This window comes from Klebsiella sp. 141251, assembly GCF_050600725.1.
In the GTDB taxonomy this organism is placed as follows: Bacteria; Pseudomonadota; Gammaproteobacteria; order Enterobacterales; family Enterobacteriaceae; genus Klebsiella; species Klebsiella aerogenes.
The window spans coordinates 288,358-401,936 of record NZ_JAQIRG010000003.1 but is presented as its reverse complement, the minus strand read 5'-3'; the positions used below and the strand labels follow the sequence as shown (position 1 = coordinate 401,936).

Below are 113,579 nucleotides of genomic sequence, written 5' to 3'. Positions count from 1 at the left end.
TTCGCCGCCAAACCCGGTTCCCAGTAGCACGGCGACAACCGGGTTTACATAGGCATAGCTGGTAGCAACCGCCGGCGTTACGTTACGTATCAGATACATATAGGCGTTAATGGCAATAAGCGAGCCAAAAATGGCCAGATAAGCAACAGCAAAAATACCGGACCAGGACGGCATTTGAGTGAGTTTCTCCCCCGAGAGCCCCGATGCCGCAGACAGCACAATCCCTGCCGCCAGCATTTCGATCGCTCCAGCCATCATCCCGGTTGGTAATTCAATACGCGAACCGTAAACCGAGCCAAACGCCCAGCTCAGGGAACCAATCAGAATCAGCAATGCGCCCCAGGGGTTACCGCTGAGGTTGCCGCCGCTATTGAGCATCACAATTCCCGCCAGGCCGATCGCGATACCGAACCATTCCAGCTTGCGTGTGGCAATGCCAAAAAAACGGCTGAAACAGAGCGTAAACAGCGGTACGGTGGCGACCATTACCGCAGCGATACCTGATGGTACATGCTGATGTTCTGCAAGGGTGACGAACCCATTACCGACAGCGAGCAACAGGATGCCAATCAGTGCAGCATTAAGTAGCGGCCGGCGGGCCGGGAGTTTATGGCCGGTGGCCAACAAATAGATGAGCAACACGCCCCCGGCAGAGAGAAAGCGGATCCCGGCCATCATCAACGGCGGCCAACTGGCGACGCCAATCGCGATAGCAAAATAGGTTGAACCCCAAATGATATACAGCGCAAACAGCGCGCCGATTAGGGGTAACAGTTGACGGGTAGACATACTTCCTCACGACGAAAAAGATAGAAAGGGGACATATAGTTAACGTGAAAACTAACGTGCTGGCGAGCGCTTTCAATGTGATTTTTTTGTTATTTTTTTGTTGACTAGTGACATCTCTGGGCGAGAGGGCGCTTTTGCCTCATACTCTATGTTTCATAAACAGAAATTGAAGGAAGTACATTTTGGCAGGAAGTAGTCTTTTAACCTTATTGGACGATATTGCCACGCTGCTGGACGATATCTCCGTCATGGGAAAACTGGCGGCCAAGAAAACGGCTGGCGTACTGGGCGATGATCTTTCTCTCAATGCGCAGCAGGTCACTGGCGTAAGGGCCAACCGCGAGCTCCCGGTAGTATGGGGGGTAGCAAAAGGCTCGTTTCTGAATAAAGTGATTCTGGTGCCGCTGGCGTTACTCATCAGCGCATTTATTCCCTGGGCTATTACGCCGCTTTTGATGCTCGGCGGCGCTTTTCTCTGTTTTGAAGGCTTTGAAAAAGTGCTGCATAACCTGCATGCGCGTAAGAATAAGGAAGACCCGAAACTGCGTCAGCAGCGTCTGGAAACGCTCGCAGCCCAGGATCCGCAGGCCTTTGAACGCGATAAAGTAAAAGGAGCGATCCGTACCGATTTTATCTTATCAGCCGAAATCGTCGCGATAACCCTGGGTATTGTGGCTGATGCGCCATTGCTTAATCAGATCCTGATTTTATCCGGTATCGCCATCCTCGTGACCGTTGGGGTTTACGGCCTGGTGGGCGTCATCGTCAAGCTGGATGACATGGGCTATTGGCTGGTAGAGAAAAAAAGCGTACTGGCACAATGGATAGGAAAAGCTCTCCTGGCCATCGCGCCGCGGTTGATGAAAATTCTGACTTTCGTCGGTACCCTGGCGATGTTTCTGGTTGGCGGCGGTATCGTGGTTCACGGCGTAGCGCCGCTGCATCATTTCATCGAAAATCTTGCCTATGGGCTGAGCGGAATACTGGCATCCATAATGCCTGTGGTCGCTAATCTGGTGCTAGGATTTATCATTGGCGCTATCGTCTTTGGCGTCGTAAAAGCGATAACCGCATTGCGCGGTAACGCGAAATAAATCCCAGCGCCGGTTACGCAAGATGGGCCGGCGTCGTCTAAGGTGAAACTGTTTCTCCCTGATACCGGAGGCAAAAATGGTCTTGTTGGTCAGTGATGAAGTCAGACGGAAAAGCGGCGGGCCGCGAATGGTCGTCACCGGCATCGCCGGCGACATGGTGGAGTGCCGGTGGTATGACGGTCACGTCGTACAGCGTGAAGCCTTCCGTGAAGATGAGCTGGTCCGCGGCGAAGGGCAACGTTCGCAGCATAATTAGATGTGCAGCGCCCGCTGGTGCGGGCGCTTTTTATATTGATTACGTTCGGACAAGGAGCGTTGATGTCGTTGGTTTCTTTGACCGTACTGCGAGTAAATAATGGATAAGCCGCTGTGGCCAAAAAAGTTCCGTCGCCTCTTCAATCCGGGGCGTGTGGTTAATATCTGTTTCATCGTGGTGCTGTTCTTTTCTACGTTACTCATCTGGCGAGAAATCCGGGTACTGGAAGAGGCCTACGTCGCCAATCAACGTAATAATCTTGAGAACGTGGCCCATGAAATGGATGGGCTGTTGCAATTTAATCTTAATCGGCTGCTCTTTTTCCGCAACAGCATGCAATCGGCGCTGGAGAACCCGCTGGATTTCGCCATTCTGCGCCGGGCCGAGCAGGAGTACATCAGTAAACGTCACGATCCTATCTGGTCAGTCGAACTAAATAACCGGCGTACCCTGACGGTATACGGAGTCTCCGATTCTTTTGTCGACGCAGATGACCTGTTGTCGCGTAACAATCCTCAGGCCAGCAATGAATTGATGGCTACCCTTGAGCTTGGCTATCTTCTGCGTTTGACCAACAATAACCGAATCTTCAGCGAGCGCATGTCCTACGTTTCTCGCAGCGGCTTTTACACCACCACCGATGCTCCGCGCAGTTCAAGCCAGGTGCTGGCGCAGTTTTCGCGAGATACGGGGTCAGCATGGTTTATGCGGCAAACCCAGCGTGATAATCCGGGGCGAGGGATCCTCTGGCAAACCACCCAGCAGGAAGATGGGTATACGCAACCGCAGGTGGTTACGGCCTCGATTCCTCTGGATTATGAGCACTACTGGCTGGGCGTGCTGGCGATGGATTTTTCCATCCGCGACCTGCAGAATTTTCTCGTCAGTGCGGTAAAAGGAGGCCAGATGGGCGAGTATCAGCTGTATGACAAGCAGCTCAACTTGCTGGCCTCTTCGGCGCCGGATGATGTGCTGACGCCGCTCTCGCCCGAGGAACAAGAAAAACTGCGCTATGCGTTGGCCAATGATAACCATGGTGGCATACGCCAGTTAACCCGTTATATCAGTTGGGAAAAGATCCGTAACTTTGACGGCCTACTATTGCATATTCATACCCTGAAGGAGGGCGTGCGTGGTGATTTCGGGACGATTTCCATCGCCCTGACCCTGATGTGGTTAATGTTTACCCTCATGCTGATCGTGTCCTGGTTGGTTATCCGCCGTATGGTCATCAATATGAGCGTGTTACAGGCGTCGCTTGAATGGCAGGCCTGGCATGATGCTTTAACACGGCTGTTAAATCGCGGCGCCCTGTTTGAGAGGGCGATTGCGGCGGCCCGAAACTGCCGGCGGAATAATCAGCCCATATCCGTCATTCAGCTGGATCTGGATTATTTTAAAGGTATTAATGATAAACACGGACACCAGGCCGGAGACCGCGTTTTAACGCTTGTGGGAAGCACCATTATGGGGCAGATCCGCGAGGAGGATATTGCCGGCCGCGTTGGCGGCGAAGAGTTCTGTATCGTTCTACCCAACACGCAACTGTCGCAAGCACGCGCGATTGCTGAGCGTATTCGTCTGCGTATCCATAGCCGGGAGATATTATTGCACAACAGCGTTAGTCTGCGGATCAGCGCCTCGCTGGGGGTTAGTAGTAGCGAGATATCAGAGGAGTTTAACTTTGAGGAGCTGCAGTCTATTGCCGATCATCGCCTGTATCTGGCAAAGCAGAATGGACGTAACCGGGTTTGTTCGGCTGGATAGGACTCGATAATGTGAAATTGCTCACCTTTTCTGCCGCGTTGATATTCTTCGGTATAGGAAAATTCCTAAAAAACTCACTGCTTCGGTACACCGTTCGTAACAGAACGATAAGGGGCAAGCCTTGTCACGCCTGGGTTATTAAATTGGATGTACATATAAGCCGCATTTCTCAATAATTCTCATCATCAATACTTCTTGTCATGCAAAATAATTGAGGATAATGTCTTCCATGCATCGGATTTCCCGGTGTAACGAATTTTCAAGTGCTTCTTGCATTAGCAAGTTTGATCCCGACTCCTGCGAGTCGGGATTTTTTTCACCTGTGCTTAACGGTTGGCTTCAGTCACGCTAAAGTCATGAATATCAAGCTCAAAAGCTTCAGCCAGCTCGCGCCAGGTGTGTTCGTTGCGACCATCGATACTGACATGGTGCGGATCATCTTCACTACGATGTACTTCGCTTTCGCTTATCTCATTGATCGCCGCCAGCAGGGCATCGACATTAACGTCAATCCCGTCTGTATTCGTCACACCGCGGTCTTTAGCGGATTTCATCATCACTACCTCGCTCGGCTCTGACAGGGCCTCTTTAAGTATAGACGGTCTATAAAAACGCCAGTTGCGCTGGCTGAACGCTGCGTGAAGGCAGGTTTTGTTCTACACTGGCTCAAAACGAGAGGAGGCGAGTTATGCAGGTAAACGATCGTGTCACGGTAAAGACCGACGGTGGCCCACGTCGTTCGGGGGTAGTACTGGCAATTGAGTCGTTTAGTGAAGGAACCATGTATCTTGTGGCGCTGGAAGACTACCCGCTGGGGATCTGGTTTTTCAATGAAGTGGGGCACCCGGACGGCATTTTTGTTGAGAAAGCTGAGTAGGCCCGATTCAGAAACTGGCGGCGATACCCGCCAGTTTGCCATCAGCGCATATTGACGTAAATGCCGGAAGTAATGTTTTCAGCCAATCGAACAATATGATAAATCACCTGTTTATTATGCGTCTGGATCTTTTTCTTAATATTACCTTTATGTGACGAGACGGTTTTTGCTTTGATATTCATCTGTCTTGAAATATGTGAAGTCGCGTGCCCGGCCATCCACATCTGCAGCATATTCGATTCTGCCTGACTGAGCGATAAAGTAGGAATGCGGGTGCGTAATTGGTTTAGATTATTGGCGGTATCGGTTTGTAGATAATTACCCAGAATGTTATCAAGGTCTTTCGGCGTTAGCGATTTTGAACTGATAAGTAGATTCTTGCGCACAAGTAAATAGTGGTCAAAATGGATGTTTGCCAGGGACATAAAAATAACAAATAAGGTATCGGGGTTGGTGGTAATGATGTCGCGGATAAGTTGGTTGCTCTCTTCGTGATGTATAAAACAGTCCTCGTTGAGAAACACAACCGCCGGACGCAGTGATTCGCAGCGCTCCTTCAAACTTAGTGCACTACGCACCTCAATGATATCGCGCTTCTTTATTCCCCGGCTTGCCAGATATCCGGTTAAACCTAGCCGGGTATAGCTGCACAAATCCATGATAATCGTTGACATGACCCATCCTCAATCAACACGTAACGATAATTCATCTGGCGCCTGGCCGTGTGATGAAGTCCATTTTTATAACGCCTGACTTTATGCGGAAAGCATTAGCCAGACTAAACTATTTGCTAATAATACTCATAATTTGCCAGGAATATTCTTAAAGTAAAGCCATAGAAAAAGAATAATCAGTTCCTGACAGTAATAATGCCCGGCGCTGGGGCATGGCGTCGCGACTATTTCAATTTATTTTCGGATTATCCTTATGAGGCGGCAGTCAATTAAATGGATGTTATCGGTGTTGTATTCAAAAAATGCATTTTTCATTCATGTTTCATACAACTAATAATAATCGGTAAGAGTAAATGCCGGGATTGGCGGTGAGGTTAAGCAACGGGCACATCGTGCAGGGGTGGCGGCCTTAACGCTTTAATGCCACAATACTTTTTTATCGGTTTGTAGGATGGATGATGAAAAAGATTGTTATGGCTGGCGCGCTGCTTGCTTTGGCCGGATGCGTACAGGTTGATACCTATCAGGCAGTGGTTAAAGCGCCAGCGCCTGCAGGGTTGGAAGGGTTCTGGCAATCGAAGGGACCGCAAAGCGCGATGGTAAGCCCTGAGGCGATTGCGACGTTTATCGTCACTAAAGACGGGGATACCCTCGATTGCCGTCAGTGGCAGCGGGTGATTGCTGAGCCGGGTAAATTAATGAACCGCGATGACCAGGTCTACAATGTGACCAGCAGCCTTGATATTTATCCTATTGAACGTAATGGAAATACGCTGGAATATGACCGAATGACGTTAACCCGCGTCGAGCGCTTAACGCCGGAGTGCGAAGAGGCCTGGAAAAAGAACCAGGCGGCGAGTAAAACCGCGCCATAATCGATTTTTGGCGGGCCGGCTTAAGCCGGCCCGTGTGCTTTAAAGCACCTCTTCAATGACCCAGACGCTGACGCTACCAGCGTTACAGGTAAATACGGCATTGCCCTCGTCGTCGGTTTCAATCATCTCCTGGCGATTATTAAGAAAATCCTTCCAGCGTTTATTGGCGTAATTCTCGCCAAGCGGCAGCGTTTTCTCGCCATCATCGCCGTTAGAAAGTACCACCACGCAGCCCGGGTGCTCATCGGTACCGCTGCGGCTAAAGGCAATACAGTTAGGGTGATCGAACCACAGCGTTTGTACGCCGTGGGCGAAACGCTGACGGGCGTCGATGAGCTCATGAAGTTGCTCGATAACCGGCATCTCGATGGCGTAAGTCTGGCCATCTCCGCCGGTATCTTCATAGCTTGCGCCGAACAGGTCGGCGTAAAATACCGAGGGAACACCGTTTTCACGCAGTAAAATCAGCGCATAGGCTAGCGGCTTAAACCAGGCTTCGACCGGCGCTTCCAACGCCTGAAGCGGTTGAGTGTCATGATTCGTCACCAACGTAACCGCATGGAAGGGATCGGCTTCAACCAGCGTGCCGGTAAAGATTTGACTCATGTCGTAATCGCGCCCCTGACGTGAGGCTTCATGGAATTTCATCTGCAGTGGTGCATCAAACAGCATGGTATTACCGTCTACAAGATCGATATACTGCTGTAGTTTATCCACCTCATGCGACCAGTATTCGGCAACAATAAAGAGTGGTTTTTCGCTGGAACTCTGTACGTGCTCAATCCACTCTTTATAAAACCATGCCGGAATATGTTTGACGGCATCAAGGCGAAAACCATCGCAGCCAGTCTGTTCAATGACCCAGCGGGCCCAGTATTTTATCTCCTCGGTGACGGCATGGTTGCGGAAATCGATATTTTCGCCCATGAGATAATCGAAGTTGCCCATTTCATCGTCGACCTGATCGTTCCAGCCGTCGCCGGTGTAGTCATTAACCACCTTGAATACGCCATCGTCATCGGGATTTTCGATATGGTCGATACCGCTAAAACATTTATAGTCCCAGATGAATTGTGAATATTGTCCACCACGGGCAGGGAAGGTATAGCGAGTCCAGGCTTCACATTCGAGGATTTCTTCCGAAATTTGCGTGCGGTCCTGTTCATCAACGCGTTGTACGCGAATGCGTTCTTTCTCATCGGCGCCCATCTTATGATTAACGACGACATCAAGTAGGACGGCAATTTGATGCTCTTTTAGCGCCTTAATTGCCGCCAATAACTGGGCCTTATCGCCATATTTGGTGGCAACCGATCCTTTCTGATCGAATTCCCCGAGGTCGAAAAGATCGTAGCTATCATAGCCAACCGAATAACCGCCGGAGGCGCCCTTATAGGCGGGCGGCAACCAAATCATATTAATGCCAATTTCGTTAAGATTTGGCGCAAGGGCTTCTACTTCCCGCCATAGCTCGCCACCTTCCGGGTAATACCAATGAAAACATTGCAACAACGTGGGATTTTTCATCTTCCATGCTCCTGGCGTCATCAAGCTGACCTTTGCAGTATGGGAGATAACTGGCAAATATGAATAATTTCGTTGCTTTTTCGCTATACCCTAAATGGCTGCATATATAATAAATTGGCATAAGATGTAGCGGATAGATGTTGGTAGGCTACTGCTAAACGCCTTACACTACACGAAAATCTCATCATATTCGGGGTATCTATGAAACTAGCACTTCTGGGTCGTCAGGCGCTGATGGGCGCAATGGCCGTAGCATTGATGGCTGGTGTGAGCGTGAAAACTTTCGCCGCTGAAAATCTGCTTAATCAGGTCAAAGAGCGCGGCACGCTGCGCGTTGGCCTGGAGGGCACATACCCGCCATTTAGTTATCAAGGTGATGATGGCAAACTGACCGGTTTTGAAGTTGAGTTTGCCAATGAGCTGGCGAAACACATCGGTGTGAAAGCGGACCTCAAACCTACTAAATGGGACGGTATGCTGGCTTCACTTGATTCCAAACGAATTGATGTGGTGATTAACCAGGTCACTATTTCCGACCAGCGTAAGAAAAAATACGACTTCTCCACCCCGTATACTATTTCTGGTATTCAGGCGCTGGTGAAAAAGGGTAACGAAGGCGTGATTAAAACCGCAGCGGACCTGAAAGGCAAAAAAGTCGGCGTTGGCCTGGGCACCAATTATGAAGAGTGGCTGCGCCAGAATGTACAGGGCGTTGATATTCGTACCTACGATGATGACCCGACAAAATATCAGGACCTGCGCGTAGGCCGTATTGACGCTATTCTGGTCGATCGCCTGGCAGCGTTGGATTTAGTGAAGAAAACCAACAATACCCTGGCCGTAACCGGTGAAGCATTCTCCCGTCAGGAATCCGGCGTGGCGTTGCGTAAAGGTAATGAAGATCTGCTGAAAGCGGTGGACACCGCCATTGCCGATATGCAGAAAGATGGCAGCCTGAAGGCGCTTTCAGAAAAATGGTTTGGTGCTGACGTCACTAAGTAACGTCTGCAGATGAAAAAAGGCGCTGATAATGGCGCCTTTTTTTATTTCGCACGCAACTGCGTGCATAATAAGGATAACTGAGTCTGGAGGTGCCATGTCACTACAAAATTTAACGCGTTTTCCGCGCCTGGAATTTATTGGCGCGCCGACGCCGCTCGAATATCTACCGCGCCTGTCCGATCATCTCGGGCGGGATATATTTATTAAACGTGATGATGTTACCCCCATGGCGATGGGCGGAAATAAACTGCGCAAGCTGGAATTTCTTGCCGCTGATGCGCTGCGCGAGGGCGCTGATACGCTGATTACCGCTGGAGCCATTCAGTCCAACCATGTGCGTCAGACGGCGGCCGTCGCCGCGAAACTGGGTCTGCACTGCGTCGCGCTGTTGGAAAATCCGATAGGCACTCGTGCTGAAAATTATCTGACCAACGGTAACCGCCTGCTGCTGGATCTGTTCAATACTCAGGTCGAGATGTGCGATGCATTGACCGATCCTAACGCGCAGCTTGAGGAGCTGGCGACTCGTATTGAAGCGCAGGGATATCGCCCTTATGTCATTCCGGTTGGCGGTTCTAACGCCCTTGGCGCGTTGGGGTATGTCGAAAGCGCGCTGGAAATCGCCCAGCAGTGTGAAGGGGCGGTGGAGATCTCCTCGGTAGTGGTCGCCTCCGGTAGTGCGGGTACTCACGCAGGGCTAGCCGTTGGCCTGGAACAGCTAATGCCGAACGCAGAATTAATTGGGGTGACCGTGTCACGTAGCGTTGCCGACCAGTTGCCGAAAGTGGTTGCGCTGCAGCAAGCCGTTGCGAATAGCCTTGAATTACAGGCCAAAGCGGAAATTACCTTGTGGGATGATTATTTCGCTCCCGGATACGGTACGCCCAATGAAGAAGGCCTGGAAGCGGTGAAACTACTGGCGCAGCTGGAAGGTATCCTGCTGGATCCCGTCTACACCGGCAAGGCTATGGCCGGTCTGATTGACGGCATTAATCAGAATCGCTTTAAGGATGAGGGGCCGATTCTGTTTATCCATACTGGCGGCGCACCAGCGCTGTTTGCTTATCATCCGCACGTTTAATGCAGAATTAATAGAATGCACGAAAGTATCCAACTGGTCATTGATTCCGCACCATACCTGTTAAAGGGCGCGGTTTTTACGTTACAACTGAGCATCGGCGGCATGTTCTTTGGTCTGCTGCTGGGCTTTATCCTCGCACTGATGCGCATGTCGTCCATCTGGCCGATCAGATGGCTGGCGCGGATGTATATCTCCATTTTCCGCGGAACTCCGTTGATTGCTCAACTGTTTATGATCTATTACGGTCTGCCGCAGTTCGGCATTGAGTTGGATCCTATTCCGGCGGCGATGATTGGCCTGTCGTTGAATACCGCGGCCTATGCGGCGGAAACGTTGCGAGCGGCAATTGCCTCTATAGATAAAGGGCAGTGGGAAGCGGCAGCGAGTATCGGTATGACGCCGTGGCAGACCTTACGACGGGCTATTTTACCCCAGGCTGCCCGCGTGGCGCTGCCGCCGCTCTCTAACAGCTTTATCAGCCTCGTCAAAGATACTTCGCTGGCGGCGACGATTCAGGTACCCGAACTGTTCCGTCAGGCGCAGTTAATTACCTCGCGTACGCTGGAGGTCTTTACGATGTATCTGGCCGCCTCGCTGATCTATTGGGTGATGGCGACCGTACTCTCAACCTTGCAGAATTATTTTGAAAATCAGCTGAATCGCCAGGAGCGTGATCCAAAATGAGTGCGATTGAAGTCAAAAAACTGGTGAAGAAATTCCACGGGCAGACCGTGCTGCACGGTATCGATCTCGAGGTTCAGGAAGGGGAAGTGGTGGCAATTATCGGTCCTAGCGGCTCCGGTAAAACCACGCTGTTGCGCAGCATTAACCTGCTTGAGCACCCCGAAAGCGGTACCATTCGCGTGGGTGATGTGACTATCGATACGTCGCGTAGTATTAGCCAGCAAAAAGGGTTGATCCGCCGCCTGCGTCAGCATGTTGGCTTTGTGTTTCAGAACTTCAATCTGTTTCCGCATCGTACGGTGCTGGAAAATATTATTGAAGGGCCGGTTATCGTAAAAGGCGAAGATAAGAACGAGGCCATTTCTCTGGCGCGTGAGCTGCTGGCAAAGGTGGGGTTGTCGGGAAAAGAGAATAGCTATCCGCGTCGTTTATCCGGTGGGCAGCAGCAGCGTGTGGCAATTGCCCGCGCGTTAGCAATGCGCCCGGACGTTATCCTTTTTGATGAGCCGACTTCTGCATTGGATCCTGAGTTGGTGGGCGAGGTGCTCAACACCATACGCCAGCTGGCGCAGGAGAAACGTACCATGGTTATTGTGACCCATGAGATGAGCTTCGCTCGTGATGTCGCCGACCGCGCCATTTTCATGGATCAGGGACGTATCGTCGAACAAGGTAAGGCCAGAGAGCTATTTGCTAATCCTCAGCAGCCGCGGACGCGTCAGTTCCTTGAGAAATTTTTAATGCAGTAAATGTTACCATTCTGGCGCGGCCGACCCTAAACGGCAGGGCGGTCGTGACCAGATAATGGGCGTACCCGACAGGCGGATGGGAAATGTGAGCCGTTCAGCCAGACCAAATGTCGACCACTCCATCGCAGGTTGAAAATCACGACGTTGCAGCGGCGCGAAAGGCATCTCATGCCGTGCGCCTGGCCACTCCATCAGGGTGGCGGCGACGCGCGCCAATGACAGCCGCGCACGATAACCTTTGCCGCTCTCTATGCGTTGTCCTATCCCTTTTAATACCGCAGCAGCCATCAGATACCCCGTCGCGTGGTCTAAGGCTTGTACCGGAAGCGGGATTGGTTTATCCGCGTCGCGCCAGCGTTGACCGGCATGAGCGATACCACAGGCCATTTGCACCAGACTGTCGAAACCACGTCGGTTTCTCCATGGACCCTCCCATCCCCAGGCATTCAATGAAACATCAACAATTCCCGGCGATAAAGCGGCTCTGGTATGACAATCAAGGCCTAGCGCATCCAACGCGTCAGCGCGGTAACCGTGAACAATGACGTCGGCTTGCGAGAGTAACGTGATTAAATGTTGCTTATCGATTTGTTTTTTTATATTCAATCGGGCGCAGCGCTTACCCAGCGTAATCTCTTCTTCGAGCGTGGGTTCATGCCAGTCGACCGGATCGATACGTAATACATCAGCGCCTAATCCCGCGAGAAAACGTGTTGCGACTGGGCCAGCAATAATCCGGGTTAAATCCAGTATCCTGATTCCTGACAAAGGACGGGAGGAGGAGAGAGGCCAAACAACCGACGGTCCCGGCGGTAAATCTGCTTCTATCAGCAGCGGCTGCCGGCTGACGGCGATGCCTTGCGGATGGGCTCGCCACTCTTCCGCGCTGCGCATCGCCGCCGCGCAACCGCCATTTTCCACCACCGCTTGTTCCAACGCATGCGAGCGCCATTGACGAACTTGTTGAGCCAGCATTTGCCGCGTCGCATGTTGCCCCAGAATCTGCGCCACGGCGATTCTGTGATGGGCGGCATTCGTATGCAGTCGGATCCATCCATCTTCCGTTTGATAATCTCCCGCTAATGGATCCCAAAGCTGCTGTATTGGGCGATTGTGCGGCTTGGCGCTGGCTGAAAACCAATATGACGCGAGCCGACGATCCACTCTTGGCGTGGCGGATGATGAGCACAAGCGGGCAAGGTAAGCGGCGGCGATCCCCATTGAGGCGGCAGCAAAATCACTGACAGCAAAACAAGAAGATAAAGCCCCTGGGTGGCGGAACTCGATTGGCGGGACAGGGCTTGCGCTAAAGTCTTGCCACATCCGGGAAAAGAGCTGCATAGACGAGGACGGCGAGAGCATATTTTCCTCCAGAGTTCGATAAATAATCGTCAGCGAAAATCGAATAATGCGATGGCTACGTTATTTTATACATATAAATAAGATTTATGTGTTAGTTTTATGTATTTATAATAATGATTATCAATCAGGGGTTATTTGGTAGGTTATGAGGGACATTGATTTTTTCAGCTGGCGGCGGGAAATGCTGCAACAATTCCAGTCAACTCATGATGGGGATTCGGTTTATAACCTGCTCCAGCAACAAACAGAGGCGCTGGAATACGACTACTACGCACTTTGTGTGCGCCATCCGGTGCCTTTTACGCGTCCGAAACTCACGCTGCAATCAACTTATCCTCAGGCCTGGATGTCTCATTATCAGGCGGAGAATTATTTTGCTGTTGACCCGGTATTGCGCAGAGAAAATTTTCTCCGTGGACATTTGCCGTGGAATGACCAGCTCTTTTGCGATACGCCGGAATTATGGAATGGCGCGCGCGATCATGGTTTAAATAAAGGTGTGACGCAGTGTCTTACCTTGCCAAATCATGCGTTGGGCTTCTTATCGGTTTCCGCGAAAAATGCGCAACCGGGTTCTTATCAGGAGGACGAATTAGAATTGCGCCTGAGAACGCTCACCGAACTCAGCCTGCTGGCGCTGTTGCGGCTGGAGGATGAGATGGTAATGCCGCCGGAGATGAAGTTTAGCCGACGCGAACTGGAGATTCTCAAATGGACCGCAGAAGGGAAAACTTCCGCCGAGGTGGCGATGATATTGTCTATTTCAGAAAATACGGTCAATTTTCATCAGAAGAATATGCAGCGCAAATTTAACGCGCCCAACAAAACGCAAATCGCCTGTTATGCCGTCGCAACAGGATTAATTTGAGCGAATCGTTCGTTCTGCGTGTCAGACGTGAAACCGGCTGTCAGTGATAACTTTCAGCCGGTCCTTTCTTACTGACGGTAAGCTTGTTTAATTTGCTTAACGGTGCTGGAGAATACGGCAGCCTGAGCCTCATCTTCCATCTGCGCGATTTGTTTTTCCATTTTAATAATCACGCGGCCTGCGTCCGCCTGGCCCATAGCCTGAAGCATTAGCGTCAGTAGCGCTTTCAGGCAGGAGACCTCCTGCGCCAGTTGTTGATTATTTTCTGCAGTGGAAAAATCTGGTGTGCTCATCGATATCCTCGTTTGCTATCGGCGCTGTTGCGCAATACTAAATGTTAAGGCGGCGCAGTATACCACAAGCAGTAGAAAAAAAAGGAGCGCGTGATTTGTGTTCCAGGTTTCGGGCGCTGAGCGGTTAAATTTACTGAATAATATCTGTTCATCTTAACGGTCGTCGTTAATTTTTGCCGCTGTTTTTGGGAGAAGTTAATTATTGTTACATCCTTCGAACCGTATTTATCCGCGAGCTGTTCTGTTGCTTTTTTTGCTCCTTCTGTAGGGGGAATGTTAAAAAAGAAACATAATCCAACTATATGTTCTGTATAGGTTTCCACCTGGTGTGGAGACAAATTGCCATAAATGGGATAGAAATCTTCTCCAGGACACTTTTTGGGCTTTTAAAGTTACGATAAAACCCGGTAATATATGTGAGATAAACTATCAGTAGCGTTATCCCTAATTCTGGAGATTATTCCTTTGATCAACGTACTTCTTGTTGATGACCACGAACTAGTGCGCGCAGGGATACGACGCATTCTGGAAGATATAAAAGGGATTAAAGTTGTCGGTGAGGCCTGCTGCGGCGAGGATGCCGTGAAGTGGTGCCGTGCGAATCCTGTGGACGTCGTCCTGATGGATATGAACATGCCGGGTATCGGGGGGCTTGAAGCGACGCGTAAAATTGCGCGCTCTATTGTCGATACCAAAGTGATCATGTTGACCGTGCATACTGAGAATCCGCTGCCTGCGAAGGTTATGCAAGCTGGCGCCGCCGGTTACTTAAGCAAAGGCGCAGCCCCGCAGGAAGTGGTAAATGCGATTCGTTGCGTTGCTTCGGGTCAGCGTTATATCGCTTCCGATATTGCCCAACAGATGGCGCTCAGTCAGATTGAACCGGAAAAAACGGAATCGCCGTTTGCCAGTTTGTCTGAACGCGAATTGCAGATTATGCTGATGATCACCAAGGGCCAAAAGGTCAATGAGATCTCAGAACAGTTAAACCTGAGTCCCAAGACGGTGAATAGCTATCGTTACCGAATGTTCAGTAAACTAAACATTCATGGCGACGTGGAGCTTACTCACCTGGCAATTCGCCATGGCCTGTGCAATGCGGAGTCGTTAGCAAGTCAGTGAGTGATGTTTTTGACGCAAAAGCTTTCCTCAAGACGGTTACCAGCCAACCGGGCGTTTATCGTATGTATGATGCCGGCGGTACCGTCATTTATGTTGGTAAAGCCAAAGATCTGAAAAAGCGGCTTAGCAGCTATTTTCGCAGCAACCTGGCTTCGCGTAAAACCGAGGCTCTGGTGGCGTTGATCGCGCAAATTGACGTAACCGTTACTCATACCGAAACGGAAGCGCTACTGCTTGAGCATAACTATATTAAGCTGTACCAGCCACGTTACAACGTGCTGTTGCGCGACGATAAATCCTATCCTTTTATTTTTCTCAGCGGCGACACCCATCCACGACTGGCGATGCACCGCGGCGCTAAACACGCCAAAGGCGAATATTTTGGCCCGTTCCCTAACGGTTATGCCGTCCGCGAGACGCTCGCGCTGCTGCAAAAAATCTTCCCCATTCGCCAGTGTGAAAACAGCGTCTATCGCAACCGTTCGCGTCCCTGTCTGCAATATCAAATTGGTCGTTGTTTAGGGCCATGCGTCGCCGGGTTGGTGAGTGAAGAAGAGTACGAACAGCAGGTGGAATATGTGCGCCTGTTCCTTGCTGGCAAGGACGATCAGGTATTGACCCAGCTAATTGCCCGTATGGAAAAGGCCAGTCAGGCGCTTGAATTTGAAGAAGCCGCCCGTATCCGCGATCAGATTCAGGCGGTACGTCGGGTGACGGAGAAACAGTTTGTTTCCAATACTGGCGACGACCTGGATGTGATTGGCGTGGCGTTTGATGCCGGAATGGCCTGTGTGCATGTGCTTTTTATTCGTCAGGGTAAGGTACTCGGTAGCCGCAGTTATTTCCCGAAAGTTCCGGGTGGCACTGAGTTGGGGGAGGTAGTGGAAACCTTCGTAGGCCAGTTCTACCTGCAGGGTAGCCAGATGCGAACGCTGCCGGGGGAAATATTGCTCGATTTCAACCTTGGCGATAAAACCCTGCTTGCCGATTCGCTTTCCGAGCTTGCCGGTCGTCGGGTGAATGTGCAGACCAAACCCCGCGGCGATCGCGCGCGCTATTTGAAGCTGGCGCGTACCAACGCCGCTGTCGCGCTTACCACCAGACTGTCGCAGCAATCAACGATCAGCCAGCGTCTGCAGGCCCTGGCGACGTTACTGAAACTGCCTGCGGTGAAGCGGATGGAGTGTTTTGATATCAGCCATACCATGGGGGAGCAAACCGTCGCTTCCTGCGTGGTGTTTGATAGCAATGGTCCGCTGCGGGCGGAATACCGCCGCTACAATATTACCGGTATTACGCCTGGCGATGATTACGCGGCAATGAATCAGGTATTGCGTCGCCGCTATGGTAAAGCCATTGAAGAGAGCAAAATCCCGGACGTCATCCTGATCGACGGCGGTAAAGGCCAGCTTGGCCAGGCCAAAACCGTATTTGCCGAACTGGATGTACCGTGGGACAAAAATCATCCGCTGCTGCTGGGAGTAGCGAAGGGGAGCGATCGTAAAGCCGGACTGGAGACATTATTCTTTGAACCTGAAGGCGAGGGGTTTAGTCTGCCGCCGGATTCTCCTGCTTTACATGTTATCCAGCACATTCGCGATGAGTCGCACGATCATGCTATCTCTGGGCACCGCAAAAAACGGGCAAAAGTGAAAAGTACCAGTACTCTTGAAACGATTGACGGCGTTGGTCCGAAACGCCGACAGATGTTGTTGAAATATATGGGTGGTCTGCAGGGTTTGCAGAAAGCCAGTGTAGAAGAAATTGCGCAAGTACCGGGGATATCTCACGGACTGGCAGAAAAGATCTTCTACTCGTTGAAACATTAGGGGCTCTGTAGCACCATAGGGCTAATTTACACTTACAACATATAGTTACCTGTTACCATGCAATTTAATATTCCTACGTTGCTCACTCTGTTTCGCGTTATTTTGATACCGTTTTTCGTGCTGGCGTTCTATCTGCCTTTTAGCTGGGCGCCTTTCGTCTGCGCGTTAATTTTCTTTGTTGCTGCCGTTACCGACTGGTTCGATGGTTATCTGGCGCGTCGCTGGAACCAAAGCACGCGTTTTGGCGCCTTCCTTGATCCAGTCGCGGATAAAGTGATGGTGGCGATTGCCATGGTGCTGGTCGCCGAGCACTATCATACCTGGTGGGTGACATTGCCGGCAGCGACGATGATCGCACGTGAAATTATTATTTCTGCACTTCGTGAGTGGATGGCAGAGCTGGGTAAACGCAGCAGCGTAGCCGTATCATGGATTGGTAAAGTGAAAACGACAGCCCAGATGGCGGCGCTGGTCTGGATGCTGTGGCGGCCGAATATGTGGGTGGAATGGGCTGGTATCGTTCTGTTCATGGTTGCTGCGGTGTTGACGCTGTGGTCAATGTTACAATATTTGAACGCTGCGCGCGGCGATTTGCTTGAACAGTGATCGTTTCGACGCAAATTTCAGCAAACGAGACGAAGTTGCGAAAAATACCGTTGACTCACCGCGTGAGATAAGTAGAATGCAACGCATCGAACGGCGGCACAGTCTTCCAGACGATAACAAAATCAAGTGATTAGCTAATCTACTTGATGATGCGGGAATAGCTCAGTTGGTAGAGCACGACCTTGCCAAGGTCGGGGTCGCGAGTTCGAGTCTCGTTTCCCGCTCCAAATTAAAAGCATCGGCAGTAGCGGGTGTTTAAGTATTAAAGGCGCGTTAGCAAAGCGGTTATGTAGCGGATTGCAAATCCGTCTAGTCCGGTTCGACTCCGGAACGCGCCTCCACTTTATATCCCGAGCCCGGATGGTGGAATCGGTAGACACAAGGGATTTAAAATCCCTCGGCGTTCGCGCTGTGTGGGTTCAAGTCCCACTCCGGGTACCATTGGGATAAAATAGAATAATCAAAGCAATAAGCAGTGTCGTGAAACCACCTCCGGGTGGTTTTTTCATTTCTGAAGTGTCATTTCCTGACATCATTTCTGACATCATCCCCCACCCGCTGAGATAGACTCACAGCGCTATAACGTTATTTGTCCTATGACAAAACCTGCGGTGCTTGCTACGCTTAATGGGATTTTCGAACCAGGCAACAGGAGTAGGGGAAATATGTTTACCGGATTGTGTGCTTTTCCGCTGACGCCGCTGCGCGACAATGAAGTAGATAGCCGCGCGCTGATAAAAATTATCGATCGTCTGGTTTCGGCGCGAGTTGATTCTCTGGGCATCCTGGGCTCGACCGGCAGCTATGCCTATTTGAACCGCGAGCAGCGCAAAACGGTTGTGTTGGCGGCAAAGCAGCATACGCAAGGGATCCCGATGATGGTCGGGATAGGTGCGATGGCGACGGATACTATTTTACGTCTTGCAGAGGATGCTCAGCAGGCGGGGGCGGACGCGTTGCTGCTACCGGTGTTGAATTACCAGCCTCTGGCGGATGACGAGGTGTTCACCCTGTTCCAGACGGTTGATCGCCATGTGTCGGTACCCATTTGCATTTATGATAACCCGCGTACCACCCACAGGATCTTTTCTGATGCGCTTGTTGAGCGTATTGCCTCGTTAGCTAATATTGCATCAATAAAGATCCCCGGTTTGCCGGATGATCAGGTTGGTGTCAGAGTCGCTACGCTTCGTCAGCTCGTGCCGCAGCGAGTCAGTATTGGCGTCAGCGGCGACGCTTTTGCCGCCGCAGGGTTAAACGCCGGCTGTAACTTGTGGTATTCAGTTTGCGGTGGCCTGTTCCCGGAAATTGCCCAAAATATTACCGCGGCAGCGCTGAGCGGCGATCGGCAGCTGGCATCGGTATTAAGCGAGCGTCTGGAGCCATTATGGGCATTGTTTAGACTGCACGGCAGTCTGAAAGTGATTGCCGCCGCCGCCTCTATTCTCGAACTGACCGAAGTAGAGTGTTTACCACGACCTTTGGTCCCACTCTCCGCGGAGGCCATTAACGAAGTTAAATCGGTTATGGATAAGCTGGGTCTACGCTGAAGTTAACCGCGTTTCCCTTACCTATTTTTATCAGGAAATTCACAAACTATTTAAGGTAATATATCACTGGCGTTAATGTTAACGCTGTATTGATATCTTTTGGGTATGTGAAGCCTTAATGGCAATGATAATTATATATGAGGGATCTTATGGCCACGTTGCTTGAAAGCTACGGGAACTGTTTTCGAAAATACGCTACGTTCCGCGGCCGCTCCGCGCGCCAGGAATATGTGGTTTTTACCATTGCTAACTTTATTTTGTCCGCGATCCTGGGATTGATTCCTGTCGTTGGCGGTATCTTCGGGTTAATCATTATCATTCCGGGGATCGCGGTTGCGGTGCGCCGTCTGCACGATCTCAATAAGTCCGGTTGGTGGTTGCTGGCGCCGTACGGCATTATGCTAATCGGCCTGATTGGTATTGCCGCCACCGTCGAAGAGGGTAGAGCCGCAGTATGGGTATGGGTGATTGCGCTGGGCGGCCTGGCCGCATTGGTGATGTCGATTTGGATGATTTTCACCCGTGGCACCATTGGCAGCAACCGCTTTGGCGATGAACAGAACGACGACAATGTCGGTGGTAACACGATGGGTAAGAGTTCTGCCGCGGATGATGTTAGAGATCGGCTGGCGCAAGCTAAGAAAATGCTTGATGACGGCGTCATTAGCGCAAGTGAATACGAAGTGATGCGTGCTAATATCATTAAAGATATGTAACTGATTCTCCGCCGGGCCTGCCCGGCGTTAATAAATTCACCTGTGATAGTGAGAGCGGGTGGTTTTCTCCTCCCGTTTTCGCTACTGTAAGCGCCATTTTTCTACCATCATGAGCCTGTTAATGAAAACCGGACCCCTGAACGAAAGCGAACTCGAGTGGCTGGATGAGATCCTGTCGAAATATGCCACCGAAGGCGCCATCCTTGATGTCTCTGAACTTGATGGTCTGCTGACGGCTATCTTATCCGGACCGAGCGAAATCGAACCAGCGCAGTGGCTGCTGGCTATCTGGGGCGGAGCGGATAACGTACCGCGCTGGGCTAACGATCGCGAGCGCGACCGTTTCGTCAACCTGACCCTGCAGCATATGAGCGACATCGCCGAACGCCTGGCTGACTATCCGGAGCAGTTTGATCCCCTGTTCGGCACCCGTGAATTTGAAGGGCAGGAGCTGACTATTGTTGAAGAGTGGTGCTTCGGCTACATGCGTGGCGCTGCTCTCAGTGATTGGTCGACGTTACCCGCTGAACTGCAGCCGCAGCTTGATGCCATTGCGCTACACGGAACGGAAGAACGCTTCGAAGCGCTCGATACGCTGACGGCTGACGAATTTGTCGAAAGCATTGATAGTATTAAGCCCGCGGCGCTGGCTTTATATAATTACTGGATGGAAAACGCTCAGCCGACGGCCGTGCAGCAACCGGTAAGAAATGAGACCAAGGTGGGGCGTAATGATCCTTGTCCCTGCGGTAGCGGCAAAAAGTATAAGCAGTGTTGCTTAGCTAAATAACAACAGGGGCCAAATGGCCCCTGTTGTTTATCCGACTGCGGGTAATAATCCCGCCACAATACAGAATTGAATGACCACAATCGCCACTCCACAGCTCAACACCAGCCACAGCGCTATCGAGCCGCCGGGTACACGCCATGTCGCCTTCGGGTGCAGTCTACGGCTCTTCATCACCAGCAATGATGGCAGCATCAGCGCCAGTACGGCGAGCGCCACGCCGGCGTATCCCAGCGCCATCACGAAACCTTGCGGATAAAACAGGGCGAAGGCCAGCGGCGGCAGAAAAGTGATAATGCCGCTCTGAATACGTCCTACAGGCGTGTTTTTACGCTGGAACAAATCTGCCAGGTAATCAAACAAACCCAATGCGACGCCGAGGAAAGACGTAGCCAGAGCGAAGTCGGCGAACAGATGTACCGCTACTTCTACATGCGGCGAGGCGACAACGTCGCGGATTGCTGCCAGCAGGCCGTTCAGGCCGGAATTCTTCGCCAGCACGGCGGTAAAGGCCGGAGAGTCGATGCTGCCAAGCGTGGCGAGTTGCCAGAAAATATAGGCGACCAGCGGAATAAAGCTACCGATGATAAAGACGCGGCGCAGCTTACGAATATCGCCATTCAGATAGCTAACGATGCTTGGAATACTGCCATGAAAACCAAACGAGGTGAAAATCACCGGAATAGCGGACAGCGCCAGGCCTTGCTGTAACGGCAGGGTCAGGAGATTTATCTGGTGAATATGCGGCAGCAGCAGCACCAGCATCACCGCAAGGAAGATAATTTTTGCGCTAAATAAAAAGCGGTTAAACAGATCGACCAGCGAGGTCCCGATGCACACCACCGCGCCGCCAATACCGGTAAAGAGCAATACGCCAGCAGAAGGCGGCAGGCTCCAGTTTAGCCACTGATTCAGACTAGAGGCCAGTAGTTCCCCGGCGCCGCTGATGTAGGCCGCTGTTAGCGCATACATCAGAAATAGCATACAGAAACCGGTGACCCATTGGCCGTAGCGGCCGAGATAGCGCGCCGCCAGTGAGCCTAACCCCATATCCGCAGGGACATGTTGATAGACTTCCAGCAGCAGCAGGGCGGTATAGCACATCAGTGCCCACAGCGCGATCAGTAATATCAGGGTGACGCCAAAACCCACTCCCGCCGAAGCGAGCGGCATCGCCAACATACCGGCGCCAATTGTGGTGCCGGCAACGATTAAAATACTACCCAGAGTGCGGTTCTTCACGCTTTTCTCTATCTGTGAATGAATGGACAAATAATTATGCCGCGCAGAGTATGTGAAATGAGTGATTTCGTCAAATGAAGGTTACATTGTGTGTAATTAAAACTTTACATTTCTGACGGGCAGAAAACACTGCGCTGGCGCAAAGCCGCCAGGCGCAGGCTGATATATGCTGCACGTTTTACAGGAGGAGCTATGTCATCTATTCACGGTCATGAAGTATTACAGATGATGATCGCATCGGGCGAATCGTACAGCGTTGCCAGTCTCGAAGCGGCAATTAAGACGCAATTTGGTATTGATGCGCACTTTCACACCTGTTCGGCGCAGGGTCTGGATGCGGCGCAACTGGTGGCTTTTTTGCAGCGGAAAGGTAAATTTATTGCGGTGGAAGAGGGCTTCAATACCAGCGAAAGTAAAATCTGCCGTCATTGAACACGCGGCGGCCAGCAGCCGCCGCAGCGGGAATTAGTTTTGTGTATCGAGGGTTGCCAGTTCTTTATCGATAAAGTACAAGCCTTCACCGCTCTTACCGGCAAGAGTCAGTTTATCAATAACAGATTTGAATAATTTCTCTTCTTCATGCTGCTCAGCAACATACCATTGCAGGAAATTAAAGGTCGGGTAATCCTGATTGGTCATCGCCGCATGCGCCAGTTCATTAATTTTTTGCGTAATTAATTGTTCATGTTCATAGGTCTGGCGGAACAGTTCATCCAGTGAAGTATATTCGGCAAACGGCGAGCTAATGGCATTAATGCGCGGCAGGCTACCGGTATCGGTCAAATAGTCAAACAGGCGCTGCATGTGCGTCATTTCTTCCTGCGCGTGGCGGCGGAGAAACGCGGCGGCGCCTTCAAAGCTATGGTAGCTGCACCATGCGCTCATCTGCTGATAAAGCAAAGAAGAATAAAGCTCAAGATTCATTTGCTCATTAAGTTTTTCGATCATTTCTGCTTTCAGCATGGCGTCCACTCCGGAAATAAAGAATAAAACATAGTGTGGCGCCACTATAATTTGTTAGTTATTTATTTGCAAAAAGTAAATTAAAAAAATTAATTATTAAAAATGCAAATGGGAATAAAACGCATTGGCAATATATTAAAGGATGAGAATGCTTTTAATTTAATAATTATTCCGTCAGTGATAGCCCAACGACAACATACTCATCGTTAGGCGCAGAGGCAAAGGTGGCGGTACGTGGGCCTCGGATCTTAAAGTGTGAAGCGCTACGTAATTTATAAAACAGCTTTTCATAAAGTTTGAAAATGCATTTATGAAGTAGTAGAGTCCTGATAACGCTAACGAACTCGCGGGCCGCTCCCGCACAGCTTTCAGGAGAGTGAAGCATGAAAATCGCACTGATGATGGAAAACAGCCAGGCCAGCAAAAACGCCATCATTCTCAACGAGTTGAAAACCGTTGCTGATGAGAAAGGCTTTCCGGTTTACAACGTGGGAATGAGTGATGAACAGGACCATCATCTGACCTACATTCATCTGGGGATCATGGCCAGCATCCTGCTGAACGCTAAAGCGGTCGATTTCGTGGTGACCGGTTGCGGCACAGGTCAGGGCGCGTTGATGTCATTGAATATTCATCCAGGGGTGGTCTGTGGTTATTGTATTGACCCTGCGGATGCCTTCCTGTTTGCCCAAATCAACAACGGTAACGCGTTGTCGCTGCCTTTTGCTAAAGGCTTTGGCTGGGGGGCGGAGTTGAACGTGCGCTTTATCTTCGAGAAGGCCTTTACGGGCCGCAATGGCGAAGGTTATCCGCCTGAGCGCAAAGAACCGCAGGTACGCAACGCGGGCATCCTCAACACAGTGAAAGCGGCGGTGGTGAAAGAAAATTATCTTGATACCCTGCGGGCAATCGATCCGGAACTGGTAAAAACCGCCGTTTCCGGGCCGCGGTTCCAGCAATGCTTCTTCGAAAACTGCCAGGATAAAGAAATCGAAGCTTTTGTCCGCCAGATTATTGGTTGATAGGGCTTTTCAAACAGACCTGCATCCATGTGCAGGTCTGTTTGCTATGGTTTTTCTTTGCTGGATACCGTGCTGCCAGCATCTCGCGTAAGGTGCAACGTATCAACCATCCCTACCAAACAAATCAGCGCAATAAAGACAAACGCCATACGGAAATCAATTCCCGGTAGAGTCGTCAGGTTAAACCACTCGCTCAACTGTTCACCGATGCGGATGCCGATGGCGCCGAGAGTGATACCTAGCCCAACCGCCAGCTGTGAAGCGGTGCTGAACAGCGTATTGGCATAACTCATCTGAGCGGAAGGAACGTCGGCAAAAGCGAGCGTACTGACGCCGGTAAATTGGATGGAACGGAACACCCCGCCAAGATAGAGGATCAACATTATCAGCCATACCGGCGTTTGCGGCGTTAACAGCGCGCAGGCAAGTAGCGAGGCGACATTCAGCGCACCGTTAATCAGCAATAAGCGGCGAAAACCCAACCAGCGGATGAGCGGTGTGGTTGCGGGCTTGATAGTGAGATTGCCGACGAAAACGGCCAGCACCAGTAGCCCGGAATGAAAAGCATCCATACCGAACCCTACCTGGAATAATAGCGGAAGCAGAAACGGGACGGCGCTTATCGAGGCGCGAAACAGTGAACCGCCGTACATGGTTACCCGGAAAGTCGGAACCTGCAGAGCGTCCAACCGTACCATTGGCCAGGCGGCGCGGCGGAAATGATGTAGCGCAAAAGCCATACATCCCATACCCGTCGCCAGGAGCGCCGGCGTTTGCCAACTTTGTGGCTGCTGGTCGCCGAGCCGTTCCATCGCTGCCACCAGGCTTATCATTGCCAATGACGTCGCCACAAAACCGGGGAGGTCGAAGGGGCGGCGTTCTTCTTCACGGATGTTGGGAATGATGCGTAGCGAGAGCGCCATCGCCAGTAGCCCAAGCGGCACGTTTATAAAAAAGATCCAGTGCCAGCTGGCGTAACTGGTAATAAAGCCCCCGAGCGGCGGGCCGATTATCGGTGCGACCAATGCCGGCCAGGTCAGCGTGGCTATTGCCTTGATGAGCTGATCTTTCGGCGTGGCGCGCAACACCGCCAGTCGCCCGACGGGGACCATTAGCGCGCCGCCGATACCCTGTAGAATGCGCATTGTCACAAAACTTTCGATGTTGCGCGATAAACCGCAGAAAACGGAGGCGAGGGTAAAAATGGCTAGTGCCAGCGTAAACACTTTTCGTGCGCCGAAGCGGTCGGCAATCCAGCCGCTGGCGGGGATCAGCACCGCGAGGGTGATCAGGTAGGCGCTGATGCCGATATTGAGCGCGACCGCCGCTACGCCAAAATCCTTCGCCATATCAGGCAGGGCGGTAGCGATGACCGTGCCATCGAGAAACTCCATAAAGAAAGCGCCAGCCACCAATAATGCCGGCGCGGAAAAAGCGCCTGCTTTCGGCGTAATTGTTGTTGTACCCATTGAGTCGTTGCCATAGCAAAGTGAATAAGTATCTTTGCGGTACGTTTTCTTTTCGCCGCTCCCGCACATGTTTTTTTATCTGGTGCGATTTAGGTTACTATTACGCTCCTGAAAATAGGAGTAAAAAATGTCTCAACCTTTCACTGAACAAGATGAGCTGGTATCTGATGTCGTTGCATGCCAGCTGGTCATCAAACAAATCCTCGATGTGATTGACGTTATCGCCCCGGTCGAAGTGCGCGAAAAAATGGCGGCCCAGTTAAAAGCGATTGATTTTGCGAGCAACCCTGCTTCGGCGGATCCGGTTACGCTGCGCGCAGTACAAAAAGCAATTGCATTGATTGAGCTGAAGTTTACCCCGCAGGGTGAAGCGCACTAGATTTATCACTGCGCAGTTGATTGCCCGGCCGTTCCAGTCAGGAACGGCCGGATTCAATTAGTGGTGTTGAGGCGAGATGAGATTGAGAAGTCGACGGTCCGTTTGCTCCATACCGAGCCCGGCTTTATCTGCAGTCCGTATTTCATCAAGGACGGTTTGCAATAAAAGTCCATCTTGCTGCTGTTCTTTCTCCAGCAGCGTCAAAAAACGCCACGTTGTGTCATCGTGCTGCGCTTTTGCTTCCTGCGCCAGACCGGACAGCATGTTGCTACGTTGCTGATACTCTTCAAGGGTTTTGGCAAACACCTCTTCAAGCGTTGAGCATTGTGGGGGATAGCTTTCATCGGCTTTCACTATTGGCCAGGCCCCGGCCTTTTTCATATAGTCAAAAACCTGCATCATTAACGTCACGCTGGATTGCGCACGGGTACGTAAGAAGGTTGCGGTACCGTTCAGGCGCTGCTGCGCGCACCATTCGCCTAAATGTAGATAAACATTTGAGGCGTGAAACTCAAGATTAATCTGGGTATTTAATTTCTGAACCATTCCTGGAACTGCCATAACAATATCCTTATTTATCCGCAAGGGAAGTATGACGCGCTACCATCGCCTTGCACAGGCGAATACAGCAGGCGCAATGCAATGGGCAGGAAATAAATACGGTGCTTTCCATTTGCACTTAACCATTTATTTGTTTCTGCCGACACATTAAGAATACCCTTGTATATAGAATAAGGAAACTCTCAATACGGGTAATTTACGATTTGTTACAACATCAGCTTAGCGATTGTTTAAATTAGTTTTTTGTAATTATTGTATTGTAACCATCTGAATTTAAATGCTTATGTTTAATTATTCGTAGGGCTAGTTAATTTGTATTAATAAAGTTGATTTAACGATGATTTCATATATCGATCATAGCTTATTCATTATTCGAAAATAGCGAGATGAGAATGAATTTGTGATAGATCATTTTTGTATGGGGGTAGAAGAATAACGTCTATGCTGGCTGAGAATAGAAGGCCAGAGTCGCCTGGGATAGCGTCGACGCAGCCACAAGGATAAGTCTGCTGATGATATGGATTATTATGTCACGCATAACGCTAATTGTCTGACAATTAGCGTTTTTTTTATGTCATTTTTTGCTGAATTTATGTACGCAATTACTGTAATTCTGCGGTGTGATGACGCTCTCGTATGGATAAATAATTTCCAGTTAAAACTATTTTAACAACGGCAATGTTGATTGCGTTTTTTCTAATGCCTTGTTTTAAGACCGATAAAAAATTTAAGTCCGATTTTTCCCTACAGAAAAGCGAAATAAAGCTGGAGTTTACCATGCACAAATTTACTAAAGCGCTGGCGGCCATTGGCCTCGCGGCGGTTATGTCACAATCAGCTATGGCTGAAAACCCCAAGCTCGGTTTTCTGGTGAAGCAACCAGAGGAACCCTGGTTCCAGACCGAGTGGAAATTTGCTGATAAAGCCGGCAAGGACCTGGGCTTTGATGTCATTAAAATCGCGGTACCGGATGGCGAAAAAACGCTTAATGCGATCGACAGCCTCGCCGCCAGCGGCGCGAAGGGATTTGTCATCTGCACGCCGGACCCAAAACTGGGGTCGGCGATTGTTGCCAAGGCGCGCGGCTATGACATGAAAGTTATCACCGTCGACGATCAGTTTGTTAATGCCAAAGGTAAGCCGATGGAGAGCGTGCCGCTGGTCATGATGGCCGCCAGCGAAATCGGCGCTCGTCAGGGGCAGGAATTGTATAAAGAGATGCAAAAACGCGGCTGGGACGTGAAAGATACCGGCGTGATGGCGATTACCGCCGATGAACTGGATACCGCCCGCCGCCGTACTACCGGTTCGATCGACGCGCTGAAAGCGGCGGGTTTCCCGGAAAAACAGATCTATCGCGTGCCAACCAAATCTAATGATATCCCAGGGGCTTTCGATGCTGGCAACTCCATGTTGGTTCAGCACCCTCAGGTCAAACACTGGTTAATTGTTGGCATGAACGATAACACCGTGTTGGGTGGCGTACGTGCGACTGAAGGCCAGGGCTTTAAAGCGCCGGATGTTATCGGTATCGGCATTAACGGCGTTGACGCGGTGAACGAACTTTCGAAAGCCCAGCCGACGGGGTTCTATGGCTCTTTGCTGCCAAGCCCAGACATTCATGGCTATAAAACCAGTGAGATGCTCTACAACTGGGTGACCAAAGGGACCGAGCCGCCGAAATTTACCGCCGTGACTGACGTGGTGCTGATTACCCGCGATAACTTTAAGCAAGAATTGGCGAAGAAAGGGCTGTAAGGCCGGGTTCATTCCGCCTCCCGCCCTGGCGGGAGGTTATACGTAGTAGAGCGGAGTCGTTATGCAACAATCTACCCCTTATCTCTCATTTCGCGGCATCACCATGACATTCCCGGGCGTTAAAGCGCTGTCTGATATCAGCTTTGACTGCTATCGCGGGCAGATCCACGCGCTGATGGGTGAAAACGGCGCCGGGAAGTCCACCCTCTTAAAAATTCTCAGCGGTAACTACATTCCGACTGCCGGGTCTCTGCAAATTGATGGCCAGCAGATGGCATTTAGTAATACCACCGCGGCGCTAAATGCCGGCGTGGCGATTATTTATCAGGAACTGCATCTTATCCCGGAAATGACCGTTGCCGAAAATATCTATCTTGGTCAGTTGCCGCATAAAGGCGGCATTGTGAACCGGTCTTTATTGAATTATGAAGCGCGGCTGCAGTTAGAACATCTGGGGTTGGATATCGACCCGGAGACGCCGCTGAAGTATTTGTCGATCGGCCAGTGGCAGATGGTGGAAATTGCCAAGGCGCTGGCGCGTAACGCGAAGATCATCGCGTTTGATGAGCCTACCAGTTCACTCTCCGCACGGGAAATCGACAACCTTTTTCGCGTCATTCGCGAGCTACGTGAAGAAGGGCGAGTGATTATTTATGTCTCACACCGTATGGAGGAAATTTTCGCTCTCAGCGATGCCATTACCGTGTTTAAAGATGGCCGCTACGTGCGTACCTTCGATGACATGCGGCTGGTGGACCACGACGTGCTCGTGCAAGCGATGGTAGGTCGTAATCTTGGCGATATCTACGGCTGGAAAGCGCGTGAATATGGCAGTGAGCGGCTGCGGCTCGAAGAGGTTAAAGCGCCGGGCGTCAGAATGCCAATCAGTTTATCGGTACGCAGCGGTGAAATTGTCGGCCTGTTTGGTCTGGTCGGCGCCGGACGCAGTGAATTAATGAAAGGGCTGTTTGGCGGCAGCAGAATTACCGGCGGTCAGGTCTATATCGATGGTCAGGCGATAAATATTCGCAAACCCGCGCAGGCGATTCAGGCGGGAATGATGCTGTGTCCGGAGGATCGCAAAGCCGAGGGCATCATTCCGGTACATTCGGTGCGCGACAACATCAATATCAGCGCCCGGCGTAAGCATATTCATGCCGGCTGCCTGATTAACAATGCCTGGGAAGCGAGTAATGCCGAACAACATATCAAATCGCTCAATATTAAAACCCCAGGAGCTGAGCAGTTAATTATGAATCTTTCCGGTGGTAATCAGCAGAAGGCTATTCTTGGTCGCTGGTTGTCGGAAGAGATGAAGGTCATCCTGCTTGATGAACCGACCCGCGGCATTGATGTTGGCGCAAAGCATGAAATCTACAACGTTATCTATGCGCTGGCGGCTTCTGGCGTGGCGGTCGTTTTTGCCTCCAGCGACCTGCCAGAAGTGCTCGGCGTCGCCGACCGCATCGTCGTCATGCGCGAAGGTGAAGTGGCCGGTGAATTGCTGCATGAAGACGCGAATGAACAGCAGGCGCTGAGCCTTGCAATGCCTAAAGTCAGCCAGGCCGTAGCCTGAGTAAGGAGTGAATGATGTCATCTGTAACTACACCCAGCGCTGCCCGATCCTCTTTCAGTTTCGGCCGAATCTGGGATCAGTTTGGTATGCTGGTGGTCTTCGCCGTGTTATTCATCGGCTGCGTGATCTTTGTTCCCAATTTTGCTTCTTTCGTCAACATGAAAGGGTTGGGGCTGGCGATTTCCATGTCGGGAATGGTCGCCTGCGGAATGCTGTTCTGCCTGGCTTCAGGCGATTTTGATTTGTCAGTTGCTTCTGTGATTGCCTGCGCCGGTGTGACAACAGCGGTGGTGATTAATCTCACCGAAAGCCTGTGGATTGGTATTACCGCAGGATTACTATTAGGGGCGGTCAGCGGGCTGGTGAATGGTTTTGTTATTGCGCGTTTGAAGATCAACGCGCTAATCACGACCCTGGCCACCATGCAAATTGTCCGCGGGCTAGCCTATATTATTTCCGATGGTAAAGCGGTTGGCATTGAGGATGAACGTTTCTTCACCCTGGGCTATGCCAACTGGTTAGGTTTGCCGGCGCCTATCTGGCTGACGGTTGCCTGCCTGATCGTCTTTGGACTGCTGCTGAATAAAACCACCTTTGGCCGCAATACTCTGGCAATAGGAGGCAATGAGGAGGCTGCGCGTCTGGCAGGGGTACCGGTGGTTCGTACCAAGATTATCATCTTCGTTCTTTCAGGTCTGGTATCGGCGGCTGCGGGGATCATTTTGGCTTCGCGTATGACCAGTGGTCAGCCTATGACCTCAATTGGTTATGAACTGATTGTGATCTCGGCATGCGTACTGGGTGGCGTATCGCTAAAAGGCGGGATCGGTAAGATCTCTTATGTGGTGGCCGGGATCCTGATTCTGGGTACCGTAGAGAATGCGATGAACCTGCTGAACATCTCGCCATTCTCGCAATATGTGGTCCGCGGGGTGATATTGTTGGCAGCGGTTATCTTCGACCGTTACAAGCAAAAAGCGAAACGTTCGCATTAATTGAGCGCAACTTTTAAGTCTACTCATAATGTCCCGCCAGCGCCCGCTGCGCTGGCGGTGACTATCAAAAATGGCGAGGCTGGTCACACTGTCTATACTTACATGGCTAACAATTAGTTAACAACCAGCGTAATGCTGGCCATGATAAGGAGGAATACAGGGTGGCTGACCAGATATCTGTACCGCCTGAGCTAACCGGAAACCACGCATTTTTTCTGGATCTTGACGGCACGCTTGCCGATATCAAACCTCATCCCGATCAGGTTGTTATCCCCGAAGACGTCCTTCAGATGTTGCGATTACTGGCACAGCAGCAACATGACGCTGTGGCATTGATTTCAGGGCGCTCACTCGCAGAGCTCGACGCACTTACCCGTCACTGGCGATTGCCGCTTGCCGGCGTCCACGGGGCTGAACGCCGCGATATCAATGGAAAAAGACATGATGTATCACTACCGCCGGCGCTGAGCCGTGAGGTCGGCGAAGCATTAACTTCGGCGCTACAGGCGCTGCCTGGCAGTGAACTGGAAGATAAAGGCATCGCTTTTGCGCTGCACTATCGCCAGGCGCCACAACACCAGAGCGCCATCCTGGCATTGGCGCAGGATATCGTGCAGCATTATCCGATTCTGGCCATTCAGCAAGGGAAGTGTGTCGTTGAGATCAAACCGCGCGGGATTAACAAAGGTGAAGCGATTGCCGCGTTTATGCGGGAAGCGCCTTTTGCGGGACGAAAGCCGGTATTTATCGGCGATGACCTGACTGATGAGGCGGGTTTTACTATGGTTAATCAATTAGGCGGAGTATCGATAAAAGTTGGACAAGGCGACACACAGGCGCGCTGGCGGCTGGCAAATGTTGCCGCCGTACATCAGTGGTTACGTCACGTCGTCGACAATACGCAATGCCTGGATGTATTCACTAACGGGAGGGATGACCATGGGTCGTTTAGTCGTAGTATCTAACCGTATTGCAACGCCGAATGATAAAAAGGCCAGCGCTGGCGGCCTGGCGGTGGGTATTTTAGGTGCGCTGAAGGCGAGCGGCGGCACGTGGTTTGGCTGGAGTGGGGAGATCGGCGATGATAGCCAGCCGTTGAAGAAGGTGAGTAAAGGGGATATTTCCTGGGCCTCATTCAACCTTAGCGAAGAAGATCACGAGCTCTACTACAATCAGTTTTCCAATGCGGTGCTATGGCCCGCGTTTCACTATCGTCTCGACTTAGTCAATTTTCAGCGTCCGGCGTGGGAGGGGTATCTGCGCGTTAACGCCGCTGTGGCGCAAAAGCTGCTGCCGCTGCTAGCCGACGACGATATGATTTGGGTTCATGATTATCACCTATTGCCATTTGCCAGTGAATTACGCAAAAACGGCGTCAAAAACCGCATCGGTTTCTTCCTGCATATTCCGTTTCCGACGCCTGAAATATTCAACGCTTTACCTCCACATGCGGAGCTTCTTGAACAGCTTTGTGATTATGATTTACTCGGCTTTCAGACCGAAAACGACCGGCAGGCATTTGTTGATTGCGTCGCCCAACAAACGACCTTGTGCGAAGTGGGTCACCAGCAATACCGTGCCTGGGGTAAGACGTTCCGTACTGCCGTCTATCCGATAAGCATCGAACCTCAGGAAGTCGCGCGCAGCGCCAGCGGGCCGCTGCCGCCGAAGTTGGCTCAATTGAAAGCTGAACTAAAAGGAGTTAAGAATATTTTTTCCGTTGAGCGCCTGGATTACTCCAAGGGGCTGCCGGAGCGTTTTCAGGCTTACGAGGCGCTGCTGGAAAACTACCCGCAGCATCGTGGAAAAATTCGCTATACCCAGATAGCGCCCACTTCGCGGGGCGATGTTCAGGCTTATCAGGATATCCGCCATCAACTGGAAACGGCCGCCGGGCGAATCAACGGCCACTATGGTCAACTGGGGTGGACGCCGCTGTATTATTTGAATCAGCACTTCGATCGCAAACTACTCATGAAGGTATTTCGTTATTCGGATGTGGGGCTGGTCACGCCGCTACGCGATGGCATGAACCTCGTGGCCAAGGAGTTTGTCGCCGCGCAGGACCCTGAAAACCCTGGGGTGTTGGTGCTATCGCAGTTCGCTGGCGCGGCGAATGAACTGACTTCCGCGCTCATCGTCAACCCTTACGATCGCGATGAAGTGGCGGCGGCGCTGGACCGCGCTCTGACTATGCCGCTTGCGGAGCGAATTATTCGCCATGCCAAAATGCTCAAGGCGATCGAGAGTAATGATATTGATAACTGGCAGGCGCAATTCGTTGCCGATCTAAAGCGGGTAAAGTCGCATGAAGATAGCTGCCAGCAGCCAACCGTAGTTACTCCCTCCGCGTAGTCAAAATGGCTGATGCTTCGGCATCAGCTTATTCCAGGGAAACCAACAGCACATCGACCCCGCTGCTGCCGACGATATTCTTCGCTGAACAGGTTGCGCGGGAAAACAGGCTCTGGTTATGGTTGCCGCAGATCACCAGGTCGACGTGATGCTGACGGCAAAAATCCTTCACGTGATGACAAAGTTCGCCGCTGGCGATGGTCATTTTGCTGATGGGATAGTCCGCCTGGGCGGCGAGTTCATTAAGAAAGCTACGTGTCTCCTCCTGCATAATCTCACGCAAATTCTCCATCATCGGCGCGGCGAACTGATTATACATTTCCGGATCTGTCGCCAGCGTGATCAGGCTGACCTGCGCATTAAGCGGACGTGCGATAGACACCGCTTTATTGACCAACATGCGGCTTTCCGGCGTTGGGGCGACGGCGACTAACAGATGAGAGTAGGGCATCTAGCCTCCTTGAGATACGCAACGGGATCTTTCTACTTTCTTTACTCCTAATTCCATCTTTCCACAAGGGGTATTCGCGCGGTTAAAAACCCCTTTCTCCAACCGTGTGCTATCAGATTCTGGCAGCCGACTCGCAAAAATGATTCTCTCTTTTGCTTTAAAAGAAACGCTGTTTTATAAATCGGTGACGCATGTTGCCCGGCCCTTTGTTTTTTTGCCACTGAATGATTAGTACTGGCAAAAATGCAAAGGTAAGACGGTTTTCATGATCTTACTGTAGCCATGTATCCGCAAAACTTCGGTATAGCCCTGGTAAAGCCGAAGTTATCTAATAAAAAGAGACAGGATTTACGGCGATGAAAACACGAAAAATCGGTTTGGCTAATTATCTCGCCTATGGTTCCGGCGATTTTCTCGGCGCGGGAACTACCGCGCTTACCGCAGCATGGCTACTCTATTTTTACACCACTTTCTGTGGGCTATCACCCATTGAGGCGACGCTCATTTTCGCCACCGCGCGCGTACTTGACGCGGTCGTTAGCCCCCTGATGGGCTTCTTAACCGATAATTTTGGCTCTACCTGGCTGGGTAAGCGATTCGGCAGACGCAAATTTTTTATTTTGCTCGGTATTCCCTGTGTCTTTAGCTACTCAATGATGTGGGTAGGCGATATGGGGTTCTGGTATTACCTCGCAACTTATCTGCTGTTTGATATTGTCTATACCATGATTCTGGTGCCCTACGAGACGCTGGTGCCGGAGATGACCGATGATTTCAAACAGAAGACCAAATTTTCCGGCGCGCGTATTTCCATGGCGCAAATGTCGGCGATATTAGCCTCGTTTTTACCGGGGATTCTGCTCACCCAACTGGGTAAAGACAACGCCAGCTCTTTTTTTTACGCAAGCCTGGTCTTTTCGGTGCTGTGCGCCCTGATGCTGACCTTCGTCTGGTTTTTTACCTGGGAGCGCCCGCGGGAAGCGTGGTCTGAAGCGGCGCTGCGCGCAGAAGAAGAAAAACGCAATTTAACCCTCGCGCAGAGTCTTAACCGGCTGTTTATTGAGCTTAGCTCTACGCTGCGCATTAAAATCTTCCGCCAGCATCTTGGTATGTATCTGGGCGGTTACATCGCGCAGGACGTTTTCAATGCGGTGTTTACCTATTATGTGGTCTTTGTGCTGATGCAGGATGCCTCCGTCGCCTCTAACTTACTCGGCACGATGGCTATCTTCCAGTTTATCGCGGTCATCGCCATGATCCCGCTCTGCATCCGCTTTGGCCCGGCGCCTTCATACCGCATGGTAGTGGTGCTGTTCGGTTTGAGTTCACTCTCTTATGCCGTGCTTTATTACGCGGGGCTGAGCGATGTCTATTCATTATTGCTGCTCATTTCTGCTATCGCGGGTCTGGGGCGCGGCGGCATTAATTACGTGCCGTGGAATACCTACACCTATATTGCCGACGTCGACGAAGTCATTACCGGCCAGCGTCGGGAGGGCATTTTCGCCGGAATCATGACGCTGACCCGCAAAGCGTCCCAGGCGGGGGCGGTGATGCTGGTTGGCATCATCATGCAACTATCGGGCTTTGTCTCCGGGCAAAAAATTCAGCCGGAAGGCGTGAGTCATACCATTCTGTTGATCCTTAGCGTCGGTACGTTGGTGGTGCTGGCTTGCGGCTTCCTGGTCTCCCTGCGCTTTAAACTCAATCTGCATACGCATAGCGTGCTGCGCGCCGAGACGCTAATGATGCGCGATGTCGGTTACGCACAGCCCGAGCGGGCGACAGCGGAAAACCGCGCGGTGGTTGAGCAGCTGGCGGGGATGCCTTACGAATGCCTGTGGGGCAATAACAATATTGGTTACCTGAATCGCAATAAACCTGCCGCCCCGGCGCTGAATCAGGGCGGTGCTTTGAATTCGACATATACCAGAGGTTAAGAACATGAAAGTTTGGCCGGTCAAACATAGCCCATTATTGCGTCAGCCTGAGCGCTTTATCGCTCGCAGCGAGCTTCAGGCATTGATCCGTAATGTGACGCAAAACCTGGTGAATATTAAGGATGAAAGCGGGCAATTTTTACTGCGGCTGGACGACGGGCGAGTCATCGATACCAAAGGTTGGGCCGGTTGGGAATGGACCCACGGCGTTGGGCTGTACGGCATCTACCAGTATTATCAACAAACCGGCGATACCGCCATGCGCGATATCATTGACGGCTGGTTCGCCGACCGCTTCGCCGAAGGGGCAACCACCAAAAACGTGAATACCATGGCGCCGTTTTTGACGCTGGCTTATCGCTATGAAGAGACCGGGCGTCAGGAGTATCTCCCGTGGCTCGATAGCTGGGCCGAGTGGGCGATGCATGAGATGCCGCGCACCGAGCAGGGAGGCATGCAGCACATTACCCTGGCGGAAGAGAACCATCAGCAGATGTGGGATGACACGCTGATGATGACGGTGCTGCCGCTAGCCAAAATCGGTAAATTACTAAATCGTCCGCACTACATTGAAGAAGCAACCTATCAGTTCTTGCTGCATGTACAGAACCTGATGGACAAAGAGACTGGCCTGTGGTTCCACGGCTGGAATTACGACGGTCGGCACAACTTTGCGCGTGCGCGCTGGGCGCGGGGTAACAGCTGGCTCACCATCGTTATCCCGGACTTCCTTGAGCTGGTGGATTTGCCAGAGGGGAGTGCGGTGCGCCGCTATCTGCTACAGGTACTGAATGCGCAAATTGCCGCGTTAGCTGACTGTCAGGATGAGAGCGGCCTCTGGCATACCCTGCTCGACGATCCGCATTCCTACCTTGAAGCGTCAGCGACGGCGGGCTTTGCTTACGGCATCCTGAAAGCGATACGCAAGCGTTATGTCGGGGCGGAGTACACCGAGGTTGCCGAAAAGGCGATACGCGGGATTGTGCGAAATATTTCACCAGAGGGGGAACTGCTGCAAACCTCGTTTGGTACCGGGATGGGCTCCGATCTTGATTTTTATCGGCAAATTCCGCTGACGTCGATGCCGTACGGCCAGGCGATGGCGATTCTTTGTCTGACGGAATATCTGCGCAAGTATTTCTGATAGCGGCATAGACTCCCCGGCCACGCCGCGCGTACCGGGGCTCCTGATAAAACAAACCCGGCTTTCACCGGGTTTGTTTTTACATCCGCTCTACGGTCTCAATCCCCAGAGTATCAAGACCCAGCTTCAGCGTCTTCGCCGTCAGTTGCGCCAGCTTCAGGCGGCTGTTACGGGTCTCTTCGCTTTCGGCGCTGAGGATCGGGCAGTGTTCGTAGAAACCAGAGAACAGCCCGGCCAGATCGTACAGATAGGCGCACATCACGTGCGGAGTACCTTCACGGGCGACGACGGCCAGCGTTTCTTCGAACTGCAGCAGGCGGGCAGCCAACTGCGCTTCGCGATCTTCGCTAATAACCACCGGCGCGGCAGCCAGCGCGCTTTCGTCGATACCGGCTTTACGGAACACCGACAGCACGCGGGTATAGGCATACTGCATGTAAGGCGCGGTATTACCTTCGAACGCCAGCATGTTATCCCAGTCGAAAATGTAATCAGTAGTACGGTTTTTCGACAGGTCAGCATATTTCACCGCGCCGATACCCACCGCATTGGCCAGTTTTTCCAGCTCATCGGCAGGCATATCCGGGTTCTTCTCGGCCACCAGGCGGCGTGCGCGCTCCAGCGCTTCGTCCAGCAGATCGGCCAGTTTGACGGTACCGCCGGCGCGGGTTTTAAACGGTTTACCATCTTTCCCGAGCATCATGCCGAACATGTGGTGTTCCAGCGGTACGGATTCAGGCACATAGCCGGCTTTACGGACAATGGTCCATGCCTGCATCAGGTGCTGATGCTGACGAGAGTCGATGTAGTAGAGCACGCGGTCGGCATGCAGCGTTTCATAACGGTATTTTGCGCAGGCGATATCGGTAGTGGTGTAGAGGTAGCCGCCATCCTTTTTCTGGATGATGACGCCCATCGGTTCGCCTTCTTTGTTTTTGTATTCATCAAGGAAGACCACGGTCGCGCCTTCGCTCTCGACGGCCATACCTTTTGCTTTCAGATCGGCAACGATCCCCGGCAGCATCGGATTGTACAGGCTTTCACCCATCACATCATCGCGAGTCAGGGTGACATTCAGGCGATCGTAGGTGATCTGGTTTTGCGACATGGTGATGTCGACCAGTTTACGCCACATCTGCAGGAAGTACTCGTCGCCGCCCTGCAGCTTAACCACGTAGCTACGCGCGCGCTCGGCGAACGCTTCGTCTTCGTCATAGTGCTTTTTCGCTTCGCGGTAGAAACCTTCGAGGTCGGCCAGCGCCATTTCGCCGGCGTTTTCCTGCTGCTGCTTTTCCAGATAAGCGATCAGCATCCCGAACTGGGTACCCCAGTCACCGACGTGGTTGGCGCGGATAACGCGATGGCCGAGGAATTCCAGAGTACGTACCGAGGCATCGCCGATGATGGTTGAACGCAGATGGCCGACATGCATCTCTTTCGCCACGTTCGGCGCGGAGTAGTCAACAACGATGGTCTGCGGCTGTGGTTTCGCCACGCCCAGGCGCTCGGACTGCAGCGCGAGATTGACGTTTTCCGCCAGGAAGGCCGGATCGAGGAAAATATTGATAAAGCCCGGCCCGGCGATTTCGACTTTATTGGCAATGCCGTTCAGATCGAGATGAGACAGTACCTGCTCTGCAAGTTGTCGCGGCGCCATGCCCAGTTTTTTGGCCACTGCCATCACGCCATTGGCTTGATAGTCGCCGAACTGAACTTTTGCTGACTGGCGGACCTGAGGTTCGCAATCGGCAGGCGCGCCTGCCGCGATCAGGGCCTGGCTGACTTTTTCTGAGAGAAGAGCCTGAATATTCACCGGAATACCTTACTTTTAAGGCGCGAGAACCCCTGTGGGGCGGCGCCGGAACATGGACAAATTAAGGCGGGAGTATACTGCATTTGCGCCCAGCCGTCAGCACCGCGCGCAAGTTGTAAAGCGGCACGCTTAATGAATAACCATTCGTTGTTCAGGCGCGCGGATTGGCGGTTGGTCGGGGCGGCGAAACAGGATAAATTAGCCTTTTTAGCAATGACCGAGGCGCAAGATGGCGAACTGGCAGCAAATTGATGAACTGAAAGATATTTCGGCGGATTTACCGCGTTTTAGCGATGCGCTGCAAGCGCTGGCCGAACGGTTGGGGTTGGAGCTTGCGCCGCTGGACGCCGACCATATCTCGCTGCGCTGTCATCAAAATACTACGGCGGAACGCTGGCGGCAGGGGCTGGAGCGTTGCGGCGCGTTGTTATCGGAAAATATCATTAATGGCCGCCCCATTTGCTTATTTAAGCTTGCCGAACCTATTTGTGTCGCCCACTGGCGCTTTACGGTTGTGGAGTTGCCATGGCCGGGGGAAAAACGCTATCCGCACGAAGGCTGGGAACATATCGAAATCGTTCTGCCGGGCGAGCCGGAAACCCTCAACGCTCGCGCGCTGGCCTTGCTTTCCGATGACGGGCTCAGCCAGCCGGGAATTTTCGTAAAAACCAGCTCGCCGAAAGGGGAGCGTGAACGCTTGCCGAACCCGACGCTTGCGGTCACGGACGGCAAAGTGACCATCAAATTCCATCCCTGGTCGATCGAGCAAATCGTCGCCAGCGAGCGAACCGATACTTAACAGTGTGAAGCCGCGCGGCGTCTGCGGGGAAAAATCGTGACATGCTGTGCTGCCCGTGATGAAAATGGAGAAGGAATCGATGTTGCTGGAAGTTTGCTGCTATAGCATGGAATGCGCGCTTGAGGCGCAGCGCTGCGGCGCCGATCGCATTGAACTTTGCGCCGCGCCGCAGGAGGGCGGGTTAACGCCGTCGTTGGGCGTGCTGCGTTCGGTGCGAGACAATATCTCGATTCCGGTTCATCCGATTATCCGTCCGCGCGGCGGCGATTTTTGTTACACCGAGGGTGAATTTGCCGCCATGCTGGATGATGTGGCGACGGTCAGAGATCTGGGTTTTTCTGGTCTGGTGATTGGCGTGCTCGATGCTGACGGCCAGGTGGATATCCCCCGTATGCGAAAAATTATGGCGGCGGCGGGTCCGCTGGCGGTGACCTTCCATCGCGCCTTTGATATGTGCGCCGACCCGCGTCAGGCCTGGCATGCGCTTGCTGAACTGGGCGTTGCTCGCATCCTCACTTCCGGTCAACGGCCAACGGCGGAACAAGGTCTTGCAAAAATTATGGAACTAATTGCGCTGGGCGATACTCCAATCATTATGGCCGGAGCGGGAGTGCGGGCTGCCAATCTGCAAAAGTTTCTACAGGCAGGCCTCAAAGAGGTGCATAGCTCAGCGGGGCAGTGGTTGCCATCGCCGATGCGCTTTCGTAATCCGGGGTTATCGATGTCCACCGACGCAGATGCCGATGAATATTGCCGCTATGCCGTTAACGGCGAAGCGGTGGCGGAAATGAAACAGATTATTTCTGCCGCGCGGGATTAGCCCGCGAAGCTAACCGTTTTTTGCTGCACATCATGTCGCCCAATATGATGATTGCCCGTACCAGGCCCCTGCAATTTCAACAGGGGCCTTTTTTTATCCCACGAGGGCCAGTGGTCGGCTGAGGTGAATTACGCCCTGGCCGCGGCCGCTTTTTTCGCCAGCGACTGTTGCGTCTCTGGTTTAGTGGCGACGATCACCGCGCGCAGCGGCGCGGGGTAACCTTCCAGCGTTTTGCTGCTGTCATGCGGGTCGAGGAAGTCGGCGAGTGATTCCGTCGTCATCCATTCGGTGCGGCGCTGCTCTTCGCTGGTGGTGACGCAGGTATCAACAATGCGCACATCGATGAATCCGCACTTCTCCAGCCACTGTTTTAGCGCGGCGGCGGAAGGAATGAAATAAACGTTACGCATTTGCGCGTAGCGGTCGCCTGGCACCAGCACGGTGTTCTCATCACCTTCAACGACCAGCGTCTCCAGTACCAGTTCGCCGCCGGGGGCTAACTGATCTTTGAGCTGCCACAGATGATCCAGCGGGGAACGGCGGTGATACAGCACTCCCATCGAAAAGACGGTATCAAAAGCTTCCAGCGCCGGCAGTTGTTCGATGCCTAGCGGCAGTAGGTGCGCGCGCTGATCGTTGCCGATGAGTTTGCGTACCGCTTCAAACTGGCATAAGAACAGCTGGGTTGGATCGATACCGACCGCCAGATGCGCGCCGGCGCCAATCATTCGCCACATGTGATAACCACTGCCGCAGCCGACATCAAGAATAGTACGACCGGTGAGATCGGAAAGATGCGGCAGCACGCGTTCCCATTTCAGGTCGGAACGCCATTCGGTATCGATATTAATGCCATACAGCGAATAAGGGCCTTTACGCCACGGCATCAGGTTTCGCAGCAGATTTTCAATTCGCAGCTGGTGGCCTTCGCTGAGTGGCGTTTCGCTTTCCGCCGTGACGCTATGCAATAGATCGAGACGCCAGGGCGCCAGCTCGGGCAGAAACTCAACGGCGCGTTCCCATTCGCGAAACTTACCGTGCAGCGCTTCGCGTTGCCAGGCCGCGACCTGAGCGGGCAGGGTTTCCAGCCAGTGGGAGAGCGGCCCTTTCGCGATCAACTGATAAAAATTACTGAAGTCGATCATGCCCGTTCCTCGGATTTAACCGCCACCAACGAACCAAAATTAAAGCACTGGAACCACAGTTCGGCATGTTCAAATCCGGCCTGACGAAGGCGCGCTTTATGGGTTTCAACCGAATCGGTCAGCATGACGTTTTCCAGCATGCTGCGTTTCTGGCTGATTTCCAGTTCGCTATAGCCATTGGCGCGCTTGAAGTCATGGTGCATGTTGAACAGCAGTTCGCCGACGTTGGCATCTTCAAAGCTGAATTTTTCGGAAAGCACCAGCGCGCCGCCCGGATTGAGCCCTTGATAGACTTTATCAAGGATCGCCTGACGTTCGCTCGGTTCGAGGAACTGAATAGTGAAGTTCAGCACGACCATCGAGGCATTTTCAATGGCGATATGGCGAATATCGCCCTCAATAACCTCAACCGGCGTTGGCGCTTTATAGGCATCAATATGACGACGGCAACGTTCTACCATCGCCGGGGAGTTATCAATGGCGATAATTTTGCACCCCGGATGCGCAATATTGCGGCGCACGGAAAGCGTCGCGGCGCCGAGCGAACAGCCAAGATCGTAAACCTGAGTGTTTGGCTGAACAAAACGCTCAGCCAGCATGCCGATCATCGAAATAATATTGGAGTAACCAGGAACAGAACGCTGGATCATATCCGGGAAGACTTCGGCTACCCGTTCATCAAAGGTCCAGTCGCCGAGACTGGCAATCGGCGCGGAAAAAAGCGTATCGCGGTGAGACATAACGTTAAACCCGAAAAAACGAAAACGGCGTATTGTGCGCTAACGCAGGGAGAAAACCAACTCCCAGGGCATATACCACAGGTTAGCCAGCACCATCAGCAACAGCGAGCACCAGGTGGCGCTCATTCCGGAACGCCGCCAGCGGAACAGGCGATGATGGAAACCGTACGAGTGCATCAGGCGCCCGGCAATCAGCAAAATACCGCAAATGTGCACCATCCAGGTTAGCGCGCCGTTCATTTCCATAAACAGCAGCAAGATAAGCCCAATGGGGACGTATTCCACGGCATTGCCATGAACGCGAATGGCGACCTGTAGTTCGCTAAAACCGCCGTCGCCATAGCCGACGCGATACTGCATGCGCAGACGTACCACGTCAAAGGAAAACTTGATTAACAATAACGCACCCAAAACCGCATACAGCGCGCTGACCATACCCAAAACTCCCTTTAATTATGTCAGGTGGCTCCGACTATCATAGCAGGATATCAGAAAAGCGAGGATTGCTGCGGAATTGACGGTGCGGCGCCGACTTGCGGCAGCACCGCGCGTAGGTCTTCCCATAAGGTATCTACCAGTTCAGGCGCCTGGGCGATATCCGGGGTATGCAAAAACAGCCACGGCGTGGCCGACTGATGCCATTTTGGCAGCGTCTGTAGCCAGACGCGAAACAATTCGCGATTCTGCGCCATATCATCGCTGCCGATAAAGCGCACCATCGGCTGCTCCGCGGTCATGACCGCGTGAACCGGGACTTTGGGTTTCTTTTTCTGCGCGTCGATCATCGCCGGATTACGCGCGACGGCGCTATGCACCGGGCGGCTATCGAGGATAACTCGATTGGCGTTGCGCTGGTGTAGCCCGCGATTAAGCTGCTGTTCGGCATCGCTTTTGGCGAAAAACTCGGGATGGCGAACTTCAACGCCGTAAGTGAAGTTTTTCGGTAGCGTATCGAGAAAATGCCACAGGGCAGGGAGGTCTCGTGGCCCGAAGGTGGCGGGCAACTGCAACCAGTACTGGCCGATGCGCGATTCCAGCGGCGCCAGACGAGTAAAAAATTCGTGGCTTAAATCGTCGCAGTCGCGCAGTGCCGCCTGATGCGAAATCGTGGCCGGGAATTTGAAACAGAACCGAAAATCATCGTGAGTTTGTTGATACCAGCGATCGACTATCTCGGCCTTTGGTAAGGCATACAGAGTGGTATTACCCTCCACGCAGTTAAAATGGCGGGCATACTCTTCAAGGCCGGTGATGCCAAGGCGCACCCATTTAGGGTGCGACCATTGCGGGAGCCCGATATAAATCATAAGGCGGCGAGAATGTCCTCAGTACTGCGCACGCGGGCGATGCGCGGGAAGATATGCGTCATACTGCCCTGATGCTGATCGGCGGAGGCGGCGCTGCACGCATCCTCGGCGATGATCAGATTGAAACCGAGTTCCCAGGCATTGCGAGCGGTGGATTCCACGCCGATATTGGTGGAGATACCGCAAAGGATAATGGTGTCGATACCGCGGCGGCGAAGTTGCAGTTCAAGATCGGTACCGTAGAACGCGCCCCACTGACGTTTCGTCACTTCAAGATCGCTATCCTGCTTGCCAAGCGCCGGCGGATAGACCCACCAGTTTTCAGGCAGCTTCGCGGCGCCAGCCTGCGCATCTACCGGCTGTTTTAACGCTTCAGCGAAATCGGCGGACCAGCCGACGCGAACCATGATGACGGGCGAACCCTGTTGACGACATTTTTCAGCCAGCTTTGCCGCGCGCGTCACCACCTCGTCGGCGCGATGCGGGCCGCCGGCAAAGGGTAAAATGCCTTCTTGCAGGTCAATAACGACCAGCGCGGTTTTTTTCGCATTGAGTTCTAACATGGTATCCCCGTATCTTGTTCTCTTGTCAGGCCGCTACAATACCGTTGCTAATTCGGCTCAAGGGTAACAAATTTTGTTAATTTATGTGAGCACAAGCAATAAGCGCGCAGCAAAGCAGCGTACAAACTGCGTCGGGCTTATCGTCAGACAGAATTTCCAGTATAATAGCCGCCTTTTTTCATTCAGTAGTGACATTCAGCAAAGCTGCGACCTCGTCGCCTGCATGGCAGGCAACATCCGCCTGCGGCTAAGTTAAGGGATATCTCATGCGTACAGAATATTGCGGACAGCTACGTCAGTCCCACGTGGGGCAGCAAGTGACCCTGTGTGGTTGGGTCAACCGTCGTCGTGATCTCGGTAGCCTTATCTTCATCGATATGCGCGACCGTGAAGGCATCGTGCAGGTGTTTTTCGATCCGGATCGTGCGGATGCATTAAAACTGGCTTCCGAACTGCGTAATGAGTTCTGCATCCAAATCACCGGCACCGTGCGTGCGCGTGAAGAGCGCAACGTCAACCGCGAGATGGCCACCGGCGAAATCGAAGTGCTGGCGTCTGACCTGACCATCATCAACCGCGCGGAAGCGCTGCCGCTGGACTCCAATCACGTCAACACCGAAGAAGCGCGCCTGAAATACCGCTATCTGGACCTGCGTCGTCCGGAAATGGCTCAGCGCCTGAAAACCCGCGCCAAAATCACCAGCTTCGTGCGCCGCTTCATGGACGATCACGGGTTCCTCGATATCGAAACCCCGATGCTGACTAAAGCCACACCGGAAGGCGCGCGTGACTACCTCGTGCCGTCGCGCGTCCATAAAGGTAAATTCTACGCGCTGCCGCAATCTCCGCAGCTGTTCAAACAGCTACTAATGATGTCCGGTTTCGATCGTTACTATCAGATAGTCAAATGCTTCCGCGACGAAGACCTGCGTGCCGACCGTCAGCCTGAATTTACTCAGATTGATGTTGAAACCTCGTTCATGACCGCGCCGCAGGTGCGTGAAGTGATGGAAGATCTGGTTCGTAAGCTGTGGCAGGACGTGAAGGGCGTAGACCTCGGTCAATTCCCGGTGATGACCTTTGCCGAAGCGGAGCGTCGTTACGGTTCCGATAAACCGGACCTGCGTAACCCGATGGAACTGGTAGACGTAGCCGATCTGGTGAAAGCGGTCGAATTCGCCGTCTTCTCCGGCCCGGCTAACGACGCCAAAGGCCGCGTTGCTGCCTTACGCGTACCGGGCGGTGCGGCGCTGACCCGTAAACAGATTGATGAATACGGCAAATTCGTACAGATCTACGGTGCGAAAGGGTTGGCCTATATTAAAGTGACCGAGCGTGCGAAGGGCCTTGAAGGCATCAATAGCCCGGTGGCGAAATTCCTCAACGCTGAAATCGTCGAAGCTATCCTTGAGCGCACGGGCGCGCAGGACGGCGACATGATCTTCTTCGGCGCTGACAACAAGAAAGTGGTTGCCGATGCCCTCGGCGCGCTGCGTCTGAAGCTGGGCAAAGACCTGAATCTCACCGACGAGACCAAATGGGCGCCGCTGTGGGTTATCGACTTCCCGATGTTCGAAGACGACGGCGAAGGCGGCCTGACCGCGATGCACCATCCGTTCACCTCGCCGAAAGATATGACTGCCGCCGAGCTGAAAGCCGCTCCGGAAGACGCTGTGGCTAACGCCTACGATATGGTCATCAACGGCTACGAAGTCGGCGGTGGTTCGGTGCGTATCCACAGCGGTGAAATGCAGCAAACCGTGTTTGGCATTCTGGGCATTAACGAACAAGAACAGCGTGAAAAATTCGGCTTCCTGCTGGATGCGCTGAAGTACGGCACGCCGCCGCATGCCGGCCTGGCGTTTGGCCTCGATCGCCTGACCATGCTGCTGACCGGTACCGATAACATCCGTGACGTTATCGCCTTCCCGAAAACGACGGCTGCCGCGTGCCTGATGACCGAAGCGCCGAGCTTCGCGAATCCTGCCGCGTTAGGCGAACTGGGTATTCAGGTTGTGGCGAAAGAGGCAAAAGAGTCTCCGGAGAACAACTAAGATGTCATTCAAGCTGCCCGTCTCCGTTCTGGTGGTAATTTACGCCGAAGATACGAAGCGGGTGCTGATGTTGCAGCGACGCGACGATCCCGCTTTCTGGCAGTCGGTTACCGGCAGCCTGGAAGAGGGGGAAACCGCGTTGCAGGCCGCCGCGCGCGAAGTAAAGGAAGAGGTCGCCATTGACGTTGCTCGCGAGCAACTGGCCTTAATTGACTGTCAGCGTACGGTGGAGTTCGAGATATTTTCTCACTTACGTCATCGCTATGCGCCGGGCGTCGAGCGCAATACGGAATTCTGGTTCCGTCTTGCGCTGCCCCATGAGCGCCAGATTGTTTTCACTGAACATCTGGATTACCGCTGGGTTAGCGCGTCGGATGCCGCCGCGCTAACCAAATCGTGGAGCAACCGGCAGGCGATTGAAGAATTTGTAATTAACGCCGGATAACTTCCCGCGGCGTTTGTCGCGGGAAGACGGCTTTTTTGGAGAGTTTTTTATGGCAGGTCATAGTAAATGGGCCAACACCAAACACCGCAAAGCGGCGCAAGATGCCAAGCGCGGTAAAATCTTTACTAAAATCATCCGCGAGCTGGTCACCGCTGCGCGTCTGGGCGGCGGCGATCCGGCATCCAACCCGCGTCTGCGCGCGGCGGTAGATAAAGCGTTGTCCAATAACATGACTCGCGACACCTTGAACCGCGCCATTGCGCGCGGCGTCGGCGGTGATGAAGACGCGAACATGGAAACCATCATTTATGAAGGTTACGGCCCGGGCGGCACTGCGGTAATGGTTGAATGTCTGAGCGACAACCGTAACCGTACCGTCGCCGAAGTACGCCACGCCTTTACCAAAACCGGTGGTAACCTCGGAACCGACGGCTCCGTGGCCTATCTGTTCAGCAAAAAAGGCGTGATCTCCTTCGAGAAAGGCGACGAAGACACCATCATGGAAGCCGCGCTGGAAGCGGGTGCTGAAGACGTTGTTACCTATGACGACGGCGCCATTGACGTTTACACCGCCTGGGAAGAGATGGGCGCGGTGCGTGATGCGCTGGAAGCCGCTGGCCTGAAAGCCGATGCTGCTGAAGTCTCAATGATCCCGTCGACTAAAGCGGATATGGATGCGGAAACCGCGCCGAAGCTGCTGCGTCTTATTGATATGCTGGAAGACTGCGACGACGTGCAGGAAGTGTATCATAACGGCGAAATCTCTGATGAGGTTGCCGCAACGCTGTGATGCCGGTAGCCGGTATTGCGGGTGAGTTATTACTGGAGGCGCGTGATGGCCATTATTCTCGGCATTGACCCGGGGTCACGCGTGACCGGTTATGGCGTGATTCGCCAGGTCGGGCGGCAGTTGAGCTACCTTGGCAGCGGATGTATCCGCACCAAAGTAGACGATCTGCCGTCGCGGCTGAAGCTGATATACGCCGGCGTCACCGAAATTATTACCCAGTTCCAGCCCGACTATTTCGCTATCGAGCAGGTCTTTATGGCGAAAAATGCCGATTCGGCGTTGAAGCTTGGGCAGGCGCGCGGAGTGGCGATTGTCGCGGCGACGAACCAGGACCTGCCGGTCTTTGAGTACGCCGCCCGCCAGGTTAAGCAAACCGTCGTCGGCATTGGTAGCGCGGAAAAGAGCCAGGTACAGCATATGGTGCGTACCTTGCTGAAACTTCCGGCAAATCCGCAGGCGGATGCGGCGGATGCGCTGGCCATCGCCATCACCCATTGCCACCTCAGTCAGAACCTGGCTCAGATTAGCGAGACCCGGCTCAATCTGGCGCGAGGGCGGTTACGATAATCACAAATCAGGCTGGATATTCATCCAGCCTTTTTTTATGATAACGCATTAGACTTTCGGCCCTTTATTCAGGAGCGCTACGTGATAGGCAGACTCAGAGGCATCATTCTCGAAAAGCAACCCCCGCTGGTATTACTGGAAACCGGGGGCGTAGGTTATGAAGTCCATATGCCGATGACCTGCTTCTACGAGCTACCGGAAGCCGGGCAGGAAGCCATCGTCTTCACCCATTTTGTGGTGCGTGAAGACGCGCAGCTGCTGTACGGCTTTAACAACAAGCAGGAACGCACGCTGTTTAAAGAGCTTATCAAAACCAACGGCGTCGGGCCGAAGCTGGCGCTGGCTATCCTTTCCGGCATGTCGGCGCAGCAGTTTGTGAACGCCGTTGAGCGTGAAGAAGTTGCCTCGCTGGTGAAACTGCCTGGTATCGGCAAGAAAACCGCCGAACGTTTAATTGTCGAGATGAAAGATCGCTTTAAAGGCCTGCATGGCGACCTGTTTACTCCGGCCGCCGATCTGGTGCTGACCACGCCTGCCGGCCCAACTGCCGACGATGCGGAGCAAGAAGCGGTTGCCGCGCTGGTGGCGCTGGGCTATAAACCACAAGAGGCCAGCCGAATGGTGAGCAAAATCGCTCGCCCGGACGCCAACAGTGAAACGCTAATCCGCGAAGCGCTGCGCGCGGCGTTGTGAGGTAAGGGATGATTGAAGCAGATCGGCTGGTATCAGGCGACAGCATTGGCTTTGAAGAGGCCGCTGACCGCGCTATCCGCCCCAAATTGCTCGCAGAATATGTCGGCCAGCCGCAGGTGCGTTCGCAGATGGAAATCTTTATCCAGGCGGCGAAACTGCGCGGCGATGCGCTCGATCACCTGTTGATTTTTGGCCCACCAGGGTTGGGGAAAACCACGCTTGCTAATATCGTCGCCAACGAAATGGGCGTGAATCTGCGTACCACCTCCGGCCCGGTGCTGGAAAAGGCCGGCGACCTGGCGGCAATGCTGACCAACCTTGAGCCGCATGATGTTCTGTTTATTGATGAGATCCACCGTCTTTCGCCGGTAGTGGAAGAGGTACTGTATCCGGCAATGGAAGATTATCAGCTGGATATCATGATTGGCGAAGGCCCGGCCGCACGCTCGATTAAAATCGACCTGCCGCCGTTTACCCTGATTGGCGCGACTACCCGCGCCGGTTCATTGACTTCGCCGCTGCGCGACCGCTTTGGTATCGTGCAGCGCCTCGAGTTTTATCAAGTGCCGGACCTGCAGCATATCGTAGGCCGCAGCGCCCGTCATATGGGTTTGGAGATGAGCGAGGAAGGGGCGCTGGAAGTGGCCCGTCGCGCGCGCGGTACACCGCGTATCGCCAACCGTCTGCTGCGCCGGGTACGCGACTTCGCCGAAGTGCGCCACGATGGCACTATCTCCGCTGAGATCGCCGCTCAGGCGCTGGATATGCTCAACGTGGATGCCGAAGGGTTTGACTATATGGATCGCAAGCTGTTATTGGCGGTGATCGATAAATTCTTCGGTGGTCCGGTCGGCCTCGATAACCTCGCGGCGGCTATCGGCGAGGAGCGGGAAACCATTGAAGACGTGCTGGAGCCGTACTTAATTCAACAGGGGTTCCTGCAGCGCACGCCGCGTGGCCGAATGGCGACGGTGCGCGCCTGGAATCACTTCGGTATTACCCCGCCGGAAATGCCCTGATGAAACCCGGTAGCTTTCCGCTACCGGGTAGTCTCTCAATCAACTCGCCGCTTTCTTCGTCATACTCAGAACAAACAGCGCCGCTGCGCAGAGCACAACCGAAGGCCCTGCTGGGGTATCGTAGAACGCCGAGAAGGTTAAACCGCCGGTCACCGCCAGCATACCTACACCAACGGCTACCGCGGCCATCTGTTCCGGCGTGCGGGCAAAACGGCGGGCGGTAGCGGCCGGGATTATCAACAACGAAGTGATGATCAGCGCGCCGACGAACTTCATTGCCACGCCGATAGTCAATGCCGTCACCAGCATCAGCAGCAGCTTAACCCGCTGCAACTTCACCCCATCAACAAACGCTAAATCAGGGCTGATGGTCATCGCCAGCAGGTTGCGCCACTGCCAGAGCAATATCGCGACCACTACCACCACGCCTAACGCAATGGAGATTAAATCCTGCGGGGTGACGGCTAATAGATCGCCAAACAGATAGGCCATCAGGTCGACGCGCACGTTCGACATCAGGCTCACCACCACCAGACCGAGCGACAGCGCGCTGTGGGCCATAATACCCAGCAGGGTATCGACCGCCAGGTGAGGGCGTTTTTCCAGCCATACCAGCCCGCCTGCCAGCAGCAGCGTGACCACGATAACCGCATAAAACGGATTAACGTTGAGCAATAGACCAAACGCCACGCCAAGCAGCGAAGCATGCGCCAGCGTATCGCCAAAGTAGGACATTCTCCGCCAGACCACGAACGAACCCAGGGGGCCTGCCGCGCAGGCGAGCATCATGCCGGCTAACCAGCCGGGTAACAGTAATTCAATCATCAGCGGCCATTTCCCCGACGCAGTACAATCCGCCCCTGCAGGTCGTGGCGGTGATTATGTTGGTGACGATAAATGCCCAGCTGTTCCGCGCCGCGCGGGCCGAACATGGAGATAAATTCCGGATGCATCGAGACCACTTCCGGAGTTCCGGAGCAGCAAATATGCTGATTCAGGCACAGCACTTCATCGGTTTTGGCCATCACCAGGTGGAGATCGTGGGAAACCATTAAGACCGCGCAGTTCAGCTCCTGACGCAGTTGATTAATTAAATCATACAATGCCACCTGACCATTGACGTCGACGCCCTGGGTCGGTTCATCCAGCACCAGAAGTTGTGGTTGATTCAGCAGGGCGCGCGCCAGCAAAACGCGCTGGGTTTCGCCACCGGAGAGCTTTTGCATTGGCGCATCGATTAGATGCCCGGCCTGCACACGCTGCAGCGCCGGCATAATATCCTGCTTGCGGGTACCGGGACGCAGGCGCATAAAGCGGCTGACCGTCAGCGGCATGGTAGCATCAAGATGCAGTTTTTGCGGCACATAGCCGATACGCAGATTTTTCTCGCGCTGGATAGCACCTTCGGTCGGCGTCACCAGGCCGAGTACCACGCGCACCAGCGTCGATTTCCCGGCGCCGTTTGGGCCAAGAAGCGTTAAAATTTTGCCTGGTTTTAGCGTTAGCGAAATGTCAGACAACACGCGCCGCTGGCCGTAGACGACCGCGACTTTTTCCAGCGTTACAAGATTCGTCATGTCAAATTAGGGGTTGCACTAGCGATTGAATGTTATAATATCACATCACTTTCGCTCATTACGATGATTAGTCGCATTATGTTACATAAAAATACGCTTCTTTGCGCTGGACTTAGCGCCGCTTTTTTGTTCGCTCATGCCCCGGTTGCTCATGCAGCCGTCGTCGCTTCCATGAAACCCCTTGGCTTTATCGCTTCCGCTATCGCCGATGGCGTAACGGATACCCAGGTTTTGCTACCTGACGGTGCTTCCGAGCATGATTATTCACTTCGTCCATCGGATGTAAAACGCTTACAGAACGCAGACTTAGTCGTATGGATTGGTCCAGAAATGGAAGCCTTTATGGACAAGTCAACGCAAAGCATTGCGGAGCAGAAAAAGGTCACCATCGCCCAGTTGGATGGGGTGAAACCGTTGCTCATGAAAGGGACGGATGATGACGATGACGAACATGGTCACGAACATGCTAATGGCGAAAAAAGTGACGGCGATCACCATCACGGCATTTACAATATGCATCTGTGGCTCTCCCCAGAGATAGCGCGGCTCTCAGCGGTTGCAATCCACGATAAATTATTGGAACTTATGCCGCAGAGTCGAGCCAAACTTGACGCCAACCTGAAGGAATTTGAGGCAAAATTAGCCGCAACCGACAAACAGGTGAGTAACGAGCTGGCGCCGGTGAAAGGTAAGGGGTATTTCGTTTTTCATGATGCCTATGGCTACTACGAAAAACATTACGGTTTGACCTCGTTGGGGCATTTTACCGTCAACCCTGAAATCCAGCCTGGTGCGCAGCGTTTACACGAAATAAGAACACAGTTGGTTGAGCAGAAAGCGACTTGCGTTTTTGCTGAGCCACAATTCAGGCCAGCGGTTATCGAAGCTGTTGCCAGGGGGACCTCCGTGCGCATGGGAACCCTGGATCCACTTGGAATCGGAATTAAGCTGGGTAAAGACAGTTACCCGCAGTTCCTGAGCCAGTTGGGGCATCAGTATTCAAGCTGCCTGAAAGGAGATTAACGAGGAAGTGAATACGTGCAACAGATAGCCCGCGCTGTCACTCAGGCATTCAACAACTTGCCGCGACCCCATCGCGTTATGCTGGGGTCGTTGAGCGTCCTGACTTTAGCGGTCGCCGTCTGGCGGCCCTACATCTACCACCCGGAATCAGCCCCGATCGTCAGAACGATTGAGCTGGAAAAAAGCGAAATCCGCTCTCTGCTGCCGGAAGCCTCTGAACCCATCGATCAGGCGCCGCAGGAAGAAGAAGCTATCCCGCAGGATGAGCTCGACGATAAATCCGATAGCGACTCCGGCGGCCATGAATATGTGGTTTCCACCGGCGATACGCTGAGCAGTATTCTTAATCAGTACGGTATTGATATGGGCGATATCGCTCAACTCTCCTCTGCTGATAAAGAACTGCGCAACCTTAAAATTGGTCAACAGCTCTCCTGGACGCTGACCGCCGATGGCGACCTGCAAAGCCTGACGTGGGAGATGTCGCGCCGCGAGACGCGTACCTATAACCGCGTCGCCAATGGCTTTAAAATGAGCAGCGAGCTGCAGAAAGGGGATTGGGTCAACAATGTCCTGAAAGGTACCGTTGGCGCCAGCTTCGTCTCCAGCGCCCGTGATGCTGGCCTTACCAGTACGGAAATCAGCGCGGTCATCAAAGCGATGCAGTGGCAGATGGACTTCCGTAAGCTGAAAAAAGGTGATGAATTCTCGGTGCTGATGTCGCGTGAAATGCTTGATGGCAAGCGCGAGCAGAGCCAGCTGTTGGGCGTGCGTTTACGTTCCGATGGCAAAGATTATTACGCGATCCGTGCCGAAGATGGCAAATTCTACGATCGCAACGGTACGGGTCTGGCGAAAGGCTTCCTGCGCTTCCCGACCTCGCGTCAGTTCCGCGTGTCGTCTAACTTCAACCCGCGTCGCCTGAATCCGGTGACCGGGCGCGTCGCGCCGCATCGCGGCGTTGACTTCGCTATGCCGCAGGGCACGCCGGTGCTTTCCGTCGGCGATGGTGAAGTGGTGGTGGCGAAACGCAGCGGCGCGGCAGGTTACTATGTCGCCGTGCGTCATGGCCGCACCTATACCACCCGCTATATGCACCTGCGTAAGCTGCTGGTGAAAACGGGGCAGAAAGTGAAACGCGGTGATCGTATCGCGCTGTCGGGCAACACCGGGCGTTCTACTGGCCCGCACCTGCACTATGAAGTCTGGATCAACCAGCAGGCGGTTAACCCGTTGACGGCGAAACTGCCGCGTACCGAAGGTTTAACCGGTTCCGACCGTACGGATTACCTGGCGCAGGCCAAAGAGGTTATCCCACAGCTGCGCTTTGATTAGTCTGAATTATCTTCACTGAAAGCCGGCGCCTGATATGCGCCGGCTTTTTCTTTTGTGCGATGAGTGACGTGTCGCTAAACTAAGCCATTATCTTTATTGATTAAGCAGAACTTCTGCGGACCGGGCATGGAAACGAAAAAAAATAACATTGAATTTATCCCCAAATTTGAGAAATCTTTTTTACTGCCGCGCTACTGGGGCGCGTGGCTGGGCGTTTTCGCCTTCGCCGGAATCGCGCTGACGCCTCCCTCTTTCCGCGACCCTATTCTCGGAAAACTCGGGCGTTTTGTCGGCCGTCTGGCAAAAAGCTCCCGCCGTCGGGCGCAGATTAACCTGCTGTACTGCTTCCCGGAAAAAAGCGAACAAGAGCGTGAAGCTATCATCGATGCGATGTATATGTCTGCTCCGCAGGCAATGGTGATGATGGCCGAACTCGGCATGCGCGATCCGCAGCGCGTGATGTCCCGCGTTGACTGGCAAGGGAAAGAGATCATTGACGAGATGCACCGTAATAATGAAAAGGTCATCTTTTTAGTGCCGCACGCCTGGGGCGTGGATATTCCGGCGATGCTGATGGCTTCAGGCGGGCAAAAAATGGCCGCGATGTTCCATAACCAGGGTAATCCGGTATTTGACTATGTCTGGAACACCGTGCGCCGTCGTTTTGGCGGGCGGATGCACGCGCGTAACGATGGTATCAAGCCGTTTATTCAATCGGTGCGCCAGGGCTACTGGGGCTATTATCTGCCCGACCAGGATCACGGCGCCGAGCACAGCGAATTTGTTGATTTCTTCGCGACTTATAAAGCGACTCTTCCGGCGATTGGCCGTCTGATGAAAGTCTGCCGCGCGCGCGTAGTGCCGCTATTTCCGGTGTATGACGGTAAAACGCATCGCCTGACGGTACTGGTGCGCCCGCCTATGGACGACCTGCTGGAAGCCGATGACACGACGATTGCGCGCCGTATGAACGAAGAGGTTGAGATTTTCGTCAGGCCGCACACCGAACAGTATACCTGGATCCTGAAACTGCTGAAGACGCGTAAGCCGGGTGAAACTGAGCCTTATAAGCGCAAAGAACTGTTTCCGAAGAAGTAAGCTGTATGCTGCGCTGAGCAGGGCTACGGCGCCTGCATTTACCAGACCGTAGGCCGGATAAGGCGCAGCCGCCATCCGGCGCAAAAGCGGCTCCTTATCCGCGGATATTGCCCGGCGGCGCTGCGCTTGCGCGGGCCTACAAAACATTTCCGTATGCTACCATCGCCGGCATGTTGTGATGCCTGTATTTACCAGGATAACAAGCATAAAAAAGCCTCCGTAAGGAGGCTTTCCTGTCTCTGAAGATGATTACTCAACGGTCAGGATACGGGTGGTGTTGGTGCTACCGATGGTGCTCATCACGTCGCCCTGGGTGACGACCACCAGGTCGCCGGAGACCAGATAGCCTTTATCACGCAGCAGGTTAACCGCGTCGTGCGCGGCGGCAACGCCGTCGTTATGGCTGTCGAAATGCACCGGCGTCACGCCACGATAGAGCGCCGTCAGGTTCAGAGTACGCTCGTGACGGGAGAGGGCGAAAATCGGCAGGCCGGAACTGATACGCGAGGTCATCAACGCGGTGCGGCCGGACTCGGTCATGGTGATAATCGCAGTAATGCCTTTCAGGTGGTTGGCCGCATACATCGCTGACATGGCGATTGCTTCTTCGACATTGTCGAATTGCACGTCGAGGCGGTGTTTAGAAACGTTGAGGCTTGGGATCTTCTCCGCGCCCAGACACACGCGCGCCATCGCGGCAACGGTTTCTGACGGATATTGGCCGGCAGCGGTTTCTGCGGACAGCATTACGGCATCGGTACCGTCCAGCACGGCGTTCGCTACGTCCATAACTTCCGCACGGGTCGGCATCGGATTGGTGATCATCGATTCCATCATCTGCGTCGCGGTGATGACCGAGCGGTTAAGCTGGCGAGCGCGGCGGATCAGCGCTTTCTGGATACCCACCAGTTCCGGATCGCCGATTTCCACACCGAGATCGCCGCGAGCAACCATCACCACATCGGAGGCGAGAATAACGTCGTCCATGGCATCCTGGTCGCAGACCGCTTCCGCACGCTCGACTTTAGCGACGATTTTCGCATCGCAGCCAGCGTCGCGGGCCAGACGGCGAGCGTAGTTCAGGTCTTCGCCGCAGCGCGGGAAGGAGACCGCCAGGTAATCAACGCCAATTTTTGCGGCGGTAACGATATCGGCTTTGTCTTTATCGGTTAGCGCTTCTGCAGACAGCCCTCCGCCGAGTTTGTTAATACCTTTATTGTTAGATAGCGGGCCACCAACGGTAACTTCGGTGAACACTTTCATCCCTTGTACTTCCAGGACCTTCAGCTGCACGCGACCATCGTCGAGCAGCAGGATATCGCCTGGAACGACGTCCGCCGGCAGGCCTTTATAGTCGATGCCGACTTTTTCTTTATCGCCTTCGCCTTTACCCAGGTTGGCGTCGAGCAGGAATTTGTCGCCAATGTTGAGGAAAATTTTGCCTTCTTTGAAGGTAGAGACGCGGATTTTCGGCCCCTGCAGGTCGCCGAGAATTGCTACGTGACGGCCCAGTTTTGCTGCAATTTCACGGACTTTGTCTGCGCGGAGCTGGTGATCTTCCGGGGTACCGTGAGAGAAGTTCATGCGTACGACGTTAGCGCCCGCGGCGATAACCTTTTCGAGGTTGTTATCGCGGTCAGTTGCCGGACCTAAGGTCGTTACGATTTTGGTTCTGCGAAGCCTTCTGGACATGTAATACTCCGTTGACTGAAACAACTTTGGTGTTGCGTGAACATGGATTCGGTAGCGCCGAATCCGCTAATGGGCGGAACTGCTACGCTGCCGGGACATAATTGGTCTCTGACTTATAATGACTATTATTGTTTATCACTACTAATGAGTAGTTCTTTATCAAAGCGCGATTCCTTGAGCGCTTCCTTGACCCTCTTCAAGTTATCTCTGAATTTTGCTCCGCGGCGCAGGGTGAAGCCGGTCGCCAGCACATCAATTACCGTGAGCTGGGCCAGACGCGACACCATCGGCATATAAATATCGGTGTCTTCCGGGACGTCCAGAGTAATGGCCAGCGTCGACTCCCGCGCCAGCGGGGTGCCGGCTGAAGTAATGGCAATGACCATGGCATCGTTTTCACGCGCCAGTTGCGCCAGTTCAACCAGGCTTTTGGTGCGCCCGGTGTGTGAAATGATGACCACCACGTCATCATCGTTACAATTCATACAGCTCATGCGCTGCAGGACAATATCGTCGGAGTAGATGACCGGGACGTTAAAACGGAAAAATTTATTCATTGCGTCATGCGCGACGGCGGCTGAGGACCCCAGACCGAAGAAGGAGATTTTCTTCGCCTGGGTAAGCAGATCGACTGCCCGGTTGACCGCCGACATATCCAGCGCATGATGTACCTGATCGAGGCTGGCCATCGCCGATTCGAAAATTTTCGCCGTATAGGATTCGACGCTGTCGTCTTCATCGACATTACGGTTAACATAGAGGGTACCGTGTGCCAGACTTTGTGCCAGATGCAGTTTAAAATCGGGGAAACCCCGGGTTTCAAGACTGCGACAAAATCGGTTTACGGTCGGCTCGCTGACGCCGGCTTCCAGCGCCAGGGCCGCTATGCTCGAGTGAATGGCCTGCGCCGGGGTGGCAAGAATGACTTCCGCCACTTTGCGTTCAGATTTGCTAAGGTTTTCCAGTCGGGACTGGATTTTTTCCAGCATGTTCATTGTTAACAGGCGCTCATCAATGGAAACGATTTCATTAATGGGTGAAATCATCAGGCGTTTTAGCAAGAATATACCCCTCCGCAATCAGAAGCGGTGAGGAATGACGAGAAAAAATGTCGTTTTTTTTCATTACATGATCAGAGTCGTATTTTACTAACTGAAAACCAGACGAAACAACGAACATTCTTAGCCTGATGCCCAATTTGTCGGCGAACGCTTTTCCTCTATGTGCGGTAACGTCGGGAAAGCACCGCTAAGGGTTTCAGGAAATTCGTAAACACAGTACAGTGCAGCGTAAGAAAATTACAAATTTAGCCTGGCATAAGCACCAGACTATCAACTGAGGAGAATGACATGGCGGTAACGCAAACGGCCCAGGCATGCGATCTGGTCATTTTCGGCGCGAAAGGTGACCTCGCGCGCCGTAAACTGTTGCCTTCCCTGTATCAGCTTGAAAAGGCTGGCCAGATTAACCCTGAAACCCGCATCATCGGCGTTGGTCGCGCCGATTGGGATAAAGACGCTTACACCAAAGTAGTGCGTGAAGCGTTAGAAACCTTCATGAAAGAGAAAATCGACGAAGGTTTATGGGATACCCTGAGCGGTCGTCTGGACTTCTGTAATCTTGATGTCAACGATACCAGCGGCTTCACCCGTCTGGGCGAAATGCTGGATCAGGAAAACCGGGTCACCATTAACTACTTCGCGATGCCGCCAAGCACTTTCGGCGCCATCTGCAAAGGGCTGGGCGAAGCAAAGCTGAATGCCAAACCCGCGCGGGTGGTGATGGAAAAACCGCTCGGTACCTCGCTGGAAACCTCCCGGGAAATTAATGACCAGGTGGGCGAGTATTTCGAAGAGTGCCAGGTTTACCGTATCGACCATTATTTGGGTAAAGAGACGGTACTGAACCTGCTGGCACTGCGCTTTGCTAACTCCTTGTTTGTTAATAACTGGGACTGCCGCACCATTGACCACGTTGAAATCACCGTGGCGGAAGAAGTGGGTATTGAAGGCCGCTGGGGTTATTTCGATCAAGCCGGGCAGATGCGCGACATGATCCAGAACCATCTGCTGCAGATCCTGTGCATGATCGCCATGTCGCCGCCATCGGATCTAACTGCCGACAGCATCCGCGATGAAAAAGTAAAAGTGCTGAAATCGCTGCGCCGAATCGATCGCTCGAACGTGCGTGAGAAAACCGTCCGCGGTCAATACACCGCCGGGTTTGCGCAAGGCAAAAAAGTACCGGGCTATCTGGAAGAAGAGGGCGCTAACAAATCCAGTAATACGGAGACCTTTGTGGCCATCCGCGTGGATATCGATAACTGGCGCTGGGCTGGGGTTCCGTTCTACCTGCGTACCGGTAAACGTCTGCCGACCAAATGTTCCGAAGTGGTGGTTTACTTCAAAACTCCGGAACTGAACCTGTTCAAAGAGACCTGGCAGGAGCTGCCGCAGAACAAACTAACCATTCGTCTGCAGCCGGATGAAGGTGTTGATATTCAGGTGCTTAACAAAGTTCCAGGCCTCGATCACAAGCATAATCTGCAGATCACCAAACTGGATCTGAGCTACTCCGAGACCTTCAATCAAACTCACCTGGCGGATGCCTACGAACGCCTGCTGTTGGAAACCATGCGCGGTATCCAGGCGCTGTTCGTGCGTCGCGATGAAGTGGAAGAAGCGTGGAAGTGGGTTGACTCCATTACCGGCGCATGGGCGGCCGACGGCGACGCGCCGAAGCCTTACCAGGCCGGTACCTGGGGCCCGGTGGCGTCGGTGGCGATGATCACCCGCGATGGCCGTTCCTGGAACGAATTCGAGTAAGTGTATCGTTAATCCGGGAGAGTTATTTTACCGGTAACATGATCTGGCGCAGTCTGGCGCATAATTTTTAATCTTTTAAGCCCCGGGAGGATTCACCCCCGGGGCTTTTTTTATTACACTGCCTGTAGACATTTTGCCCCTGAGCCCCAGTGGTGGTGCCATTTACACCATTCTTCGACGTCATCGCGCGGTGGCCGGACAGATAAATTTTGAGGAGCCTCTATGAATTCGACAATGTTACGGGTAACAAATCGCATTATCGAACGGTCGCGCGAAACCCGCTCAGCCTACCTCGCACGGATTAATCAAGCCAAAAGCGATACCGTCCATCGCTCGCAGTTGGCCTGCGGTAACCTGGCGCACGGTTTTGCCGCCTGTCAGTCAGAAGATAAAGCGTCGCTGAAGAGCATGTTGCGCAACAACATCGCCATTATCACCTCCTACAACGATATGTTGTCCGCCCACCAGCCTTATGAACATTATCCGGATATCATTCGCAAAGCCTTGCACTCTGCCAATGCGGTGGGGCAAGTGGCCGGCGGTGTACCGGCAATGTGCGACGGCGTGACGCAGGGTCAGGATGGCATGGAGCTGTCGCTGCTGAGCCGCGAAGTGATTGCCATGTCCGCCGCCATCGGCCTGTCGCATAACATGTTCGACGGCGCATTGTATCTTGGCGTATGCGATAAAATTGTTCCCGGTCTGACCATGGCGGCGCTCTCCTTCGGTCATCTGCCGTCGGTGTTTATTCCCTCCGGCCCGATGGCCAGCGGTCTGCCGAATAAAGAGAAAGTGCGTATTCGTCAGCTGTATGCCGAAGGTAAGGTTGACCGTATGGCGCTGCTTGAATCCGAAGCTGCCTCTTATCATGCGCCGGGCACTTGTACCTTCTACGGTACCGCCAACACCAACCAGATGGTGGTTGAGTTCATGGGTATGCAGCTGCCAGGTTCGTCATTTGTTCACCCGGACGCTCCGCTGCGTGAAGCGCTGACCAGCGCCGCCGCGCGTCAGGTGACGCGCATGACCGGCAACGGCAATGAGTGGATGCCGCTGGGTAAAATGATTGACGAAAAAGTGGTGGTCAACGGTATCGTTGCGCTGCTGGCGACCGGCGGCTCCACCAACCATACGATGCACCTGGTAGCGATGGCGCGCGCGGCGGGCATTATCATTAACTGGGATGATTTCTCCGATCTTTCTGATGTGGTGCCGCTGCTGGCGCGTCTGTATCCAAACGGTCCGGCGGACATTAACCACTTCCAGGCGGCAGGCGGCGTGCCGGTACTGGTGCGCGAGCTGCTAAAAGGCGGATTGCTGCATGAAGATGTCAACACGGTTGCCGGCTTCGGCCTGTCCCGTTACACCATGGAACCATGGCTGAATAACGGCGAACTGGACTGGCGTGAAGGGGCGACCGCGCCGCTTGACGATCAGGTCATTGCTACCTTCGAGAAACCGTTCTCCCGCCATGGCGGTACCAAAGTGCTGAGCGGTAACCTCGGTCGTGCGGTAATGAAGACCTCCGCGGTGCCCGTTGAGAACCAGATTATCGAAGCGCCAGCGGTCGTCTTTGAGAGCCAGCACGACGTACTGCCGGCGTTTGAAGCGGGACTGCTGGATAAAGATTGCGTAGTCGTTGTACGCCATCAGGGGCCGAAAGCGAACGGCATGCCAGAATTACATAAACTTATGCCGCCACTTGGTGTATTATTGGACCGCCGTTTCAAAATTTCGCTGGTCACCGATGGTCGACTTTCCGGCGCATCAGGCAAGGTACCGTCAGCCATACATGTTACTCCTGAAGCCTATGATGGCGGCTTGCTGGCGAAAGTGCGCGATGGCGACATGATTCGCGTTAACGGGCAGACCGGCGAGTTGACCCTGCTGGTCGATGAAGCCGAACTGGCCGCCCGCCAGCCGCATATTCCTGACCTGAGCAGTTCGCGGGTCGGTACCGGCCGCGAGATGTTCGGCGCGCTGCGCGAGAAGCTCTCCGGAGCCGAGCAGGGCGCAACCTGCATCACTTTTTAAGACGATTCGATTTGTAGATCTGGCGAGAGAAAACTCTGATGAAAAACTGGAAAACAACTGCAGAAGCAATCCTGACTAACGGCCCGGTCGTACCGGTTATCGTGGTGAAAAAGCTGGAACACGCGGTGCCGATGGCGAAAGCGCTGGTTGCAGGCGGTGTACGCGTTCTGGAAGTCACGTTGCGCACCGAGTGCGCGCTGGAAGCTATCCGCGCTATCGCCAAAGAAGTGCCGGAGGCGATTGTCGGCGCCGGCACCGTGACCAACGTTGAGCAACTGAAAGCCGTAACTGAAGCAGGCGCGCAGTTCGCTATTAGCCCGGGCCTGACCGAATCCCTGCTGAAAGCGGCGACCGGCGAAGGTACTATCCCGCTGATCCCGGGTATTAGCACCGTATCCGAGCTGATGCTGGGCATGCAGTATGGCCTGAAAGAGTTCAAATTCTTCCCGGCGGAAGCGAACGGCGGCGTGAAAGCGCTGCAGGCGATTGCGGGTCCATTCGGCCACATTCGTTTTTGCCCGACCGGCGGCATCTCTCCGGCGAATTACCGCGACTATCTGGCGCTTAACAGCGTGCTGTGCATCGGCGGCTCCTGGCTGGTTCCGGCCGACGCGCTGGAAAGCGGCGACTACGATCGCATCACCAAACTGGCCCGCGAAGCGGTAGAAGGCGCGAAATAATTTCTGCGCCTTAAATGACAGAAGCCCGGCCCGCGTGAGCGACCGGGCTTTTTTTTATCCCTTCACGACAACCGCGGCGGCAGCGTTTTTGGCGCGGCTGATGGCTTCATCGACGTTGTCAGCAACCGCCAGCGTAACGCCCAGGCGACGCGCGCCGGCGATTTCCGGTTTGCCGAACAGCCGCAACTGCAGACCCGCGCCAACGGCGGCATGCAGATTGCCAAAGGTCACATTCTCACTGGTTAGCTGCGGTAAAATCACCGCCGATGCCGCTGGGCCATACTGGCGGATGGCGCCGATCGGCAGGCCAAGGAAGGCGCGAACGTGCAGGGCGAATTCCGACAGATCCTGCGAGATCAGAGTGACCATGCCGGTATCGTGTGGGCGAGGGGAGACTTCGCTGAAGATAACCTCATCGCCGCAAACGAACAATTCAACGCCGAAGAGCCCATATCCACCCAGCGCCAGCACCACTTTGCGGGCGATCTCCTGCGCGCGTTGCAGCGCGAGATCGCTCATCTGCTGCGGCTGCCAGGATTCACGGTAGTCGCCATCTTCCTGACGATGGCCTACCGGGGCGCAAAAGTGGACGCCGTCGACGGCGCTGACGGTGAGCAGCGTAATTTCAAAATCAAAATTTACCACCCCTTCGACGATGACGCGTCCGGCGCCTGCGCGCCCGCCCTGTTGGGCGTATTGCCAGGCGGCGCTGAGCTGGTCAGCCGAGCGGATAAAGCTTTGGCCTTTACCCGAGGAACTCATTACCGGCTTAACGATACAAGGCAGACCAATTTCGGCGACGGCGGCGCGGAACCCTTCTTCACTGTCGGCAAAACGATAGGCAGAGGTGGGGATCTGCAGTTCTTCTGCCGCCAGCCGGCGAATGCCTTCGCGATTCATGGTGAGTTTCGCGGCCCGCGCGGTTGGCACCACTTTTTGCCCGGCTTGTTCAAGTTCAACCAGAGTGTCGGTGGCAATGGCTTCGATCTCCGGCACGATATAATCTGGCCTTTCTAAGGCGATCAGTTCACGCAGCGCGTCGCCGTGCAGCATGTTGATGACGTGCGAACGATGGGCCACCTGCATCGCCGGCGCATCGGGATAGCGGTCGACGGCGATGGTTTCAATACCCAGCCGCTGGCATTCAATGGCGACTTCTTTTCCGAGCTCGCCGGAACCTAACAACATTACCTTCGTGGCCGCGGGGCGCAGCGCGGTACCTAATAAAGTCATAACCTACTCTCAGCGTAAACAGAACATGCCGCGCATTATAAACGAAAACGTTTGCGTCTGTCTTTATACGCGTAAGTTGAGAACGGCGGCGAAATTTGATATACTGTATATAAATACAGCATAAAGGGGCTGCACAATGGCGGTTGAAATCAAATACGTCGTGATCCGTGAAGGTGAGGAAAAAATGTCTTTTGCCAGCAAAAAAGAGGCCGATGCTTACGACAAAATGCTCGATTTGGCTGAGGTGCTCAATGACTGGCTGGTCGCGTGCCCGCTGGAATTAGATGAAGCTCAGCGTGACAATATGTCGATGTGGCTGGCCGAGCGCAAAGACGCCTTACACCACATTCTGAAGTCAGGGAAATTGCCGGAAGCAGAAGATCATGCTGAGGCGGCGGCAGAAATGCCGGAGTCTGCGCCTACAGAGGACGAGGCTCAGCCTGGTGCCGCCGAAGAAGGCGCCGCGAAAAAGCCGCGCAAAGCAAAGGCCGCCTGATAACCGGGCGCAACGGAAATTTTCGCATCTTTAGCCAGCCATAACATTTCCTGACGTCTCGTCGTTTAGGCTGATGGCATCGCATCTCGCGCTATGAGGAATGTTATGGCTAACTGGCTTAATCAACTTCAGTCCCTGCTGGGTCAGCAGGGCGATTCCGTTTCCGCTGAAAAGTCTTCATCCGCTAAAAACCTGCTGCCCGGCGCATTGGGCGGCCTTGCGGGTTTGTTGGTCGCCAGCAAATCATCGCGCAAGCTGCTGGCGAAATATGGCACTGGCGTTCTGCTGGTTGGCGGCGGCGCGGTGGCAGGCAGCGTGCTGTGGAATAAATATCAGCAAAAAATGCGCGGTCAGCAGGCGGATATCGCAATGCAGACATCCACCGCGGTTGCCCAGGAACCGGTTGTGCTTGATGCGCGCAGCGAGCGGCTGATTACCGCGCTAGTCTTTGCCGCCAAAAGCGACGGTCATATTGACGAACGTGAACGTCAGCATATAGAAGAGCAGTTGCGCGCGGCGAACATCGACGTGCAGGGCCGAGTGTTGATCGACAGGGTTTTAACCCAGCCGCTCGACCCGCAGCGGCTGGCGCAAAGCGTGCGCGATGGGCAAGAAGCGCTGGAAATCTACTACCTCAGCTGCGCGGTAATTGATATCGACCATTTTATGGAGCGCAGCTATCTGGATGCGCTCGGCGATGCGCTCAAGCTGCCTGAGGACGTTCGTCAGGAGATAGAACGCGATGTTCAGGCGCAAAAGCAGGCGCTTGATTCTTAAAAGAGAGCGTTTCGCTTGCATCGCTGGCCACTTTTGCCACCCTTATAGACACGACATCGTTCAGGGCGCTCGGCGCCCTGAGTGATTTTGTGATTCCATAATAAGACGCAGAAGAATAACGCATGCTACCGAAAGCCAAACGGATCCCCCACGCCATGACGCTACATGGCGACACTCGCATCGATAACTACTACTGGCTACGCGATGACGAACGCGCGCGCCCGGAAGTGCTGGAGTATCTCCATCAGGAAAATGACTACGGCAAAAAGGTGATGGATTCACAAAGCAGCCTGCAGGAGCGGGTGCTGAAGGAAATCATCGATCGCATTCCGCAGCGGGAGGTCTCCGCTCCTTATAGTAAAAATGGCTACCGCTATCGCCAGGTCTATGAACCAGGCTGTGAATACGCGATTTACCAACGTCAATCGGTGCTCAAAGAAGAGTGGGATGAATGGGAGATTTTGCTCGACGCCAACCAACGGGCGGCGAAGAGCGAATTCTATACTCTCGGCGGATTAGGCGTCGCGCCGAACAACCAACTGATGGCGGTGGCGGAAGATTATCTTTCCCGCCGTCAGTACGGCTTACGTTTTAAGGATCTGAGCAGCGGCGAATGGTCGGCTGAGATCCTGGAAAACGTCACGCCAGGATTTGCCTGGAGTAATGACTCTCGTTTTTTGTGGTATGTGCGTAAGCACCCGACCACGCTGCTGCCGTATCAGGTCTGGCGGCATGCCATTGGCACTAGCGCGGATAACGATGTGTTGGTCTACGAAGAGAAAGACGACACGTTTTACGTCAGCGTGCATAAAACCACCTCCCAGCAGTTTGTGGTTATTTATCTTGCCAGCGCCACCACCAGTGAAGTGTTACTCCTTAATCCGGAACTTCCCGATGCGGCACCGGTGTGCTTTTTGCCGCGACGCAAGGATCATGAATATAGCCTCGACCATTATCAGCACGCGTTTTACCTGCGTTCTAATCGCGAGGGTAAAAACTTCGGGCTTTACCGCACCGTGCTCCGCGACGAAGACCAGTGGCAGACGCTGATCCCAGCACGTCCTGACGTGATGCTCGAAGGCTTTACTTTATTCACCGACTGGCTGGTGGTTGAGGAGCGTCAGCGTGGCTTGACCAGCCTGCGGCAGATCAACCGTAAAACGCGAGAAGTGGTTGGCATCGCCTTTGACGATCCCGCCTACGTCACCTGGCTTGCCTATAATCCGGAACCGGAAACGTCAAGGCTGCGCTACGGTTATTCATCGATGACGACCCCGGATACGCTATTTGAGCTGGATATGGATACCGGCGAGCGGCGGGTTATCAAACAACAGGAAGTGCAGGGCTTTGACGCTGCCTGTTATCGCAGCGAACATCTGTGGGTGACAGCGCGTGACGGCGTGGAGGTGCCGGTATCGCTGGTCTATCACCGTGAACACTTTCGCAAAGGGGTCAGCCCGTTACTGGTGTACGGCTATGGCTCTTACGGCGCCAGCATGGACGCCGATTTTAGCGCCAGCCGTCTGAGCCTGCTGGATCGCGGTTTTGTCTTTGCAATAGCCCATATTCGCGGCGGCGGCGAACTTGGCCAGCAGTGGTATGAAGACGGCAAATTCCTCAACAAGAAGAATACCTTTAACGATTATCTGGACGTCTGCGATGCGCTGCTGGCGCAGGGATATGGCGACCCTAAATTATGCTATGGCATGGGCGGCAGCGCCGGCGGCATGCTGATGGGCGTGGCGATAAACCAACGACCGGAGTTGTTCCATGGCGTAGTGGCGCAGGTGCCGTTTGTTGACGTACTGACCACCATGCTCGACGAATCTATTCCGCTCACGACCGGTGAGTTTGAGGAGTGGGGAAACCCGCAGGACGAAACCTATTATCACTATATGAAGAGCTATAGCCCCTATGATGGCGTCTCAGCCCAGGCTTATCCGCATATGTTAGTGACCACCGGGCTGCATGATTCGCAGGTGCAATACTGGGAACCCGCAAAATGGGTGGCGAAGCTACGCGAGCTGAAAACCGACGACAATCTGCTGCTGTTATGTACCGACATGGATTCCGGGCATGGCGGTAAGTCGGGACGGTTTAAAAGCTACGAGGGCGTGGCGTTGGAGTACGCCTTTTTAATCGCCCTCGCGCAAGGCACCTTGCCCGGCAAGGTAGAAGTGTAGCGTTACTCGCCGAGGTAGTGTTTGAGGGTCAGCCGCAGTTCAGGGCTCATTCGGTCCAGGTTATTGAACAGCCAACGTAAATAGCCTGGATCGTTTTCCGCCACTTCCGACACCGCTTTGCCGCGATATTTGCCGAAGGTAAAGGTAGTCAGCAGCGCCGGTCGGCCGGTAATGTCGGCCATTTCATCCGGTGACCAGCCGGAAACCTGCATGATATCCAGCAGTAGGGCAGCGGTGATATAACAGTCGTACAGCGCGCGGTGGTGATGCAAACCCGGTGGGGTGGCTACGCTTAGCTTGCGCGACTTATACAACCCCATATTGCTGTACTTAATTCCCGGCCACAGGCGGCGCGCCAGCTTCATAGTACAAATCCACTCGCCGTTCATTTCCGGTAATACCCGGCGATCAAAGCTGGCGTTATGGGCGACATACCATGGACTGCCCTGGTATTGCGGTACGATTTCTTCAATCCAGGGCTTATCGGCCACCATTTCTTCAGTGATGCGGTGGATAGCCATCGCCTGCGGGCTGATAGGGCGGTCAGGTCTCACCAGATGACTCATGGGATTCGTTATCTGGCCGTCGATGATATCGACGGAGGCAATTTCGACAATGCCGCCCTGCAAACCGCAGGTTTCGGTATCGATTACGCGCAGCATGGCTTACTCCTCGCCAAAAACACCAGCGTAAAGGAATGCGCGGCGGATGCCAATGGGGGGATCCTCAAGGAATGAGCAATCATTTTGCTTTCGGTTCATACGGCAGGCGGGAAAGTGACACGGATGCCAGACGGTGCGCGATCAGACGTTCACGGAACCAGTCGCGCAGGTGAGCCGGTTGCTCTCGCTCGACGAGGTCGGCAACGACCGGCATATTGTAGCGTTCTTTAAAGGCGACGCCGGCCGCCGCGAGATCAACGTTGACCTTGTCCATTTCATCTTGCGAAATTTTTGCCAGATTATTTGCCATCAGTACCTCCTTCATTACGGCGCAAAAGTTACTAAGCGTGACGCTGAAAGGCAAGTCCCGGATGCTTAGCTCGACTATGCCATTATACAGGGTTATTCTCTGTCCAACATACATAACAAAAAGGAATGACGTTTATGCGAAACATCGCCGGACGCGCGCTAGACGCCGCCGTATTTTTCAGCGCTATGTTAACCACCGCCAGCGCTTTTGCTCATGCTCATCTGCAACAACAAATCCCGGCGGCCGATTCGACGGTCTCCGCGTCGCCGCAGTCGCTCACGTTAACGTTTAGTGAAGGCGTCGAGCTCTCCTTCAGCGGTGTGACCCTCAGCGGCCCGCAGAATAAACCTGTCGCTACCGGCAAGCTGGCCCGCAGCGACGGTAATAAGGCGCAATTAACGCTGCCGCTGACTGAACCGCTGGCGGCGGGCGAGTATACCGTAGCGTGGCATGTGGTCTCCGTTGACGGCCATAAGACCAAAGGGCAATACCACTTCAGCGTGAAGTAAACCATGCTGACGGGAGTGTATGTCGGCCTGCGGTTTGTCCACTTCATCTCATTGATGACGGCTTTCGGTTGCGCGCTGTACGGCGCATGGTGGGCGCCAGCCTCGCTGCGTCGTCTGCTGATGCAGCGTTTTTATCCTTTGCTGCGCTACCTGCTAATGATTAGCGCTATTTCAGCCACCTTGATGCTGATGGCACAAGGCGGGTTGATGGCCGATGGCTGGGGGGATGTCTGGCGACCTGCAATCTGGAGGGCTGTTATCGGGACGCAGTTCGGCGGCGTCTGGCTTTGGCAAATGGTGCTGGCGTGGATTGCGCTGGCGGTGGCGTGGCTCAAACCACGCCGCCCGGCGCGTCTTCTGTTACTGCTATTTTGCGCGCAGTTGTTGTTAATGGCCGGCGTGGGGCATGCGGCGATGAACGACGGTTGGCTCGGCGCGCTACAGCGCACCAATCACGCGCTACATCTGTTCTGCGTCGCTGCCTGGGCCGGCGGGCTGTTGCCATTTGTCTATTGCCTGCGGCTGGCGCGCGGGCGCTGGCGTCAGGTAGCGATAACCACCATGATGCGTTTTTCACGTTATGGGCATCTGGCCGTGGCTGGCGCGATTGCCAGCGGAATTGGCAATACGCTATTAATACAGGGGCGGATGATTGGCGATTCACCGTGGGGAGCGATGTTGTTGCTCAAATGTGCGCTGGTCGCCGCGATGGTAGCAATTGCGCTGGTGAACAGGTATGTTCTGGTACCGCGAATGTCAGGCGAAGGCGCATGGGCGGAACGGACTATTTTACGCACTACACAGCTGGAAATGGCGCTTGCCGCGCTGGCGATCCTCGCCGTCAGCCTGTTCGCGACCTGGCAACCTAATTGAGTTAACTGGCTAAATGATGAAAAAAATCGTTCTGACAATGTTGTTACTGGCAAGCTCAGGCGCCGCGCTGGCGGCGCCACAGGTGATTACCGTGAGCCGTTTTGAAGTGGGCAAGGACAACTGGGCCTTCACCCGCGAAGAGGTGATGTTAACCTGCCGCCCGGGTAATGCGCTTTATGTGATTAACCCGAGCACCCTGGTGCAGTATCCGCTGAATGATGTCGCCGAGCAGGAAGTGAAGGCCGGTAAGACTACCGCGCAGCCGATTTCAATCATCCTGGCTGACGATCCGCAGCATCCGGGGCAAAAAATGAGTCTGGCGCCGTTTATCGAACGAGCGCAAAAGCTCTGCTGATAATTACCTATATCACGTTGTTTTAAAGATAAAAAACCGCCTGCATCTTGTGGAAAAACGCGGCGGTTTTTTGTTGGCGCAACGGATTTTGTCAGCAATTTTTCAACCGCTTTTGTCGCGGACTGGAAAAGCTGACACAGTCAACTATTCTTATAAGGCAAGGCGACTTAGCCTGCATTAATGCCAACTTTTAGCGCACGGCTCTCTCCCAAGAGCCATTTCCCTGGACCGAATACAGGAATCGTGTTCGGTCTCTTTTTATCTATTATTCAGCGAGTTATACACATCCATTGTTAATGCTCATACGGCTGAACGTTGAGCTTTCTCACTTATATCACAACCAAAACCTGCTTAACATTATTTTTACATAAAAATTGCCGTCGCGTCGCAACGGCAACTCCGATACCCGAAATGTCACTTTAGTGAAAACGTGAATTTTTGATGAGTAAACTATTGTAGAGAGGGGCAGCCCTCTTTTATACGGCCAACTTTGTCTCACTCGCTTTAACAGAATGTCTTTTTATATAGTATTTAAACATCCTCATCGCGGGTAATTCTATGAGTCGATATGATAAATAAGAGAAGACGAAAGTCAGGCTGAGTATAGCCGCGACTTTTATGATCCCAGGGATATCACTCCAAATCCAGTTGGTATGGATTCTGATGTACTGGTTTATTGCATAATGAATAAGATACATCGAATATGAAATATTGCCCAGAAAATGCAGGAACTTGTTTTTGAAAATGGCATTCCCGGCTTCAAAGTATAGGGCCGTGAAAAATATCAAAAATGCCCCATAAAAAATACCAACTTTGAATATTAAACCATGGCCACCATTGACATATAACATCGTCAAATATATCGTTGATAATATTATTAAGGCCTGTTCAAAGAGTTTGCTCCTATATTTTACAAGCCAACCTCTCAGCTCGAAAAGTGCCATCCCAGCAATGAATTCCCAGGTGATTGTGGTGCTAATGATTTTGATTGGCACCTGATGCCAATGTTGTACTAATATATTTGCTGATACATATCGGTTGAACTCAAAAGTACCATTATATGTAATTTGGGATATAACTGTTAATGCTATTAAGAACAGAGAGCATAGCACAGATCTGTATTTTTGTGATGCTTTCATAGCTACTGAAAATACAATGTAAAAATAAACTTCATAGGTTAATGTCCATGGGGTTCCCATCAGGTTAAAGTCATAAGCAGGAGCGGGAGTAGAGTAATCTTTATGAAACAAAAGTAAGGATTTAATCATGGTTGATAGATTAATGTCGCGAAACACTGTTAAACAATAGAATACCCAGACAATAAAAAGGTAAGGGTAAATTCGCACAATTCTTTTTCCCAGGAATAAAGCCGTACTTTCATTACCATTTTTTGTGGCATAGGCAATAATAAATCCACTGATTATAAAAAATATATCCACACCAATCCTTCCGGCATCGAATAGATGTCCCCATTCATCACCCATATACCAGGAGATGTGAAGTAATACGACTAATAATGCTGCTATACCTCGAAGGTAATGTATCGATACTATTTCTTGTTTGCTGTTCATTTAATCAACAATCTGAAGGTAAGAATTTCCGCAGATGTTATCACTTACAATGCAGTCTCTCAGCATAAATAAGAGGGGGGGGTAATCTACAAGTATTAGTAATTATTGTGATCTGTTTTATTTTTCATTATTATCAAATGGTTATGGATTTATTGTTTGAGATGTTCATTTTTTTTGTTACTTTTTCAGATAAAATTTAATATGGATTAATAGGTTTGTTTAGATATTTATATATAGCGCATGTATTTTTTATTTTATTAATATTCACCGCGCGAATAATATATTTCTGAGGTTGTATTAAATTAGCTAGATGCTCTTATTTGAGCAGTGGTTCATGAGATAATCCGTGAATAATGATAATCAGATATCCGATTCCCGATGTGGCTTTCAGAGCCTGTCACCCCTCTATCCAGGCTGAGCATTGTCTAAAATTAATGCTAAAGGTGTTTTACATCGTAGCTTTTCGTATGGGGACCGTTGAGAACGCAGCTATTCCGTAAGCTGCAATTCGCGATCCGCTCATTTTGTTGTCGGTATAGGCTGTAAAACGGCGGGAAGAACGGGTTACGTTGAAGATCGCGGTCGGAAAGAAGACACCTGCACATAACCAGACCCATAGTGCAGGTGAAGGATGGGTCTACATCGGAAGTCATTAGTATACATATTTGTATGATAAATAAAATGAGGCAATGATGGAATGTTATGCAATTAATGCGGTTCTTTGGGAAGTGTAGACCTTCTGCCGCCAATTGATACAGCCAGAATGAAGTCCTGGTAAAGTCAGCATGTTTGCATTTATTCTGGGGCGATTAATGATGGATAGAGTAAGGTTTCCAGATAGCTGACCAATACCCATATCTCGTCACTGAAAATAAACCACAGGGCACTGCCTAAAATAAGCAGGATAACCAGCAGCAGGAAAATCTCAGTTTTACTCATGGGTCAATGGCCAACTTAAACCGATTATCAACAGGCCACGATATTAACCAAAGAATGTACAAATGAAAACGCCGTTATTTAAAACGGCGAATTTTTTTCGTAATAAGACGTGAATATTTATTTTACACTTAGCAGATTAGCCACCTGTACGGCCATCTCATCCATTAGCTGGAAACGGCGGCGATATTCGGCGCGCTTCTTGCTCGCGATACTTTCCAGCGATTTTCTTTCCAGTTTCAGCGGCAAGCGCCAGCGGTAACTATCCTCACGCACACCTTCAATTGATTGCCAGAACTCATCATAGCTGGCATGGAAGTGCCGGCCTTTGCTTAAGCGATAGCGCAGAGCGCGGAACACGTGGCCATTATCGCTAACGGCGTAAATAGCCTGAATATTGCTTTGGCCGGCCAACAGCCAGATGAATTCCAGCAGCAGGCGCTTAGGGAACAGGCCGTAACAGGCGCGGGTCGCGTGTTTAATCACCTCATGGGAAACATGGCGGCGGGGCCCCTGCAGGCCGCCGATGACCAGTTGCCACTGCCCTTGGTGGCGGATTACGCTAAACGTGACGCTGGCCAACAACTGGTGATGGCTATCGCGAAGCCAAAGGGTGGTTTCACCTTCCCGCTCTGCTTTCCCGGCTGACGAGGCAAAGAGCGTAAAGGCCGCATCATCTTTAGCGGACAGGGTCAGTAACGGTAGTTCTGACGGCGATATCATGGCCATCGCCAGCCGGTTTTCGCCCAACGAGTCGACATACTGATAGTGGCTGATGATGGCCTGGGAACGCTGACGCGCGTTTAGATCGCGCACTAAATACTGACGATGTACTTTACCTGGAAGCGTAGCCTGCGCAGCCAACAGTTGGCGGAAATCACTACGTGCCGAAAGGGTGTCCAGCATTTCTCGGGTCGGCTGATAAAATAATGCCGTACGCAACAAGAATTTGAGCCGAAAGTTGCGTTTTTGCCAGATTGGCGCAGGCGTGATACGCCCCATTACGAGATCGGCAATCAAATTTGAGCGTTGCTGCAGTGTGCATGATGAATGCAGGCTATTGTCCGTCACGATGTCATACCTCGTCATTATTTTATTTTTATTTTACGGATCTCGCGGGACAAGCTTAATGGTTCGCCAGACTATATTTACGCCTTGTTTAACGTTGATTGACGTATGAATTTTCAACCTCGTTTTCAGACATATTTTGTATAATTAACAGAGGGGGTGAAATATGTATCAGCGATTGGCAGGTAGCACCTGGCGTAATATTTGGCTGGTGGGCGATCTACATGGTTGTTTTGCTTTATTAATGTCCCAGCTGCGCCAGCTTAAATTTGATCCCTGGCAGGATCTTCTTATTTCTGTTGGCGATCTGATTGACCGTGGGCCGCAAAGCGTGGAATGTCTGGGGTTGCTGCGTTGCCGGTGGTTCAGAGCGGTGCGCGGTAACCATGAGCAAATGGCGCTGGATGCGCTGGCGAGCGGGGAAATGGCACTGTGGACGATGAACGGTGGCGAGTGGTATCCAACCGCCTCACAAGAACAGAAACGGTTGGCTGATTTGCTGTTTAACCGCTGCCGGGATGTGCCGTTAATCATTGAACTCCGCTGTCAGGATACCACCCACGTGATTGCCCATGCCGACTATCCCGCCAGCGTTTATCATTGGCAGTTGCCCGTGGACGAACATCAGGTGCTCTGGGGCCGCCAGCGTTTAACCGATCATCTGGCGGGGCGGCACGGTGAGATAGCCGGGGCGGATCACTTTTGGTTTGGCCATACGCCGCTTAAACGCCGTTACGATAGCGATAACCAACACTACATTGACACCGGCGCGGTGTTTGGCGGAGAGCTAACGCTGGTGCAGCTGCAGTGAGCCGCTTAAAAATCGCTGTATTCCGTCGCCGGTCGCCAGAAGCCGTCGATAAAATCTTCTACCGGGAAACAGCCTCCCTGGCGAATTCGTTGGTCGTCCATAGCGACGAGGCATTGTCGTTCGCTATCATAGACATCCACTACGATGTCTTCGCACCCGCCGTCCAGATAGCAAATGAATAATACTAAGGCAAACATCCCGCCCTCATTAGCGAATGAACATAAGGTAAGTGTAGGGGAAGTTGGCGCAGCGGGGGAGGGATATAAATAACCCGTCTCAGGCGACGGGTTCATTTGAGTCAGGCAAGGCGCATGACCCAGGCATCGGATTGGCGATCGTAATGTTTGCGGTAAAGCACAGAATGTTCGCCATTAAGAATGGCGGGAACGCTGGTTTCGGCATCCCAGGCGTCTAATTGCATGCATAAGTCAGGATCGGATTTGCAAGGAATGCTTAACGTTCGCTCACCCTGTGACTCGCCATGCAGCTCGGCGTCGTCGATCTCAAACGCGCCGATTCGTACGTTAGTTTTACTCATCATTCACCCCGTTTGTCTGCTGAGTTGTGGTACGACCAGTTAGGCCGTCATTTTTCAGCGTAGACAACGGGGAGTAAATCGCCAGTCAAAAAGTGCGCTTTTTGGCGCGCGGTCACGACTTTCCAGCGAAGAGTTTGCCGTCGCGCACCAGTTCGCGGGGGTAACTGTTTTTCAACCGCGATCCCACACGCTTGGCAAGTCCTAATGGCGTTCCCTGGAACGTGACAATCACTTCATCCTGCCGCGGCGGCGCCTCGGGATAGACATCGCGTCCACGATACCACTCTTCCGCTTCCGCTAAGGTGAGCTCAAACGGCTCCTCTGGCGCGGCCAGCGCGATCGCTGCTTCATGCTGCCAGCGGTAGCCTTTGTTATGTGTTTCAGCGAGGCGGATCCCGATGCGCGAAAAACGGACGTTGCCGATTAGCGCTTCCAGCGCCTGTGGGAACAGCCAGATTTCTTTATCACGCTGCCACAGATGAAGATGCTCTCCCCAATGCAGGCCAACGGCGTTGGCGGCTGCGGTGACAGCCGCTGCCTCACGTCCTTTCATCGGCGCGAAAGGGAACTTACCCACTTTATAGCCGGGCGCAGGCAGCGGATCGATAGAGGCGGTTTTACGCAGGCGGGCAACGAAAAAACCCTCACAATCAAAAATCTGCGGGAACACGTGCAGGAAGCCTTCGTCGGTGAGCGCCTCGCGGGCCTGTGGGAACAGTGAATCCAGCGTCAGGACTTCTACCGCCTGCGGGTAGGTTTGCAGGAGCCAGTTTATCACTTCCTCGTTTTCTTCACGATTCAGCGTACAGGTGGAGTAAACGAGGGTGCCGCCAGGACGCAGAGCGTGAAAGGCGCTGTCAATGAGCTCACGTTGGGTGGCGGCAATCTCCTGATTACTTTCTGGCGACCAGTTTTTCAGCGCGTCGGGATCTTTTCGCACTACCCCTTCGCCCGAGCAGGGGGCGTCGAGCAAAATCGCGTCGAAGCACTCAGGCAGAGCGGCGCCGAAGACGCGCCCGTCGAAGTGGGTGAGGGCAACGTTCGTGATGCCGCAGCGGCTGATATTGGCGTGCAGCACTTTCACCCGACTGGCGGAGAATTCGTTAGCCAGAATCCCGCCGCGATTGCCCATGCGAGCGGCGATTTGCGTCGTTTTGGAACCCGGCGCGGCGGCGACGTCCATCACTCGCTCAGGCATGTTCCCATCGGCGAACAGCGCCGCTACCGGCAGCATCGAGCTCGCTTCCTGAATATAAAAGAGCCCGCTCAGATGCTCGGCGGTGCTGCCAAGCGGTAATACATCGTCGTCATCGCGCTCGATCCAGAAACCCTCGGCGCACCACGGAACCGGCGTTAACTGCCAGCCGTAAGGGGCGACCAGTTGCAGAAAATCAGCGACCGTAATCTTCAACGTATTGACGCGGATACTGCGACGCAGCGGACGCTGGCAGGCGGCGATAAAGTCATCGAAAGAGAGATGCGTTGGCATAGCCGCACGCATTTGAGCGAGGAAGGGTTCCGGAAGATAGACAGCGTTTTGAGCCACGAGCAGCGCACCACAAGAAAAAAGGGTGCGCAGTTTACCATAAACGCCCCGGAGCGGGACACCGGGGCGTTTATGGGACATTGGGAATTAATTAGGTAGCGCCGTTCCCCAATCGCGCCACTCTTTCGGCTCGCTTTCCAGCAGCAGGAAGTGCTTGCCATCCTGCGCTTTCGGCGCCAGCGGCGTTCCCGGCGGCGTGGCAAAGGCGATACCGCCGCGAATAAACTGGTTGAAGGTACCTGTTTTCACCACGCCGCCAATCAGGCCGAAGTCGAGGCTATAGCCGGAAGCCAACCAGAACACCGAGTTGTTGCGCACTAAGTACTGATAACGCTTACTGATACGCAGCTTAACCATTACGCGGTCGGACATTGAACCCAGGGTCAGCCCGGTCACGGTGCCCACTTCCAGGCCGCGGAACAGCACCGGCGTACCAATATCGAGCGAACCGGCTTCCGGCACTTCGACGATAATACTCAGGCCATCGATGTAACGTGAGTCGGTGATGGTGGTGTCCTGAATCTCAAAGTCGCGGCGCGGCGAACCACGGCCAGGTTCAACGTTGATATAAGACTGGAAAATCGTGTCCAGATGTTCAACGCCGGCGGCAGAGATCTGCGGCGTAATGACCGAGAAACGCGTCCCGGCACGGGCAAAGGTGCCAACATACTCCGGATAAAGTACCGCTTTGGCCTGAACTTCATTCTTTGCCGTGATCAGTTCCAGCGACTGGATCTGGCCGATGTCGATACCGAGGTAGCGAATCGGCATACCCGCCGCCATTTTACCGGCATCGAAAGCGTGCAGCGTGATCTGGCCGCCCACCGCGCGGGCAGCGGTTTCGGAGGCGTAGAGGATACGCTTATTGTTCAAGCGCGCGTTGGCGCTGCTGCCGCTGAGGTTATCGAAGCTGATGGCGCCTTTCAGCGCGCGCGCCAGCGGTGACGCCTGCACGGTTAGCCCATTACCGTCGAGTTTTACCTTTGCGCCGCCTTCGGCCCAGAAGACGCTGTTATTGGTCAACAAATGGCGATATTCCGGTTTGATATGCAGATCGATATCGAATGCGTTGCTGCGCGGCTTCACCGAGATGATCTCGCCGACGGCGAATTTGCGATACAACACTACCGAGCCTGCCTGCACATCGGGCAGCGTTTCCGCAGAAAGGCTTAGCGTGGTGGTTGGGATTTCACTAAGGCTATTTTCCTGCGCTTTTTCCAGGTTGGCATACAGCGGATAGCGGCTCTGCATTTCCCCTTTTTCGCCGGGGATGATGCGGATCCCGCCATCAACCCATTCGCTGGCGCTGGCGCCGAGTACCTGCACGCCATCCAGCCCAACTTTCACATCAAGGCGGCTGTTGACGACAAATTTGCTATCGCCGCGTACCAGATTGCGATACTCCGGCGCAATGGCGACCTGGAAAGTGACACCCTCTGCGGTTAGCTTGCGTTCCAGTACCTGGCCCACTTTCACGCCGTGCAGCATCAGCGGCTGGCCGGCGGAAACGCCATAGCTTTCCGGCGCCGATAACGTCACGGTGGCGACGTTAGGCTCATCCAGCAGCGCTTTATCGGCTGGCATAACCATAAAGTGATTGCGCGGTTCGCCGTCACCGGGTACCAGTTCGAAGGTGTTGCCGGTGAGTAGGGCGCTGACGCTTGGGTTATCCAGCGAGATTTTCGGCTTCTTCATTTGAATCAGCGTTTTATCCCGAAGCAGGGTGACCACGCTCGGGTCGACGGTCATCTCACCGCTAACTTTACCGCCGGGATTGAGATTGAGTTTGGTTAACTGACCCACTTCCAGCCCCTGGTACATCAGCGGCGTAGAGCCCGCCTTCAACCCATCGCCGTCGGGCAGCTCCAGCGTCACCAGCACGCCGCGCTGGCTGTGCGCCAGATCCTCATACAGGTTGTACTCGTCGTTTTGCGCCGCCGCTTTGGAGTCGTCTGGCGAGTCAAAGGCGATGGCGCCGTTAACTAACGCGGAGAGATTTTCCAGCTGGACTTTGGCGCCACTCAGGCTGACGTCGGCTTTAATCCCGGAGACGTTCCAGAACCGACTGCCTTTTTTAACAAGATTGGTGAAGCGACGCTCGATTAATACATCAATCGTCACCCCCTGATTGTTGGCGTTGAGCGTGTAGTCATACACCCGGCCAACCGGAATTTTACGGAAATAGACCAGCGAGCCGCTGTTCAGCGAGCCGAGATCCGGCGCCTGCAGATGAATCATTAGTTCGCCGTTGTTGATGCGGTATTTTGGCTGAGTATCCAGGGCGACGAAGTGATCTTCCGGTTCGCCTTTGCCCGGCATCATGCCGATATAGTTACCGCCGACCAGCGCATCCAGCCCGGAAACGCCGGCCAGTGAAGCTTTTGGCGTCACCAGCCAGAACTGGGTGTCTTTGCGCAGCGCGTCTTTCATATCGCTCTTCACGCTGGCGGAAACTTCGATCTTGCTGAGGTCCTTACTCAAAGAGATATCCTGTACCGTACCAACTTCTACCCCTTGATAGCGGATAGGCGTACGCCCCGGAACAATCCCGTTTGCGGACTGGAAATCGATGGTAATCGTCGTTCCCCGGCCTTCAAAGCTGGTCCAGATGAGCCATCCGGCAATCATCAGCGCGATGACCGGCAACAACCAGAATGGCGAGATACGACGTTTGGTTTTTATTTTGGCTTCAGTCGGCGAAGCGGGCGTTTCCTGACTCATGAGCGTCCCAAAGTAAGCGGCTGTCCAGCCATTCAACTGCAAGGATAGTTAAAATCACCGCGCCGCCGAAGTACACCGCCGCCGGCCCCATGGTAAAAGCCAGGAGCTGATCGCGGTTTATCAACGACATGGTTAATGAGATAACAAACAGATCCAACATCGACCAGCGGCCGATCCAGGTAATCAGCCGCAGCAGCAGGATACGCGTACGTAGCCCCTGTTCGCATTTGAATTGTATGCTGACCAGCAGGGTAAATAACACTATAACTTTGGTGAATGGTACCAAAATACTGGCGATGAACACTACGCCGGCGATAGCGATGTTGCTGTTGGCAAGTGAAATAATGCCCGAAAGAATCGTATCTTCCTGGCGCGAGCCATTGACGTAGATTATCGATATCGGCAGCAGGTTGGCCGGCAGCAGGAAAACCAGCGACGCAATCAGGGCCGCCCAGCTACGCTGCAGGCTTTGCGGCCGGCGATGATGCAGCGAGGTATGGCACCGGCGGCAGCGGCCGCGGGAGTCGCGATAACCGGTATAGTGACAGCCGGTGCAAACCTGAAGATTGGTGTCGTAGCGCATTGCCGGTCGTTCGGGATAAAAACGCTCCCACAACTCTTCAACGTTCATGTGGATGAGCGTCAGGATGCTGAGTAGGGTCAGCGCGATAAACGCGATTAGGCCGATGCCGGGCTGCAGGAAGGCATAGTCCTGGACCTTAATGGAGGCGACGCCGATACCGACCAGATAAATGTCCAGCATCACCCACTCTTTCAGTTTCCCGAGCATCAGCAGCACCGGACGCAGGTTCATCCCCAGCACGTTGCCAAGCCAAAGGTAGGCGATGGATACCACCAGCAGGACGGGCGCAACCACGGCGCAGAAGAGCACCATCGCGGCGGTAATGGGGTCGCCCTGGTTGGTCATCTGCCAGATCCCCTGCAGGACGTTAGCGTCAATGCGCACGCCGAGCAGATGCAAACGCAGCAGTGGCTCGCTCCAGGCGAACGGCATCAGCAACATCATCGTAAACGCCATACTGGCGAGCCGGGAGAGGGACCAATCGCGGCCGTCGCGTACTTTCGCGTTGCACCGCGGACACCAGGCGCATTGATTTCTTTTCACAACCGGTATGCGGAACAGCATGTCGCACTGCGTACAGCGCTGATAGTGCGCATGCGGCGTTGGCGAACTGACCGAATGAACGGTAATCTTCTTCGTCGGCGTGATTGAGGGTGTTTTTATCAGCATTTATTACGTTCGGGAATGAATGTATCCCACTATATTAACCCAGGAATGAATTCATCTTGAGCCCGAAGGCATTTAATGCTTATTTTAGTAGGCATCTGCAGATGAGATAGTAAGACAACTAAGTGATTAAAAAATGAACAAAACAGAATTCTACGCGGATCTGAACCGCGATTTCCAGGCGCTTATGGCAGGCGAAACCAGTTTTTTGGCAATGATCTCCAATACCAGCGCGTTGTTGTTTGAACGCCTGGAAGAGGTCAACTGGGCCGGTTTTTACCTGCTGGAAGGCGACACGCTGGTGCTGGGGCCGTTCCAGGGTAAGCTGGCCTGTGTACGTATTCCTGTCGGCCGCGGCGTGTGCGGTTCCGCCGTGGCGCAGAACCGCGTCCAGCGCGTGGAAGATGTCCATGCTTTTGAGGGCCATATCGCCTGTGACGCCGCCAGCAATTCGGAAATCGTCTTTCCGTTGCAGGTGAATAATCAGATTATCGGCGTACTGGATATCGATAGCACGGCGTATTCCCGCTTCACCGCAGAAGACGAACAGGGGCTTGCAGAGCTGGTCTCGCGCCTTGAAACGCTGATTGCGGCGACCGATTATCAAAAAATCTTTGCCCACGTCGCAGGATAATCAACGGATAACGTAGCATTTAGCGATGACGTCATTATAATGACGCCTGTTCATGCCTGCGGCTTGTTGGCTACGTCCGTTGTAATCAGGAAATTTCATGGAAAATCAACCTAAGTTGAATAGCAGTAAAGAAGTAATCGCGTTTCTGGCCGAACGTTTTCCTCAGTGTTTCAGCGCTGAAGGCGAAGCGCGCCCCCTGAAAATCGGTATTTTTCAGGATCTTGTAGAGCGAGTTGGCGGCGAGATGAATCTCAGCAAAACCCAACTGCGCGCTGCCTTACGTCTTTATACTTCGAGCTGGCGTTATCTGTACGGCGTGAAAGCGGGAGCGATTCGCGTCGATCTCGACGGTAACCCGTGCGGCGAACTGGAAGAGCAACACGTTGCTCACGCCCGTCAGCAGCTCGAAGAAGCCAAAGCCCGCGTTCAGGCGCAGCGCGCCAGCCAGCAGGCGAAGAAGCGCGAAGCCGCTGCCGCGGCAGGCCAGCAGGAAGAAGGGGCACGCCGCGAGCGTAAACCGCGTCCTCAGCCGCAGGCTCGCCGTAAAGAAGGTAGTGAACAGCGTAAGCCGCGTCCTGCAGCTGCCAAAGCACCGCGTGAAGAGCAACGCCTTACCCCGGTGTCTGACGTCTCTGTATTGAGCGTCGGTCAGGCTCTGAAGGTGAAAGCAGGCAACAACGCAATGGACGCCACCGTTGTGGAAATCACCAAAGATGGCGTTCGTGTACAGCTGACTTCTGGTATGTCAATGATTGTACGCGCAGAACACCTGGTGTTCTGAAACGGAGGCCGGGCCAGGCATGAACAAACTTTTTAAGCTCACCGCGCTTGCGGGCCTGCTAGCAATAGCAGGCCATGCCTTCGCCGTGGACGATATCACCCGAGTCGATCAAATTCCCGTGCTGAAAGAAGAGCCGCAGCACGCGACGGTGAGTGAGCGCGTTACCTCGCGCTTTACTCGTTCCCATTATCGGCAGTTTGATCTCGACAACGCCTTTTCGGCAAAAATTTTCGACCGCTATCTGAATCTGCTGGATTACAGCCATAACGTGCTGCTGGCCAGCGACGTTTCTCAGTTTGCGGCGCAAAAAAATAAAATCGGCGACGAACTGCGCAGCGGTAAACTGGACGTTTTCTACGACCTGTATAACCTCGCGCAGAAGCGTCGCTTTGAGCGTTACCAGTACGCCTTAAAGGTACTGGATCGTCCGATGAATTTTACCGGCAACGACAACTTCAATCTCGATCGCAGCAAGGCGCCGTGGCCGAAGGATGAAGCCGAGCTTAACGCGTTGTGGGACGCCAAGGTGAAGTTCGATGAACTAAGCCTGAAGCTGGCGGGTAAAGACGAGAAAGAAATTCGTGAAACCCTGACTCGTCGCTACAAGTTTGCGATTCGTCGCCTGGCCCAAACCAACAGCGAAGACGTCTTCTCGCTGGCGATGACCGCTTTCGCGCGCGAAATCGACCCGCATACCAACTATCTCTCCCCGCGTAACACCGAACAGTTCAATACTGAAATGAGCTTGTCTCTGGAAGGTATTGGCGCGGTGCTGCAAATGGACGACGACTATACGGTGATCAATTCACTGGTTGCCGGTGGTCCTGCGGCGAAGAGCAAAGCGATTAGCGTTGGCGACCGTATCGTCGGCGTCGGTCAGCCGGGTAAGAGCATGGTCGATGTCATCGGCTGGCGGCTGGACGATGTTGTCGCGCTGATCAAAGGGCCGAAGGGCAGCAAAGTTCGCCTGGAAGTTCTGCCGGCTGGCAAAGGGGCGAAAACCCGAATTGTTACTCTGACCCGCGAACGTATTCGTCTTGAAGACCGTGCGGTTAAGATGTCGGTCAAAACCGTCGGTAAAGAAAAAGTCGGCGTGCTGGATATCCCGGGCTTCTACGTTGGCCTGACCGATGACGTCAAAGTGCAACTGCAGAAGCTGGAAAAACAGAATGTCAGCAGCATCGTCATCGATCTGCGCAGTAACGGCGGTGGCGCGCTGACGGAGGCGGTTTCGCTCTCTGGTCTGTTTATCCCATCCGGCCCGGTGGTACAGGTGCGTGATAACAACGGTAAGGTTCGCGAAGATAGCGATACCGACGGTGTCGTCTACTACAAAGGTCCGCTGGTGGTCCTGGTCGATCGCTTCAGCGCCTCGGCATCGGAAATTTTTGCCGCCGCGATGCAGGACTATGGCCGTGCGCTGATCGTCGGCGAGCAGACCTTTGGTAAAGGAACCGTTCAGCAGTATCGTTCGCTAAACCGTATCTACGATCAGATGCTGCGCCCGGAATGGCCGGCGTTAGGTTCCGTACAGTACACCATCCAGAAGTTCTACCGCATTAACGGCGGCAGCACTCAGCGTAAAGGGGTTACTCCGGACATCATGATGCCAACCGGTAAAGAAGATCGCGATACCGGCGAGCAGTATGAAGATAACGCGCTGCCGTGGGATAGTATCGATCCGGCGACCTACGTGAAGTCCGGCGATATGAAACCGTTCGAACCTGAACTGCTTAAGCGCCATGAAGACCGTATCGCGAAAGATCCGGAATTCCAGTACATCATGAAGGATATTGCGCGCTTTAACGCTATGAAAGACAAGCGCAATATTGTTTCTCTGAACTACGCGCAGCGTGAGAAAGAGAATGAAGAAGATGATGCGATTCGTCTGGCGCGAGTGAACGATCGCCTGAAACGCGAAGGCAAGCCGCTGCTCAAAAAGATTGACGATCTGCCGAAGGATTATCAGGAACCGGATCCGTATCTTGATGAGACCGTGCATATCGCCATTGACCTGGCGCAACAGGAAAAAGCTCAGCCTCCGGTAGAGCCGCCGGTTAGCAAATAACTCCTCAACGGGCACAAGTGATTGTGCCCGTTTCTTTTTCTCTCTTCATCTGCCCGTCGACTTTATTCAACAAAAATGTCAACACTCTCTCAGGGTGTCAGCGATATGCTACAAAATGTAAAGTTGTGTCTTTCTCGTGACTTAGCCGGGTCTGATAGTTGAAAATTAGCATCTGACCCATACGATATGGGGTATCGCATAGTGCGTTTTGTTAAATCGAGGTAAAAAGAATATTATGATGCGAATCGCGCTTTTCCTGCTGACTAACCTGGCGGTCATGGTGGTATTTGGCCTGGTGCTTAGCCTGACGGGGATCCAGTCGAGCAGCATGACCGGCCTGCTGATCATGGCGCTACTGTTTGGTTTTGGCGGCTCGATCGTTTCGCTGCTGATGTCGAAATGGATGGCGCTGAAGTCGGTTGGTGGGGAAGTTATCGAGCAGCCGCGTAACGAAACTGAGCTTTGGCTGATGAACACCGTCGCGCAGCAGGCGCAGCAGGCGGGCATCGGCATGCCGCAGGTGGCGATTTATCACGCCCCGGACATTAACGCCTTCGCCACCGGCGCGCGCCGCGACGCTTCTCTGGTCGCCGTGAGCACCGGCTTGCTGCAGAATATGAGCCGTGATGAAGCGGAAGCCGTTATCGCTCACGAAATCAGCCATATTGCCAATGGCGACATGGTCACCATGACGCTGATTCAGGGGGTAGTGAACACCTTCGTTATCTTTATCTCCCGCGTTATCGCGCAGATTGCGGCTGGTTTCCTCGGCGGTAATCGTGAAGATGAAGGCGAAAGCAGCAACGGTAACCCGCTTATCTACTTTGCGGTCGCTACCGTACTGGAGCTGGTGTTTGGTATTCTCGCCAGCATCATTACCATGTGGTTCTCGCGCTACCGTGAATTCCACGCCGATGCTGGTTCCGCCAAACTGGTCGGCCGTGAGAAGATGATTGCTGCGTTGCAGCGCTTGAAAACCAGCTATGAACCGCAGGAAGCGAGCAGCATGATGGCGTTCTGTATCAACGGTAAAGCGAAGTCGATGAGCGAACTGTTCATGACCCACCCGCCGTTGGATAAACGCATTGAAGCGCTGCGCAGCGGGGAATACCTGAAATAATCTGGCGTGCAGACGTTGAAAATAAAAATCCGCAGCTTTCGGGCTGCGGATTTTTTTTGGCTGTGCGTTATCAGGCGGCGCGCGGTTGAGTTACGCGTAGCCCGCTGATGGCGGCGGCAACCACCGCCAGGGCGCCTGCCAGCAGAAGCGCGGTATGGGTGCCGCTATCGCCCGCCAGGTTAAACAGCAGGGCGACCAGCGCGGCGCCGCTACTTTGTCCCAGTAAGCGTGCGGTACCTAACATGCCGCTGGCGCCGCCGCTGCGATGGCCTGGCGCGGAGGAGACAATAGTATGGTTGTTTGGCGACTGAAACAGCCCGAAGCCCGCGCCGCACAGCGCCATCCGCCAGATAATATCGAGGTCGGAAGGGGAAGAGGGTAATAGCGCAAGGCCAAACAGGCCGCAGGCCATGATCAGCAACCCCATTGCCCCCAGTAGCCCGGCATGAACTTTCTCTATCAGGTAACCCGCCAGAGGGGCCATCACCATGGTCGCCAATGGCCACGGCGTTAACAGCAGCCCGGTCTCTACTTCACTGCGTCCGATAACGGTTTGCAGGAAAAAGGGCAGGGATACCATCGCCAGCATCTGGGCGCAAAATGAACAGATCGAGGTGCAGATAGAGAGCGAAAAGATCGGAATTCGCAGTAAATCAACGGGTAGCAGTGGTACCGGCATGCGCAACTGCCGTCGCACAAAGAAGAAGCCGATAATCAGCATGGCGATGACTTCCGCGAGCACCAGATAACCGGATTGCCCCTGGGCAAAGCCGCCGAGCGCCGTGATGAGCAGCCCGAAGGTGAGAGCGTTCATGATCGCGCTCGGCAGATCGAAACGGGTAATTTTGCTGGCGGCGCTGTTGGGCGGCAAAAAACGCATAGCGAGGAAAATAGAAATAATCCCCAGCGGTACGTTGATTAAAAACAGCCATTGCCAGGAGGCGAGCGAAAGAATAGCGGCGGCAATGGTTGGCCCCGCGGCGGAGGATACGGCGACAACGAAAGAGTTGATGCCCATTCCGCGTCCTAGCTGCCTTTTAGGATAGATAAGGCGAATCAGCGCCGTGTTGACACTCATCAGCGCCGCGCCGCCTAAACCTTGAGCCACTCGCGCCAGCGTCAACATCTCAAGGCTTCGGGAAAGTGCGCAAATCAACGAGGTGATAGTAAATACCACCAGACCGATTTTATAGATGCGCCGATAGCCAACCATATCGCCAAGAAACGATAGCGGTAGGAGGGCGATGACAATAGCGATTTGATAAGCGTTGACTATCCAGATTGACGATGCCGGCGAAGCATTGAGGTCGGTGGCAATCGTCGGCAGGGCGACGTTGGCGATAGCGCCATCAAGTACGGCCATCGTCAAGCCTAAAACAATCGTCAGAATGGCGCCGTAGCGCTGCGGCGCCGGCAGGCCATCCAAAAATTTTTTATCCATGTGAAGTTTAAGTCTTAGAGGAAACTATTTTCTGATTAATGATTTTAGCATTGATTATTCAACCATAAGTCGCAGATTTGTAACCAACTCGCAGAACAACGATTGCGACGGTCATAATGTGAATTTATAATAAAAAACAGTTCTGAATTTTATAAAACAGTTACGATGAGGTGAACAATGGCAGCTGCTGATATGGATAAACAGCCAGATTCTGTCTCTTCAGTATTAAAAGTTTTTGGCATCCTGCAGGCTTTGGGCGAAGAGCGTGAGATTGGTATCACCGAATTGTCACAGCGTGTGATGATGTCTAAAAGCACGGTGTATCGTTTTTTACAGACTATGAAGTCGCTGGGCTATGTCGCACAGGAAGGCGAGTCTGAGAAATATTCTTTAACGTTGAAGTTGTTCGAGCTTGGCGCGCGGGCATTGCAGAACGTTGATCTGATCCGCAGCGCTGATATCCAGATGCGCGAAATTTCGCGTCTGACTAAAGAGACGATTCACCTCGGCGCGCTAGATGAAGACAGCATCGTTTATATCCACAAAATTGATTCCATGTATAACCTGCGGATGTATTCGCGTATCGGTCGTCGTAACCCGCTGTATAGCACCGCCATTGGTAAAGTGCTGCTGGCGTGGCGCGAGCGGGCGGAAGTCGAGCAAATCATGGAGGGCGTGGAGTACAAACGTAGCACCGAGCGAACCATTACCGATACCAGCGAGCTGTTGAAAGTGCTGGACCAGGTGCGCGAGCAGGGCTATGGCGAAGACAATGAGGAGCAGGAAGAAGGATTACGCTGTATTGCGGTGCCGGTCTTCGATCGCTTTGGCGTGGTGATTGCCGGCTTGAGTATTTCCTTCCCGACGCTGCGCTTCTCTGAAGAACGTTTGCACGAGTATGTGGCGATGCTGCATGCCGCCGCGCGTAAGATTTCCGAGCAGATGGGTTATAACAATTATCCGTTCTGATAGTCAGCGGGAGCTACAGCGCGATGCTGTAGCTCCACTGGTATTAACCCTGATCGATAACCTTCACGCTTTTGCGCAGAATCGGGCAGTTGGTAATGCCGATAATACCGCTATCAGAGTGAACATATTGTGCGGTGGTGATGCCTTGCGCCGTCAGGTATTTGCACTGTAGTCCCAGCCCGCCAGCATTCTGATTGCTGCCAATTAATACGCCATAACCGCTTAATAATACGCCAATCCAGACGATCGCCAGTATGACAATAGAGCGAATGATCAATCGCATTGTTGCCTCGTTATTTGTATGATCCTGACGTTTATTCTGGCACGAACATTATTTGATACAAGTCTATGATTCCTAAACTCGCCTTTCGTATTACAGTTAGCCGCGGTTTAAGAAGGCCGTGTTATCCTGGCAACATCTGATTATGGTACGGAGAGTGGAGTGAAAAAATTACGCTGGGTTTTGCTGATTGTTGTCATAGCGGGCTGTTTACTGCTGTGGACTCAGATGCTTAACGTAATGTGCGATCAGGATGTGCAATTTTTCAGCGGTATTTGCGCTATTAACAAGTTCATCCCCTGGTAAGACATTTTTGTGCCGACGGATTTTCTTCTGCCGCGCGGGTGGTAGAATGAACGCCTTCTCTTTGAGGTGGTGAAATGAGTGAGTTATTGAATCCTGGGATTGTAAGTCTGGCGTCTCTGGCGCTTTCCGTTGTACTGCTGCTGGTGGGGTTGCTGCTGTGGTTCTTTGTGAATCGCGCCAGTTCACGTAGCAATGAGCAAATCGAACTGCTGCAGTCGCTGTTGGATCAACAAAAGCGGCAGAATGCGCTGCTGCGCCGTCTCTGTGAAGCCAATGAGCCGGAGAAAGCAGAGGTTGCTGAACCTTCAGCGGCTGAGAAGGAGAAAAACGACGACGATTTCATTCGTCTCGTTGCCGAACGTTAAGTTGATGAACAGGTGTGCACATCATGTGCGCGCCTGTGAGTGTCATAAAATTTAGCTATAACTTATTCTTATATAATCCCTTATTCCGCCTCAAACTGTTTCCGTTTAATGGATTAAACATCCATGCTCTATTTCACATATTGAATAATCTTTTGAGCTAATCAAAAAAAGTAATAACGAAACGTTTCTATTGCTTGCTGGCAATACGTTGTCATTAATGTTTCATTATTAACGTCTATTTTAGCGAATATTTGTGTGGTAACGAGTTAGCGGTTTAATTAACTCTACTACTGGCATAGTTCAGGCGATTTCCTCTTGTTCTTCAGCGCCATTTTCGCATCATTATGCACAATACGCCGCTGCGCCCCCTTAAATATGGCAGTTCGTATACGTACGTACCTGGACGAACAGAAGTTGTTGAGCTATGGTAAAAAAGTTGCATTTATCAGGCATACGTTATTGTTTGTTTGGTAACAATGCAAAGATAAGCCAGGCGCGGCAAAGACGCATAAATGTGCAGGCGATCAAATGATTTCCTGATAATTTGTGCGAACGATCGTGACACGTTTAAAAATGGCTTGCCATTATTTACGTTGTGTGTGATAACACGTTTCGGGTTAAACGAGGTACAGTTCTGTTTATGTGTGGCATTTTCAGTAAAGAAGTCCTGAGTAAACACGTTGTCGTTGAATACCGCTTCTCTGCCGAACCTTATATTAGTGCCTCATGCAGTTATGTGTCAGTTTTATCTATGTAAGCACCTGCGGGTGAAGAAAACAGTTTAAGGAATTTTGCAAATGGCAAAGATTAAAGGTCAAGTTAAGTGGTTCAACGAGTCTAAAGGTTTTGGCTTCATTACTCCGGCTGATGGCAGCAAAGACGTGTTCGTACACTTCTCTGCAATCCAGGGTAACGGCTTCAAAACTCTGGCTGAAGGCCAGAACGTTGAGTTCGAAATTCAGGACGGCCAGAAAGGTCCGGCTGCAGTTAACGTAACTGCTATCTGATTCAAGACCACTCATCTTGTAAGAAAGCCTCGCTACTGCGGGGCTTTTTAGCATCTGTTGCAAAGTATTTCCAATATTTCCCCTCCGACGCGCTTTGTTGCAAAACATCACCCTTATTAGCACTGTTTAGCAGTCTGTTTTGCCAATTTTCTGTTAAATCAGGTGGTTGCAAAATAATGCTGGAGCTACGGTGCAAAAGAATAAAAGTAAGTCCGCCACAAATTTTCTCCCTATCCGTTTTGGGTTGCTGTGTGTGGCGATTTTGGGATGTCTTGGATTTCTGCTGGCGAGGGTAGGTTGGCTGCAAATCGTCTCTCCGGATAATCTGGTTAAACAAGAGGATATGCGTTCGCTGCGCGAAGAACCCATTGCCGTAATGCGCGGAACTATCAGCGATCGTGAAGGACGCCCGCTGGCGGTGAGCGTGCCGGTAAGCGCAATCTGGATAGATCCACAGACCATGCTGGAGAAGGGCGGCGTCGGCTATGGCCCGCGCTGGCAGGCTATGGCGGAAGCATTGCATCTCGATCTTATTGAGCTCTCTCATCGGGTGCAGTCGCATCCCCATGCCCGATTCCTCTATCTGGCGCGCCAGGTTAATCCGGAACAGGCCGACTGGATCGATAAATTGCATCTCCCGGGCGTTTATTTGCGCGATGAGTCCCGCCGTTTTTATCCGGCCGGACACGTCGCCGCCAACCTGCTGGGCTTTACCAACGTAGATAATCAGGGGATTGAGGGAGTTGAGAAAAGTTTTAACAAACAGCTCATGGGCACGCCTGGGCGTCGGCTGGTGCGCAAAGACCGCCACGGTCATGTGATAGAAAATATTACCGAGCAGGCCCCCGTTCCGGCACATAACCTGCAACTTAGTATCGACGAGCGGCTGCAAACGGTCACGGAGGATGCGCTGGATAATGCCGTGCGTTGGAATAAGGCGGAATCAGGCGCGGCGGTGTTGATCAAGATTGATACCGGCGAAATCCTGTCGATGGCCAGCTACCCGGATTTTAACCCTAATAACCGCGACAGCGCCCAGCTCGATGATTTTCGAAATCGCGCTATCAGCGATACCTTTGAGCCGGGTTCAACGGTCAAACCGCTGGTGATTATGACCGCGTTACAGCAGGGTATCGTGCAGCCGGATAGCGTCGTCGATACCCATCCCTTTACGCTTGATGGTCATCGCATCCGCGACGTGGGTTATTATCCCGAGCTGACGCTTACCGGTATCCTGCAAAAATCGAGTGATACAGGAGTTTCGCACCTCTCACTGGCAATGCCGGTGCAACACTTGATCGACACTTATAAGGCCTTTGGCTTTGGCGACCCGACCGGGCTTGGCTTGACCGGCGAAAGCTCCGGGTTAATGCCGCATCGCCGTTATTGGGGCGAGCTGGATCGCGCCACCTTCGCTTTTGGCTATGGGCTGATGGTAACTCCGCTGCAGCTGGCGCATGTCTATGCAACGATCGGCGGTTACGGTATTGAGCGCCCGCTGTCGATAACCCGTATCGACCCGCCTGTCATCGGTACGCGAGTCATGCCGCAAGAGATCGTGCATGAAGTTGAACATATGATGGAGAGCGTGGCGCTGCCGGGCGGCGGCGGTACAAAAGCGGCGGTACGTGATTATCGGATAGCGGTGAAAACCGGCACGGCGAAGAAAATTGGCCCTGACGGAAAATATATCGATAAATATGTTGCCTACACCGCCGGCGTGGCGCCGGCCAGTCAGCCGAAGTTTGCGCTGGTGGTGGTGATAAACGACCCCAGCAACGGTAAATACTACGGTGGGGCGGTATCCGCGCCGGTGTTCAGCCAGATCATGGGCGATGTGTTACGTCTGGAAAACGTGATGCCAGACGGTATGCCGCAAGGCTCTGAGAATCTTATCGTCATGCATAACCGCGAGGATCTGGCTCCCGCGTTGTAACAGTGGTCTGCGAGGGCGAATAGCGCTACACTTTCGCCCTTTCAGCGCCACCGGAGTTATCATGTCTTATACCTGCCCACTATGCCACGCGCCGCTTAGCCGCAGCGCAAATAGCTATATTTGCCCGCAGCGGCACCAGTTCGATCTGGCAAAGGAAGGGTATGTCAATTTACTGCCGGTGCAGTTCAAACGTTCACGTGACCCGGGCGATAGCGCTGAGATGATGCAGGCGCGTCGCGCCTTCCTTGATGGCGGATATTATCAACCCTTGCGCGAGGCGATTTGCGGCTATCTGCGGACTTTCGCGCCGGGCGAGCTGCTGGATATCGGCTGCGGCGAGGGATACTACACGCATGCTTTCGCCGCCATTGCCGCACGCAGTTTCGGCCTCGACGTCTCAAAGTCGGCGATCCGCGCCGCCGCTAAACGTTACCCGCAGGTCGAATTCTGCGTGGCTTCCAGCCAACGGTTGCCGTTTGCCGATCGCTCTCTGGATGCCGTCGTGCGTATTTATGCGCCCTGTAACGCGGACGAATTAGCGCGTGTAGTGAAAGCTGGCGGTTGGGTGATTACCGCTACGCCGGGGCCGCGCCATTTGATGGAGCTGAAAGGGCTGATCTACGATGAAGTTCGTCTGCATGAACAGAACCGGGAAGCGATGCCGGGCTTTACGTTGCGTCATGAGCAGCAGTTAGCGTATCCGATGCAGTTGAGCGGCGCGCAGGCGGAAGCATTGCTGCAGATGACGCCGTTTGCCTGGCGAGCGAAACCGGAAGTCCGTGAGTCACTGCGCGAGCAGGAAACTTTTGGCTGCCAGACCGATTTCATGATCCACTGCTTGCAGCGCGAAGCGTAAGCGCTAAGGGGCGAAATGGCTCCACAGAATCTGTGCGCCGATACCGATTAGCACAATACCGCCGAGAATTTCGGCCCGTTTGCCGAGCAGCGGGCCGATAAAGCGGCCAACCATAATTCCCAGCGTCGACATGGTAAAGGTGGCGCAGCCGATAGCCAGCGCGGTGGCGATAATATTGACCTGCAGGAAAGCAAGACCCACGCCGACCGCCATTGCATCAAGACTGGTAGCGAATGCGGTGGTCACCAGCAGCCAAAAGCCGTGGCGGCGCGGCGCTTCACACTCCTCGTCATCACCGCCGCGAAAACCTTCAATGACCATTCGCCCGCCGAGAAACACCAGCAGTACGAACGCGATCCAGTGATTCCACTCCAGCACAAACTGGCTCGCCAACATGCCCAGGCCCCAGCCGACCAGCGGCGTCAGGGTTTCGATCGCGCCGAATATAAGACCGGTACGCAGCGCTTCGGAGAACTTAGGTTTATGCAGGGTGGCGCCTTTACCGATAGAAGCGGCAAACGCGTCCATCGACATGCCGAAGGCAAGAAGAATAGTGGCAGATATGTTCATGAGCGTGTCCTGACCGGGGAATATCCATATGACACATCGCTGCCCCCAGTAAACATACGCGGAGCTTGAGCATAACGTACAGCAGTGATGTATCTATGGTCTCGCCTGATTGAACGACCGCTCAACCCGTACGTGCCACGTTTTGCAACGAGTATGTTGACACGTACATTTTCCACCTGCGGAAAATCGGCTACTCCCCAACGACGGGCGCAACCTTAACATATTTTTAGAAGATAAAACAATCACAGAAAAATAATATTAGCAACAATAAATGATAACGATTTTCATTTAAAATATTAAGTGAAGGATTGGTTAAATAATATAACGAGGATAGGTGAGTAAATATAGCCATGGCTATATATTCCGGCATCAATGAATGGCGAAAATATAGCGCAGGCTATATCTGTAACTTATTGACTGGTAACAAGTAGTTTGTATATTTTTTCCAGGTCGTCGATATTTCGTACGCGAATAAGCAGGCGCCGCTGCTCTAATTGCATCACCAGTACGCCGTCTTCCGACAAATTCATCGCTTTAATGCGTGGATATTCAATCCACACGTTGGCAAAGAAAAAGCCGTTCTTTTTGAACAAAATTCGCGGCGTACGGATCCAGAACAGATATAGCCCCATTAATGCCAGCGCAGATAATAACCAGGTGGTGATTATTTCACCGTGGCTGGCGATATTGTTGTAGATGAGAATTGCCGTCAGGCCGACGAAAATCATCCCGTCGACCCGTCCACGACGCAGCAGGGGGATTGATAGCAGGGTGGGGCCATGGCGGCGCGGCATGATGAATTGGTCGTAGATAGCGAAAGCCACCAGGGCGACGATAAACAGAATGAGCACCAGCTCCGTGATTGCCATTGATCCTCCAGGCTGCGTGGGCCTTCGCACAGGCGCACGTTTTAACGCTAAAAAAAAGCCGGGGACAAAGCTGTCCCCGGCCTACAACGTGACGATTATTGGCCCAGCAGGCCGACCGCGTAGCCGGCGATACCGATGACGAAGAAGCCAACGATGATCCACAGCGGGTTGACTTTCTTACGCAGCAGCCACATACAGGCGAAGGTCAGCAGCAGTGGCACCAGTCCCGGCATCAGCTGGTCAAGGATGGTCTGCACGGTGGTCACACGAGTCTGACCATCCTGACCGGTGATAGTGGAAACCACCAGCGGGATATTAACGTGCGTCCATTTGTTGACCAGAGCTCCCATGACAAACAGGCCGAGGATTGACGCCCCCTCAGTCAGTTTCTGCAGGAAGCCGCCGCCCATATCCTTAACGATGTCCACGCCTTTACGATAGCCATATGCTACGCCGTAGTAGCGGGTCAGCAGACGCACGGCATTGAACAGGATAAAGAATAACAGCGGACCGAGCAGGCTACCGCTCATCGCGATACCGGCGCCGAGCGCGGCGAATACAGGGCGTACGGTACCCCAGAAGATCGGGTCGCCGACGCCTGCCAGCGGCCCCATCAGGCCAACTTTGATACCGTTGATTGCGCCATCGTCGATTTCCGCGCCGTTAGCACGCTGCTCTTCCATCGCCAGAGTTACGCCGAGTACCGGCGCCGCGACGTACGGATGGGTGTTGAAGAACTCAAGGTGACGCTTAATAGCCTGCTTACGCGCATCGTTGTTCTCAGGGTACAGGCGACGGATTGCCGGAACCATAGAGAAGCAGAAGCCCAGCGCCTGCATACGTTCGAAGTTCCATGAACCCTGGAACAGGTTAGAACGAATGAACACGCCACGAATATCACTCTGAGTGAGTTTTTTCTCGGTGGTATTTTTAGTCATATCAACCATTTCGCTCACCTGTTAGTCCAGTTCGTTATCGAGATCGTTGTTACCAGCCGCCTGAGCCGGGGCACCCGCTACGCGGTTATATTTCGGGCTCAGCTGAATGTAGAGAATAGCCATGACGGCACCAATCACCCCCAGCGCAACCAGGTTGAAATTGGTGAAGGCCGCGGTGACGAAACCGAGGTAGAAGAACGGCATCAGGTAGCCCGCGCGCATCATGTTGATGACCATCGCGTAACCGACGACGACGATCATACCGCCCGCGATGTTCAGACCGCCAGTTACCACTTCCGGAATAGCGTTCAGCAGACCCTGAACTTCGCTGGTGCCGACAGAGATGGCTACGATAACCGCCGGGATGGCGATACGCATCGCCTGCAGGAACAGCGAGGAAACGTGCAGCCAGGAGATGGCCGTCAGGTTACCGTTTTCAGCGGCTTTATCCGCCGCGTGCTGGAAGGCAACGGTGATGGTACGCACGATAATGGTCAGAACCTGGCCTGCCGCCGCCAGCGGGATAGCCAGCGCGATACCGGCGCCGATGCTTTGGTGGCCGGCGATAACCAGTACGGTAGAAATAATGGACGCCAGCGCGGCATCAGGCGCAACCGCCGCACCGATGTTCATCCAGCCCAGGGCGATCATTTCCAGCGTACCGCCGATGATGATACCGGTTTTCATGTCGCCGAGAACGGCGCCGATTAAGGTACAGGCGACCAGAGGACGGTGGAACTGAAATTCATCAAGTACCGACTCCATACCCGCAATACACGCGACGATGAACACCAGCACAATCTGAAGAAGGGTAATCTCCATTGTACTTCTCCTGTTGATTAAGTCTTAAAGTGAAAATTGGCTCGCGAGCGCCGGGTTATTTATCTACCTTGGCGATCAAATCCATCATTTTCAGTTTCTGGTCGGTGGAAACTTTGCGCGCTTCCAGTTCAATACCGCGGGCATTCAGTTTTTTGAATGCTTCGATATCGGTTTCATCGACCGAAATCGCGTTATTCACCTGCGTTTTACCCTGACGGAAAGCCATACCGCCGATGTTGACGCTGGTAATTTTCACGCCGCCTTCAACAATACGTTCAACGTCCGTTGGGTTGGTAAATAACAGCATGACGCGTTCGCCGGCGTATTTCGGGTTGTTGTAAACGCGAATCATCTTCGCGACATCAACAACGTGAGCGGTCACGCCCGGAGGAGCCACCTGGGTCAGCAGCGTTTTACGCACCGTATCGGCGGCGACTTCATCGCTGACCACGATAATGCGGGTGACGTTGGTCTCTTTGGTCCAGCGGGTCGCAACCTGGCCGTGGATAAGACGGTCATCGATACGCGCCAGGCCAATCACCATGTAATCATTTGGACCCATCGGTTTAGCGGGTGTCGCCGCTTTTGGCGCGGCCGCCTGCACCGGTGCCGCTTTTTCAACCGGTTTGGCTTTCAGCGCTTTCACGCCTTCGCTACCGGTTTCCACCGCCAGCGCCACCAGCTCATCAAACGACGGATCGTCGTCGCGGGCCATGAAGGTTTCGACCAGCATCGGGACGTTGACGCCAGCGATCACTTCATAGTTTTCTTTATCAACAACAATGCGGCTTGCCGCGTTGAATGGACTACCGCCCCACGTATCGACGAGGAACAGCACGCCTTTTGTGGTATCCAGTTTTGCCAGCTGTGCATTGTACTTTTCGATCAACGTTTCGGCGTTTTCACCGGGAACGAAATCGATCCAGCCAACGTTTTCCTGCTCGCCCAACAGCATTTCTGCGGTTTTCAGCAGTTGTTCTGCAGCCCAACCATGTGTGCCTATTACAATAGCAATCGTCACTTGCTACCTCCGTTATTATGGTGAATGCATCATCTGGTCTGATACATCCTGAATCACTCTTGTGGAAAAATCGATTCAGTAAGGGTGTAAGATCTAATTTAATTACTACCGCGAATTATTTTAGATAGTGAAAAAATAATTAATGTGATGGAGCTCCGTAAATTACGCTTCGATAATCAATAATTTCGCAGCGCAAAAAATAGCCTTAGCTATTGCAAAGACAGGTAAATTTTTGCCAATTCTGCGCTATATTTTGCTATGTTTAGCTTCCGTTTAATTACTCAGGAGTATAGGGCATAGCCCGCCGTATGGACCGTCATCGACGTCTTTTCACCCTCAGGCACTCGTCTGCCTCCTCTACCTCACACGCTTTTTTACCAGCAACTATTGTTTCGCCGGTGCATGACATCGCGATGACTACCGCTGTCGTTAACGGGAGCCGCTCATGGAATTCTTAATGGATCCCACCATTTGGGCTGGCCTGCTGACGCTGGTGGTCCTCGAAATTGTTCTGGGTATTGATAACCTGGTCTTTATCGCCATCCTTGCCGATAAACTACCGCCAAAACAGCGTGATAAGGCACGTATCATCGGCCTGTCGCTGGCGCTGATAATGCGTCTGGGGCTGCTCTCGGTTATCTCGTGGATGGTCACCTTGACCAAGCCTTTGATAAGCATAGGCGATTTTTCGTTCTCCGGGCGCGATCTGATCATGCTGGTCGGTGGTATCTTCCTGCTATTCAAGGCGACGACAGAGTTGCATGAACGACTGGAGAACCGCCAGCATGATGCTGGCCACGGCAAAGGCTATGCCAGCTTCTGGGTGGTAGTGCTACAAATTGTGGTGCTGGATGCCGTCTTCTCGCTTGATGCGGTGATTACCGCCGTCGGCATGGTGAACCATTTGCCGGTGATGATGGCTGCGGTTGTCATCGCGATGATCCTGATGCTGTTGGCTTCGAAGCCGTTAACCCGCTTCGTGAACCAGCACCCGACGGTTGTCGTGCTGTGTCTGAGCTTCCTGCTGATGATCGGTCTGAGTCTGGTGGCAGAAGGCTTTGGCTTCCATATTCCTAAGGGCTATTTGTACGCGGCGATTGGCTTCTCGATAACCATTGAGTTCTTTAACCAGGTGGCGCGGCGTAACTTTATCCGCCACCAGTCGACGTTGCCGCTGCGCGCGCGTACCGCTGATGCGATTCTGCGCCTGATGGGCGGTCGCAAACAGGCGGCCGTCGCGCACGATAGCGATAGCCCGGCGGCAGTGCCGGTGCCGGAAGGCGCGTTTGCTGAAGAAGAACGCTATATGATTAACGGCGTGCTGACCCTGGCGCAGCGTTCATTGCGCAGCATCATGACCCCGCGAGGCGAAATTAGCTGGGTGGATGCTGAGCAGAGCGAAGAAGAAATTCGTCGCCAGCTGCTTTCGTCTCCGCACAGCATGTTCCCGGTTTGCCGCGGCGAGCTTGATGAAATCATCGGTATTGTACGCGCCAAAGAGATGCTGGTGGCGCTGGAAGCGGGCGAGAACGTTGCCGCAATGGCTTCCGCTTCTCCGGCGATTGTGGTGCCGGAAACGCTGGACCCGATCAACCTGCTGGGCGTGCTGCGCCGGGCGCGCGGTAGCTTTGTCATCGTCACCAACGAATTTGGCGTGGTGCAGGGGCTGGTGACGCCGCTGGACGTCCTGGAAGCGATTGCCGGTGAGTTCCCGGATGCGGATGAAACGCCGGAAATTGTGCTGGATGGCGAGGGGTGGTTAATCAAAGGCTCAACCGACCTCCACGCGCTGCAGCAGGCGCTGGGGCTGGACGACCTGGTCAACGAAGACGATGATATCGCTACCGTTGCCGGGCTGGTTATCTCCGCGAACGGCCATATCCCGCGGGTAGGCGATGTTGTGGAACTGCCGCCGCTGCAGTTTACCATTGTTGAAGCGAACGATTACCGCGTCGATCTGGTACGGGTTATTAAAACCGTACACGATAACGACGAAGAAGAGTAATGTCGAACCCGCCGGGCTAAACTTGCCCGGCGGGTTGTTTTTTACCCCCAGTCGCCGCCAGACGGTGCTTCTCCTCCGCCAGCCAGCGCGGAAAATCCTCTACCGGTAACGGGCGGGCATAATAATATCCCTGTAGTAAATCCACGCCGTGGCTGCGCATGTAAATCTTCTGTTCCTGAGTTTCGACCCCTTCGGCAATGGTGACGATTTTGAGCCGGTGCGCCAGGGCGATAATCATATCGGTCACCGTCGCGTTGACGCCATCAATGCCAATGGCGCCGGTATAAGACTTATCAATCTTGAGTACATCCGGGCGAAGTTTTTCCAGCCAGGACAAAGAACTGTTGCCGGTGCCGAAGTCATCAATGGCCAACTGGACGCCTTTAAAATGCAGGTGCTCCGCCATGTGGTGATCGCCCTCACGCAGGACATCGCGTTCAGTCAGCTCGACCACCAACTGCTGTACCGGATTAGCGCTGAACCAATAGGTGTGCAGATCGCGCAGCAGTTCGCCATTACTGAAATGACGCGCCGCCACGTTAATACCAATATGAAAATTGGCATCCTGCGGGAAATAATGTAGCCGGCGGGCGGTTTCGGCGATGACGTAGCGGGTCAGGGGGACTATCAGGTTGTAGCCTTCAGCAATAGGAATAAAAACATCCGGTGAGATATTGCCGCGGCGCGGATTGTTCCAGCGCAGCAAAATTTCCACGCCGCAGCACTGCTGGGTGCGTAAATCCTGCAGCGGCTGGCACCATACCTCGAACTCGTGGGCGGCGATACCCAGGGTTATTTCGCGCGAGAAAGTCATTCGTCCTGCGGTCGTCAGCCAGGCGATACCGGTCATCAACAGGCTGAACATCAGCGCCAGCGGTAATTCAGCGGGCAGCTCTTCTAAGGCCACCGCGGAGGCTCCCGGGCCGCTGATGTTGATGGTAAAGGGGAACTGGCTGGAACTTTGCCGGTAAATTATCGGCAGACCCGGCAACTGATGACTTTCGACGACGCCGACATCGCTGAGAAAGCTCTTGTTGCCTACCGTGAGGCTGATGTCGCTTATGAGCGATGATTTTTCTTTGAGAATCAATTCGCCAAGCAGCTCGATATTAATAATTAACAACGCGCCGTCGGCGCCGCTCACGGAGGAGGGATACCACTGGATCAGTACCGGCGTGCCTTTGAGCAGTGAGTTGTCGGTTGAAAAGGCCAGCAGCGGCTTTACCGTCGGCAGCGTGGGTTGTAGCTGATGAATGGCCACATGGCGCGGGCCAAAAATGCTGGAGCAGTAGGCCATTCCGGACTGAACAAGGATGATTGAGCGCACGGTCTGTAGCGTGGCTGCGGTTTTACGCAGTTCAAGATGTACATCCTGACAGGGTTTGCCGACCATACTTAGCAGGGTAGCGTGTTTTGCCGCCAGCGGTTGCAGGATATTGTCCATCGCGATCACCATATTGCGGGTCACCGTCTGGATACGCTGCTGATTTTGGCTACGCTGTGAAATAAATCGGATTGTCAGGGTGACGGCAAGCGTCAGAAATGCAACGGCCAGGCACACCAGAATGCGCTTGCGGCGATATGTCGAAATGACCTTCTGTGCATTTTGCATGCGCGGCGCCCTGTCGGCTAAATAGAGGAATAAGAGTAACAGCCGGCTTAAAGCAAGTGTAGTGGGTAAGATAAGTTGGTGGGAGAAAAAGAAAAATGCGCCCGGAAAGGGCGCATTTCACAGACGCGTTTTAGTCACACTGCACTTTGATAGCCAGGCCGCCGCGAGAGGTTTCGCGATATTTGGCGTTCATGTCTTTACCCGTTTCGTACATGGTCTCGATAACTTTATCGAGAGAGACGCGCGGTTCGCTGGTGCGGCGCATCGCCATACGCGCGGCGTTAATCGCCTTCACGGAGGCGATAGCGTTACGTTCGATGCACGGCACCTGAACCTGTCCGGCGACCGGGTCGCAGGTCAGGCCGAGGTTATGTTCCATGCCGATCTCCGCCGCCACGCAAACCTGCTCCGGGCTGGCGCCGAGCAGTTCAGCCAGGCCCGCCGCCGCCATTGAACAGGCGACGCCGACTTCGCCCTGACAGCCGACTTCAGCGCCGGAAATGGACGCGTTCATCTTATACAGCGCGCCAATCGCGCCGGACGCCATAAAGTAGCGAATATAGATATCCGGGCTGACGGACTCGATAAAGTGATCGTAATAGGCGAGCACCGCCGGAACGATACCACAGGCGCCGTTGGTCGGCGCGGTAACGACGCGGCCGCCGGCGGCGTTCTCTTCGTTGACCGCCAGCGCGAACATGTTCACCCAATCGACAACGTTCATCGGGTCGTTAGACAGTTTATCGCTGGCGACCAGCAGGCGACGCAGCGCCGAAGCACGACGCGGCACGCGCAGCGGCCCCGGCAGCACGCCTTCGGTGTTCATGCCGCGATCGATACAGGCGCGCATGGTTTGCCAGACGTTTTCGAAATAGGCTTCGATCTCTTGCTTGCTGTGCAGCGCCAGTTCGTTTTGCATCACCATGCCGGAGAGCGACAGACCGGTTTCTTTGCAATAGCCCAGCATTTCCTGCGCCGATTTAAACGGATACGGAACCTGCAGTTCGCTCGCGTCTTCTTTGCCGAAATGCTCTTCGTCGACGATAAAACCGCCGCCGATTGAATAGTAAGTTTTGCTGTAGATTTCTTTCTCGCCGGCCCAGGCATGGATGGTCATGCCGTTTTCGTGCAGCGGCAGGTTGTCGCTACGAAAACGCATGCCGTCATCCGCCGGGAAGTCGACTTCGTGTTGCCCGTTTGCCAGCAGCAGACGGCCGCGAGTTTCAACGTCGCGGATAAATGCCGGGATCGCGTCAATATCGACCGTTGCAGGCAGATTGCCCGCCAGCCCCATGATAATGGCGATGTCCGTGTGGTGGCCTTTGCCGGTTAATGAAAGCGACCCATAAACGTCAACGGCGACGCGCGTCACTTCATTAAGCAATCCCTTTTCGACCAGGTCATCGACGAACTGTTTACCGGCCTTCATCGGCCCTACAGTATGGGAAGATGAGGGACCAATCCCCACCTTGAACATGTCGAATATACTAATCACGATAACACTCCTGACAGGGTTACCGCGGTTGCGGTAACGATGTAATAACTGCGCATAGTGTAAGAGGGAACCGGGTTGTCAGCTTAACTATTCACATGAATTAAACTAATGGATAACCTTGGTTTTACTAATAGTGCGAGCGGCTTCGCATTACTTATTATAGCTAAGGGCGAGTGCCGATTTGCAGCGCCAGCTCGCGAATAATGCCGGCGGTCATTCCCCAGACAAAATAATGTTGGTACCACGATAGCCAGACGCGATGAGAATTACCGCGCCGATGGATGTCCAGCGGGTGGTAGCGACCCAGGCGCAGCGCCTCTTCCAGCGGCATTTCAAACACCGCAGACACCTCGTCCTGACTGGCATGATAGTGCAGGTCCGGGGGGATTATGCCGACCACCGGCGTCACCTGAAAGCCGGTGACGCTGTCGACCGGCGGCAGCACGCCGATCACTTCCACGGCTTCCGGCGGGATCGCCACTTCTTCCTGCGCCTCGCGCAGCGCGGCGGCAATCAATGTAGCGTCGGTGTTATCAACTGCGCCTCCGGGGAAGGCGACCTGGCCCGCGTGCTTGCGCAGCAGCGGCGAACGCTGGGTCAATAGCAGCCCCGGCTGCGGGCGCCGGACAATCGGCACCAGTACCGCCGCCTGGCGCTGGTTCAGCGACTGCGGCGAGGGCTGCGGGCGCAGCAGTTGAAAACGGGAAAGAAAGTCGTCCAGATCGAGGGCGTTAGCCGCCATGTTCTAGCTCTCCAGTTGATGCAGGATACGGTTAACTTTATCAAAAGTTTCCTGATATTCCGCGGCTTCTTCGCTGTCCGCCACGATACCGCCGCCCGCTGAGCAGTACAGTTGGCCCTGCCAGGCGGTGATCGTACGGATAGTAATGCTGGTATCCATATTGCCGCACAAGCTGAGATATCCAATGCTGCCGCACCATGCGTTGCGTCGCTGCGGTTCAAGTTCATCGATAATCTCCATGGCGCGAACTTTCGGGGCACCGGTAATGGAGCCGCCAGGGAAGGCCGCGCGCAGCAGATCGCTGGCATCAAGCGTAGCAGGCAATCGTGCGGTGATGGTGCTCACCAGGTGATGCACCGCCGGGAACGGTTCGACCACAAACAGTTCCGGTACGCGAACGCTGCCCGGCACAGCGACGCGGCCGATATCATTGCGCATCAGATCGACAATCATTAAATTCTCGGCGCGGTCTTTCGGCGAGTTGGCGAGCGTCGCCGCCTGGCGTGCGTCCTCCTGCGGGGAATCGAGTCGCGGCAGCGTGCCTTTAATGGGGCGCGTCTGGATGTCACCCTGATGCAATTGAATAAAACGTTCCGGAGACAGGCTTAAAATCGCCCCTTCCGGCAGGCGAATAAAAGCGCTGAACGGCGCACGGTTAGCGGCATTAAGCTTACAGAATGCCTGCCATTCGTCGCCGCGGTAGCGGGCCTGGAAACGCTGCGCCAGGTTGACCTGATAACAGTCGCCGCTGCGCAGATACGCCTGCACCTGGCGGAATTTTTCGCCGTACTGCTGGCGGCTCATATTCGATTGCCAGCAGGAGGTCAGGGCGAATGCTTCACCCGGCTCACATGTTTGCGACTCCAGCCACTGCAGGCGCTGTTGCGGATCGTCGTAACTGAGCAGCGATACCTGCTGGCGTTGATGATCGACGATCAGCGCCCAGTCATAAATGCCGACCGCCATCTCCGGCAGGGCGATATCAGCCTGCGCTTGCGTCGGCAGACGTTCAAAGCGACGGCCAAGATCGTAGCCGAATAACCCCAGCGCGCCGCCGAGAAACGGCAGGTTTTCATCGGCCTGCGGCGTTAACTGACAGCGATCCAACTGCTGTTGCAGCAGCTGCAGCGGATCGTCCTGCGAGACAAATTCGCCTTCACCGTCGCAGACACAGGTTTGCTCGCCGCGGGTAACCAGCGTCGCGCGCGGTTCGGCGACGATAATATCGAAACGGCTATACGGATGGTCGGCGAAGCCTGAGTGCAGCAGCATCGCCCACGGCGTGGCGCTTAACGGCGCGAAATAGCGTTCGGCGGCATCCGGGCGCCAGGGCAGGGTAATAATAGCGGGGGACAACATTAACCTCGATCCTAATGTGCCGCCCACTGGCGAAATGGCGGACGGCGTGAAATAATTACGCCCCACAATGTAGCAGGAGTGAGTGATGTTTGCAGGTTTACCTTCGCTGAGCCATGAGCAACAGCAAAAAGCGGTCGAACGTATTCAGGAATTGATGGCGCAGGGGATGAGCAGCGGCCAGGCAATCGCCCTGGTGGCCGATGAACTGCGCGCCACGCATACCGGCGACCGGATCGTAGCGCGCTTCGAAGATGACGACGAAGACGAGTAATTACGCCGCGGCGATGATTTTGATCTCAACTTTATACTGCGGCTTCATCAGGGTTGCCTGTACGGTGCAGCGCACCGGCGCGTGACCGGCAACCACCCAGGCGTCCCAGGCTTTATTCATCGCCGCAAAATCATCTTTGTTGGCCAGGAAAATGGTGGCATCAAGAATACGTGACTTATTGCTGCCCTGTTTTTCCAGCACCGCGTCAATTTGCGCCAGGGTATTGGCGGTCTGCTCAAACGCGTCGGCGTCGAGGTTTTCCGGCACCCCGGTGTAGTAGATAGTCTGGTTGTGAATCACCACATCAGACCAGCGGGCTTCGGCATCAATACGCGTAATTGTCATTTATCTTTCCTCTTTGTTCTATCCATTTGGCTGCGGCAAGACTGCCACAATGTTCCGCCCGCGTCACTACCCGGGCTGGCGAAACGCCATCCTCCCTGACATAATCACTGTCCAAATAACCAGGGGGCAACGTGATCGACGATTTTGCAGCAGACGGCCAGCTGGCCATGGCGATACCGGGATTTAAGCCGCGTGAACCGCAGCGCCAGATGGCGATAGCGGTGAGTGAAGCTATTGAAGCCTCCCGGCCGCTGGTGGTGGAAGCAGGGACTGGCACCGGTAAAACCTACGCCTATCTGGCGCCCGCGCTGCGCGCGAAGAAAAAGGTGATCATCTCCACGGGTTCGAAAGCGCTGCAGGATCAGCTCTATAGCCGCGATCTGCCGACCGTCGCCAAAGCGCTGAAATTCACCGGTAAACTGGCGCTATTAAAGGGGCGCTCAAACTACCTGTGCCTTGAACGCCTTGAGCAGCAGGCGCTGGCGGGCGGCGATCTGCCGGTACAAACGTTAAGTGACGTTATACTTCTGCGCTCCTGGTCTAATCAGACGCAGGATGGCGATATCAGCACCTGCGCCAGCGTCGCCGAAGATTCTCAGGCCTGGCCGCTGGTGACCAGCACTAACGATAACTGTCTCGGCAGCGACTGCCCGTTATACAAAGATTGTTTTGTGGTGAAAGCGCGTAAGAAGGCGATGGATGCGGATGTAGTGGTGGTCAACCATCACCTGTTCCTTGCCGATATGGTGGTGAAGGAGAGCGGCTTTGCCGAACTGATCCCCGAAGCGGAAGTAATGATATTCGATGAAGCCCATCAGTTGCCGGATATCGCCAGCCAGTATTTTGGCCAGTCGCTCTCCAGCCGCCAGCTACTGGATTTGGCCAAAGACATCACCATTGCCTACCGTACCGAACTAAAAGATACCCAACAGCTGCAAAAATGCGCCGATCGTCTGGCGCAAAGCGCGCAGGATTTCCGTTTGCAGTTGGGCGATCCGGGCTATCGCGGCAACCTGCGCGAACTGCTGGCGGATAGCCACATTCAGCGCGCGCTGCTGCTGCTCGATGACGCGCTTGAACTGTGTTACGACGTCGCTAAACTCTCCCTTGGCCGCTCGGCGCTGCTCGACGCCGCCTTTGAGCGCGCGACGCTCTATCGCGGGCGCCTGAAGCGGCTCAAAGAGATCAATCAGCCTGGCTATAGCTACTGGTATGAATGCACGTCGCGTCATTTTACCCTCGCCTTGACGCCGTTAACGGTGGCCGAGAAGTTTAAAGAGGTGATGGCGCAAAAATCGGGGAGCTGGATCTTTACCTCGGCGACGCTGTCGGTGAACGACGATCTCCACCACTTTACCGCTCGTCTCGGCATTGATGACGCGCAGACGCTGCTGTTGCCCAGCCCATTTGATTATCAGCATCAGGCGCTGCTCTGCGTACCGCGTAACCTACCTCTGCCGAACCAGCCCGGTGCTGCCCGTCATCTGGCGGCCATGTTGAAACCCTTGATTGAGGCCAATGATGGACGCTGCTTCATGCTCTGCACCTCGCATGCCATGATGCGCGATCTGGCGGAGCAGTTTCGCGCCACCATGACGCTGCCGGTACTGCTACAAGGAGAGACCAGCAAAGGCCAGCTGCTGCAGCAGTTTGTTAGCGCCGGCAATGCGCTATTAGTGGCGACCAGTAGCTTCTGGGAAGGGGTTGACGTGCGCGGCGACGCGCTGTCGCTGGTGATTATCGATAAGCTGCCCTTTACCTCACCGGACGATCCGCTGCTCAAAGCGCGAATGGAAGACTGCCGACTGCGCGGCGGCGATCCGTTTGATGAAGTTCAGCTGCCGGATGCCGTCATTACCCTCAAACAGGGTGTGGGGCGCCTGATCCGCGATATTGACGATCGCGGCGTTCTGGTTATCTGCGACAACCGGCTGGTGATGCGGCCCTACGGCGCCGTGTTCCTGGCCAGCCTGCCACCCGCGCCGCGGACCCGCGATATCCGCCGGGCGGTGCGCTTCCTCGCCGTGCCGCCGGCAAGGTAATCCGCAGTAAAATGTGATAAGCTGCGCGCCATTTTGTTAATCAGCTATGCCCAATGGATTTAGGACGGTACGGCGGCGGTGAGTCCGCCCGCCGATGAATGTATCGCCCTAAAACCTGGAATATGTAATGAGAGCGTGACCACCCATGCGAATTTTGGCTATCGATACCGCCACGGAGGCGTGCTCCGCGGCGCTGTGGAATGATGGCGCCCTGAGCGCCCATTTTGAAATTTGTCCTCGCGAACACACCCAACGTATCCTGCCGCTGGTGCAGGAGGTCCTCACTGAAAGCGGCACTACGCTGAATGAACTTGACGCGTTGGCCTTTGGCCGCGGGCCGGGCAGTTTTACCGGCGTACGTATTGGTATCGGCATTGCCCAAGGACTGGCGCTGGGCGCGGAGCTACCGATGATTGGCGTCTCTACGTTGGCGACGATGGCGCAGGGCGCGTGGCGCAAAACCGGCGCTACTCGCGTGCTGGCGGCCATTGACGCGCGTATGGGCGAAGTCTACTGGGCCGAGTATCAGCGCGACGAAGATGGCGTCTGGCACGGCGAAGAAACTGAAGCGGTCCTCAAACCGGCTGCGGTTGCCGAACGCCTGGCGCGGCTTTCCGGCGAATGGGCTACCGTCGGCACCGGCTGGCAGGCTTGGCCGGATCTGGCGAAAGAGAGCGGGCTGATTTTAAGCAGCGGCGAGATTGAACTGCCGGCGGCAGAAGATATGCTACCGCTGGCCATCCAACTGCTTGCGGCGGGAAAAACCGTGGCCGTTGAGCATGCGGAACCAGTTTATTTGCGAAACGAAGTGGCGTGGAAGAAACTTCCTGGCCGCGAGTGAATCTCAGTAGAGAGAAGACTGAGAGAAGGAGTCGCATCATGGCGGGTCAAAAACAGGGCGTTCGTTGGCTGTTAGCCGCGGCGGTCGCCGTTGCGCTAAGCGGTTGCGTGTCGGTGCCGGATGTTATTAAAGGCACCAGCCCTACGCCGCAGCAGGATTTAGTACGGGTGATGAACGCGCCGCAGCTGTATATCGGCCAGGAAGCGCGTTTTGGCGGTAAGGTTGTCAACGTGCAGAATCAGCAGGGGAAAACCCGCTTAGAGATTGCCACCGTACCGCTGGATAGTGGCGCGCGGCCGGAACTGGGGGAACCTTCACGCGGCCGTATCCTCGCCGACGTGAGCGGTTTCCTCGACCCGGTCGATTTCCGCGGCCAGCTGGTGACAGTGGTTGGGCCGATTAGCGGCGTCGTCGACGGAAAAGTTGGCGCCACCCCCTATAAATTCATGTTGATGAACGCCACCGGCTATAAGCGCTGGAACGTGGTGCAGCAGGTGGTGATGCCGCCGCAGCCCATCGACCCGTGGATGCTCGGCCCACGCCCCTGGGGCTACGGATACGGCGGTTGGGGTTGGTATAACCCGGGACCGGCCGAGGTCAGAAATGTCGTAACGGAATGATTTTGTTGTTTTTATAATGGAATAGAAACAGCGGCTAGCCCGCTGTTTCGTGTTTTTTAGTCTCATAAGAAAAATAAATAGTGACGCGCTTCGCAACCTGAAAAACGCCTAATTAATAAACTGGTACGCTGAGTTAATATAATGTTAACAAAATGTTTGTTGATCAGGGGCTGTGATGACGACGAATAACTATTTCAGAGGTGAAGCAGTGAAAAAGGTTTGGCTAAACCGTTATCCCGCCGATGTCCCAGCGGAGATAAATCCTGACCGCTATCAATCCCTGGTTGAATTGTTTGAACACGCCACCACCCGTTATGCCGATCAGCCGGCATTTATCAACATGGGCGAGGTGATGACCTACCGTAAGCTGGAAGAGCGCAGCCGTGCTTTCGCCGCTTATCTCCAGCAAGGATTAGGGCTACAGAAGGGCGATCGCGTCGCGCTGATGATGCCTAACCTGCTGCAATACCCGGTGGCGCTGTTTGGGATCCTGCGTGCCGGAATGATTGCCGTCAACGTTAACCCGCTGTATACCCCGCGCGAACTGGAGCACCAGCTCAATGACAGCGGCGCGGCGGCGATTGTGATCGTTTCCAACTTCGCACATACCCTGGAGAAAGTAGTCGATAAAACCCAGGTAAAACACGTCATCCTGACGCGGATGGGCGATCAGCTCTCCACCGCTAAAGGAACGTTGGTCAACTTCGTGGTGAAGTACATTAAGCGGCTGGTGCCAAAATATCATCTGCCGGACGCCATCTCATTTCGTAGCGCCCTGCAGCATGGCTACCGTATGCAGTACGTGAAGCCGGAAATCGTCGCGGACGATCTGGCCTTCCTGCAGTACACCGGCGGTACCACCGGCGTGGCGAAAGGGGCGATGCTGACTCACCGCAATATGCTGGCTAACCTCGAACAGGTGAATGCGACCTACGGTCCGCTACTGCACCGTGGTAAAGAGTTGGTGGTGACCGCGCTGCCGCTGTACCACATCTTCGCCTTGACCATGAACTGCCTGCTGTTTATTGAACTCGGCGGGCAGAACCTGTTGATTACCAATCCGCGCGATATTCCGGGCCTGGTAAAAGAGCTGGCAAAATATCCGTTCACCGCGATGACCGGGGTGAATACCTTGTTTAACGCGCTATTGAACAATAAAGAGTTCCAGCAGCTTGATTTCTCTTCGTTGCATCTTTCCGCCGGCGGCGGCATGCCGGTGCAGCAGGTGGTTGCGGAGCGCTGGGTGAAACTGACCGGCCAGTATCTGCTGGAGGGCTATGGCCTGACTGAGTGCTCGCCGCTGGTGAGCGTCAACCCGCATGATATCGACTACCACAGCGGCAGCATCGGCCTGCCGGTGCCGTCGACCGAAGCCAAGCTGGTCGATGACGATGATAATGAAGTCGCGCCGGGCGAGCCGGGTGAGCTCTGCATCAAAGGGCCGCAGGTGATGCTGGGCTACTGGCAGCGTCCGGATGCCACCGATGAAATCATTAAAGATGGCTGGCTGCATACCGGCGATATTGCGGTGATGGATGATGAAGGCTTCCTGCGCATCGTCGATCGCAAAAAAGATATGATTCTGGTCTCCGGTTTTAACGTCTATCCGAATGAAATTGAGGATGTGGTCATGCAGCATTCCGGCGTGCAGGAAGTGGCCGCCGTCGGCGTACCGTCCGGCAGCAGCGGTGAAGCGGTGAAGATCTTCGTCGTGAAGAAAGATGCTGCGTTAACCGAAGAAGCGCTGATTACTTTCTGCCGTCGCCATTTGACCGGCTACAAGGTGCCGAAGCTGGTTGAGTTTCGTGATGAACTGCCGAAATCCAACGTCGGCAAAATTTTACGTCGAGAACTGCGTGACGAAGCCCGTGCTAAAGTAGACAATAAAGGCTAAGCAACGAGTGAGTCGCCAGGCGCCGGCTAGCCGGTGTCCAGATTACTGACAAAGAAGGAAAAAGCGTGGTTTTTCCTTCTTTGTGGCGATTGGCCGAAAATCAATCAATTGATTTTCCTTGTTATTTGTCTGGTGCAATCTGCAAGCCCAACGATTGCATGAGGTTTGTGATTAATCTCGCGCCGGCTAAGCCGGCGTTTTTTATGGGCGCAAGTTAAGAGAGTATGATTTGAACTATCAGATGATCACCACCGACGATGGCCTGCGCGCTATCTGTGAAGCGGCAACTTCGGCACCCGCAGTTGCGCTGGATACCGAGTTTGTTCGCACCCGTACCTACTATCCGCAGCTTGGTTTGCTGCAGCTGTTCGACGGCAAACAGGTCTCTCTGATCGATCCGTTGACCATCAACGACTGGGCGCCGATGCGCGAGCTGCTGCTCAACCAGGATGTCACCAAATACCTGCATGCGGGTAGCGAAGATTTAGAAGTCTTCCTCAACGCGTTCAACCTGATGCCGCAGCCGCTGATCGACACCCAGATTCTGGCCGCCTTCTGCGGGCGCCCGATGTCGTGGGGCTTTGCTTCAATGGTGGAAGAATATTCCGGCGTCGCGCTGGACAAAAGCGAATCACGCACCGACTGGCTGGCCCGCCCGCTGACCGAGCGTCAGTGCGAATATGCGGCCGCCGACGTCTGGTACCTGTTGCCGATCGCCAGCAAATTAATGGCGGAAACCGACCATGCGGGCTGGCTGCCGGCAGCGTTGAACGAGTGCCACCTGATGCAGCAGCGCCGTCAGGAAATCCTTGACCCGGCGGATGCGTGGCGGGAAATCGGCAATGCCTGGCAACTGCGAACGCGCCAGCTGGGCTGCCTGCAGTTGCTGGCGGAGTGGCGTCTGCGCAAAGCGCGCGAGCGTAACCTGGCGGTGAACTTTGTAGTACGCGAAGAGCATCTGTGGAGCGTGGCGCGCTATATGCCGACCAGCCTCGGCGAGCTCGATAGCCTCGGTTTATCCGGCAGCGAAATTCGCTTCCACGGCAAAACGCTGATTAGCCTGGTTGAAAAAGCGCAGGCCTTGCCGGAATCGGCGCTGCCGGAGCCGCTGCAAAACCTGATCGATATGCCGGGATACCGTAAAGCCTTTAAAGATATTAAAGCGCTGGTGCAGGAAGTGAGCGCGGAGAAGGGCGTGAGCGCCGAGCTGTTGGCGTCGCGCCGTCAGATAAACCAACTGCTGAACTGGCACTGGCAGCTTAAAAATAAAAATGGTGAGCCAGAACTGGTTTCCGGCTGGCGTGGCGAATTGATGGCCGATCGTCTTAAAGCGCTGCTCAACGACTATCCTCGCTAGCGCCGGGCGCTATTCAGGCCATAAAAAACCGGCCGCGCGTTGCGTGGCCGGTTTTTTTAAGGCTACGGCGAAATGCCGTTAACAAGACAACAGGGTCAGGGTTTCGACTCTTCAGCTTCTGGCAGGGTCACGTTCAGCTCGAGAATCGAAATATCACCATCGCGCTGTTCCAGCTGTACGCTGACCATCTCAGGGTCTATCTGCACGTATTTACAGATGACCTCCAGGATATCTTTGCGCAGCTGCGGCAGGTAATGCGGCTCCGCGTCGCCGCGGCGGCGCTCCGCGACGATGATTTGCAGGCGTTCTTTCGCAATGTTAGCCGTGTTCTTTTTTCGCGAGAGAAAAAAGTCGAGTAATGCCATAATTTATCCTCCGAACAGGCGTTTGAGGAAACCTTTCTTCTCTTCTTCGATGAAGCGGAAAGGACGTTCTTCTCCGAGCAGACGATCCACAGTATCCGCATAGGCTTTACCCGCATCTGAAACGGTATCCAGAATGACCGGCTCGCCCTGGTTCGATGCGCGCAGCACGGACTGATCTTCCGGAATCACGCCGACCAGATTGATGCGCAGAATTTCCAGCACGTCTTCCATGCTCAGCATGTCGCCTTTGTTCACGCGGCCCGGGTTGTAGCGCGTCAGCAGCAGGTGCTCTTTGATCGGCTCGTCGCCATTTTCCGCGCGGCGGGATTTGGAGGCCAGAATGCCAAGGATACGGTCGGAGTCGCGCACGGAGGAGACTTCCGGGTTAGTGGTGATGATGGCTTCGTCAGCGAAGTACAGCGCCATCAGCGCGCCGGTTTCGATGCCTGCCGGGGAGTCGCAGACAATAAAATCGAAGTCCATCTTTTTCAGTTCTTCAAGAACCTTATCTACGCCTTCGCGGGTCAGCGCGTCTTTATCACGGGTCTGAGAAGCCGGAAGGATATAGAGATTTTCAGTACGCTTATCTTTGATTAGCGCCTGATTGAGAGTGGCATCGCCCTGGATAACGTTGACGAAGTCATAAACCACCCGACGCTCGCATCCCATAATCAGGTCGAGGTTACGCAGGCCGATATCGAAGTCGATAACGACAGTTTTCTTTCCCTTCTGGGCCAAACCAGTAGCGATGGCCGCGCTGGAGGTGGTCTTACCAACGCCCCCTTTACCCGAAGTCACAACAATAATGCGTGCCATAGAAATTCCTTGTTAAAAAGGGATTAATTGAACGGTTGAATTGTCAAAGCGCCGTCGCCTAAACGCAGGCGCGCCGCTTTGCCATAAAATTCAGCTGGGATGTTATCGCTCAGCCAATATTCCCCTGCGATGGACACCAGTTCCGCCGCGAGGTTAGTACAAAATATTTGGGCATCTCTGTCGCCGCTTGCGCCAGCCAGCGCACGTCCCCGCATCATGCCATACACATGGATGTTACCATCAGCGATAAGTTCCGCTCCGGCACTCACATGGTTTGTAACAATTAGATCACAGTGTGGCGCATAAATGCGCTGACCGGAACGTACCGGCAGATCAATCAAACGCGTTTTTGTGATCGGCGTAGCAACTGGTGGTGGTTCAACGGGTTCCGGCGGCGGCGCCTGACGAACGATTTTCTCTTTTCCTTCCGTCAGTAGCGGGATCCCGGCGCGGTCGATTTCCGTTTTCAGGCGGGAAATTTTACAACCGCTCACCCCCATGATGCGCAATCCGGTGGCGACGATAGCTTCATGCATCGGGCGCCAGTCGACGCTCTCTTCAATACTGCTGATGTTGACCACGACCGGTGCATGACGTAAAAAAGCGGGAGCCTGGGCGATTTTGTCTTCTAACGCCTGACGAATAACCTCGGGATTTGCATCGTGCAAATGAACGACAGATAAGGTGAAGCTACTGCCCTTAAGTTCGATTGGCGTATTTGACATCCTGGCCTTACTCAATTTGCTGTTTATCATCCGCCGAAGTGCGGTGATATTCCGAAGACTAAAAGGCATGTTATAGTCACTCATATATTGAGGCAAGTGACCACGGGTCTAATTCCGAGTAAAACTATGTTTTGTGTGATCTATCGAAGTGCTAAACGTGAACAAACCTATTTATATGTCGAAAAAAAGGACGATTTCTCGCGCGTCCCGCCGGAACTGATGGCAAGCTTCGGCACCCCGCAGATGACCATGCTGCTGCCGCTCGACGGGCGCAAGACGCTGGCTAACGCTGACCTCGAAAAAGTAAAACAAGCGCTCGTCGATCAGGGCTATTACCTTCAACTTCCTCCCCCTCCTGAGAATCTACTTAAGAAACACCTCGCGGAACAGGGGAATAAATCCGATTAACCCATTGAGGGAAAATAATGTACCAACATCATAACTGGCAGGGTGAGTTACTGGATTATCCAGTGAGCAAAGTGGTTTGCGTTGGCAGTAATTACGCAAAACATATTAAGGAGATGGGCAGCGCGATGCCGGAAGAACCGGTGCTGTTTATTAAACCTGAAACGGCGCTATGCGATATCCGCCAGCCGTTGGTACTGCCTGAAGGATTGGGCTCGGTGCATCATGAGGTTGAACTGGCGGTGCTGATTGGCAGTACCCTGCGCCAGGCCAGCGAAGACCACGTACGCAAGGCGATTGCCGGTTATGGCGTAGCGCTGGATCTCACCCTGCGTGATATTCAGGGCAAGATGAAAAAGGCCGGGCAACCGTGGGAGAAAGCTAAGGGGTTTGATAACGCCTGTCCGATCTCCGGTTTTATTCCTGCCGCCGAGTTCAACGGCGATCCGCAAAATACGCCGCTAAGCCTGAAGATTAATGGTGAAGTCCGTCAGCAGGGGACGACCGCGGATATGATTCATAAGATCGTACCGCTAATTGCCTATATGTCGCGCTTCTTTACGCTGAAAGCGGGCGATATCATCCTGACCGGGACCCCAGACGGTGTCGGGCCGCTGGCCAGCGGCGACGAGCTGGAAGTCGGCTTCAATGGTTTGACGTTGTCTAGCCGCGTGCTGTAACGTCCGCTTGCCGCCTTTTGGGGCGGCAAAACTTGCATCGGCGTGCCAGACTGGTTATAAGGTGCACCCTGAATTGTAATGACGGACATCCCAATGAGCGAACAACCTTTCTGGCAACAAAAAACACTGGATGAAATGACCGACGCGGAGTGGGAATCACTGTGCGACGGCTGCGGACAGTGCTGCCTGCATAAGCTAATGGATGAAGATACCGACGAGATTTACTTTACCAACGTCGCCTGCCGTCAGCTCAACATTAAAACCTGCCAGTGCCGCAACTACGAGCGTCGCTTCGAGTACGAACCGGACTGCATCAAACTCACGCGTGAGAATCTGCCGACCTTCGAATGGCTGCCGCACACCTGCGCCTATCGCCTGCTGGCGGAAGGTAAACCGCTGCCGCACTGGCATCCGCTGCTGACCGGCTCAAAAGTGGCGATGCACGGCGAACGTATTTCCGTGCGCCATATAGCAGTGAAAGAGTCCACCGTCGTCGACTGGCAGGACCATATCTTAAACAAACCAGACTGGGCGCAGTAAGCTCGTTGAAATATTAGAACCGGGCATTCCCTGCCTGCGCGGCCCGGTTCTTTGTACGTATCAATATCCCATCATTCTTAATGCCAGCCAGATAATTCCCGCCCACAATAAAGCGCATGGAAAAATAACAACACTAAGAGAACGCCAGCCGTTTCTACTCATCGGAAACCCCACATTTAAGTCATCATCACCAGGTGCGTTTGGCATTTCATCATCGGCGCGGGGGCGGGGAACTTTAGGAATATTTGTAAAGCAGATGTAG

General features: G+C 53.6%; 112 protein-coding genes, 3 tRNA genes, 3 pseudogenes and 1 riboswitch (1 of these 119 running past the window's edge). Of the genes and pseudogenes, 71 read left to right on the top strand and 47 right to left on the bottom strand.

Going from position 1 to position 113,579, the window contains the following annotated elements; all coding sequences use genetic code 11:
• Nucleotides 1–789 carry the 5' portion of a drug/metabolite exporter YedA gene (gene yedA / locus PGR09_RS09670; protein ID WP_045390224.1) on the bottom strand. 123 nt of this gene lie to the left of the window's left edge, so the window shows 789 of its 912 coding nt (coding positions 1–789); the start codon lies at nt 787–789; the stop codon falls past the left edge of the window.
• A gap of 182 nt (nt 790–971) precedes the next feature.
• On the opposite strand from yedA, the gene PGR09_RS09665 reads away from it, so the two are divergent.
• The 3 genes from PGR09_RS09665 (at nt 972) to dgcQ (ending at nt 3,906) form a co-directional block, all read left to right on the top strand.
• Nucleotides 972–1,883, top strand: a complete 912-nt coding sequence (locus tag PGR09_RS09665; RefSeq protein WP_430916086.1) for a DUF808 family protein — start codon at nt 972–974, stop codon at nt 1,881–1,883.
• Nucleotides 1,884–1,959: 76 nt separating this feature from the next.
• The gene (locus PGR09_RS09660) at nt 1,960–2,139 is read left to right on the top strand and encodes a YodC family protein (RefSeq protein ID WP_045390229.1); all 180 of its coding nucleotides are present in this window, start codon (nt 1,960–1,962) and stop codon (nt 2,137–2,139) included.
• A 99-nt stretch (nt 2,140–2,238) separates the two neighbouring features.
• Nucleotides 2,239–3,906 (top strand): cellulose biosynthesis regulator diguanylate cyclase DgcQ, encoded by a 1,668-nt coding sequence (gene dgcQ, locus PGR09_RS09655; RefSeq protein ID WP_047045512.1) that lies wholly within the window; start codon nt 2,239–2,241, stop codon nt 3,904–3,906.
• Nucleotides 3,907–4,232: 326 nt separating this feature from the next.
• Here the strand turns inward: dgcQ and yodD are convergent, their stop codons facing one another.
• Nucleotides 4,233–4,460, bottom strand: coding sequence for a YodD family peroxide/acid resistance protein (yodD, locus tag PGR09_RS09650; protein WP_045390235.1), 228 nt, complete (start codon nt 4,458–4,460; stop codon nt 4,233–4,235).
• A gap of 134 nt (nt 4,461–4,594) precedes the next feature.
• Here yodD and dsrB point away from each other — a divergent pair, with 134 nt between their 5' ends.
• Nucleotides 4,595–4,783 (top strand): protein DsrB, encoded by a 189-nt coding sequence (gene dsrB / locus PGR09_RS09645; RefSeq protein WP_015365898.1) that lies wholly within the window; start codon nt 4,595–4,597, stop codon nt 4,781–4,783.
• 41 nt (nt 4,784–4,824) lie between these two features.
• Here the strand turns inward: dsrB and rcsA are convergent, their stop codons facing one another.
• Complete coding sequence (rcsA, locus tag PGR09_RS09640; RefSeq protein WP_047045514.1) at nt 4,825–5,457, bottom strand: transcriptional regulator RcsA; 633 nt, start codon at nt 5,455–5,457, stop codon at nt 4,825–4,827.
• Nucleotides 5,458–5,912: 455 nt separating this feature from the next.
• Here rcsA and yedD point away from each other — a divergent pair, with 455 nt between their 5' ends.
• The gene (yedD, locus tag PGR09_RS09635; RefSeq protein ID WP_196796492.1) at nt 5,913–6,332 is read left to right on the top strand and encodes a lipoprotein YedD; all 420 of its coding nucleotides are present in this window, start codon (nt 5,913–5,915) and stop codon (nt 6,330–6,332) included.
• A gap of 39 nt (nt 6,333–6,371) precedes the next feature.
• Here yedD and amyA read toward each other — a convergent pair whose 3' ends face one another.
• Complete coding sequence (gene amyA, locus PGR09_RS09630) at nt 6,372–7,859, bottom strand: alpha-amylase (RefSeq protein WP_430916085.1); 1,488 nt, start codon at nt 7,857–7,859, stop codon at nt 6,372–6,374.
• Nucleotides 7,860–8,060: 201 nt separating this feature from the next.
• Here amyA and tcyJ point away from each other — a divergent pair, with 201 nt between their 5' ends.
• From tcyJ to tcyN, 4 genes are all read left to right on the top strand, one after another.
• A complete protein-coding gene (tcyJ, locus tag PGR09_RS09625; protein WP_045376245.1) occupies nt 8,061–8,861 on the top strand; it encodes a cystine ABC transporter substrate-binding protein in 801 nt (266 codons plus the stop codon).
• Nucleotides 8,862–8,955: 94 nt separating this feature from the next.
• Nucleotides 8,956–9,942 carry a D-cysteine desulfhydrase gene (dcyD, locus tag PGR09_RS09620; protein WP_045390247.1) on the top strand — a complete coding sequence of 329 codons (987 nt, stop codon included), beginning with the start codon at nt 8,956–8,958 and terminating at the stop codon, nt 9,940–9,942.
• 15 nt (nt 9,943–9,957) lie between these two features.
• On the top strand, nt 9,958–10,626 hold the full coding sequence (gene tcyL, locus PGR09_RS09615) for a cystine ABC transporter permease (RefSeq protein ID WP_020078444.1): 669 nt from the start codon (nt 9,958–9,960) through the stop codon (nt 10,624–10,626).
• Complete coding sequence (gene tcyN / locus PGR09_RS09610) at nt 10,623–11,375, top strand: L-cystine ABC transporter ATP-binding protein TcyN (RefSeq protein WP_045390250.1); 753 nt, start codon at nt 10,623–10,625, stop codon at nt 11,373–11,375. Before tcyL ends, tcyN begins: the two co-directional genes overlap by 4 nt.
• A 3-nt stretch (nt 11,376–11,378) precedes the next feature.
• Here tcyN and PGR09_RS09605 read toward each other — a convergent pair whose 3' ends face one another.
• Nucleotides 11,379–12,737, bottom strand: a complete 1,359-nt coding sequence (locus tag PGR09_RS09605; protein ID WP_348875959.1) for a CoA transferase — start codon at nt 12,735–12,737, stop codon at nt 11,379–11,381.
• Between the two features lie 145 nt (nt 12,738–12,882).
• Here PGR09_RS09605 and sdiA point away from each other — a divergent pair, with 145 nt between their 5' ends.
• Entirely contained in the window at nt 12,883–13,605 is a 723-nt protein-coding gene (gene sdiA / locus PGR09_RS09600; RefSeq protein WP_045390253.1) for a transcriptional regulator SdiA, read from the top strand.
• 68 nt (nt 13,606–13,673) lie between these two features.
• Here the strand turns inward: sdiA and PGR09_RS09595 are convergent, their stop codons facing one another.
• Nucleotides 13,674–13,898: a DUF2594 family protein gene (locus PGR09_RS09595; RefSeq protein WP_015365908.1), complete on the bottom strand. Its 225-nt coding sequence runs from the start codon at nt 13,896–13,898 to the stop codon at nt 13,674–13,676.
• 465 nt (nt 13,899–14,363) lie between these two features.
• Here PGR09_RS09595 and uvrY point away from each other — a divergent pair, with 465 nt between their 5' ends.
• From uvrY to PGR09_RS09550, 9 genes are all read left to right on the top strand, one after another.
• Nucleotides 14,364–15,020, top strand: coding sequence for a UvrY/SirA/GacA family response regulator transcription factor (gene uvrY, locus PGR09_RS09590; protein ID WP_015705978.1), 657 nt, complete (start codon nt 14,364–14,366; stop codon nt 15,018–15,020).
• Nucleotides 15,017–16,849: an excinuclease ABC subunit UvrC gene (gene uvrC / locus PGR09_RS09585; RefSeq protein ID WP_316423102.1), complete on the top strand. Its 1,833-nt coding sequence runs from the start codon at nt 15,017–15,019 to the stop codon at nt 16,847–16,849. The genes uvrY and uvrC overlap by 4 nt, the downstream gene beginning before the upstream one ends.
• A gap of 57 nt (nt 16,850–16,906) precedes the next feature.
• Nucleotides 16,907–17,455: a CDP-diacylglycerol--glycerol-3-phosphate 3-phosphatidyltransferase gene (gene pgsA / locus PGR09_RS09580; RefSeq protein WP_045390257.1), complete on the top strand. Its 549-nt coding sequence runs from the start codon at nt 16,907–16,909 to the stop codon at nt 17,453–17,455.
• Between the two features lie 151 nt (nt 17,456–17,606).
• Nucleotides 17,607–17,682 (top strand) — tRNA-Gly (locus tag PGR09_RS09575).
• 40 nt (nt 17,683–17,722) lie between these two features.
• Nucleotides 17,723–17,796 (top strand) — tRNA-Cys (locus PGR09_RS09570).
• Between the two features lie 13 nt (nt 17,797–17,809).
• Nucleotides 17,810–17,896 (top strand) — tRNA-Leu (locus tag PGR09_RS09565).
• 224 nt (nt 17,897–18,120) lie between these two features.
• Nucleotides 18,121–19,005 (top strand): dihydrodipicolinate synthase family protein, encoded by an 885-nt coding sequence (locus PGR09_RS09560; RefSeq protein ID WP_320482771.1) that lies wholly within the window; start codon nt 18,121–18,123, stop codon nt 19,003–19,005.
• A 149-nt stretch (nt 19,006–19,154) separates the two neighbouring features.
• Nucleotides 19,155–19,721, top strand: coding sequence for a DUF805 domain-containing protein (locus PGR09_RS09555; RefSeq protein ID WP_045390263.1), 567 nt, complete (start codon nt 19,155–19,157; stop codon nt 19,719–19,721).
• 109 nt (nt 19,722–19,830) lie between these two features.
• Nucleotides 19,831–20,511: a YecA family protein gene (locus PGR09_RS09550; RefSeq protein ID WP_430916107.1), complete on the top strand. Its 681-nt coding sequence runs from the start codon at nt 19,831–19,833 to the stop codon at nt 20,509–20,511.
• A gap of 27 nt (nt 20,512–20,538) precedes the next feature.
• Here PGR09_RS09550 and tyrP read toward each other — a convergent pair whose 3' ends face one another.
• On the bottom strand, nt 20,539–21,750 hold the full coding sequence (tyrP, locus tag PGR09_RS09545; RefSeq protein ID WP_430916084.1) for a tyrosine transporter TyrP: 1,212 nt from the start codon (nt 21,748–21,750) through the stop codon (nt 20,539–20,541).
• A 192-nt stretch (nt 21,751–21,942) separates the two neighbouring features.
• Between tyrP and PGR09_RS09540 the strand changes: the two genes are divergently transcribed.
• Nucleotides 21,943–22,182: a YecH family metal-binding protein gene (locus tag PGR09_RS09540; RefSeq protein WP_430916083.1), complete on the top strand. Its 240-nt coding sequence runs from the start codon at nt 21,943–21,945 to the stop codon at nt 22,180–22,182.
• Between the two features lie 33 nt (nt 22,183–22,215).
• Here PGR09_RS09540 and ftnA read toward each other — a convergent pair whose 3' ends face one another.
• The gene (gene ftnA / locus PGR09_RS09535; protein WP_045390275.1) at nt 22,216–22,713 is read right to left on the bottom strand and encodes a non-heme ferritin; all 498 of its coding nucleotides are present in this window, start codon (nt 22,711–22,713) and stop codon (nt 22,216–22,218) included.
• A gap of 383 nt (nt 22,714–23,096) precedes the next feature.
• On the opposite strand from ftnA, the gene PGR09_RS09530 reads away from it, so the two are divergent.
• Complete coding sequence (locus PGR09_RS09530) at nt 23,097–23,735, top strand: RpiB/LacA/LacB family sugar-phosphate isomerase (RefSeq protein WP_047045541.1); 639 nt, start codon at nt 23,097–23,099, stop codon at nt 23,733–23,735.
• A gap of 44 nt (nt 23,736–23,779) precedes the next feature.
• Here PGR09_RS09530 and PGR09_RS09525 read toward each other — a convergent pair whose 3' ends face one another.
• The gene (locus tag PGR09_RS09525) at nt 23,780–25,204 is read right to left on the bottom strand and encodes an MFS transporter (protein WP_430916082.1); all 1,425 of its coding nucleotides are present in this window, start codon (nt 25,202–25,204) and stop codon (nt 23,780–23,782) included.
• Between the two features lie 127 nt (nt 25,205–25,331).
• Here PGR09_RS09525 and PGR09_RS09520 point away from each other — a divergent pair, with 127 nt between their 5' ends.
• Nucleotides 25,332–25,583, top strand: coding sequence for a DUF2766 family protein (locus PGR09_RS09520; protein WP_045390283.1), 252 nt, complete (start codon nt 25,332–25,334; stop codon nt 25,581–25,583).
• Between the two features lie 57 nt (nt 25,584–25,640).
• On the opposite strand, the gene PGR09_RS09515 is transcribed toward PGR09_RS09520, so the two are convergent.
• Complete coding sequence (locus tag PGR09_RS09515; RefSeq protein WP_047045546.1) at nt 25,641–26,144, bottom strand: non-heme ferritin-like protein; 504 nt, start codon at nt 26,142–26,144, stop codon at nt 25,641–25,643.
• Between the two features lie 777 nt (nt 26,145–26,921).
• On the opposite strand from PGR09_RS09515, the gene PGR09_RS09510 reads away from it, so the two are divergent.
• The 5 genes from PGR09_RS09510 (at nt 26,922) to otsA (ending at nt 32,828) form a co-directional block, all read left to right on the top strand.
• Nucleotides 26,922–27,902 (top strand): arabinose ABC transporter substrate-binding protein, encoded by a 981-nt coding sequence (locus tag PGR09_RS09510; protein WP_430916081.1) that lies wholly within the window; start codon nt 26,922–26,924, stop codon nt 27,900–27,902.
• Between the two features lie 61 nt (nt 27,903–27,963).
• Nucleotides 27,964–29,478: an L-arabinose ABC transporter ATP-binding protein AraG gene (gene araG / locus PGR09_RS09505; RefSeq protein ID WP_430916080.1), complete on the top strand. Its 1,515-nt coding sequence runs from the start codon at nt 27,964–27,966 to the stop codon at nt 29,476–29,478.
• A 14-nt stretch (nt 29,479–29,492) separates the two neighbouring features.
• A complete protein-coding gene (gene araH, locus PGR09_RS09500) occupies nt 29,493–30,473 on the top strand; it encodes an L-arabinose ABC transporter permease AraH (protein WP_047077747.1) in 981 nt (326 codons plus the stop codon).
• 161 nt (nt 30,474–30,634) lie between these two features.
• The gene (gene otsB, locus PGR09_RS09495; protein WP_348875957.1) at nt 30,635–31,438 is read left to right on the top strand and encodes a trehalose-phosphatase; all 804 of its coding nucleotides are present in this window, start codon (nt 30,635–30,637) and stop codon (nt 31,436–31,438) included.
• A complete protein-coding gene (gene otsA / locus PGR09_RS09490; protein WP_430916079.1) occupies nt 31,413–32,828 on the top strand; it encodes an alpha,alpha-trehalose-phosphate synthase in 1,416 nt (471 codons plus the stop codon). Before otsB ends, otsA begins: the two co-directional genes overlap by 26 nt.
• 28 nt (nt 32,829–32,856) lie before the next feature.
• On the opposite strand, the gene uspC is transcribed toward otsA, so the two are convergent.
• Nucleotides 32,857–33,279 carry a universal stress protein UspC gene (uspC, locus tag PGR09_RS09485; RefSeq protein WP_045376202.1) on the bottom strand — a complete coding sequence of 141 codons (423 nt, stop codon included), beginning with the start codon at nt 33,277–33,279 and terminating at the stop codon, nt 32,857–32,859.
• Between the two features lie 356 nt (nt 33,280–33,635).
• Here uspC and PGR09_RS09480 point away from each other — a divergent pair, with 356 nt between their 5' ends.
• Both PGR09_RS09480 and PGR09_RS09475 read left to right on the top strand, forming a co-directional pair.
• On the top strand, nt 33,636–35,219 hold the full coding sequence (locus PGR09_RS09480; protein WP_045390297.1) for an MFS transporter: 1,584 nt from the start codon (nt 33,636–33,638) through the stop codon (nt 35,217–35,219).
• A gap of 4 nt (nt 35,220–35,223) precedes the next feature.
• Nucleotides 35,224–36,363 (top strand): glycoside hydrolase family 88/105 protein, encoded by a 1,140-nt coding sequence (locus PGR09_RS09475; protein WP_047045553.1) that lies wholly within the window; start codon nt 35,224–35,226, stop codon nt 36,361–36,363.
• Nucleotides 36,364–36,442: 79 nt separating this feature from the next.
• On the opposite strand, the gene argS is transcribed toward PGR09_RS09475, so the two are convergent.
• Nucleotides 36,443–38,176 carry an arginine--tRNA ligase gene (argS, locus tag PGR09_RS09470; protein ID WP_047077748.1) on the bottom strand — a complete coding sequence of 578 codons (1,734 nt, stop codon included), beginning with the start codon at nt 38,174–38,176 and terminating at the stop codon, nt 36,443–36,445.
• A gap of 229 nt (nt 38,177–38,405) precedes the next feature.
• On the opposite strand from argS, the gene PGR09_RS09465 reads away from it, so the two are divergent.
• Both PGR09_RS09465 and cutC read left to right on the top strand, forming a co-directional pair.
• Nucleotides 38,406–38,975, top strand: coding sequence for a VOC family protein (locus PGR09_RS09465; RefSeq protein ID WP_047045558.1), 570 nt, complete (start codon nt 38,406–38,408; stop codon nt 38,973–38,975).
• A gap of 79 nt (nt 38,976–39,054) precedes the next feature.
• The gene (gene cutC / locus PGR09_RS09460) at nt 39,055–39,795 is read left to right on the top strand and encodes a copper homeostasis protein CutC (RefSeq protein ID WP_348875955.1); all 741 of its coding nucleotides are present in this window, start codon (nt 39,055–39,057) and stop codon (nt 39,793–39,795) included.
• 128 nt (nt 39,796–39,923) lie between these two features.
• Here cutC and cmoB read toward each other — a convergent pair whose 3' ends face one another.
• From cmoB to PGR09_RS09435, 5 genes are read right to left on the bottom strand one after another with little or no spacing between them, the layout of a single operon-like run.
• The gene (gene cmoB, locus PGR09_RS09455; RefSeq protein WP_045390306.1) at nt 39,924–40,940 is read right to left on the bottom strand and encodes a tRNA 5-methoxyuridine(34)/uridine 5-oxyacetic acid(34) synthase CmoB; all 1,017 of its coding nucleotides are present in this window, start codon (nt 40,938–40,940) and stop codon (nt 39,924–39,926) included.
• On the bottom strand, nt 40,937–41,680 hold the full coding sequence (gene cmoA / locus PGR09_RS09450; protein ID WP_015365981.1) for a carboxy-S-adenosyl-L-methionine synthase CmoA: 744 nt from the start codon (nt 41,678–41,680) through the stop codon (nt 40,937–40,939). The genes cmoB and cmoA overlap by 4 nt, the downstream gene beginning before the upstream one ends.
• Before the next feature lie 39 nt (nt 41,681–41,719).
• Nucleotides 41,720–42,115: an MAPEG family protein gene (locus tag PGR09_RS09445; protein ID WP_430916078.1), complete on the bottom strand. Its 396-nt coding sequence runs from the start codon at nt 42,113–42,115 to the stop codon at nt 41,720–41,722.
• A gap of 53 nt (nt 42,116–42,168) precedes the next feature.
• Nucleotides 42,169–42,987, bottom strand: coding sequence for a DUF72 domain-containing protein (locus tag PGR09_RS09440; protein ID WP_047077750.1), 819 nt, complete (start codon nt 42,985–42,987; stop codon nt 42,169–42,171).
• A complete protein-coding gene (locus tag PGR09_RS09435) occupies nt 42,984–43,550 on the bottom strand; it encodes a hydrolase (RefSeq protein WP_213797646.1) in 567 nt (188 codons plus the stop codon). The genes PGR09_RS09440 and PGR09_RS09435 overlap by 4 nt, the downstream gene beginning before the upstream one ends.
• A 266-nt stretch (nt 43,551–43,816) precedes the next feature.
• On the opposite strand from PGR09_RS09435, the gene aspS reads away from it, so the two are divergent.
• From aspS to ruvB, 6 genes are all read left to right on the top strand, one after another.
• A complete protein-coding gene (gene aspS, locus PGR09_RS09430; RefSeq protein WP_020078458.1) occupies nt 43,817–45,604 on the top strand; it encodes an aspartate--tRNA ligase in 1,788 nt (595 codons plus the stop codon).
• 1 nt (nt 45,605) lies between these two features.
• Nucleotides 45,606–46,049: a dihydroneopterin triphosphate diphosphatase gene (nudB, locus tag PGR09_RS09425; RefSeq protein WP_015365986.1), complete on the top strand. Its 444-nt coding sequence runs from the start codon at nt 45,606–45,608 to the stop codon at nt 46,047–46,049.
• Between the two features lie 49 nt (nt 46,050–46,098).
• A complete protein-coding gene (locus PGR09_RS09420; RefSeq protein ID WP_015365987.1) occupies nt 46,099–46,839 on the top strand; it encodes a YebC/PmpR family DNA-binding transcriptional regulator in 741 nt (246 codons plus the stop codon).
• 45 nt (nt 46,840–46,884) lie between these two features.
• Entirely contained in the window at nt 46,885–47,406 is a 522-nt protein-coding gene (gene ruvC, locus PGR09_RS09415) for a crossover junction endodeoxyribonuclease RuvC (protein WP_015365988.1), read from the top strand.
• Nucleotides 47,407–47,487: 81 nt separating this feature from the next.
• On the top strand, nt 47,488–48,099 hold the full coding sequence (gene ruvA / locus PGR09_RS09410) for a Holliday junction branch migration protein RuvA (RefSeq protein ID WP_015365989.1): 612 nt from the start codon (nt 47,488–47,490) through the stop codon (nt 48,097–48,099).
• Nucleotides 48,100–48,107: 8 nt separating this feature from the next.
• A complete protein-coding gene (gene ruvB, locus PGR09_RS09405; RefSeq protein WP_015365990.1) occupies nt 48,108–49,118 on the top strand; it encodes a Holliday junction branch migration DNA helicase RuvB in 1,011 nt (336 codons plus the stop codon).
• A 39-nt stretch (nt 49,119–49,157) separates the two neighbouring features.
• Here the strand turns inward: ruvB and znuB are convergent, their stop codons facing one another.
• Together znuB and znuC are read right to left on the bottom strand one after the other, a co-directional pair.
• A complete protein-coding gene (znuB, locus tag PGR09_RS09400) occupies nt 49,158–49,943 on the bottom strand; it encodes a zinc ABC transporter permease subunit ZnuB (RefSeq protein WP_045390315.1) in 786 nt (261 codons plus the stop codon).
• Complete coding sequence (gene znuC, locus PGR09_RS09395) at nt 49,943–50,695, bottom strand: zinc ABC transporter ATP-binding protein ZnuC (RefSeq protein WP_015705955.1); 753 nt, start codon at nt 50,693–50,695, stop codon at nt 49,943–49,945. Before znuC ends, znuB begins: the two co-directional genes overlap by 1 nt.
• A 78-nt stretch (nt 50,696–50,773) precedes the next feature.
• Here znuC and znuA point away from each other — a divergent pair, with 78 nt between their 5' ends.
• From znuA to lpxM, 3 genes are all read left to right on the top strand, one after another.
• Nucleotides 50,774–51,718: a zinc ABC transporter substrate-binding protein ZnuA gene (znuA, locus tag PGR09_RS09390; protein ID WP_045390494.1), complete on the top strand. Its 945-nt coding sequence runs from the start codon at nt 50,774–50,776 to the stop codon at nt 51,716–51,718.
• Between the two features lie 15 nt (nt 51,719–51,733).
• Nucleotides 51,734–53,053 carry a murein DD-endopeptidase MepM gene (gene mepM / locus PGR09_RS09385; protein ID WP_430916077.1) on the top strand — a complete coding sequence of 440 codons (1,320 nt, stop codon included), beginning with the start codon at nt 51,734–51,736 and terminating at the stop codon, nt 53,051–53,053.
• A 126-nt stretch (nt 53,054–53,179) separates the two neighbouring features.
• Nucleotides 53,180–54,151, top strand: coding sequence for a lauroyl-Kdo(2)-lipid IV(A) myristoyltransferase (gene lpxM, locus PGR09_RS09380; protein ID WP_045390317.1), 972 nt, complete (start codon nt 53,180–53,182; stop codon nt 54,149–54,151).
• A gap of 249 nt (nt 54,152–54,400) precedes the next feature.
• Here the strand turns inward: lpxM and pyk are convergent, their stop codons facing one another.
• Nucleotides 54,401–55,843 carry a pyruvate kinase gene (gene pyk, locus PGR09_RS09375; RefSeq protein WP_015365996.1) on the bottom strand — a complete coding sequence of 481 codons (1,443 nt, stop codon included), beginning with the start codon at nt 55,841–55,843 and terminating at the stop codon, nt 54,401–54,403.
• 125 nt (nt 55,844–55,968) lie between these two features.
• Nucleotides 55,969–56,873 (bottom strand): annotated as a pseudogene (locus PGR09_RS09370) (MurR/RpiR family transcriptional regulator).
• Nucleotides 56,874–57,192: 319 nt separating this feature from the next.
• Here PGR09_RS09370 and zwf point away from each other — a divergent pair.
• From zwf to PGR09_RS09355, 3 genes are all read left to right on the top strand, one after another.
• On the top strand, nt 57,193–58,668 hold the full coding sequence (zwf, locus tag PGR09_RS09365) for a glucose-6-phosphate dehydrogenase (RefSeq protein WP_045390321.1): 1,476 nt from the start codon (nt 57,193–57,195) through the stop codon (nt 58,666–58,668).
• A gap of 222 nt (nt 58,669–58,890) precedes the next feature.
• The gene (gene edd / locus PGR09_RS09360; RefSeq protein WP_430916076.1) at nt 58,891–60,702 is read left to right on the top strand and encodes a phosphogluconate dehydratase; all 1,812 of its coding nucleotides are present in this window, start codon (nt 58,891–58,893) and stop codon (nt 60,700–60,702) included.
• 38 nt (nt 60,703–60,740) lie between these two features.
• Entirely contained in the window at nt 60,741–61,382 is a 642-nt protein-coding gene (locus PGR09_RS09355; protein ID WP_047077752.1) for a bifunctional 4-hydroxy-2-oxoglutarate aldolase/2-dehydro-3-deoxy-phosphogluconate aldolase, read from the top strand.
• A gap of 54 nt (nt 61,383–61,436) precedes the next feature.
• On the opposite strand, the gene purT is transcribed toward PGR09_RS09355, so the two are convergent.
• Nucleotides 61,437–62,615 (bottom strand): formate-dependent phosphoribosylglycinamide formyltransferase, encoded by a 1,179-nt coding sequence (gene purT, locus PGR09_RS09350; protein WP_045390325.1) that lies wholly within the window; start codon nt 62,613–62,615, stop codon nt 61,437–61,439.
• Nucleotides 62,616–62,751: 136 nt separating this feature from the next.
• On the opposite strand from purT, the gene PGR09_RS09345 reads away from it, so the two are divergent.
• From PGR09_RS09345 to ptrB, 3 genes are all read left to right on the top strand, one after another.
• Complete coding sequence (locus PGR09_RS09345) at nt 62,752–63,111, top strand: YebG family protein (RefSeq protein ID WP_045390327.1); 360 nt, start codon at nt 62,752–62,754, stop codon at nt 63,109–63,111.
• Between the two features lie 105 nt (nt 63,112–63,216).
• Nucleotides 63,217–63,888, top strand: coding sequence for a tellurite resistance TerB family protein (locus PGR09_RS09340; protein ID WP_430916075.1), 672 nt, complete (start codon nt 63,217–63,219; stop codon nt 63,886–63,888).
• Nucleotides 63,889–64,010: 122 nt separating this feature from the next.
• Nucleotides 64,011–66,071 (top strand): oligopeptidase B, encoded by a 2,061-nt coding sequence (gene ptrB, locus PGR09_RS09335; RefSeq protein WP_430916074.1) that lies wholly within the window; start codon nt 64,011–64,013, stop codon nt 66,069–66,071.
• 2 nt (nt 66,072–66,073) lie between these two features.
• On the opposite strand, the gene exoX is transcribed toward ptrB, so the two are convergent.
• Together exoX and PGR09_RS09325 are read right to left on the bottom strand one after the other, a co-directional pair.
• Nucleotides 66,074–66,733: an exodeoxyribonuclease X gene (exoX, locus tag PGR09_RS09330; RefSeq protein ID WP_045390333.1), complete on the bottom strand. Its 660-nt coding sequence runs from the start codon at nt 66,731–66,733 to the stop codon at nt 66,074–66,076.
• 79 nt (nt 66,734–66,812) lie between these two features.
• On the bottom strand, nt 66,813–67,043 hold the full coding sequence (locus PGR09_RS09325) for a DNA polymerase III subunit theta (protein WP_015366007.1): 231 nt from the start codon (nt 67,041–67,043) through the stop codon (nt 66,813–66,815).
• A 134-nt stretch (nt 67,044–67,177) separates the two neighbouring features.
• Between PGR09_RS09325 and yobA the strand changes: the two genes are divergently transcribed.
• The 3 genes from yobA to PGR09_RS09310 are packed head-to-tail and all read left to right on the top strand — an operon-like array spanning nt 67,178 to nt 68,780.
• Nucleotides 67,178–67,552: a CopC domain-containing protein YobA gene (yobA, locus tag PGR09_RS09320; RefSeq protein WP_430916073.1), complete on the top strand. Its 375-nt coding sequence runs from the start codon at nt 67,178–67,180 to the stop codon at nt 67,550–67,552.
• A gap of 3 nt (nt 67,553–67,555) precedes the next feature.
• A complete protein-coding gene (gene copD, locus PGR09_RS09315; RefSeq protein ID WP_430916072.1) occupies nt 67,556–68,425 on the top strand; it encodes a copper homeostasis membrane protein CopD in 870 nt (289 codons plus the stop codon).
• A gap of 13 nt (nt 68,426–68,438) precedes the next feature.
• Complete coding sequence (locus tag PGR09_RS09310; protein WP_072251410.1) at nt 68,439–68,780, top strand: YebY family protein; 342 nt, start codon at nt 68,439–68,441, stop codon at nt 68,778–68,780.
• A 476-nt stretch (nt 68,781–69,256) separates the two neighbouring features.
• On the opposite strand, the gene PGR09_RS09305 is transcribed toward PGR09_RS09310, so the two are convergent.
• The 3 genes from PGR09_RS09305 to PGR09_RS09295 all read right to left on the bottom strand — a co-directional run bounded on the left by PGR09_RS09305 (nt 69,257) and on the right by PGR09_RS09295 (nt 72,376).
• Nucleotides 69,257–70,351 (bottom strand): acyltransferase family protein, encoded by a 1,095-nt coding sequence (locus PGR09_RS09305; RefSeq protein WP_430916071.1) that lies wholly within the window; start codon nt 70,349–70,351, stop codon nt 69,257–69,259.
• 795 nt (nt 70,352–71,146) lie between these two features.
• Nucleotides 71,147–71,290, bottom strand: coding sequence for an Ecr family regulatory small membrane protein (locus tag PGR09_RS09300; protein WP_348874664.1), 144 nt, complete (start codon nt 71,288–71,290; stop codon nt 71,147–71,149).
• Nucleotides 71,291–71,407: 117 nt separating this feature from the next.
• Entirely contained in the window at nt 71,408–72,376 is a 969-nt protein-coding gene (locus PGR09_RS09295) for a VirK/YbjX family protein (protein ID WP_047045312.1), read from the bottom strand.
• 145 nt (nt 72,377–72,521) lie between these two features.
• Here PGR09_RS09295 and pphA point away from each other — a divergent pair, with 145 nt between their 5' ends.
• Nucleotides 72,522–73,166, top strand: a complete 645-nt coding sequence (pphA, locus tag PGR09_RS09290) for a protein-serine/threonine phosphatase (protein WP_047045310.1) — start codon at nt 72,522–72,524, stop codon at nt 73,164–73,166.
• 5 nt (nt 73,167–73,171) lie between these two features.
• On the opposite strand, the gene PGR09_RS09285 is transcribed toward pphA, so the two are convergent.
• The 5 genes from PGR09_RS09285 to yebS form a co-directional block, all read right to left on the bottom strand.
• On the bottom strand, nt 73,172–73,363 hold the full coding sequence (locus PGR09_RS09285; protein WP_045376105.1) for a YebW family protein: 192 nt from the start codon (nt 73,361–73,363) through the stop codon (nt 73,172–73,174).
• A 101-nt stretch (nt 73,364–73,464) separates the two neighbouring features.
• The gene (locus tag PGR09_RS09280) at nt 73,465–73,704 is read right to left on the bottom strand and encodes a YebV family protein (protein ID WP_015705939.1); all 240 of its coding nucleotides are present in this window, start codon (nt 73,702–73,704) and stop codon (nt 73,465–73,467) included.
• A 112-nt stretch (nt 73,705–73,816) separates the two neighbouring features.
• On the bottom strand, nt 73,817–75,250 hold the full coding sequence (gene rsmF / locus PGR09_RS09275; RefSeq protein WP_074165435.1) for a 16S rRNA (cytosine(1407)-C(5))-methyltransferase RsmF: 1,434 nt from the start codon (nt 75,248–75,250) through the stop codon (nt 73,817–73,819).
• Between the two features lie 87 nt (nt 75,251–75,337).
• Nucleotides 75,338–77,971, bottom strand: a complete 2,634-nt coding sequence (locus tag PGR09_RS09270; protein WP_045390368.1) for a PqiB family protein — start codon at nt 77,969–77,971, stop codon at nt 75,338–75,340.
• A complete protein-coding gene (gene yebS / locus PGR09_RS09265) occupies nt 77,940–79,223 on the bottom strand; it encodes a membrane integrity lipid transport subunit YebS (protein WP_047045296.1) in 1,284 nt (427 codons plus the stop codon). Before yebS ends, PGR09_RS09270 begins: the two co-directional genes overlap by 32 nt.
• A gap of 133 nt (nt 79,224–79,356) precedes the next feature.
• Here yebS and PGR09_RS09260 point away from each other — a divergent pair.
• The 4 genes and pseudogenes from PGR09_RS09260 to htpX all read left to right on the top strand — a co-directional run bounded on the left by PGR09_RS09260 (nt 79,357) and on the right by htpX (nt 83,823).
• Nucleotides 79,357–79,870, top strand: a pseudogene (locus tag PGR09_RS09260) (GAF domain-containing protein).
• 81 nt (nt 79,871–79,951) lie between these two features.
• Nucleotides 79,952–80,635, top strand: coding sequence for an RNA chaperone ProQ (gene proQ, locus PGR09_RS09255; RefSeq protein ID WP_015366026.1), 684 nt, complete (start codon nt 79,952–79,954; stop codon nt 80,633–80,635).
• A gap of 19 nt (nt 80,636–80,654) precedes the next feature.
• A complete protein-coding gene (prc, locus tag PGR09_RS09250) occupies nt 80,655–82,703 on the top strand; it encodes a carboxy terminal-processing peptidase (protein WP_047045293.1) in 2,049 nt (682 codons plus the stop codon).
• Between the two features lie 235 nt (nt 82,704–82,938).
• The gene (htpX, locus tag PGR09_RS09245) at nt 82,939–83,823 is read left to right on the top strand and encodes a protease HtpX (protein WP_316423112.1); all 885 of its coding nucleotides are present in this window, start codon (nt 82,939–82,941) and stop codon (nt 83,821–83,823) included.
• Nucleotides 83,824–83,893: 70 nt separating this feature from the next.
• On the opposite strand, the gene PGR09_RS09240 is transcribed toward htpX, so the two are convergent.
• Nucleotides 83,894–85,264 (bottom strand): MFS transporter, encoded by a 1,371-nt coding sequence (locus PGR09_RS09240; protein ID WP_047045290.1) that lies wholly within the window; start codon nt 85,262–85,264, stop codon nt 83,894–83,896.
• Nucleotides 85,265–85,441: 177 nt separating this feature from the next.
• Here PGR09_RS09240 and kdgR point away from each other — a divergent pair, with 177 nt between their 5' ends.
• Entirely contained in the window at nt 85,442–86,233 is a 792-nt protein-coding gene (gene kdgR / locus PGR09_RS09235; protein WP_045390378.1) for a DNA-binding transcriptional regulator KdgR, read from the top strand.
• Between the two features lie 43 nt (nt 86,234–86,276).
• Here the strand turns inward: kdgR and PGR09_RS09230 are convergent, their stop codons facing one another.
• Complete coding sequence (locus tag PGR09_RS09230; protein WP_015705933.1) at nt 86,277–86,516, bottom strand: YobH family protein; 240 nt, start codon at nt 86,514–86,516, stop codon at nt 86,277–86,279.
• 159 nt (nt 86,517–86,675) lie between these two features.
• Between PGR09_RS09230 and mgrB the strand changes: the two genes are divergently transcribed.
• The 6 genes and pseudogenes from mgrB to rlmA all read left to right on the top strand — a co-directional run bounded on the left by mgrB (nt 86,676) and on the right by rlmA (nt 90,983).
• The gene (mgrB, locus tag PGR09_RS09225; RefSeq protein ID WP_015366032.1) at nt 86,676–86,819 is read left to right on the top strand and encodes a PhoP/PhoQ regulator MgrB; all 144 of its coding nucleotides are present in this window, start codon (nt 86,676–86,678) and stop codon (nt 86,817–86,819) included.
• Between the two features lie 74 nt (nt 86,820–86,893).
• The gene (locus PGR09_RS09220; RefSeq protein WP_047066877.1) at nt 86,894–87,184 is read left to right on the top strand and encodes a YebO family protein; all 291 of its coding nucleotides are present in this window, start codon (nt 86,894–86,896) and stop codon (nt 87,182–87,184) included.
• Between the two features lie 640 nt (nt 87,185–87,824).
• A pseudogene (locus tag PGR09_RS09215) lies at nt 87,825–87,969 on the top strand (DUF2627 domain-containing protein).
• Between the two features lie 12 nt (nt 87,970–87,981).
• Entirely contained in the window at nt 87,982–88,191 is a 210-nt protein-coding gene (gene cspE / locus PGR09_RS09210; protein WP_001062678.1) for a transcription antiterminator/RNA stability regulator CspE, read from the top strand.
• Between the two features lie 190 nt (nt 88,192–88,381).
• Nucleotides 88,382–90,127 carry a peptidoglycan glycosyltransferase FtsI gene (ftsI, locus tag PGR09_RS09205; RefSeq protein ID WP_045390382.1) on the top strand — a complete coding sequence of 582 codons (1,746 nt, stop codon included), beginning with the start codon at nt 88,382–88,384 and terminating at the stop codon, nt 90,125–90,127.
• A 61-nt stretch (nt 90,128–90,188) separates the two neighbouring features.
• Nucleotides 90,189–90,983: a 23S rRNA (guanine(745)-N(1))-methyltransferase gene (gene rlmA / locus PGR09_RS09200; protein WP_316423113.1), complete on the top strand. Its 795-nt coding sequence runs from the start codon at nt 90,189–90,191 to the stop codon at nt 90,981–90,983.
• A 3-nt stretch (nt 90,984–90,986) separates the two neighbouring features.
• Here rlmA and mntP read toward each other — a convergent pair whose 3' ends face one another.
• From mntP to manX, 5 genes are all read right to left on the bottom strand, one after another.
• Entirely contained in the window at nt 90,987–91,553 is a 567-nt protein-coding gene (gene mntP / locus PGR09_RS09195) for a manganese efflux pump MntP (RefSeq protein WP_045390386.1), read from the bottom strand.
• Between the two features lie 61 nt (nt 91,554–91,614).
• A riboswitch (yybP-ykoY riboswitch) is annotated at nt 91,615–91,764 on the bottom strand.
• A gap of 199 nt (nt 91,765–91,963) precedes the next feature.
• On the bottom strand, nt 91,964–92,422 hold the full coding sequence (locus PGR09_RS09190) for a DUF986 family protein (RefSeq protein ID WP_045390389.1): 459 nt from the start codon (nt 92,420–92,422) through the stop codon (nt 91,964–91,966).
• 95 nt (nt 92,423–92,517) lie between these two features.
• Nucleotides 92,518–93,369 (bottom strand): PTS mannose transporter subunit IID, encoded by an 852-nt coding sequence (locus PGR09_RS09185; RefSeq protein WP_015366038.1) that lies wholly within the window; start codon nt 93,367–93,369, stop codon nt 92,518–92,520.
• A 12-nt stretch (nt 93,370–93,381) separates the two neighbouring features.
• Nucleotides 93,382–94,182, bottom strand: coding sequence for a PTS mannose/fructose/sorbose transporter subunit IIC (locus PGR09_RS09180; RefSeq protein WP_015366039.1), 801 nt, complete (start codon nt 94,180–94,182; stop codon nt 93,382–93,384).
• Between the two features lie 55 nt (nt 94,183–94,237).
• Nucleotides 94,238–95,203, bottom strand: coding sequence for a PTS mannose transporter subunit IIAB (gene manX / locus PGR09_RS09175; protein ID WP_045390392.1), 966 nt, complete (start codon nt 95,201–95,203; stop codon nt 94,238–94,240).
• 445 nt (nt 95,204–95,648) lie between these two features.
• On the opposite strand from manX, the gene yoaE reads away from it, so the two are divergent.
• Nucleotides 95,649–97,208 (top strand): CNNM family cation transport protein YoaE, encoded by a 1,560-nt coding sequence (gene yoaE / locus PGR09_RS09170; protein WP_045390395.1) that lies wholly within the window; start codon nt 95,649–95,651, stop codon nt 97,206–97,208.
• A gap of 16 nt (nt 97,209–97,224) precedes the next feature.
• On the opposite strand, the gene PGR09_RS09165 is transcribed toward yoaE, so the two are convergent.
• The 4 genes from PGR09_RS09165 to pabB form a co-directional block, all read right to left on the bottom strand.
• Nucleotides 97,225–98,820, bottom strand: a complete 1,596-nt coding sequence (locus tag PGR09_RS09165; protein WP_045390398.1) for an EAL domain-containing protein — start codon at nt 98,818–98,820, stop codon at nt 97,225–97,227.
• Between the two features lie 130 nt (nt 98,821–98,950).
• Nucleotides 98,951–100,315 carry an L-serine ammonia-lyase gene (gene sdaA / locus PGR09_RS09160; RefSeq protein WP_015705929.1) on the bottom strand — a complete coding sequence of 455 codons (1,365 nt, stop codon included), beginning with the start codon at nt 100,313–100,315 and terminating at the stop codon, nt 98,951–98,953.
• 163 nt (nt 100,316–100,478) lie between these two features.
• Nucleotides 100,479–101,057, bottom strand: a complete 579-nt coding sequence (locus PGR09_RS09155) for a CoA pyrophosphatase (RefSeq protein WP_015705928.1) — start codon at nt 101,055–101,057, stop codon at nt 100,479–100,481.
• A 3-nt stretch (nt 101,058–101,060) separates the two neighbouring features.
• Nucleotides 101,061–102,416: an aminodeoxychorismate synthase component 1 gene (pabB, locus tag PGR09_RS09150; RefSeq protein WP_315710930.1), complete on the bottom strand. Its 1,356-nt coding sequence runs from the start codon at nt 102,414–102,416 to the stop codon at nt 101,061–101,063.
• Between the two features lie 85 nt (nt 102,417–102,501).
• Between pabB and PGR09_RS09145 the strand changes: the two genes are divergently transcribed.
• Entirely contained in the window at nt 102,502–102,687 is a 186-nt protein-coding gene (locus PGR09_RS09145) for a YoaH family protein (protein ID WP_015366046.1), read from the top strand.
• On the opposite strand, the gene PGR09_RS09140 is transcribed toward PGR09_RS09145, so the two are convergent.
• A complete protein-coding gene (locus PGR09_RS09140) occupies nt 102,688–103,032 on the bottom strand; it encodes a RidA family protein (protein WP_015366047.1) in 345 nt (114 codons plus the stop codon).
• A 131-nt stretch (nt 103,033–103,163) separates the two neighbouring features.
• On the opposite strand from PGR09_RS09140, the gene PGR09_RS09135 reads away from it, so the two are divergent.
• The 5 genes from PGR09_RS09135 to rnd all read left to right on the top strand — a co-directional run bounded on the left by PGR09_RS09135 (nt 103,164) and on the right by rnd (nt 109,786).
• Complete coding sequence (locus PGR09_RS09135; protein ID WP_045390404.1) at nt 103,164–105,074, top strand: ATP-dependent DNA helicase; 1,911 nt, start codon at nt 103,164–103,166, stop codon at nt 105,072–105,074.
• Between the two features lie 145 nt (nt 105,075–105,219).
• A complete protein-coding gene (tsaB, locus tag PGR09_RS09130; RefSeq protein ID WP_045390407.1) occupies nt 105,220–105,915 on the top strand; it encodes a tRNA (adenosine(37)-N6)-threonylcarbamoyltransferase complex dimerization subunit type 1 TsaB in 696 nt (231 codons plus the stop codon).
• Between the two features lie 38 nt (nt 105,916–105,953).
• A complete protein-coding gene (locus tag PGR09_RS09125) occupies nt 105,954–106,535 on the top strand; it encodes a Slp family lipoprotein (RefSeq protein WP_045390409.1) in 582 nt (193 codons plus the stop codon).
• A gap of 208 nt (nt 106,536–106,743) precedes the next feature.
• Complete coding sequence (gene fadD, locus PGR09_RS09120) at nt 106,744–108,429, top strand: long-chain-fatty-acid--CoA ligase FadD (protein ID WP_015705923.1); 1,686 nt, start codon at nt 106,744–106,746, stop codon at nt 108,427–108,429.
• A gap of 241 nt (nt 108,430–108,670) precedes the next feature.
• A complete protein-coding gene (rnd, locus tag PGR09_RS09115; protein WP_161801895.1) occupies nt 108,671–109,786 on the top strand; it encodes a ribonuclease D in 1,116 nt (371 codons plus the stop codon).
• Nucleotides 109,787–109,881: 95 nt separating this feature from the next.
• Here rnd and minE read toward each other — a convergent pair whose 3' ends face one another.
• From minE to minC, 3 genes are read right to left on the bottom strand one after another with little or no spacing between them, the layout of a single operon-like run.
• Nucleotides 109,882–110,151, bottom strand: coding sequence for a cell division topological specificity factor MinE (gene minE, locus PGR09_RS09110; protein WP_015366053.1), 270 nt, complete (start codon nt 110,149–110,151; stop codon nt 109,882–109,884).
• A gap of 3 nt (nt 110,152–110,154) precedes the next feature.
• Nucleotides 110,155–110,967 carry a septum site-determining protein MinD gene (minD, locus tag PGR09_RS09105; protein ID WP_015366054.1) on the bottom strand — a complete coding sequence of 271 codons (813 nt, stop codon included), beginning with the start codon at nt 110,965–110,967 and terminating at the stop codon, nt 110,155–110,157.
• A 23-nt stretch (nt 110,968–110,990) separates the two neighbouring features.
• On the bottom strand, nt 110,991–111,692 hold the full coding sequence (minC, locus tag PGR09_RS09100) for a septum site-determining protein MinC (protein ID WP_047045268.1): 702 nt from the start codon (nt 111,690–111,692) through the stop codon (nt 110,991–110,993).
• Between the two features lie 126 nt (nt 111,693–111,818).
• On the opposite strand from minC, the gene PGR09_RS09095 reads away from it, so the two are divergent.
• The 3 genes from PGR09_RS09095 to PGR09_RS09085 all read left to right on the top strand — a co-directional run bounded on the left by PGR09_RS09095 (nt 111,819) and on the right by PGR09_RS09085 (nt 113,317).
• Entirely contained in the window at nt 111,819–112,100 is a 282-nt protein-coding gene (locus tag PGR09_RS09095; RefSeq protein ID WP_316423115.1) for a YcgL domain-containing protein, read from the top strand.
• A gap of 17 nt (nt 112,101–112,117) precedes the next feature.
• Nucleotides 112,118–112,777 carry a fumarylacetoacetate hydrolase family protein gene (locus PGR09_RS09090; protein ID WP_430916070.1) on the top strand — a complete coding sequence of 220 codons (660 nt, stop codon included), beginning with the start codon at nt 112,118–112,120 and terminating at the stop codon, nt 112,775–112,777.
• Nucleotides 112,778–112,870: 93 nt separating this feature from the next.
• Nucleotides 112,871–113,317 (top strand): YcgN family cysteine cluster protein, encoded by a 447-nt coding sequence (locus PGR09_RS09085; protein WP_045390420.1) that lies wholly within the window; start codon nt 112,871–112,873, stop codon nt 113,315–113,317.
• Nucleotides 113,318–113,579 lie beyond the last annotated feature (262 nt).

Coding starts and splice junctions, on each gene's coding strand:
- PGR09_RS09660 (WP_045390229.1), top strand. CDS start 1,960: ATGGTCTTGTTGGTCAGTGATGAAGTCAGACGGAAAAGCGGCGGGCCG.
- dgcQ (WP_047045512.1), top strand. CDS start 2,239: ATGGATAAGCCGCTGTGGCCAAAAAAGTTCCGTCGCCTCTTCAATCCG.
- yodD (WP_045390235.1), bottom strand. CDS start 4,460: ATGAAATCCGCTAAAGACCGCGGTGTGACGAATACAGACGGGATTGAC.
- dsrB (WP_015365898.1), top strand. CDS start 4,595: ATGCAGGTAAACGATCGTGTCACGGTAAAGACCGACGGTGGCCCACGT.
- rcsA (WP_047045514.1), bottom strand. CDS start 5,457: ATGTCAACGATTATCATGGATTTGTGCAGCTATACCCGGCTAGGTTTA.
- yedD (WP_196796492.1), top strand. CDS start 5,913: ATGATGAAAAAGATTGTTATGGCTGGCGCGCTGCTTGCTTTGGCCGGA.
- amyA (WP_430916085.1), bottom strand. CDS start 7,859: ATGAAAAATCCCACGTTGTTGCAATGTTTTCATTGGTATTACCCGGAA.
- tcyJ (WP_045376245.1), top strand. CDS start 8,061: ATGAAACTAGCACTTCTGGGTCGTCAGGCGCTGATGGGCGCAATGGCC.
- dcyD (WP_045390247.1), top strand. CDS start 8,956: ATGTCACTACAAAATTTAACGCGTTTTCCGCGCCTGGAATTTATTGGC.
- tcyL (WP_020078444.1), top strand. CDS start 9,958: ATGCACGAAAGTATCCAACTGGTCATTGATTCCGCACCATACCTGTTA.
- tcyN (WP_045390250.1), top strand. CDS start 10,623: ATGAGTGCGATTGAAGTCAAAAAACTGGTGAAGAAATTCCACGGGCAG.
- PGR09_RS09605 (WP_348875959.1), bottom strand. CDS start 12,737: ATGCTCTCGCCGTCCTCGTCTATGCAGCTCTTTTCCCGGATGTGGCAA.
- sdiA (WP_045390253.1), top strand. CDS start 12,883: ATGAGGGACATTGATTTTTTCAGCTGGCGGCGGGAAATGCTGCAACAA.
- PGR09_RS09595 (WP_015365908.1), bottom strand. CDS start 13,898: ATGAGCACACCAGATTTTTCCACTGCAGAAAATAATCAACAACTGGCG.
- pgsA (WP_045390257.1), top strand. CDS start 16,907: ATGCAATTTAATATTCCTACGTTGCTCACTCTGTTTCGCGTTATTTTG.
- PGR09_RS09560 (WP_320482771.1), top strand. CDS start 18,121: ATGTTTACCGGATTGTGTGCTTTTCCGCTGACGCCGCTGCGCGACAAT.
- PGR09_RS09555 (WP_045390263.1), top strand. CDS start 19,155: ATGGCCACGTTGCTTGAAAGCTACGGGAACTGTTTTCGAAAATACGCT.
- PGR09_RS09550 (WP_430916107.1), top strand. CDS start 19,831: ATGAGCCTGTTAATGAAAACCGGACCCCTGAACGAAAGCGAACTCGAG.
- PGR09_RS09540 (WP_430916083.1), top strand. CDS start 21,943: ATGTCATCTATTCACGGTCATGAAGTATTACAGATGATGATCGCATCG.
- ftnA (WP_045390275.1), bottom strand. CDS start 22,713: ATGCTGAAAGCAGAAATGATCGAAAAACTTAATGAGCAAATGAATCTT.
- PGR09_RS09530 (WP_047045541.1), top strand. CDS start 23,097: ATGAAAATCGCACTGATGATGGAAAACAGCCAGGCCAGCAAAAACGCC.
- PGR09_RS09525 (WP_430916082.1), bottom strand. CDS start 25,204: ATGGGTACAACAACAATTACGCCGAAAGCAGGCGCTTTTTCCGCGCCG.
- PGR09_RS09520 (WP_045390283.1), top strand. CDS start 25,332: ATGTCTCAACCTTTCACTGAACAAGATGAGCTGGTATCTGATGTCGTT.
- PGR09_RS09515 (WP_047045546.1), bottom strand. CDS start 26,144: ATGGCAGTTCCAGGAATGGTTCAGAAATTAAATACCCAGATTAATCTT.
- PGR09_RS09510 (WP_430916081.1), top strand. CDS start 26,922: ATGCACAAATTTACTAAAGCGCTGGCGGCCATTGGCCTCGCGGCGGTT.
- araG (WP_430916080.1), top strand. CDS start 27,964: ATGCAACAATCTACCCCTTATCTCTCATTTCGCGGCATCACCATGACA.
- araH (WP_047077747.1), top strand. CDS start 29,493: ATGTCATCTGTAACTACACCCAGCGCTGCCCGATCCTCTTTCAGTTTC.
- otsA (WP_430916079.1), top strand. CDS start 31,413: ATGGGTCGTTTAGTCGTAGTATCTAACCGTATTGCAACGCCGAATGAT.
- uspC (WP_045376202.1), bottom strand. CDS start 33,279: ATGCCCTACTCTCATCTGTTAGTCGCCGTCGCCCCAACGCCGGAAAGC.
- PGR09_RS09480 (WP_045390297.1), top strand. CDS start 33,636: ATGAAAACACGAAAAATCGGTTTGGCTAATTATCTCGCCTATGGTTCC.
- PGR09_RS09475 (WP_047045553.1), top strand. CDS start 35,224: ATGAAAGTTTGGCCGGTCAAACATAGCCCATTATTGCGTCAGCCTGAG.
- PGR09_RS09465 (WP_047045558.1), top strand. CDS start 38,406: ATGGCGAACTGGCAGCAAATTGATGAACTGAAAGATATTTCGGCGGAT.
- cutC (WP_348875955.1), top strand. CDS start 39,055: ATGTTGCTGGAAGTTTGCTGCTATAGCATGGAATGCGCGCTTGAGGCG.
- cmoB (WP_045390306.1), bottom strand. CDS start 40,940: ATGATCGACTTCAGTAATTTTTATCAGTTGATCGCGAAAGGGCCGCTC.
- cmoA (WP_015365981.1), bottom strand. CDS start 41,680: ATGTCTCACCGCGATACGCTTTTTTCCGCGCCGATTGCCAGTCTCGGC.
- PGR09_RS09445 (WP_430916078.1), bottom strand. CDS start 42,115: ATGGTCAGCGCGCTGTATGCGGTTTTGGGTGCGTTATTGTTAATCAAG.
- PGR09_RS09440 (WP_047077750.1), bottom strand. CDS start 42,987: ATGATTTATATCGGGCTCCCGCAATGGTCGCACCCTAAATGGGTGCGC.
- PGR09_RS09435 (WP_213797646.1), bottom strand. CDS start 43,550: ATGTTAGAACTCAATGCGAAAAAAACCGCGCTGGTCGTTATTGACCTG.
- aspS (WP_020078458.1), top strand. CDS start 43,817: ATGCGTACAGAATATTGCGGACAGCTACGTCAGTCCCACGTGGGGCAG.
- nudB (WP_015365986.1), top strand. CDS start 45,606: ATGTCATTCAAGCTGCCCGTCTCCGTTCTGGTGGTAATTTACGCCGAA.
- PGR09_RS09420 (WP_015365987.1), top strand. CDS start 46,099: ATGGCAGGTCATAGTAAATGGGCCAACACCAAACACCGCAAAGCGGCG.
- ruvC (WP_015365988.1), top strand. CDS start 46,885: ATGGCCATTATTCTCGGCATTGACCCGGGGTCACGCGTGACCGGTTAT.
- ruvB (WP_015365990.1), top strand. CDS start 48,108: ATGATTGAAGCAGATCGGCTGGTATCAGGCGACAGCATTGGCTTTGAA.
- znuB (WP_045390315.1), bottom strand. CDS start 49,943: ATGATTGAATTACTGTTACCCGGCTGGTTAGCCGGCATGATGCTCGCC.
- znuC (WP_015705955.1), bottom strand. CDS start 50,695: ATGACGAATCTTGTAACGCTGGAAAAAGTCGCGGTCGTCTACGGCCAG.
- znuA (WP_045390494.1), top strand. CDS start 50,774: ATGTTACATAAAAATACGCTTCTTTGCGCTGGACTTAGCGCCGCTTTT.
- lpxM (WP_045390317.1), top strand. CDS start 53,180: ATGGAAACGAAAAAAAATAACATTGAATTTATCCCCAAATTTGAGAAA.
- pyk (WP_015365996.1), bottom strand. CDS start 55,843: ATGTCCAGAAGGCTTCGCAGAACCAAAATCGTAACGACCTTAGGTCCG.
- zwf (WP_045390321.1), top strand. CDS start 57,193: ATGGCGGTAACGCAAACGGCCCAGGCATGCGATCTGGTCATTTTCGGC.
- edd (WP_430916076.1), top strand. CDS start 58,891: ATGAATTCGACAATGTTACGGGTAACAAATCGCATTATCGAACGGTCG.
- PGR09_RS09355 (WP_047077752.1), top strand. CDS start 60,741: ATGAAAAACTGGAAAACAACTGCAGAAGCAATCCTGACTAACGGCCCG.
- purT (WP_045390325.1), bottom strand. CDS start 62,615: ATGACTTTATTAGGTACCGCGCTGCGCCCCGCGGCCACGAAGGTAATG.
- PGR09_RS09345 (WP_045390327.1), top strand. CDS start 62,752: ATGGCGGTTGAAATCAAATACGTCGTGATCCGTGAAGGTGAGGAAAAA.
- PGR09_RS09340 (WP_430916075.1), top strand. CDS start 63,217: ATGGCTAACTGGCTTAATCAACTTCAGTCCCTGCTGGGTCAGCAGGGC.
- ptrB (WP_430916074.1), top strand. CDS start 64,011: ATGCTACCGAAAGCCAAACGGATCCCCCACGCCATGACGCTACATGGC.
- exoX (WP_045390333.1), bottom strand. CDS start 66,733: ATGCTGCGCGTAATCGATACCGAAACCTGCGGTTTGCAGGGCGGCATT.
- PGR09_RS09325 (WP_015366007.1), bottom strand. CDS start 67,043: ATGGCAAATAATCTGGCAAAAATTTCGCAAGATGAAATGGACAAGGTC.
- yobA (WP_430916073.1), top strand. CDS start 67,178: ATGCGAAACATCGCCGGACGCGCGCTAGACGCCGCCGTATTTTTCAGC.
- copD (WP_430916072.1), top strand. CDS start 67,556: ATGCTGACGGGAGTGTATGTCGGCCTGCGGTTTGTCCACTTCATCTCA.
- PGR09_RS09310 (WP_072251410.1), top strand. CDS start 68,439: ATGATGAAAAAAATCGTTCTGACAATGTTGTTACTGGCAAGCTCAGGC.
- PGR09_RS09305 (WP_430916071.1), bottom strand. CDS start 70,351: ATGAACAGCAAACAAGAAATAGTATCGATACATTACCTTCGAGGTATA.
- PGR09_RS09300 (WP_348874664.1), bottom strand. CDS start 71,290: ATGAGTAAAACTGAGATTTTCCTGCTGCTGGTTATCCTGCTTATTTTA.
- PGR09_RS09295 (WP_047045312.1), bottom strand. CDS start 72,376: ATGACGAGGTATGACATCGTGACGGACAATAGCCTGCATTCATCATGC.
- pphA (WP_047045310.1), top strand. CDS start 72,522: ATGTATCAGCGATTGGCAGGTAGCACCTGGCGTAATATTTGGCTGGTG.
- PGR09_RS09285 (WP_045376105.1), bottom strand. CDS start 73,363: ATGTTTGCCTTAGTATTATTCATTTGCTATCTGGACGGCGGGTGCGAA.
- PGR09_RS09280 (WP_015705939.1), bottom strand. CDS start 73,704: ATGAGTAAAACTAACGTACGAATCGGCGCGTTTGAGATCGACGACGCC.
- PGR09_RS09270 (WP_045390368.1), bottom strand. CDS start 77,971: ATGAGTCAGGAAACGCCCGCTTCGCCGACTGAAGCCAAAATAAAAACC.
- yebS (WP_047045296.1), bottom strand. CDS start 79,223: ATGCTGATAAAAACACCCTCAATCACGCCGACGAAGAAGATTACCGTT.
- proQ (WP_015366026.1), top strand. CDS start 79,952: ATGGAAAATCAACCTAAGTTGAATAGCAGTAAAGAAGTAATCGCGTTT.
- prc (WP_047045293.1), top strand. CDS start 80,655: ATGAACAAACTTTTTAAGCTCACCGCGCTTGCGGGCCTGCTAGCAATA.
- htpX (WP_316423112.1), top strand. CDS start 82,939: ATGATGCGAATCGCGCTTTTCCTGCTGACTAACCTGGCGGTCATGGTG.
- PGR09_RS09240 (WP_047045290.1), bottom strand. CDS start 85,264: ATGGATAAAAAATTTTTGGATGGCCTGCCGGCGCCGCAGCGCTACGGC.
- kdgR (WP_045390378.1), top strand. CDS start 85,442: ATGGCAGCTGCTGATATGGATAAACAGCCAGATTCTGTCTCTTCAGTA.
- PGR09_RS09230 (WP_015705933.1), bottom strand. CDS start 86,516: ATGCGATTGATCATTCGCTCTATTGTCATACTGGCGATCGTCTGGATT.
- PGR09_RS09220 (WP_047066877.1), top strand. CDS start 86,894: ATGAGTGAGTTATTGAATCCTGGGATTGTAAGTCTGGCGTCTCTGGCG.
- cspE (WP_001062678.1), top strand. CDS start 87,982: ATGGCAAAGATTAAAGGTCAAGTTAAGTGGTTCAACGAGTCTAAAGGT.
- rlmA (WP_316423113.1), top strand. CDS start 90,189: ATGTCTTATACCTGCCCACTATGCCACGCGCCGCTTAGCCGCAGCGCA.
- mntP (WP_045390386.1), bottom strand. CDS start 91,553: ATGAACATATCTGCCACTATTCTTCTTGCCTTCGGCATGTCGATGGAC.
- PGR09_RS09190 (WP_045390389.1), bottom strand. CDS start 92,422: ATGGCAATCACGGAGCTGGTGCTCATTCTGTTTATCGTCGCCCTGGTG.
- PGR09_RS09185 (WP_015366038.1), bottom strand. CDS start 93,369: ATGGTTGATATGACTAAAAATACCACCGAGAAAAAACTCACTCAGAGT.
- PGR09_RS09180 (WP_015366039.1), bottom strand. CDS start 94,182: ATGGAGATTACCCTTCTTCAGATTGTGCTGGTGTTCATCGTCGCGTGT.
- yoaE (WP_045390395.1), top strand. CDS start 95,649: ATGGAATTCTTAATGGATCCCACCATTTGGGCTGGCCTGCTGACGCTG.
- PGR09_RS09165 (WP_045390398.1), bottom strand. CDS start 98,820: ATGCAAAATGCACAGAAGGTCATTTCGACATATCGCCGCAAGCGCATT.
- PGR09_RS09155 (WP_015705928.1), bottom strand. CDS start 101,057: ATGGCGGCTAACGCCCTCGATCTGGACGACTTTCTTTCCCGTTTTCAA.
- pabB (WP_315710930.1), bottom strand. CDS start 102,416: ATGTTGTCCCCCGCTATTATTACCCTGCCCTGGCGCCCGGATGCCGCC.
- PGR09_RS09145 (WP_015366046.1), top strand. CDS start 102,502: ATGTTTGCAGGTTTACCTTCGCTGAGCCATGAGCAACAGCAAAAAGCG.
- PGR09_RS09140 (WP_015366047.1), bottom strand. CDS start 103,032: ATGACAATTACGCGTATTGATGCCGAAGCCCGCTGGTCTGATGTGGTG.
- tsaB (WP_045390407.1), top strand. CDS start 105,220: ATGCGAATTTTGGCTATCGATACCGCCACGGAGGCGTGCTCCGCGGCG.
- PGR09_RS09125 (WP_045390409.1), top strand. CDS start 105,954: ATGGCGGGTCAAAAACAGGGCGTTCGTTGGCTGTTAGCCGCGGCGGTC.
- rnd (WP_161801895.1), top strand. CDS start 108,671: ATGATCACCACCGACGATGGCCTGCGCGCTATCTGTGAAGCGGCAACT.
- minE (WP_015366053.1), bottom strand. CDS start 110,151: ATGGCATTACTCGACTTTTTTCTCTCGCGAAAAAAGAACACGGCTAAC.
- minD (WP_015366054.1), bottom strand. CDS start 110,967: ATGGCACGCATTATTGTTGTGACTTCGGGTAAAGGGGGCGTTGGTAAG.
- minC (WP_047045268.1), bottom strand. CDS start 111,692: ATGTCAAATACGCCAATCGAACTTAAGGGCAGTAGCTTCACCTTATCT.
- PGR09_RS09095 (WP_316423115.1), top strand. CDS start 111,819: ATGTTTTGTGTGATCTATCGAAGTGCTAAACGTGAACAAACCTATTTA.
- PGR09_RS09090 (WP_430916070.1), top strand. CDS start 112,118: ATGTACCAACATCATAACTGGCAGGGTGAGTTACTGGATTATCCAGTG.
- PGR09_RS09085 (WP_045390420.1), top strand. CDS start 112,871: ATGAGCGAACAACCTTTCTGGCAACAAAAAACACTGGATGAAATGACC.